This is a genomic window from Bifidobacterium sp. MSK.17.10 (genome assembly GCF_019129655.1).
GTDB lineage: Bacteria > Actinomycetota > Actinomycetes > Actinomycetales > Bifidobacteriaceae > Bifidobacterium > Bifidobacterium adolescentis.
Genome location: NZ_JAHOJD010000002.1, coordinates 1 through 115,343, shown reverse-complemented (window position 1 = coordinate 115,343; position 115,343 = coordinate 1). Strand labels below are relative to the sequence as shown.

82 protein-coding genes, 2 tRNA genes, 2 rRNA genes, 1 pseudogene and 2 CRISPR repeat arrays (1 of these 89 running past the window's edge) are annotated in these 115,343 nt (G+C 58.0%); of the genes and pseudogenes, 35 read left to right on the top strand and 52 right to left on the bottom strand.

The features are described 5' to 3' along the window. Positions 1–604: the 3' portion of a nucleoside hydrolase gene (locus tag KSX58_RS01950; protein ID WP_117565414.1), read on the top strand. The gene continues 713 nt to the left of window position 1, outside the view; only the last 604 of its 1,317 coding nucleotides appear in the window; its start codon lies off the left edge, out of view; it ends in the stop codon at positions 602–604. 157 nt (positions 605–761) lie between these two features. On the opposite strand, the gene KSX58_RS01945 is transcribed toward KSX58_RS01950, so the two are convergent. From KSX58_RS01945 to KSX58_RS01920, 6 genes are all read right to left on the bottom strand, one after another. Further along, positions 762–1,553, bottom strand: coding sequence for an isoprenyl transferase (locus KSX58_RS01945; RefSeq protein ID WP_021913260.1), 792 nt, complete (start codon positions 1,551–1,553; stop codon positions 762–764). Positions 1,554–1,558: 5 nt separating this feature from the next. Beyond that, positions 1,559–2,299, bottom strand: a complete 741-nt coding sequence (gene recO / locus KSX58_RS01940; protein ID WP_038444797.1) for a DNA repair protein RecO — start codon at positions 2,297–2,299, stop codon at positions 1,559–1,561. An 83-nt stretch (positions 2,300–2,382) separates the two neighbouring features. Further along, on the bottom strand, positions 2,383–4,008 hold the full coding sequence (locus KSX58_RS01935) for a S9 family peptidase (protein WP_217735886.1): 1,626 nt from the start codon (positions 4,006–4,008) through the stop codon (positions 2,383–2,385). Positions 4,009–4,198: 190 nt separating this feature from the next. Beyond that, entirely contained in the window at positions 4,199–5,398 is a 1,200-nt protein-coding gene (ispG, locus tag KSX58_RS01930; protein ID WP_038444801.1) for a flavodoxin-dependent (E)-4-hydroxy-3-methylbut-2-enyl-diphosphate synthase, read from the bottom strand. Between the two features lie 64 nt (positions 5,399–5,462). Next, positions 5,463–6,641 carry a 1-deoxy-D-xylulose-5-phosphate reductoisomerase gene (gene dxr / locus KSX58_RS01925; protein ID WP_011743489.1) on the bottom strand — a complete coding sequence of 393 codons (1,179 nt, stop codon included), beginning with the start codon at positions 6,639–6,641 and terminating at the stop codon, positions 5,463–5,465. A gap of 166 nt (positions 6,642–6,807) precedes the next feature. Next, a complete protein-coding gene (locus tag KSX58_RS01920; RefSeq protein ID WP_055054719.1) occupies positions 6,808–8,382 on the bottom strand; it encodes a DivIVA domain-containing protein in 1,575 nt (524 codons plus the stop codon). Between the two features lie 208 nt (positions 8,383–8,590). Between KSX58_RS01920 and KSX58_RS01915 the strand changes: the two genes are divergently transcribed. Continuing rightward, positions 8,591–8,664 (top strand) — tRNA-Val (locus KSX58_RS01915). Between the two features lie 197 nt (positions 8,665–8,861). Here the strand turns inward: KSX58_RS01915 and KSX58_RS01910 are convergent. Together KSX58_RS01910 and KSX58_RS01905 are read right to left on the bottom strand one after the other, a co-directional pair. Further along, positions 8,862–9,287, bottom strand: coding sequence for a DUF3052 domain-containing protein (locus KSX58_RS01910; RefSeq protein WP_003810925.1), 426 nt, complete (start codon positions 9,285–9,287; stop codon positions 8,862–8,864). A gap of 109 nt (positions 9,288–9,396) precedes the next feature. Continuing rightward, positions 9,397–10,302: a S16 family serine protease gene (locus KSX58_RS01905; RefSeq protein ID WP_046999346.1), complete on the bottom strand. Its 906-nt coding sequence runs from the start codon at positions 10,300–10,302 to the stop codon at positions 9,397–9,399. Between the two features lie 62 nt (positions 10,303–10,364). Here KSX58_RS01905 and KSX58_RS01900 point away from each other — a divergent pair, with 62 nt between their 5' ends. Next, positions 10,365–11,924, top strand: coding sequence for a zinc-dependent metalloprotease (locus tag KSX58_RS01900; protein ID WP_080863113.1), 1,560 nt, complete (start codon positions 10,365–10,367; stop codon positions 11,922–11,924). Here the strand turns inward: KSX58_RS01900 and KSX58_RS01895 are convergent. Then, positions 11,907–13,415 carry an ATP-dependent helicase gene (locus KSX58_RS01895; protein WP_055054717.1) on the bottom strand — a complete coding sequence of 503 codons (1,509 nt, stop codon included), beginning with the start codon at positions 13,413–13,415 and terminating at the stop codon, positions 11,907–11,909. The genes KSX58_RS01900 and KSX58_RS01895 overlap by 18 nt on opposite strands. 125 nt (positions 13,416–13,540) lie before the next feature. Between KSX58_RS01895 and KSX58_RS01890 the strand changes: the two genes are divergently transcribed. Both KSX58_RS01890 and KSX58_RS01885 read left to right on the top strand, forming a co-directional pair. Further along, positions 13,541–15,091, top strand: coding sequence for a phosphotransferase (locus KSX58_RS01890; RefSeq protein ID WP_055054716.1), 1,551 nt, complete (start codon positions 13,541–13,543; stop codon positions 15,089–15,091). 51 nt (positions 15,092–15,142) lie between these two features. Then, positions 15,143–15,367: a DUF3107 domain-containing protein gene (locus KSX58_RS01885; RefSeq protein ID WP_003810939.1), complete on the top strand. Its 225-nt coding sequence runs from the start codon at positions 15,143–15,145 to the stop codon at positions 15,365–15,367. Between the two features lie 125 nt (positions 15,368–15,492). On the opposite strand, the gene KSX58_RS01880 is transcribed toward KSX58_RS01885, so the two are convergent. Continuing rightward, complete coding sequence (locus KSX58_RS01880) at positions 15,493–16,395, bottom strand: PHP domain-containing protein (RefSeq protein ID WP_217752032.1); 903 nt, start codon at positions 16,393–16,395, stop codon at positions 15,493–15,495. Between the two features lie 157 nt (positions 16,396–16,552). On the opposite strand from KSX58_RS01880, the gene KSX58_RS01875 reads away from it, so the two are divergent. Further along, a complete protein-coding gene (locus tag KSX58_RS01875; RefSeq protein ID WP_035011206.1) occupies positions 16,553–17,179 on the top strand; it encodes a vitamin K epoxide reductase family protein in 627 nt (208 codons plus the stop codon). 88 nt (positions 17,180–17,267) lie between these two features. Here the strand turns inward: KSX58_RS01875 and dapF are convergent, their stop codons facing one another. Then, positions 17,268–18,167: a diaminopimelate epimerase gene (gene dapF / locus KSX58_RS01870; protein WP_003810944.1), complete on the bottom strand. Its 900-nt coding sequence runs from the start codon at positions 18,165–18,167 to the stop codon at positions 17,268–17,270. 85 nt (positions 18,168–18,252) lie between these two features. Here dapF and murI point away from each other — a divergent pair, with 85 nt between their 5' ends. From murI to KSX58_RS01845, 5 genes are all read left to right on the top strand, one after another. Further along, positions 18,253–19,029: a glutamate racemase gene (gene murI / locus KSX58_RS01865; RefSeq protein WP_195422734.1), complete on the top strand. Its 777-nt coding sequence runs from the start codon at positions 18,253–18,255 to the stop codon at positions 19,027–19,029. Between the two features lie 78 nt (positions 19,030–19,107). Continuing rightward, complete coding sequence (locus KSX58_RS01860; RefSeq protein WP_033499917.1) at positions 19,108–19,956, top strand: patatin family protein; 849 nt, start codon at positions 19,108–19,110, stop codon at positions 19,954–19,956. Between the two features lie 155 nt (positions 19,957–20,111). Continuing rightward, positions 20,112–21,338 (top strand): MalY/PatB family protein, encoded by a 1,227-nt coding sequence (locus KSX58_RS01855; RefSeq protein ID WP_217735891.1) that lies wholly within the window; start codon positions 20,112–20,114, stop codon positions 21,336–21,338. Between the two features lie 200 nt (positions 21,339–21,538). Continuing rightward, positions 21,539–22,084 (top strand): DUF805 domain-containing protein, encoded by a 546-nt coding sequence (locus tag KSX58_RS01850; RefSeq protein ID WP_011743501.1) that lies wholly within the window; start codon positions 21,539–21,541, stop codon positions 22,082–22,084. Between the two features lie 182 nt (positions 22,085–22,266). Further along, a complete protein-coding gene (locus KSX58_RS01845) occupies positions 22,267–23,916 on the top strand; it encodes an ABC transporter substrate-binding protein (protein WP_237976430.1) in 1,650 nt (549 codons plus the stop codon). Positions 23,917–24,051: 135 nt separating this feature from the next. On the opposite strand, the gene KSX58_RS01840 is transcribed toward KSX58_RS01845, so the two are convergent. Together KSX58_RS01840 and KSX58_RS01835 are read right to left on the bottom strand one after the other, a co-directional pair. Continuing rightward, positions 24,052–24,996, bottom strand: a complete 945-nt coding sequence (locus tag KSX58_RS01840) for an isoaspartyl peptidase/L-asparaginase family protein (protein WP_021913247.1) — start codon at positions 24,994–24,996, stop codon at positions 24,052–24,054. Between the two features lie 826 nt (positions 24,997–25,822). Further along, complete coding sequence (locus tag KSX58_RS01835) at positions 25,823–25,966, bottom strand: hypothetical protein (protein WP_179141188.1); 144 nt, start codon at positions 25,964–25,966, stop codon at positions 25,823–25,825. A gap of 439 nt (positions 25,967–26,405) precedes the next feature. Here KSX58_RS01835 and KSX58_RS01830 point away from each other — a divergent pair, with 439 nt between their 5' ends. Beyond that, a complete protein-coding gene (locus KSX58_RS01830; RefSeq protein WP_035010559.1) occupies positions 26,406–26,939 on the top strand; it encodes a GNAT family N-acetyltransferase in 534 nt (177 codons plus the stop codon). Positions 26,940–26,992: 53 nt separating this feature from the next. Next, positions 26,993–27,387: direct repeats of the CRISPR family, unit length 36 nt; unit sequence TCCTCAATGAAGTCCTGAGCTTGAATGCTCAGGAAT. 16 nt (positions 27,388–27,403) lie between these two features. Here KSX58_RS01830 and KSX58_RS01825 read toward each other — a convergent pair. Together KSX58_RS01825 and KSX58_RS01820 are read right to left on the bottom strand one after the other, a co-directional pair. Continuing rightward, positions 27,404–28,336: an IS3 family transposase gene (locus tag KSX58_RS01825; RefSeq protein WP_217752031.1), complete on the bottom strand. Its 933-nt coding sequence runs from the start codon at positions 28,334–28,336 to the stop codon at positions 27,404–27,406. After that, positions 28,336–28,656 (bottom strand): transposase, encoded by a 321-nt coding sequence (locus tag KSX58_RS01820; RefSeq protein ID WP_217752030.1) that lies wholly within the window; start codon positions 28,654–28,656, stop codon positions 28,336–28,338. The genes KSX58_RS01825 and KSX58_RS01820 overlap by 1 nt, the downstream gene beginning before the upstream one ends. A 68-nt stretch (positions 28,657–28,724) precedes the next feature. Further along, positions 28,725–31,300: direct repeats of the CRISPR family, unit length 36 nt; unit sequence ACCTCAATGAAGTCCTAAGCGTAAAAGCTTAGGAAT. Positions 31,301–31,622: 322 nt separating this feature from the next. On the opposite strand from KSX58_RS01820, the gene KSX58_RS01815 reads away from it, so the two are divergent. Beyond that, on the top strand, positions 31,623–32,807 hold the full coding sequence (locus KSX58_RS01815; RefSeq protein ID WP_151918810.1) for an IS256 family transposase: 1,185 nt from the start codon (positions 31,623–31,625) through the stop codon (positions 32,805–32,807). A 90-nt stretch (positions 32,808–32,897) separates the two neighbouring features. On the opposite strand, the gene cas2 is transcribed toward KSX58_RS01815, so the two are convergent. The 7 genes from cas2 to KSX58_RS01780 form a co-directional block, all read right to left on the bottom strand. Further along, entirely contained in the window at positions 32,898–33,194 is a 297-nt protein-coding gene (cas2, locus tag KSX58_RS01810; protein WP_035011531.1) for a CRISPR-associated endonuclease Cas2, read from the bottom strand. 11 nt (positions 33,195–33,205) lie between these two features. Further along, a complete protein-coding gene (cas1, locus tag KSX58_RS01805) occupies positions 33,206–34,795 on the bottom strand; it encodes a CRISPR-associated endonuclease Cas1 (RefSeq protein WP_117643686.1) in 1,590 nt (529 codons plus the stop codon). 17 nt (positions 34,796–34,812) lie between these two features. Then, positions 34,813–35,742 (bottom strand): hypothetical protein, encoded by a 930-nt coding sequence (locus KSX58_RS01800; protein WP_217752029.1) that lies wholly within the window; start codon positions 35,740–35,742, stop codon positions 34,813–34,815. 151 nt (positions 35,743–35,893) lie between these two features. Continuing rightward, a complete protein-coding gene (locus KSX58_RS01795) occupies positions 35,894–36,346 on the bottom strand; it encodes a hypothetical protein (RefSeq protein WP_085381060.1) in 453 nt (150 codons plus the stop codon). Between the two features lie 177 nt (positions 36,347–36,523). Continuing rightward, positions 36,524–39,832, bottom strand: a complete 3,309-nt coding sequence (gene ileS, locus KSX58_RS01790; RefSeq protein ID WP_337927067.1) for a mupirocin-resistant isoleucine--tRNA ligase — start codon at positions 39,830–39,832, stop codon at positions 36,524–36,526. Positions 39,833–40,254: 422 nt separating this feature from the next. Beyond that, positions 40,255–41,727 carry a glycoside-pentoside-hexuronide (GPH):cation symporter gene (locus KSX58_RS01785; protein WP_117805718.1) on the bottom strand — a complete coding sequence of 491 codons (1,473 nt, stop codon included), beginning with the start codon at positions 41,725–41,727 and terminating at the stop codon, positions 40,255–40,257. A 269-nt stretch (positions 41,728–41,996) separates the two neighbouring features. Continuing rightward, the gene (locus KSX58_RS01780; protein ID WP_151904351.1) at positions 41,997–43,076 is read right to left on the bottom strand and encodes a LacI family DNA-binding transcriptional regulator; all 1,080 of its coding nucleotides are present in this window, start codon (positions 43,074–43,076) and stop codon (positions 41,997–41,999) included. A 21-nt stretch (positions 43,077–43,097) separates the two neighbouring features. Between KSX58_RS01780 and KSX58_RS10345 the strand changes: the two genes are divergently transcribed. After that, the gene (locus tag KSX58_RS10345) at positions 43,098–43,364 is read left to right on the top strand and encodes a hypothetical protein (protein ID WP_227561954.1); all 267 of its coding nucleotides are present in this window, start codon (positions 43,098–43,100) and stop codon (positions 43,362–43,364) included. Between the two features lie 241 nt (positions 43,365–43,605). After that, positions 43,606–44,463 (top strand): hypothetical protein, encoded by an 858-nt coding sequence (locus KSX58_RS01770; protein WP_217736234.1) that lies wholly within the window; start codon positions 43,606–43,608, stop codon positions 44,461–44,463. Positions 44,464–44,832: 369 nt separating this feature from the next. Here KSX58_RS01770 and KSX58_RS01765 read toward each other — a convergent pair whose 3' ends face one another. The 4 genes from KSX58_RS01765 to KSX58_RS01750 form a co-directional block, all read right to left on the bottom strand. Beyond that, complete coding sequence (locus KSX58_RS01765; protein WP_217736237.1) at positions 44,833–46,851, bottom strand: ABC transporter ATP-binding protein; 2,019 nt, start codon at positions 46,849–46,851, stop codon at positions 44,833–44,835. A 41-nt stretch (positions 46,852–46,892) separates the two neighbouring features. Beyond that, positions 46,893–48,713, bottom strand: coding sequence for an ABC transporter ATP-binding protein (locus KSX58_RS01760; RefSeq protein ID WP_118235080.1), 1,821 nt, complete (start codon positions 48,711–48,713; stop codon positions 46,893–46,895). After that, positions 48,714–49,352, bottom strand: coding sequence for a MarR family winged helix-turn-helix transcriptional regulator (locus tag KSX58_RS01755; RefSeq protein WP_236402349.1), 639 nt, complete (start codon positions 49,350–49,352; stop codon positions 48,714–48,716). It abuts the gene before it with no gap. Positions 49,353–49,619: 267 nt separating this feature from the next. Then, complete coding sequence (locus KSX58_RS01750; protein WP_085381064.1) at positions 49,620–51,875, bottom strand: exo-alpha-(1->6)-L-arabinopyranosidase; 2,256 nt, start codon at positions 51,873–51,875, stop codon at positions 49,620–49,622. A 232-nt stretch (positions 51,876–52,107) separates the two neighbouring features. Here KSX58_RS01750 and KSX58_RS01745 point away from each other — a divergent pair, with 232 nt between their 5' ends. Beyond that, a complete protein-coding gene (locus KSX58_RS01745; RefSeq protein WP_033499903.1) occupies positions 52,108–52,686 on the top strand; it encodes a TetR/AcrR family transcriptional regulator in 579 nt (192 codons plus the stop codon). A 2-nt stretch (positions 52,687–52,688) separates the two neighbouring features. After that, complete coding sequence (locus KSX58_RS01740) at positions 52,689–53,888, top strand: glycerate kinase (RefSeq protein WP_033499902.1); 1,200 nt, start codon at positions 52,689–52,691, stop codon at positions 53,886–53,888. A 269-nt stretch (positions 53,889–54,157) separates the two neighbouring features. Here the strand turns inward: KSX58_RS01740 and KSX58_RS01735 are convergent, their stop codons facing one another. The 3 genes from KSX58_RS01735 to KSX58_RS01725 all read right to left on the bottom strand — a co-directional run bounded on the left by KSX58_RS01735 (position 54,158) and on the right by KSX58_RS01725 (position 57,086). Then, on the bottom strand, positions 54,158–55,612 hold the full coding sequence (locus tag KSX58_RS01735; RefSeq protein WP_039775562.1) for an MFS transporter: 1,455 nt from the start codon (positions 55,610–55,612) through the stop codon (positions 54,158–54,160). Positions 55,613–55,682: 70 nt separating this feature from the next. Continuing rightward, entirely contained in the window at positions 55,683–56,261 is a 579-nt protein-coding gene (locus KSX58_RS01730) for a MarR family winged helix-turn-helix transcriptional regulator (protein ID WP_003811074.1), read from the bottom strand. Positions 56,262–56,444: 183 nt separating this feature from the next. Next, on the bottom strand, positions 56,445–57,086 hold the full coding sequence (locus tag KSX58_RS01725; protein ID WP_217736233.1) for an MFS transporter: 642 nt from the start codon (positions 57,084–57,086) through the stop codon (positions 56,445–56,447). Between the two features lie 79 nt (positions 57,087–57,165). Here KSX58_RS01725 and KSX58_RS01720 point away from each other — a divergent pair, with 79 nt between their 5' ends. Beyond that, on the top strand, positions 57,166–58,506 hold the full coding sequence (locus KSX58_RS01720) for an MFS transporter (protein WP_237976493.1): 1,341 nt from the start codon (positions 57,166–57,168) through the stop codon (positions 58,504–58,506). Positions 58,507–58,994: 488 nt separating this feature from the next. Further along, positions 58,995–61,325 carry a glycoside hydrolase family 3 N-terminal domain-containing protein gene (locus tag KSX58_RS01715; RefSeq protein WP_217736230.1) on the top strand — a complete coding sequence of 777 codons (2,331 nt, stop codon included), beginning with the start codon at positions 58,995–58,997 and terminating at the stop codon, positions 61,323–61,325. A gap of 131 nt (positions 61,326–61,456) precedes the next feature. Here KSX58_RS01715 and KSX58_RS01710 read toward each other — a convergent pair whose 3' ends face one another. The 4 genes from KSX58_RS01710 to KSX58_RS01695 form a co-directional block, all read right to left on the bottom strand. Beyond that, a complete protein-coding gene (locus KSX58_RS01710; RefSeq protein WP_217736229.1) occupies positions 61,457–62,092 on the bottom strand; it encodes a TetR/AcrR family transcriptional regulator in 636 nt (211 codons plus the stop codon). 10 nt (positions 62,093–62,102) lie between these two features. Beyond that, positions 62,103–63,341: a glycoside hydrolase family 5 protein gene (locus KSX58_RS01705; protein WP_195248266.1), complete on the bottom strand. Its 1,239-nt coding sequence runs from the start codon at positions 63,339–63,341 to the stop codon at positions 62,103–62,105. Between the two features lie 229 nt (positions 63,342–63,570). Further along, the gene (locus tag KSX58_RS01700; protein ID WP_217736228.1) at positions 63,571–65,217 is read right to left on the bottom strand and encodes a glycoside hydrolase family 43 protein; all 1,647 of its coding nucleotides are present in this window, start codon (positions 65,215–65,217) and stop codon (positions 63,571–63,573) included. Between the two features lie 62 nt (positions 65,218–65,279). Continuing rightward, positions 65,280–66,476, bottom strand: a complete 1,197-nt coding sequence (locus KSX58_RS01695; RefSeq protein ID WP_217736227.1) for a glycoside hydrolase family 5 protein — start codon at positions 66,474–66,476, stop codon at positions 65,280–65,282. 435 nt (positions 66,477–66,911) lie between these two features. Here KSX58_RS01695 and KSX58_RS01690 point away from each other — a divergent pair, with 435 nt between their 5' ends. The 5 genes from KSX58_RS01690 to KSX58_RS01660 all read left to right on the top strand — a co-directional run bounded on the left by KSX58_RS01690 (position 66,912) and on the right by KSX58_RS01660 (position 74,440). Beyond that, positions 66,912–68,150: an MFS transporter gene (locus KSX58_RS01690; protein WP_117501647.1), complete on the top strand. Its 1,239-nt coding sequence runs from the start codon at positions 66,912–66,914 to the stop codon at positions 68,148–68,150. A 110-nt stretch (positions 68,151–68,260) separates the two neighbouring features. After that, on the top strand, positions 68,261–71,176 hold the full coding sequence (locus KSX58_RS10575) for a non-ribosomal peptide synthetase (protein ID WP_337927068.1): 2,916 nt from the start codon (positions 68,261–68,263) through the stop codon (positions 71,174–71,176). Between the two features lies 1 nt (position 71,177). Further along, positions 71,178–72,365 (top strand): acetyl-CoA carboxylase biotin carboxylase subunit family protein, encoded by a 1,188-nt coding sequence (locus tag KSX58_RS01670; protein WP_217736226.1) that lies wholly within the window; start codon positions 71,178–71,180, stop codon positions 72,363–72,365. Positions 72,366–72,392: 27 nt separating this feature from the next. Then, the gene (locus tag KSX58_RS01665; protein ID WP_223895210.1) at positions 72,393–73,715 is read left to right on the top strand and encodes an MFS transporter; all 1,323 of its coding nucleotides are present in this window, start codon (positions 72,393–72,395) and stop codon (positions 73,713–73,715) included. A gap of 11 nt (positions 73,716–73,726) precedes the next feature. Next, on the top strand, positions 73,727–74,440 hold the full coding sequence (locus KSX58_RS01660; protein ID WP_117501644.1) for a 4'-phosphopantetheinyl transferase: 714 nt from the start codon (positions 73,727–73,729) through the stop codon (positions 74,438–74,440). A 670-nt stretch (positions 74,441–75,110) separates the two neighbouring features. On the opposite strand, the gene KSX58_RS01655 is transcribed toward KSX58_RS01660, so the two are convergent. Both KSX58_RS01655 and KSX58_RS01650 read right to left on the bottom strand, forming a co-directional pair. Further along, a complete protein-coding gene (locus KSX58_RS01655; protein ID WP_070122857.1) occupies positions 75,111–76,457 on the bottom strand; it encodes a glycoside hydrolase family 30 beta sandwich domain-containing protein in 1,347 nt (448 codons plus the stop codon). Between the two features lie 137 nt (positions 76,458–76,594). Then, entirely contained in the window at positions 76,595–77,920 is a 1,326-nt protein-coding gene (locus tag KSX58_RS01650; RefSeq protein WP_003811111.1) for an MFS transporter, read from the bottom strand. Between the two features lie 379 nt (positions 77,921–78,299). On the opposite strand from KSX58_RS01650, the gene KSX58_RS01645 reads away from it, so the two are divergent. Further along, positions 78,300–78,926, top strand: a complete 627-nt coding sequence (locus KSX58_RS01645) for a TetR/AcrR family transcriptional regulator (RefSeq protein WP_046999777.1) — start codon at positions 78,300–78,302, stop codon at positions 78,924–78,926. Between the two features lie 35 nt (positions 78,927–78,961). Here the strand turns inward: KSX58_RS01645 and KSX58_RS01640 are convergent, their stop codons facing one another. The 6 genes from KSX58_RS01640 to nrdD form a co-directional block, all read right to left on the bottom strand. Beyond that, positions 78,962–81,088 (bottom strand): beta-galactosidase, encoded by a 2,127-nt coding sequence (locus tag KSX58_RS01640; protein WP_117801118.1) that lies wholly within the window; start codon positions 81,086–81,088, stop codon positions 78,962–78,964. A 144-nt stretch (positions 81,089–81,232) separates the two neighbouring features. Then, a complete protein-coding gene (locus KSX58_RS01635) occupies positions 81,233–81,862 on the bottom strand; it encodes a TetR/AcrR family transcriptional regulator (RefSeq protein ID WP_151905463.1) in 630 nt (209 codons plus the stop codon). Positions 81,863–81,898: 36 nt separating this feature from the next. After that, entirely contained in the window at positions 81,899–83,170 is a 1,272-nt protein-coding gene (locus KSX58_RS01630; protein ID WP_117779732.1) for a glutamate-cysteine ligase family protein, read from the bottom strand. A 226-nt stretch (positions 83,171–83,396) separates the two neighbouring features. Then, a complete protein-coding gene (locus KSX58_RS01625) occupies positions 83,397–88,142 on the bottom strand; it encodes an acyl-CoA dehydratase activase-related protein (RefSeq protein WP_217736238.1) in 4,746 nt (1,581 codons plus the stop codon). Between the two features lie 211 nt (positions 88,143–88,353). Further along, on the bottom strand, positions 88,354–89,067 hold the full coding sequence (gene nrdG / locus KSX58_RS01620; RefSeq protein WP_003811120.1) for an anaerobic ribonucleoside-triphosphate reductase activating protein: 714 nt from the start codon (positions 89,065–89,067) through the stop codon (positions 88,354–88,356). A gap of 45 nt (positions 89,068–89,112) precedes the next feature. Further along, positions 89,113–91,464 carry an anaerobic ribonucleoside-triphosphate reductase gene (nrdD, locus tag KSX58_RS01615; protein ID WP_227561800.1) on the bottom strand — a complete coding sequence of 784 codons (2,352 nt, stop codon included), beginning with the start codon at positions 91,462–91,464 and terminating at the stop codon, positions 89,113–89,115. Positions 91,465–91,830: 366 nt separating this feature from the next. On the opposite strand from nrdD, the gene xseA reads away from it, so the two are divergent. The 4 genes from xseA (at position 91,831) to KSX58_RS10335 (ending at position 94,026) form a co-directional block, all read left to right on the top strand. Then, on the top strand, positions 91,831–93,111 hold the full coding sequence (gene xseA, locus KSX58_RS01610) for an exodeoxyribonuclease VII large subunit (RefSeq protein WP_003811123.1): 1,281 nt from the start codon (positions 91,831–91,833) through the stop codon (positions 93,109–93,111). A gap of 3 nt (positions 93,112–93,114) precedes the next feature. Then, complete coding sequence (locus KSX58_RS01605) at positions 93,115–93,399, top strand: exodeoxyribonuclease VII small subunit (protein WP_217736239.1); 285 nt, start codon at positions 93,115–93,117, stop codon at positions 93,397–93,399. Between the two features lie 137 nt (positions 93,400–93,536). After that, positions 93,537–93,609, top strand: a tRNA-Arg gene (locus tag KSX58_RS01600). A 258-nt stretch (positions 93,610–93,867) separates the two neighbouring features. After that, positions 93,868–94,026, top strand: coding sequence for a hypothetical protein (locus tag KSX58_RS10335; RefSeq protein ID WP_227561794.1), 159 nt, complete (start codon positions 93,868–93,870; stop codon positions 94,024–94,026). 41 nt (positions 94,027–94,067) lie between these two features. Here KSX58_RS10335 and KSX58_RS01590 read toward each other — a convergent pair whose 3' ends face one another. The 4 genes from KSX58_RS01590 to rrf (KSX58_RS01575) all read right to left on the bottom strand — a co-directional run bounded on the left by KSX58_RS01590 (position 94,068) and on the right by rrf (KSX58_RS01575) (position 96,464). Beyond that, positions 94,068–95,216: an endonuclease/exonuclease/phosphatase family protein gene (locus KSX58_RS01590; protein WP_021913180.1), complete on the bottom strand. Its 1,149-nt coding sequence runs from the start codon at positions 95,214–95,216 to the stop codon at positions 94,068–94,070. A gap of 108 nt (positions 95,217–95,324) precedes the next feature. After that, positions 95,325–95,561: a hypothetical protein gene (locus KSX58_RS01585; protein ID WP_003811128.1), complete on the bottom strand. Its 237-nt coding sequence runs from the start codon at positions 95,559–95,561 to the stop codon at positions 95,325–95,327. Beyond that, positions 95,561–96,151, bottom strand: coding sequence for an AAA family ATPase (locus tag KSX58_RS01580; RefSeq protein WP_021913178.1), 591 nt, complete (start codon positions 96,149–96,151; stop codon positions 95,561–95,563). The genes KSX58_RS01585 and KSX58_RS01580 overlap by 1 nt, the downstream gene beginning before the upstream one ends. A gap of 196 nt (positions 96,152–96,347) precedes the next feature. Further along, a 5S ribosomal RNA gene (gene rrf / locus KSX58_RS01575) occupies positions 96,348–96,464 on the bottom strand. A 183-nt stretch (positions 96,465–96,647) separates the two neighbouring features. On the opposite strand from rrf (KSX58_RS01575), the gene KSX58_RS01570 reads away from it, so the two are divergent. Next, a complete protein-coding gene (locus KSX58_RS01570) occupies positions 96,648–97,376 on the top strand; it encodes a DUF4391 domain-containing protein (RefSeq protein ID WP_021913138.1) in 729 nt (242 codons plus the stop codon). Positions 97,377–97,518: 142 nt separating this feature from the next. Here KSX58_RS01570 and KSX58_RS01565 read toward each other — a convergent pair whose 3' ends face one another. From KSX58_RS01565 to KSX58_RS01555, 3 genes are all read right to left on the bottom strand, one after another. After that, positions 97,519–98,490, bottom strand: a complete 972-nt coding sequence (locus tag KSX58_RS01565) for a Ppx/GppA phosphatase family protein (protein ID WP_003811134.1) — start codon at positions 98,488–98,490, stop codon at positions 97,519–97,521. A gap of 178 nt (positions 98,491–98,668) precedes the next feature. Continuing rightward, positions 98,669–99,874 carry an aminotransferase class I/II-fold pyridoxal phosphate-dependent enzyme gene (locus KSX58_RS01560; RefSeq protein ID WP_038445214.1) on the bottom strand — a complete coding sequence of 402 codons (1,206 nt, stop codon included), beginning with the start codon at positions 99,872–99,874 and terminating at the stop codon, positions 98,669–98,671. A 44-nt stretch (positions 99,875–99,918) separates the two neighbouring features. Beyond that, entirely contained in the window at positions 99,919–100,452 is a 534-nt protein-coding gene (locus tag KSX58_RS01555; protein WP_217752028.1) for a DNA mismatch endonuclease Vsr, read from the bottom strand. 121 nt (positions 100,453–100,573) lie between these two features. Here KSX58_RS01555 and KSX58_RS01550 point away from each other — a divergent pair, with 121 nt between their 5' ends. The 4 genes from KSX58_RS01550 (at position 100,574) to KSX58_RS01535 (ending at position 107,413) form a co-directional block, all read left to right on the top strand. Then, positions 100,574–101,578, top strand: a complete 1,005-nt coding sequence (locus KSX58_RS01550; RefSeq protein WP_195229716.1) for a Gfo/Idh/MocA family protein — start codon at positions 100,574–100,576, stop codon at positions 101,576–101,578. Positions 101,579–101,666: 88 nt separating this feature from the next. Continuing rightward, entirely contained in the window at positions 101,667–103,667 is a 2,001-nt protein-coding gene (locus tag KSX58_RS01545; RefSeq protein WP_254882463.1) for a UvrD-helicase domain-containing protein, read from the top strand. A gap of 102 nt (positions 103,668–103,769) precedes the next feature. Beyond that, positions 103,770–104,246 (top strand): (deoxy)nucleoside triphosphate pyrophosphohydrolase, encoded by a 477-nt coding sequence (locus tag KSX58_RS01540; protein ID WP_021913130.1) that lies wholly within the window; start codon positions 103,770–103,772, stop codon positions 104,244–104,246. A gap of 11 nt (positions 104,247–104,257) precedes the next feature. Further along, positions 104,258–107,413, top strand: coding sequence for a DEAD/DEAH box helicase (locus KSX58_RS01535; RefSeq protein WP_254882462.1), 3,156 nt, complete (start codon positions 104,258–104,260; stop codon positions 107,411–107,413). 336 nt (positions 107,414–107,749) lie between these two features. Here the strand turns inward: KSX58_RS01535 and KSX58_RS01530 are convergent, their stop codons facing one another. Both KSX58_RS01530 and KSX58_RS01525 read right to left on the bottom strand, forming a co-directional pair. Beyond that, positions 107,750–108,220, bottom strand: coding sequence for a PH domain-containing protein (locus KSX58_RS01530; protein ID WP_217752025.1), 471 nt, complete (start codon positions 108,218–108,220; stop codon positions 107,750–107,752). 288 nt (positions 108,221–108,508) lie between these two features. Continuing rightward, positions 108,509–110,191: a VWA domain-containing protein gene (locus KSX58_RS01525; protein WP_085407833.1), complete on the bottom strand. Its 1,683-nt coding sequence runs from the start codon at positions 110,189–110,191 to the stop codon at positions 108,509–108,511. Between the two features lie 289 nt (positions 110,192–110,480). Here KSX58_RS01525 and KSX58_RS10330 point away from each other — a divergent pair, with 289 nt between their 5' ends. Beyond that, positions 110,481–111,923 carry a hypothetical protein gene (locus KSX58_RS10330; protein WP_003811161.1) on the top strand — a complete coding sequence of 481 codons (1,443 nt, stop codon included), beginning with the start codon at positions 110,481–110,483 and terminating at the stop codon, positions 111,921–111,923. 39 nt (positions 111,924–111,962) lie between these two features. Here KSX58_RS10330 and KSX58_RS01510 read toward each other — a convergent pair. Both KSX58_RS01510 and rrf (KSX58_RS01505) read right to left on the bottom strand, forming a co-directional pair. Continuing rightward, a pseudogene (locus tag KSX58_RS01510) lies at positions 111,963–114,695 on the bottom strand (alpha-mannosidase). Between the two features lie 281 nt (positions 114,696–114,976). Continuing rightward, positions 114,977–115,093: ribosomal RNA gene (rrf, locus tag KSX58_RS01505) — 5S ribosomal RNA — on the bottom strand. Between the last annotated feature and the right edge of the window lie 250 nt (positions 115,094–115,343).

Below are 115,343 nucleotides of genomic sequence, written 5' to 3'. Positions count from 1 at the left end.
GACTGACGTCGATGCGGCACTTACTGCGGCGCCGGAAATCGCAAGCAAACTGCGATTGGTGATGATGGGCGGAACGCTCACGCAGGAAGGCAATTGCTGGGACACGACCGCCGAAACGAATATCATCCAGGATCCGGAGGCTGCCGACCGTGTATTCCATTCCGGCGCGGACGTGACCATGGTCGGCTTGGACGTGACGCACCAGTGCCTGCTGGGTTCCGACGCGACTATGCGGTGGCGCCAGGCAGCATCGCAATCGCATGATCCGCGTACCGATGCGCGGACGTTTCTTGCCGATATCGTCGACTTTTCGATTGCCGCAAATATTCAGGCGGACGCACGCCTTTTCTCAACGGGCATGCCATTGCACGATCCGCTCGCCGCAGCCGTAGCGGCGGATCCGAGTTTGGTGGAATGTTTCGATCTGCCGATGAAGGTCGAAACGGAGACAGGCGATTTTCATGGCACGCGCGGCCGCACCATCGGCGATCCGGCCGGACTGATTGACCCGTCGGCGCCACGCGTGCACGTGGCGCTCACCGTGGATCATGATCGTTTCATAACTGATTTCACGTGGCGAATCGCGCAACTGGCAGGCGATTAAAAGCCGTTTTAGGAGCAGAATAGAAAAAGACCCCCGCGGGGGTCTTTTTCTTATTTCTTCACGTCCTGCAATTATTGACGGCCTACGGCCGGCTCAACATTACCCTCGCGGCATAGCCGCTCGGGCGTGAAGCTGGAACAGCCCACCGGGCTGTTCCTTATCGCTTCACGCCACCGAAACGACGATCGCGGTGGATGTAGTGGTCGATAGAACGCCACAGCACCTCACGGCCGCAATCCGGGAACAGTTCCGGCACGAAATCAAGTTCCGCGTAGGCGGCTTCCCACGGCAGGAAGTTGGAGGTACGCTGCTCGCCGGACGTGCGGATCACCAGATCGCAATCGGGAATATCCGGGTTGTACAGGTGCTCGGCGATCATCTTCTCCGTCACACGATCGCCGGAGATCTTGCCGTCACGCACCTCACGTGCGATGGCCGCGCAGGCGTCCGCGATTTCGGCGCGGCCACCGTAGTTCAGGCAGAACACCACGTCGATGGTCTTGTTGTTCTTGGTTTTCTCCTGCGCCACTTCCAGCTCGTCGATGACGGATTTCCACAGCTTCGGACGGCGGCCGGACCAGCGCACGCGCACGCCCCACTCGTTCATCTGATCGACACGACGGTGGATGATGTCACGCGAGAAGCCCATAAGGAAACGCACTTCCTGCGGCGAACGCTTCCAATTCTCCGTGGAGAACGTGTACAGAGACAGGTAACGCACGCCCGCTTCGATGGCGCCGGCGATGGTGTCGAACACCACCGGTTCGGCCGCCTGATGGCCGTCGGTGCGGATGAGTCCGCGCTGCTGGGCCCAACGGCCGTTGCCGTCCATGATCACGCCGACGTGGCGCGGAACCTTGTTCTTTGGAAAATCGGGAATGATCGACGGATCAGAAAACGGTGCCGCCGGAATGTCAAGGGATTTGTAATCCACGTTCTCAAAAGCCATACCCGCTAATCTAGCAAGCGCATGGAACGAATCGGCCGTTCCAAATAGTATTCGCCCCATTCTTCCACTATTTGGTGGGTTTCCCGTTGAATCGACGCGGCCGCCGGAACACCGTCCAGCTCCCCCCAATCGCCATCGACAAGCGCCGAAAGCCGGCAAATCGCATCCCACGACACCGCTTCCGATTCGGGGGTGTGGTCGGCGGCGCACATCAGGCCGCCGGCGGGAATCGAAAAATACCAGGACAGCGTGGACGAAATCGGCTCGCCGCACACCACGCAGACGCGCAGACGGGGTGTCCAACCAGCGATCGCCAGTGCGCGCAGCACGTACGAATCGCCAATCGTGGACGGCTCGTGCGCATGTTTGGCAAGCGCGTTCAACGCGCCCAATACCAGCCGGTATTGTGCGACCGCAGGCTCCTTTTCCGTGGCGACCAGCTTGTCGGCGGTTTCGCAGATCACGTTCGCCGCCGTATACGCTTGAAAATCGGCGCAAATCGGCCCTGCATACGCGGCGATCGATTCGGCTTGGGACACGACGTCGAGCGAACGGCCTTCCGCAATGAGCAGCGCCACGCGCATGAACGGTTCGAGTCGGCCTCCGAAACGCGATTTGGTACGGCGCACGCCTTTCGCGACGGCGCGTACTTTGCCATGGTCACGTGTGAGCAAGGTGAGTATGCGGTCGGCTTCGCCGAGTTTGGCGGTGCGCAGCACCACGCCTTCGTCTTGATACAGCGGCATCGCACCTCCTTTTCTTGCCGTTCATCGCATCCTGTTATGCATACGCTCGCCGCACGTGCGCGTTCCGAGATACATTCGCCCCGTCAGTAGATGAACAGCCCCCAGAACGCGAACACCAGCAATACGCAGAACATGGCGGCCACGGTCAGCCAGAACATCACGCGTCCGAACCGCGTGGAAGCCAGCACCGGCTGCCGTCCGCTGACGATTTCGCCGATAGCACCCTTACGTGGCGGCCACTGCGCGATGCCTCGATGGGTTGCCTCTTCGATCAGCCGCATGAACACGCGGGACCATGCCCACACCACGGCGACGCACACGATCTGGATCACCGGCCAGCTCCAATACATCACGCCCGGATTCTCCACTGGGGCACTGCCCCATGCCAGTTTGACCACACCCATGATCACATCGCCAAGGCCGGCGCAGAACAGCACGAACGTGGCCATAGTGGCGATAGTCAACGTGACCAGCGAGTTTTTGAACCCTTGCGCAAGCCCCAGCCGATACCGTCGTCCGTGGGCACGCGCCCAGATCTTACGCATCAGCACGGCGAGCCACAGCACGCCTGCGGCAAGCAGCAGCACCAGCATGCTGGCATGCAACGCGACCAGGTAGATGGTCAGGCCGCGATTGGCTTTGAGATCCAATGGCACTGCGATTGACTGGTACATTCTGGTGCCGGCCACGCGTTCGCTGGTCTGTTTGAGTCCGTGCGTGGTGCCGACGGCCCAATCGACCACATCGTCCACGTACGCGTCGGCGAACGGGGTTCCGGAATTGGCTTCGTCGCCGAGCCTCAGCACATGGTTGGCGATGGGATACGTGCGTATGGTGACGTCCCAGTTGCCGGCCTGGTGAGCCAGATCGACGATTTTCTCCGTGCCTTCCACCTGCGCGGTCATGACGTCTTTCGTGCCATACGCCACCAATGTCGGAATGGCATACGCTTTCGGCGTCAACGTGTCGATGTCGAAGTTGGTGAGTCCGAACAGGGACGCGTCGATATTGAATACGCGGCGGACGATCGACTGGTAGCCGTCATGCGCGCCGACGAGCGCGAAGTCCTGTGCGGCGAGGAAGCCCAGCGAATACCGCGGCTCGTAGACCATCGGACTGAGCAGCACCTGAAAAGCGACGTCCGGATCGCGCTGCAGCAGATACGATGAGATCCATGTGCTTTCGGAAGTGGCGTAGATGCCCACTTTGGAGGCGTCCACCGTATCCATTTTCCGCAGGAGGTTGATGACCTGGTCGTAGATGGCGGCGGAACCCGGGTAGTCGCGATTGGCGTCGTTGGTGGACCAGACCGGCTTGTCAAGCACCGCCGTCACGAATCCCGCCGAAGACAGGTCGGAGGCCATGTCGCCGAAGGAATTGTCGCAGGTGCCATAGCCGGCGCCGTGCATGAAAACCACACCGGGACGTCCGTTCCCAGCCCCTTCCGGCTTGCGGATCAGCACTTTGATGTTCTGTATCTCACCGGTGGAAGGCCGTTTCGCTTTGATGGTGACGTACCGTTTCGCCACCTCGTAATCGCCTTTTTTCGCCAGTTTTTCGCCGGATGGATTGGCGAAGGTCACGACGGTGTTGGCGTCAAGCGTTTCGATGGTCTGCTCGGTCGGCTCGTAGTTCCATGTGGATGCCGTCAGATTGGCCACGGACACCAGAATGCCCAGCAGCATGATGAAAATAGGCAGGTTGACCATGAGTCGCCGCCCGCGCGTCCACGGTTGATGTTGCGGTTGCGGACGCGCGGGCGATGAAGCCGATTCTTGCCGTAATGATTGGCTGGCGGCTGATGATTGACGTTCCTGCTCTGACACGCCGCTCATTCTACCGGCCTTTGCTGAGAAGCCTGCGATTGCATGCTACCGACGGCACGCTGGAACATGGCTTTCAGCAGTTGCCGTTTTGCGTCACCGGCACGACCACCGGACCGGTGGCGGTGGCAGGCACCTGGCCGTCGGCCTCCATCTGCGCGGCGATCTCCTGCGCCTTGGCGAGCAGGGTTTCCACGATCTGGTCTTCCGGCACGGTCTGGATGACCTTGCCCTTGATGAAAATCTGCCCCTTGCCGTTGCCGGAGGCCACGCCCAAATCGGCTTCGCGAGCCTCGCCCGGACCGTTGACGATGCAGCCCATGACGGCCACGCGAATCGGCGCGGTCACGTCCTTCAACCCTTCGGTCACCGCGTTGGCCAGCTGAATCACGTCCACCTGGGAACGGCCGCAGGACGGGCAGGAGATGATGTCGAACTTACGCGGGCGCAATCCCATGTATTCCAGCAGCTTGCAGCCCACCTTCACTTCCTCCACGGGAGGCGCGGACAGTGAAACGCGGATCGTATCGCCGATGCCTTCGGCCAGCAGCGCGCCGAATGCCAGGCAGCTTTTGATTGTGCCTTGCCAGGTCGGGCCGGCTTCGGTGACGCCCAAATGCAGCGGCCAATCGCCCTTGGAAGCCAACAGACGGTACGTCTGCACCATGGTGACCACATCATGGTGCTTGACGGAAATCTTGAAATCGTGGAAGCCGACGTCTTCGAACATGCGCGCTTCCTTCATCGCGGACGCCACCAGCGCCTCCGGTGTCGGGCCGCCGTATTTGGCGTACAGCTCCTTATCGAGCGAACCGGCGTTCACGCCGATGCGCAGGGAAATGCCCGCATCCGTGGCGGCCTTGCAGATCGAAGGGCCGACCTCGTCGAATTTGCGAATGTTGCCGGGATTCACGCGCACGGCCGCGCAGCCGGCGTCAATGGCCTGGAACACGTACTTGCTTTGGAAGTGGATGTCGGCAATCACCGGAATCGGCGATTTTTTGACGATTTCCGGCAATGCGTCGGCATCATCCTGGCTTGGCACGGCCACGCGCACGATGTCGCAGCCGGCCGCGGTCAGTTCCGCGATCTGCTGCAGGGTGGCCGGTACGTCAGCCGTCAGCGTATTGGTCATGGATTGCACTGAAATCGGCGCTCCCCCGCCGACCGGCACCGGGCCGACCATGATGCGGTGGGACTTGCGGCGCGGATGCAGCGGGCTTTCGCTGATGGCCGCGTCACCGGTTTTGCGGAACGGTTTTTCGATTTCTGGCATACGTGATCCTTGCATGTGCGAGGCGCGTTATGCGTCCCGCGATGGTTCTTACGGCTTGTGCTCTTTACTTGTTTATCAGCTTGTCGGCGCGGGCGCGAGCCTCCTGCTCGAGTCGGCTCATTTCCTCCACGGAAGCGAACAGCGGGTTGCCGCGCAGTTCGGCGTCCATCTCGTCAAGCACTTCGCGCACGGTGTCGACGATGCCGAGGTATGGCAGACGGTGTTCGAGGAACGCGTGGACGGCCTGCTCGTTGGCCGCGTTGAGCACGGCCGTATGCTTTTCGGACGATTCGAGGCAGTGCCGGGCCAGGTTCACCGCGGGGAACGCCTCGTTGTCGAGCGGCTCGAACGTCCACGTAGCCGCCTTCGTCCAATCGCATGCGGCGGCGACGTTTCCGAGACGTTCCGGCGCGGACAGGCCGAGGGCGATCGGCAGGCGCATGTCCGGCGGCGAAGCCTGCGCGATGGTGGCGCCGTCGCGGAATTCCACCATGGAATGCACGATGGATTGCGGGTGCACGGTCACGTCGATGCGGCTCGGTGGCACGTCGAACAGTCGGCTTGCTTCGATGACTTCAAGGCCTTTGTTCATCAGCGTGGACGAGTTGATGGTCACGACCGGCCCCATGTTCCATGTGGGGTGGTTCAAGGCCTGTTCCGGCGTGATGTCGGTCATTTGGTCGCGCTTCCAGCCGCGGAACGGACCGCCGGAAGCGGTGACGACGAGCTTGGACACTTCGCCGTGCGTGCCGGAACGCAACGACTGCCAGATGGCGGAATGTTCGGAATCGACCGGATTGATCTGCTTGTCGCGTACCTGCGCGCTAAACAGCAGGTGTCCGCCGGCCACCACGGATTCCTTGTTGGCCAATGCCAGCTGGGAGCCTGCCTGCAGTGCCGCGATGGACGGTTCGAGGCCGATGGAGCCGGTGATGCCGTTAAGCACCACGTCGGCGCCGGAGCCTGCCATGGCGATCACCGCGTCAGGGCCGGCTGTGATGTTGACGTTGCCTGCGCCGGCCTGTTCCAACGCCTCACGTAGCGCGGGGACGGCTTCCTTGTAGAAGATCGCGACGGTTGGCACATGGAATTTCGCCGCCTGCTGCGCAAGCAGTTCGACATGTGCTCCGCCCGCGGCGAGACCCGTCACGGTGAAGCGGTCGAGATGACGTGAGATGACGTCAAGGCCTTGGGTGCCGATGGATCCGGTGGAGCCCAGAATTACTACGGTTGATGGTTGCATGGGTTATGCGCTGCTCTCCGTATGATATGCCGATGTTCCGGCATTGGTTTGGACTATGTAAGTTGGGACTGTGTAGTCGAGGCTGTGTAGTCGAGGCTGTGTAGTTGGGATTGTGTAAACGCGAGAACAGGCTGACGATTCCGCCAGCCTGTTTATTACCGTTGGTTCACTCGAAGGACGGGAACGACAGATCCGGAATATCGAGATTGTCGTCGTTGCCCGACGCCGGGAAAATCGACCTGAAAGCCGGGCTTGGTTCCGGCTTTTTGTCCTCCTGCTGCTTGTCCGCATCGGATTCGGCGGACGGTTCAGTTGCCGGGGCAACTGCCGGTTCTACGGCAGGTTCAGCCGGAGCGGCCGGCTCGGCCGGAGCCTGTTCAACAACCGGAGCCGGAGTGACAATTGGGTTCGAATCCGGAACCGGAGCGGCCGGTTCAGGCGTGAAGGATGGCGGCACCGAGGCTGCGAGGGAGCTCAGGCTCGTCGAACCGGTGGTGACCTGAGGCAAGTCGGACGCGGACAGGCTCGGAACCTGCGGCGTGAACGTGTTTTCCGTCTGGTTCGTCTCATTGATGGTGTGGGCCAGATGCGCCAACGCGGCCAAAGACGGATCCTGCTGCGGCTCGGGTTCAACCGGAGCCGGCGGGAATGCCGGAGCGGCTGGAGCCTGCGAATCGGTCGCGGTCGGAGCCGGAGCCTTTGGCGCGGCATCTTCCATCGCATCATCGGCAAGCGGATCGAACGCCTGGGTCTCTTCAACGGCGCTCGGCGCGGAAGAAGCGGAATCGGTCTGCGGCTGGAACACCGGAGGAACCACCGGAACCGCAGGCGGAGTGTTCGTCGGCGTGGCAGGCACGCTCACCGGGGAGGTGACCGCGGACGTGAAGATCTCATGCTCGGCCTTGTTCAGCGCATCGAAGGAATCCTCTTCGCTCGGCGTGACGGTTGGCACAGTAGGAGGAACCGGAGCAGCCGGAACCGTGGCGGAAGGAGCTGCGAACAGCGGTGCGATCATCTGGGTTTCGCCAGCTGCGGAATCACTGGAAGCCGGGGCAACGGACGGTGCGGCCGCGGCCATCGCCTCTTCGGAGGGTTCGCCGACGAAATCCGCGACGCGCGCATACGATTCGAGTCGGGTCAGCAACTGCGCGCAGGCGGCCAGATAGTAATCCACCTGACGTTCGTCGTATCCCCTCTTGCCTTTGCGCTGAGTGAAGATCACGTTGCTCAAGGTCTGGGAATTCGTGTCGGCGATCGCCTTGGCGTCCGCTTCACTGACTTCCTCGACACCCAGCTCGCCGGCGGCTTTCGTCAGGCACTTGTCGATCACGCTGTCGACCTGCTTGCGGTCGTAGCTCGGATTCTTGCCCTCGCCCGGCTTGAACCGTTGGCCGTGCTCGCGTTCGGCATGCGCGTCGAGCTTCTTGAACAGGTCCTCGGTCTGCGCCTTCCATGCCACACGGCCATGCTGGGAGATTTCCCACGTGGTCTGCTTGTCGACCACGGCACGTTCCAGACGGGCAAGCGCGGCATCCACTTGGGCGATCACATAGCCGCCCTTGACCAGTTCGAAGGAGACGTTCTGAATATCATGCTGGGTGAGTTGCGCGCCCTCACCTTCATACAGCATGTGCGCACGTTCAAGGAAAGCATCCACCTGTTCCGCATCGTAGCCCCACTTTCGCTTCGCGGCATGAGCGATTCCCGATGCGTTCTTCTCGGTTTCAGGTTCCTGTGCCATTGGCGTTCGACCTCCTGCTACACGTATTAACGCCACTACTTTACGTGATTGATTCGACGCAGACGCCGCAAAAGATGAAAATTCAGTGAATCGACACGTGCGGCTCATCGCCCACACGGCGGTTTCGTACCGATCAAGCGGCATCATATCCGCCATGCCGACACACGAGTGCGGCTCATCGCGCGGATACGGTACAGTAGTTCGTTGCGGGCGATTAGCTCAGTTGGTTAGAGCGCCACCTTTACACGGTGGATGTCGGGGGTTCGAGTCCCTCATCGCCCACTTTTCGCAACGCCGTGAAAAATCAAGGAATCGCATATCATCCCGCGTAATATCAACGCGCGCACCCGTGTTTTGCCCACATTCCGCCCACGTTTTGTTTGTGTTTTGCCGGAAAGTCCACGTAATAGCGAAATCCCCCAAACCCAATGGGCCCGGGGGATTTTCGTATACGCGAGAAAATCGCGAAAAGTCTTGGTTTACTTGCCCTTGCCGAACGCGCGCAGGTGAATACCGTTCCAATCGGAGCTGACGGTCAGCGGAGTGGCGGCGTTCATGCCGGCGGTCTTGGCCGCGGACTGCACGGTGCTGGAGCTTGCGGCACCCGGACGTCCCGGCTTCGGGGTGAGCACCCACAGCGGGCCGTCATCGCCGAGAACCGCATAGGCGTCGACAATGGTGTCGGCCAGTTCGTCCTCGTCATCGCCATCACGCCACCAGATGATCACACCATCGACTGCGGAGTCATAATCCTCGTCGACCAGCTCTTCACCGGTCAGTTCCTCGATCTTGGCGCGGATCGAGTCATCCACATCATCGTCCCACAGCCATTCCTGTACCAGGTCGCCGGCGTGGAAACCGAATTCTTCAGCGTTATCAGATGCCGTTTGATTCACGTTCGTCAATATACCAACACTGCTCGAACATATACGTTACGAACGCCGGAATCGCCCACTTTTCGAGATGAAACGGCGATTTCCGCCTGTATCACGCCTATCTCCTTCCGCCGCACGCTCATTGCTTGACGGTGCATTGCGGCAGTGAACCGCCTTTACCATCGCGGATGGCGACCAGCGCGTCGTACGCCTCGTCCAACGTGCCCACCTTCACCACGTGGAGGCCCTGTGGCACGTGCCCGACCACGTCGGAGCAGTTGGATTCCGGGGCAAGGAACCACGTGGCCCCGTCACGCTTCGCGCCGATCATCTTCAACCGGATGCCGCCGATCGCGCCAACCTTGCCTTTGGCGTTCATCGTGCCGGTACCCGCGATGGTCTTCCCGCCGGAAAGCTGCTCTCCGGTCACCTTGTCGATCAGACCGAGCGTGTACATCATGCCCGCGGACGGGCCGCCGATGTCGTCGACGTGCATGGACACCTTCATACCGGACACGTCATAACCGTGCGCCTTGAGGAACCGCTTCGCGGCCGTGGCCGCGGCGCTCTGCGATGAGGACATCTCCTTGTTGCTTTCCTTCGCATAGTCCTTGGCGCTTTGTCCGACGGGGAACACGGCCTCCTGCGGAATCACCGTGGCCTTCGGATTGGCCCATGCCAGCAACGCCTGCGCGTTGGTCACAGGATATCCGGGAACGCCTGAGGCGTTGACGGTGACGAGCAGTAGTTTGCCGGAGTCCTTATGCGTCTTCACGCCGGACACGTCGATGACCTGCTTGCCTTCGACTTTTCCGAGCACGTCCTGGGTCGGTCCCGGCTCCTGCACCACGTACGCGCTGGGCGCAATAAGCACCAGCACGCAGAGCACGGCCACAATCGGTCCGGCGAGATATCGCCAAGGGCGAACATCGAACCACCGTCCGACCTGACGCCAACGTCGTCTGATACGTGGCAGAAGGCCTTGAGACGACCCGTTACGTGTGCTTTTGGCGTGAACTCGCTGTGTTTCCTGCATATCGGCCATGCCTCCCATACTATGGAAGGCAACGAACTTAACAATCGCGTGGAACAAAGGCAGGAAACGGTATGGATGAGAATGCGATCCGCCAGTGGCTTATCGATTGCTTCGGACCGATTCAGGGCGAGATGGCATGGAACCAGCTTTCCAACATGCCGGAAGCCGTACGCGACCAGCTGATGAGTCAGGATCCGAGCACGCTGCCCAAGCCCGAAGAGGTCAAGTCCATGATGCAGGCGTTCACCGCCGGCGGACTCAACACCATGGGAGATATGCAGCAGGCCGTGGAACAGGGGCCGATCAACATCAAACTGGCGAAATCGCTCGCGTTGCAGCAGGCGAATGGTGCCGGATCGGACAGCAGCGTGAACGCCGAAACCGGCGAAATCGCAAGACGTGCCATCAGCGAGGCGAACCTGTGGCTTGATACCGCTTGCGAGTTCAACCCGGCGCAAGGCGAGACGCAGCTGCTCACCCGCGCCGGCTGGGTGGAGGACACAATCGACGCGTGGGCGCAGTTCGCCTCCCCCGTGGCCGAATCGATGAACGACGCTCTGGCTTCGATTCTGTCGCAGCGTTTCGGCGACGGCGAAATACAGACCGAGATTTCCGGGGTTTTCGCAGGCCCCATCGAAATTCCGATTCCGGACGAGATGAAGAATCCGGCGAAGCTGATGCGATTCGTCGGCAACACGTCGTTCGCCATGCAGTTGGGGCGTGCCGCCGGCGACCTGTCCCATGAGGTGCGCGGCAGCTTCGATCAGGGCATCGCGCTGCTGAAGAATCCCGCCGGCGGACTGATCGTGCAGAACGTGACCGAATACGCGAAGTCGCTGGATATCGACGTGAACGAAGTGATGGGCTATCTTGCGCTGCAGGAGCTTGCGCATGCCAGGCTGTTCGCCTCCGTGCCGTGGCTAATGCCCCGCTTCGAGGCGCTGCTGGGCAAATACGCGCGTGGCATCACCATCGACATGGATGCCATGGAGGAGCAGATCCGTGAGGCGGAGTCCATCGATCCGGATTCCATGGCCAGCGCGGTGAACATCACCAAGGTGGCGTTCCCGGACACTCCGGAGCAGAAGCAGGCCATGAAGGCGTTGGAGAATCTGCTTGCCTTGGTGGAGGGCTGGGTGGATGCCGTCGTGTGGCGTGCGGGCATGGCGCATATTCCGCATATCGAACAGCTTCGTGAGATGTTGCGCCGCGAACGCGCCATCGGAGGCCCTGCGGAACGCACGTTCGAAAGCCTGATGGGCATGCAATTGCGCCCCAAGCGCATGCGTGAGGCGGCCGCGCTGTGGGAAAGCATCGGCGCGCAGGAAGGCCCCGAGGCGCGCGACGCGAAATGGTCGCATCCGGATCTGCTGCCGCAACTGCCGGACGAGCAGTCCGAGGATAGCTCCAACGAAGAGAACGGCGCCGCATCCGCCACTACCGGTACGGAACAGACCACGGCGCAACAGGATATTCCGGACAGCATCGATTGGGATGCCGAACTGTCCAAGCTGCTCGACGAGGAAGAGCACAAGGGCGATGACGCCGACAGCACGAACGACGCCGACGGCACAGATGACGCCGGCGATACGAACGCTTCCGGCGACCCGCAGTCACCGGAAGAAGCGTGATTTCCTGCGCCCGCGATCGGACCCATCGTCCTCGCGGGCGCGCGCATAGGACACGTCGAGCGTGTCTTCGGCACGCGTGACCGCCACGTACATCAATCGCCGTTCCTCTTCCAGAAGGTCGCCTTCGGGCGGTGAACCGTATGGAATCAGCCCTTCGGAGCACCCGATCAGGAACACGTGTTTGAATTCCAGGCCCTTGGAGGCATGGATGGTGGAGATGGTCACGCCTTTAACGTCGCCGCCTGCGCCAAGTGCTTCCAACATGGCCAAGCGGGTCTGAGCGTCATCCGCGAGCCCGGAGTTCTGCCATCCGCTGTCTCGTTTAACGCGGTAGCGCAGGTGTTGTTCGTCCAGTGCCCGGCAGAGGATTTTCTGCTGCGCGTTGACTCGGGTGAGGATGGCGCAGTCGCCCGGAGATGCTCCCTCGTCCACGAGTCTGCGGATGCGTGCAGCCACGCCCCGGGCTTCTTCGAGATCGCTGTTGTAGACGGTTTGCGCGACTCGGCGGCCTTGGTCTCGCTTGGAGTTGAGTTTGAGATAGTCGGCGCGTTGCGGTGAGACTTCGAGCACGCGGTTGGCGTAGTTGACGATCTGCGGGGTGGAACGGTAGTCGTTGTTGAGTCTGACGTCGGCGGTGAGGGGTCCGAATTCGGAGGCGAAGTTGAGCAGGTTGTAGCTGCTGGCTCCGGCGAACGAGTAGATGGTCTGTGCCGGGTCGCCGACCACGCAGATGTTGCGGTTGTCACCGAGCCATCGGGTGAGCAGCCGATGCTGCAGGGGCGAGACGTCTTGGTATTCGTCGACGGTGAGCCATGTGATGCCGGAGCGGATGTTGGCCGCCACGTCTTCGTCGCTTTCGATGAGGTGGCAGGTGATGAGCAGGATGTCGTCGAAGTCGATTTCGTTGCGATTGGTTTTTTCGGTTTCGTATGCTCTGTAGATGTCCACGAATTGGCTTGGTTCCAGTCCTGCCGGCGGCTGGTGGTGGATGGCCGCGCAGACGCGTTCATAGTCTTCCGGCGCGATGAGCGAGATTTTGCACCAGTTGATTTCGGCTTGCAGGTTGCGCACGGTGTCGTCGTCCACCTGCTGGGTGGTGACTCGGCGTAGGGAATGTTCCACGATTTCGCGCGGATTGCGTGAGATGAACGGCATGGGCCCTTCGCATACGTCTGGCCAGATCCGACGGAGTTGGTGTAGTGCCGCGGAGTGGAAGGTGGCGGCTTTGACGTCGGATGCGACGTCGAGTTGGGATAGTCTGTTGCGCATTTCCGCGGCCGCTTTGACGGAGAAGGTCACGGCGAGCGTGGCGCGCGGATCCCATGCCTTGGTGGCGCATGCGTAGGCGATTCTTCGGGTGACGGTCCGCGTTTTGCCGGCACCTGCGCCGGCGATGATACGGACGGGTCCGCGCACGGCGGTCGCCGCCATGCGCTGCGCATCGTCCAGTCCGTCGAGAATCGCTTCCGCTGTTGCATCCATATGCTCCATTGTGGCAGATTGCGTGACGAGACGGACGTCATCGGCGCGATTAACCGTGAATTCGTGGCAAGTCGCGCCCTTATTAGCCTTCAGTGTGTATTAAGGTTGGAATTGTGACCGAACGAAGCAGATTTATGATGGCCGCCTTGGCGAGCGCGGCGATGCCGAACGCCACCATCGCTGGCACGCGTGACAGCGAGCAGGTCAACGCCACCGACAAGGGGTATGGCATTGATCATGCCGTGGTGCAGGACGCCGCGGGCAAGTTGTATGACACGTTCGCTTCGAACACGCCGAAGGGACGCAAACGTCTCGTTGGTCGCGTGCGTGCCGCGCAGACGTTGATGGGCAACCGCGAGTTGGGCGGATTGGGGTTCGACGTCGATCGCGTTCTGGCGTTCTCCAACGGCGAACAGGAGAGGTCCGTCACAGGAGACGTTTCCGTGATGGTCGCCACGCATCATGATGGTCAGGCGCGTCCGCTGACGCTGCTGACGTTGGACGACTGTGCCAGCGTGGGCACCGCGTTGGGCGCGATACACCGTCTTCGTCCGGATTTTCTGCAGGAGGCCGGCTATCCGGTGTTCTCCACGGGGCAGATTCGCGCGCAGCTGACCGCATGGATCAAGCGTTTGCGTCAGGCTGGCCATGTGCCGCAGGAGATCACGACGAGCTGGTCCGACGTTCTTGAAACGGACGGCCTGTGGTCGTTCGCCACTTGTCCGGTGCATGGTGGCCTGTCCGACGGCGATGTGCTGTTCTCGGGCTCGTCGATCACCGCCATCACGAACTGGCAGGATATGCAGGTCAATGATCCGGCACGTGATTTGGCGTGGATTTTCTCCAAACTTGACGAAAACCACCGTAATGCGTTGCTCAGCGCGTATGGACGCATGCTGGGCAATCGTTTGGACGATCTGATCATGCTGCGCGCCAACCTGTGGCTGCAGATGGAACAGGTGGGCGATTTCATCAGCGCGTTGAATCAGGCCGATAGCGTCAAGATCATGCAGTTCAAGGCGCAGGTGGAGCGTTTGGCTCACCAGTTGGGTATGCTCACCGCGAAGAACCATAGGCCGAGCGAGACGCGTCAGGACGAGCAGAAGGCCGGCAACCGTCCGCCGAGCACCATCACCGTGGGCACGTTGCTGGACGAATCGGAACGTCGCAGGCAGGCGGCGGCGCAGCAGAATAACGATGCCGACGCGACCGGCGAACGTCATATCGACGCGACCGATATGGATGATGACAGGACCGGCGATTTCGATGTTACCGGCTCCCAGCCCGTCCGTAAGACGAAGCAGATCGTCGATGACGCCACGGAAGCGTTCGATGTGACTGCCGCCGAACATATCGTCTCCGCCGGCATGGTTTCCGGCAATGCCGATTCGGACGATACGAGCGAACGTGAGGAATCCCCCGTCAGCACGTTCGTTCCGGAGCAGTCCGCGAGGGAGCGTCACGAGTCGTTGCCGTCCAGTTCGACCATTGTGATCAGCACGTTGCAGACCGCCGATGGCAGCGATGACACGAACGAGGAGGAAATTCCTCAAGCCCATAGCGAAGCGGCGACCATGCTCATTCCGCTGCTCGAACGCGATGAGGCCACTATGCAGAAGGCCAAAGCGGAGGTCGACCGGCTGCAGGCCGAGGACGCCACCGATGAGAAACCGCGCGTAGAATAAGCGCATACATTGCAAACGAATTTGCACACGAACACCCTTACAAGGAGCATCATGGATATCGAACTGGGCATTCAGAACGTGGCGCGCACCGTCACCTTCAGCACCGAGCAGAGCGCCGACGAGGTGAACAACGTCATCGCCGAGGCCGTGGAGAATGGCAAGACCATCAACCTGACCGACGACAAGGGCCGTCGCATCGTGGTGCCGGCCGGTTCTCTCGGCTATGCCATCATCGGTTCCGAAACCAAGCACGCCGTCGGCTTCGGCAATCTCTGATCGCCACCTGCAAACGCGTTGGACACGTTCCAAATGAAAAAGACGTCGGACCATATCAGGTTCGACGCCTTTTTCATATTCGATTCATGTATCCGGTTCACGCTTGGAAATTCCATATCCGGATTTCATGCGGCATGTGAGCTGCCGACGCGACCGATCAAATCCACACCCCGATGCAGGATTTCGCGTACAGTGTCGTCGTCGGTAAGGTTCTCGCCCAGACCGTTCGGCTTGCCTTTGCCATGCCAGTCCGAGCCGCCGGTCACCAGCAGATCGTGCCGTGCGGCAATCGTCAGCAATCGTTCCCGCTGTTCCGGAGGATTGCCGCGATGCCATACTTCCAAGCCGTCCAAGCCGTCGGCGATCATCGCGTCAAGCTGCTCGTCGGACAGCAGCCGGCGGTTGCGTTGCGGATCGCCCGCATGCGCGGCGACCACCACACCGCCCGCCCCCTTGACGGCGGCGATGACCTCGTGCGTCGACGGCGACGGCGTGGGAATGTAATACTTGGATTTGGCGCTCACCGCGTCGGCGAACGCGTCGGAACGCGTCTCGTACACGCCCGCCGCGACCAGCGCGTCGGCAATGTGCGGACGGCCGATTGTGGTGCGCTCCCCTTCCTTCACTTGGGCGAGCACATCGTCCCACGTAATCGGAAAATCCTGCGACAGCCGCTCAACCATGCGTTTCGTACGCCGCAATCGCGCCGCACGCGTGTTGGCGAACATGCTGGAAATATGCTCGTTGGACGGATCGTATTGGAAGGCGAGCATGTGCACGGACACATCTTCGTCGACGGCGGTGATTTCCGTGCCCAGCAGCAACGGCAAATCGATTTCCTCCGAGGCTTCCGTCGCCTCGCCCCAGCCGGCGGTGGTGTCATGGTCGGCAATCGCCACACCATGCAAGCCAAGCTTCCTTGCCTGCTCCACCAGCGTGCGCGGCGTCTCCGTACCGTCGGAAAAGACGGTATGGCAATGAATATCCCAACCTTGTGCGGGTGGTTCCGCGTAACTCACGTGACTCATATGACTATCGTAAGCTCGAATCCGCGGTTTTTCGCGTAGACTGAGACATGACAACGTTTGTATTTTGATTTTCCAAGGATTGACGATGAGCGATTTTGAAGGCCAGGCCGCTGTGGACGCAGCCGATGACGAAACGAGCGTCGGCACAGCCGTCGCCATGGACGACGACTACACGAAGCCGCGCGGGTGGCGTCACGGCGCAACGTGGACGTATCTGATCATGCTGCTCGCTTCGGCGGTGGCATTGCTCGTATCGTTCATTCTGTCGGCGGACACGCTGAAAATGGCACGCAATCCCGGGCAGAAGCTCAACTGCGATGTGAACGCCGTGCTGTCCTGTTCCACGGTGGCCGAATCCTGGCAGGCGGAGATCGTGAAGTTCGCCGGATTGAGCTTTCCGAACGCGTTCTTCGGCATTGCCGCCGAATCGGTGTTCGTGACGATCGCGGTGATCGGACTGGCCAAGGTGGCCGTGCCGCGTTGGTTCGCGCTGTGCACATGGCTTGGAGGCCTTGCCGCGTTGGCGTACTCGTATTGGCTGACCACGCAGTCGCTGTTCGTCATCAACGCGATGTGCCCGTGGTGCCTGGTGCTGATGTTCTCCACCACCGTGCAGTTCATGGCGTTGTCGCATGCCACGGTGGCCGTGCAGGATATGCCGTCCGGTCATGCTGGATTGCGCAAGTATTACCGGCTGAATTTCGATCTGATGGTCGATGTGGTGTGGATTGTGGCGTTGATTGTGGTCATTCTCGTCAAGGACGGCCCGATGCTGTTCGCCTGATACGGTTTGCATCGAGCCTTTTACGATGAAGGCCGACCCTGCGGGGCCGGCCTTTTGCCTATCCGCTTTTCGTTTGCTGCCGCAGCGGTTACAGCAGTTCGATTTTGCCCACGATGGTGGCGCTGCCGGTAAGCTTCACGTCTTCGTCGGTCACGTCGACGCGCAAGGTGCCGCCACGTACGGTGATGGTCCAATGGTCGATGCCGGTTTTGGCGCGCAACGTGATGGCGGTGGCACATAGGCCCGTGCCGCACGACAGGGTTTCGCCACAACCGCGTTCGTTGACGCGCATGGTGGCCTCGCCCGCATCGTCGCCTTCGCTTTGCTCGTCGATGCGCACGAACTCCACGTTCTGGTCCGACGGAATCTCGGGCGCGACGACCGGCTTGGTGACCAGATCAAGGTCTTCAACGTTCGGCAAGCTGGCGAACGCATCCTCAAGAACGGCCACGACGTGCGGATTGCCCATGTCCACGAACGTGCCGCGCGCGGAACCGGACGTGCCCGGAATGGTCACTTCGTAACCGTCGACGTCGCCGCGCTTCCATGCGCCCATCTCCACCTGGAACACGTCCTTGCCAAGCCCTGGCACATCGCCGAGCGAAGTCAGGATCTTCACGCCGGCGCGGGTGCCGAGATGGAATGGCTTGCCGCCCGGCTGGTCGGCGATGCCCTGCCGCTGCGCGAACAGCGTGATCGCACGTGTGCCGTTGCCGCACATCTCGGCCAGCGAGCCGTCAGCGTTGCGGTAGTCCATGAACCAGTCCGCATCGCCCGCCGCGCAATCGGCGATCTGCCTTTCGTTCACATCGGACACCGCCTGCGGATGCGCCAGACGGATCAGACCGTCGCCGCCGATGCCGAAATGGCGGTCGCACAGGAATCGCACTTCATCGGCGGTCGGCTCGTGCGTACCGTCTTCGTCGAGATACACCACGAAATCGTTGCCGGTGGCGTGCGCTTTGTAAACAATGCTTGGAATGCTCATACCAGTTCACTCTACACGCGGTAGGCTATTGAAAGCGTTTGGCGTATGCGCCTGCGGGCATGCGCGCGATGGCAAAGGAGGACGTATGGCTTCAACGGCACCTATCGGCGTTTTCGATTCCGGTTTGGGGGGTATTTCCGTGGCGCGTGAGATCCGCCGCGACATGCCGAACGAGCATGTGCTGTATTTCGGCGACTCCGCGAACGCTCCGTACGGCACGAAATCGCCCGAACAGGTGCGCGAACTGTCCGACGTCATTGTGAAACGATTCGTGGAACAAGGCGTGAAAGCGGTCGTAATCGCCTGCAATACCGCCACTTCCGCCGCAGCCAACGAACTGCGCGACACATACGACATTCCGATCATCGGCATGGAACCGGCATTGAAGGTGGCTTGCGACCGTGGTCACGGCAAGCGTCAGCGCGTCATCGTGGCCGCCACTCCCCTGACGTTGCGTGAACGCAAGTTCGCCGTGCTGATGGACCGGTTCAAGGCCGACCATACGATTTTTCCGGAGCCCTGCCCCGGTCTGGTGGAGATCGTGGAGCATGGGCAGCTTGACGACCATGATGTGGTGATGCGCACGCTGCACCAGTATTTCGACCAATACAATCTGTCCACGATCGACTCCGTTGTGCTCGGCTGCACGCATTTCGTGTTCTACCGCGATTATTTCCGCGAACTACTGCCCGATACGGCGGCGATCATCGACGGCAACGAAGGCACCGTACGTCACCTTGGCGTGGTGCTCGAATCGTTGGGCAAGCTCGCTCCGGAAGACGCGGAAGGCGGCATCGATCTGGCCAATTCCGACACTTCCGCACGAATCGCGCAGTTGGCGCAGTCGCTGCTTGATCGCTGAGCGCGAATGTCCCGACAGACCGCGTAAAGTCGAATGAAACCCGGCAAAAGGGACGGACTTGCGAAAGGACGGGCGCATATGGCCAACAGGACAGCGATGATCGACGTCGGCGGCGGTTTCCGCGCGATTTACGGCGCGGGTGTGATGGACCGCATGCTGGAGGACGGCATACATGTCGACCATTGCTATGGTGTTTCCGCCGGCAGCGCCAATATGGTTTCTTACATTTCCGGACAGCACGGGCGAAACCACACGTTCTACACGCAGTACGCGTTCCGTAAGGAATACGCGAGCTTCGACAGCTATGTGAAGAACCACAATTACGCGAACCTCGATTATGTGTACAGCACGCTGAGCAACCACGATGGCGAGAATCCGGTGGATTACGAGGCGTTTGCGGCGAATCCGACCGAATTCACCGTGGTGGCCTGCAATGCGGACGATGGTTCCACGAAGTATTTCGACAAGTCGGACGTCGGCTACGACAATTACGACATCATGAAGGCGTCGTCGGCGGTGCCGGTGGCGTGCGAACCGTATGTGATCGACGGCGTCCCGTATTACGACGGGGGCATCGCTGATCCGATTCCGGTGCAGAAGGCCATCGATGACGGCTATGACCGCATCGTGGTGATTCTCACCCGTCCGAAAGACACCGTACGCGAACAGAAGAAGGACATCGGCCCGGCCACGATCCTGAAGCGCACGCACCCGGAGGCCGCGGAAAAGCTGATGAACCGCTATCAGACGTACAACGACGAGGTGGCATTGGCCAAGGAATACGAGAAGGATGGCCGTGTGCTCATCCTCGCGCCGGAAAGCATGTACGGCTTGAACACGCTGAGCAAGTCGTTCGAAGGTCTGGAACGCATGTACCGCGCCGGCTATGCGGCGGCGGCCGCGATTCCAGCGTTCCTGGGAAGCTGAAATCCGTTCTTCCGCAGCGCTGTCATGCGTTTCCAACGGCCCTAACGGCAACCGTATGACAGTGATCGCATGACAGCAATCGCACATACGACGATTACATGGCAGCCGTCATATGTGCGTTACGGCATCGCAACACGCGTAACCGGGCGGCGGCTATGCTGGAACGCATGGAAAAGCAGAATCGTATTTTTTCCGGCTTTGATGCCGATGCCATCGATCGCACCACCGCCGCAGATCTGGCCGAAGTCGGTTCCGACAAGTGGACCCGCTACCCCGGCTGTATCGGCGCGTTCATCGCGGAAATGGACTACAGCCTGGCGCCATGCATCCAGCAGGCCATCGACAGCGCCTGCGACCATTGCAAACTCGGTTACATTCCCGAACCGTGGAAGCGCCGCGTGGCCGAGGCGTGCGCCGGCTGGCAGAAAAGCCACTACGGCTGGGACGTGGATCCGGACATCATCCGCGTGGTGCCGGACGTGTTGGAAGCGTACGAGATCTTCCTGCGCGAGCTGGTCGGCGCCGGCAATGCCGTGGTCGTGCCGACGCCCGCGTACATGCCGTTCCTGAGCGTGCCGAAGCTGTACGACGTCGACGTGATCGAAATCGAAATGCTTCAGGGAACCGACGAAACGACCGGCGAACGCGAATGGCTGTTCGATTTCGACGCCATCGAACGCGCGTTCGCGGCTGGCTGCCATGCGTTCGTGCTGTGCAATCCGCACAATCCGATCGGCAAGGTGCTTACGTTGGCCGAGGAGCAGCGGCTGTGCGAGCTGGCGGAACGGTACGACGTGCGTATTTTCAATGATGAGATTCACGCGCCGTTCGTGTTCGAGGGGCGTCATATTCCGTATCCGACCATCAGCGAGGCGGCCGCTCGGCAGTCTATGACCGCTACCAGCGCGTCGAAGTCGTTCAATATTCCGGGTACAAAGTGCGCGCAGGTGCTGCTGACGAATCCGGCGGACCGTGAGATGTGGGCGGAACGTGCGGAGTGGAGCGAGCATCAGACCGCCACGATCGGTGCGATCGCCACCACCACCGCCTACAACGAGGGCGATCCGTGGTTCCAGGACGCGCTTTCCTACGTGCGACGCAATCTTGGGTTGTTCGATGAGCAGATGAGCACGCGGTTCTCGGGCGTTGGCTATATTCGCCCGCGCGGCACGTATATCGCATGGCTGGATTTCGGCCCGCTTGGCATTGACGATCCGGCCGCGTATTTCCTTAAGAAGGCGAAGGTGGCGCTGACCGACGGCCGTTCGTGCGGCCGTGCGGGAGCCGGCTGCGCGCGCGTGAACATGGCGATGCCGTATCCGCTGCTGGTGGATTGCCTCAACCGCATGCATGACGCGTTGCAGGCGGACGGTTTGCTTTAAAGTTTTCCGTCTTTCGTGTGTGACCGACGCTATGGGCGGCCACACACGCCATATTGCGGGAAAATCCGCCGAATCATTGCGATTGCAACGGTTGCGCTATGGGCGAATAGCAGCATGTTACGATGGCCGCACACCACCGTCGGTGGACGCGCGACGCGAATCCAGCGTATGCGTTTCATTGAGAAGAAGGCTTTACGAATATGCGATTCCCCTACAGCGGCAACGGCACATGGACGCCCGACTACCACTGCGGTTTCATTGATGCCGTCAAACGTTTTTTCATCGGCTACATGGAGTTTCGGGGGCGTTCCAGCAGACGCGAGTTCTGGCTCGCCATGCTGTTCTTCATTCCGGTCAGCGTGCTGATATTCCTTATTCCGGCTGCCGGAACGGTGTCCGGAATACTGTGGATGCTGGCCACCATGGTACCGATCATGGCCATCTCCTTCAGAAGGCTGCATGATGCCAACCGCACCGGCTGGTGGTTTCTGCTTGGGCACGTCGGCACCATTCTGGCCCTTGCGATGCTGGTCGTCATTGCGTTCGGCCTGGTCATCATCGAAATCGGCATGATCATGGTCATCCCCCACGAGCCACCGAAACTCGACTTTCATGACCCGAACAGCTTCCCGGGAATGCTGCTCACGCTGTTCTATGTCAGCCTCGGCATGGCCGGCATCTCGCTGATCATCCAAGCATTCCTGTACTCGCTGCCCAGCAAGCCCGAGGGCGTCCGCTTCGACTGATGTTCTCAGCGGCATCCCGCCCCTCTTCCCTCCCTGCATTACCCTCTTAGCCCTTTTGTATGGAAACGTTCCATCTCACATTGAGACAGAGCAGTGAGCTCGGTTAACAAAACTCCTATAATCACGTCTATTGTCTTTCCGCCGTCATAAGCGACGGAATGTCAACATCAGAGGAGAAAACAATGAAGAGAAACATGCTCCACCGCCTGGTCGCCATGGCCGCGGCGGGAACCATGCTGATGTCGGTCGCCGCGTGCGGCTCGTCATCCGATGACAACGCCGCCACCAGCAATTCCAGCGACACCTCGCTGATTTCCGTGAACAACAGCGAGCCGCAGAACGGTCTGATTCCGAGCGACACCAACGAAATGGGCGGCGGCAAGGTCATCCGCTACCTGTTCGAAGGTCTGGTGAGCTTCGACGCGAAGGGCAAGCAACATCTCGAAGTCGCCGAGAGTATCACCCCGAACGAGGATGCCACCAAGTACACGATCAAACTGAAGAAGGGTTGGAAGTTCACCAACGGCGAGGCAGTAACCGCCCATTCCTTCGCCGACACCTGGAGCTTCGCCGCCAATGTGAAGAACGCGCAGAAGACCTCGAGCCGCTTCTCCACCATCAAGGGCTATGACGAACTGCAGGATCCGAACGTCGATCCGAAGGCCACACTTTCCGGTCTTTCCACCCCGGACGACTACACGCTGATCGTCGAACTGAACAAGCCGGATTCCGTGTTCCCGACCAAGCTCGCGCACCAATCCATGTTCCCGCTGCCGAGCGTGGCATTTAAGGACATCAAAAAGTTCGGACAGGCTCCGATCGGCAACGGTCCGTACAAGTTCAAGTCCTGGTCGCATGACAAGAACATCATCATCGTGCCGAACAAGGATTACAAGGGCAGCCGCAAGGTATCCAACAACGGCATCGAATACCGCGTCTACACGAACGAGGATTCCGCATACTCCGACGTGCTGTCCGGCAACCTCGACGTGATGGATCAGATTCCACAGTCCGCGGTGAAGACCTTCCGTCAGGATTCCAGCGTGATCGCCTACAGCCAGGCAGGATCCTCATTCCAGTCCTTCGTCATTCCGGAACGTCTTGAGCATTTCGGCAACGACGAGGAAGGCCAATTGCGTCGTCAGGCCATTTCCATGGCCATCAACCGCGACCAGATCGTCAAGAAGGTTTACAACAACACGAAGACCCCGGCCACCGATTTCACCTCCCCGCTCGTCCCCGAATACGCGAAGAAGCTGGAGAAGAACGGCGACAACCTGAAGTACAACGCATCCAAGGCCAAGGAACTGTGGAAGAAAGCCAACGCCATCAAGCCATGGTCCGGCAACTTCCGCATCGCATACAACGCTGACGGCGGCCATAAGGAATGGGTCGACGCCGTGTGCAACCAGATCAAGAACACACTCGACATCGACGCCGCTGGCGAGCCGTACGCCACGTTCAGCGACGTGCGTAACCAGGTGACCAACCGCACCATCAAAACCGCGTTCCGTGCCGGCTGGATGCTGGATTACCCGTCCGCTGAAGATTATCTCAATCCGCTATATGCCTCCAGCTCCGCTGACGGTCATGGTTCGAACGATGGTGATTACAAGAGCGCGGAATTCGACAAGCTCCTGAACGCCGCGCTCGCCCAGACCGACGTAAAGAAGCGAACCGAGGACTTCACCAAGGCGCAGGAAGTGCTGGCCAAGGATCTTCCGGTGATTCCGCTGTGGAACGACAACGTCGCCGCCGCGTCCGCGACGAACGTGAAGAACGTGTCGTTCGACTACACCAACCTGCCTACCTACAACACCATCACCAAGTGACGGCTTCGTTGTGACGTTTCGCTGCCAATCGGTAACGAAAAACGAGTGGGGGTTCGAATCCTTAATGGATTCGAACCCCCACTCGGCGTTTTGCAGCCGTTTCGTTTATTTGCTTACGGCGTCAAACCTATGGCGTCAGCTCTGCACGTAGCTGCCCTTCGGGGACTTCCAACCGCAGTTCATCATCTCGCTGTTGAACACCATCGCACCGTCGCCATGGGCGGGGACGACGATCATGCCACCGTCGCCGTGGTGACGGGCCACACCGTCCAGCGCGGCCTTCGCAGCCTCGACCGGATCTTCCTTGGCATACAGCACACGGTCGGAAACCTGGTGTGCGGCGACTTCCTTGACGAACGCCTCACCGATGCCGGTGCAGGAGATCGCAACGGAATCGTTGTTGGCGTAGGTGCCGCAACCCGGCAGTGGCGAATCGCCAACACGGCCCGGCATCTGGTTGGTGATGCCGCCAGTGGAGGTGCCGGCTGCGATATTGCCGGACGCGTCACGTGCGACGGCGCCGATGGTGCCATGCTTCTCCCATTCGTCGCCATTGGACTGCGCCTCACGCAGGGATTCCTGACGGGCCGGGGTGATGAAGTACTCGCTGTCGCACAGTTCGATGCCCCACTCCTTGAGCAGGTTATCGCCCGGCTTGGCGAACATGACGTGCTTGGTCTTCTCCTTGATGGCGCGCGCCACATTGATCGGGTTCTTGGACGTGGTCAGACCGCATGCGGAGCCGACTTCGCCGTCAACGCCAGTCATCAGGCAGGAATCCATGGACACGATGCCTTCGCTCGTCAACGCGGCACCACGGCCAGCATTGAATTCGGGAGCATCCTCCATGACACGAATGGCCGCGCAGACGGCATCTTCGGCCGGAGCGCCCTGTTCCAGCAGCGCATAGCCGGCTTCAAGGGCCCTGTTCAGATCCTGCTCCACCTGGGCGCGACGTTCCGGCGTGTCCTTCTTGCCGCGATTGCCAGCGCCTGCGTGGATCACCAGAAGGATTCCATCCGGATCAGCCTGGGCAACCCGGACCGTCGACTGCGGCAATGCTGCTTCGTTTGTTGACATCTTCTCTCCTTCAGATATCTCGCTTATGTTTGACATTCGCAGATATCTTACGCCGGTGGCGGCAACGAAGCGCCCGACATGCGCAAAAGCGATGCCGTCGCGCCGTTACGCAATCAAAAACATATCGAAGCGCGACTGCGTCCTTTCTTACGTTTCATACTTTTGCAAATCGCAATCTCGTATTTCATGATGCTCCTCCGTTGGTAGTGCCAGTATGTGTCAAGCGCATCGTTCCCCGGACAAAATCACGTTCTTAAGCAAAGCCACGCTTGTAAATCGGAACCACAAGTCGTTGTGGCCCCTACGGATTCATTGTATGTCGAAATGGCTGAATAATTATCCATCGCAAAAACTCTCGTAAGCAACACCTATCGAGATAAATGTAGCTTATTTTAACGTTAGCTACACTTATGCGGATAAGTGTAGCTAACGCACATGCGATGCGACTGATAGATTGACAAATACAATCATCCCCGCATGTGCGGGGAACACTTGAAACGCTGGCGCAGCTTGTTTTCGAGCGCGGGATCATCCCCGCATGCGCGAGGGACACCTGCCGAGTGGCTGGTAGTCCTGCATGTCGTGGGGATCATCTCCGCATGTGCGGGGAACACGGTGCCGTGGTGGTAGAATTGGATTGCTCGAAGATCCCACGCGACCAGCTTTCAAGACTGGAACATCAGTCGGGGGGTTATCTTCGGGTTTTCTATTTCAGTTGGATCTGATGCAGTCCCGATATGTCGAGCACCCATAGCTCGCGGATATGCGTTTCGTACCGTTGGGGATCATCCCCGCATGTGCGGGGAACACGCGAACGTCTGCGTTTTCATGACATATCTGCAACAAAATCTATTAGCTTATCCTGAACACTTATCCATGCTTCAGAATCCAATCCAACATTGGTTTTCCTGTTTTTCTCTTCATCAATTTTGCTTTTGTCTGGCGGGGTGCCATGATGCCCTCCAACCACGCAGGCATACTGCGTGCAGCTTTTCTCCCCCAACCTCGGACTCGCAGGAGATATCCCTCAAGAATAATCTCTCCTGCGATGGGATGTGTGGGATGATCGGTATCTCGCAAGCCAGCTGCGTCTGTTCAATAGAAGTTAGGCCGATGGGGGCGGCGCCGTTTTGTTGGACTGCTTCAATTTGACAAAACACAGAGGACCGCGGGGCCCTGCTGCCCCTGCCTATATTTAGGCAAGTCGGCGTTTCGCAACCAATCACAAAACGCCGACTTGACTAAATACATAAATATAGCTAACGCGCGTGTGATACAACGAATATTTGAGTTGGAACGCGAGCTTTGTCAGCATCTCGTTTTGCCGATAACTACAAACGCGTCCGTATAATTGGACATTAAACGGCACGAGCCAGGCACTTGCGCATCAATAAACAGAGGACATAATCATGCAAAGAGATTTAGCACTGGTCAAGCCAACGCGAAAATACGCGAGCCAAGTGATGCATTACAAGCAGGAGATGCTTGCAAACAACGACAGTCTCGATGGATGCGCCGGTCTCGAAGACACGGATTCTTTTGATGAATGGATCGATTTCGATAATCGATTGAAAAAGAAATACGGCGAAGGCTATGTGCCGTCGGAAGTATTTTTAGCTATTCGGAAGGCGGATGACAAGCTCGTCGGCATCATTGATTTCAGACGTCCGCTATCCCCTTTTCTACTGCAATACGGAGGAAATATTGGGTATAGCATTTTGCCATCGGAACGTCAAAAAGGGTATGCCAAAGCGATGCTCGCCTTACTCCTGCCCATCTGCAAAGAGCAGGGCGAGCAACGTGTTCTACTTACCTGTCACAAGAGCAATGAAGCATCAAGACGGACGATTATCAGCAATGGTGGAAAGATGGAGAATGAAATCGTGAACGGTACGGGACGGAACGAAGACAGTATCATCCAGCGATTTTGGATAGACCTCTGAATATTGGCTTTAATCTAAAAAACTGGAGACGGTTGCGCTTCTTCGCCCACAGCTCCTCAATGAAATCCCGAGTTTGAATACTCAGGAATCTTTGGTTCGGCACTTCGCTTGGCATGTCGCCGGGTCCTCAATGAAGTCCTGAGCTTGAATGCTCAGGAATCTGCGGTGCCGCGTCTGCATACGCGTTCGCCCGCTCCTCAATGAAGTCCTGAGCTTGAATGCGCAGGAATGTCTGGTTATCGTCAAGGCTGGAAGGCAGACGCAGTCCTCAATGAAGTCCTGAGCTTGAATGCTCAGGAATAAGAGTTTCCAGAATCAGCTCATCCAGACCGCTCGAGTCCTCAATGAAGTCCTGAGCTTGAATGCTCAGGAATCGAACGTCGTGTGGCAGAAAAAGGACGGCTCGTATCTCTCCTCAATGAAGTCCTGAGCTTGAATGATATGGCCTGATTTTTGTTCCGCCCTTATAGTGGGGCGGTTTGCGCCGCTTGGTTTGCATAATACTCGGTTTCGGTCCGTTCCGGTGTCCTGTAGCCCAAGGACTGGTGCAGACGCTTCGAGTTCCACCACGAGACCCACCGGAACGTCGCCAATTCCAGGTCCCTCAAATCCCGGAAGGGCTTGCGTCGCCAGACGAGCCCGGTCTTGTACGCGCCGTCGGCGCTCTCGGCCATGGCGTTGTCGTACGAGTCGCCGACCGTGCCGGTCGAGGGAAGCATGCCGAATTCCCCGACCCTGGTGGTGCACACGAGGCTGATGTACCGCGCGCCATGGTCGGAATGGTGCACGAGACCGTCCGTGCCGCCATGCGAGGCGGCCCATGATATCGCCTGTTCCAGCGCCTGCAGCGGCAGCTCCCTGGTGTCCATGGTGGTGGCGCACGCCCATCCGACGATCCTGCGGGCGAACACGTCGGCGGCGAACGCCGTGTGGCCGAACGAGCCGTTGGCCATGCGCACGTAGGTGATGTCGGCCACGTGTGGCCGGTTCGGCGCCTCCGCCTCGAACCCGCGTTCCACGAGGTCGGGCCTGCCGCCCGCGCCCTTCGCCGGTTTGGTGGTGACGGGCGTCCCGCCGCGGCGCACGCCGCGGATTCCCGATTCCCGCATGACGTTCATCACCTGGTCGCGGCCGATCTCGGCCGGATCCCAGCCCCGCGCCAACAACTGGGCGTGCGTCTTGCGGTACCCGTACACGGCCATGAAGGAATCGGCATGGATCTCGAGGATGCCGCGGGCCGGCGCCTCGTGCCTGGCGGCCATGCGGCTGACGGGCCTGGATCTGAACATGCGGTAGCCGCGCGGCGTGATGAACCCGCAGTCCAGCGAAGCGGCCAGCATCCTGCGGATCGGCCCGACCCTGAAACGGTCCTTGAATTCGTCGATGTAAGCGACCATCAACGCCGTGTCGGGTCGAGCCGTGCCGCGAAAAAAGCCGACGCCGTCGTCAATATCTCGTTCGCCCGCCTCAATCGCGCGACCTCGGCCCGCAAACTCCTCAACTCCGCCATCGCGTCTTCGGCCGACTGCTTGGTCTCCGCCGCGACCGTGGCGTCCGTCTTGTTGCGCCAACGGCGCAGCGTCTCCGGCGCGACCCCCAGATCCTTGGCGGCCTGTTCGATCGCCTTGGTCTCCGACGAATACGAGCCGCGCGACTCGGTCAACAGCCTGACGGCCTTCGCCTTGAACTCCGGCGTGTGTCTCGTTCCTTTTGCCATGGTTCCATCATCTCCCATCGAGTTAGGGGAAATGCGGAACAAAAATCAGTTCATATCATCCTACTTCTACCTCAATGAAGTCCTAAGCGTAAAAGCTTAGGAATACCCGCGCTTGGTCAGGTTGTCGCTGAGGTTGCCGGTACCTCAATGAAGTCCTAAGCGTAAAAGCTTAGGAATGCGAACACCTCACTTGGAAAGAACGGAATCAACAACCGTACCTCAATGAAGTCCTAAGCGTAAAAGCTTAGGAATGCAGTCGCACCGCTAGCGTAGGCGTTGGCCTGTGACACCTCAATGAAGTCCTAAGCGTAAAAGCTTAGGAATTGTTCAATGGAGCCTCATAGCGCATGCGCTTGTACCAACCTCAATGAAGTCCTAAGCGTAAAAGCTTAGGAATCGCATGCACGTCCACCAGGTGCACTGGCCGTACGCACCTCAATGAAGTCCTAAGCGTAAAAGCTTAGGAATTCCGCTTCACGAAACGGCAGGAATGGCAGGACGAACGTTACCTCAATGAAGTCCTAAGCGTAAAAGCTTAGGAATTTTCATACGATTTTGAACACCACGATTAGCACGATAAGGACCTCAATGAAGTCCTAAGCGTAAAAGCTTAGGAATTCACCGTTAACGGTGCGCTGACTGATCTTGCTGACACCTCAATGAAGTCCTAAGCGTAAAAGCTTAGGAATGTGTGATTGAGTCCAAAAAGTCGTCAAGGTAAAGGATACCTCAATGAAGTCCTAAGCGTAAAAGCTTAGGACTTCGATTTTGTTGGTCTCCTTGTATGGGTTTTCGCTTACCTCAATGAAGTCCTAAGCGTAAAAGCTTAGGAATATTGGGTGCAGGACTCCCTGCCCGCGATCCTGGATCACCTCAATGAAGTCCTAAGCGTAAAAGCTTAGGAATTGCACTTTTTGCCCGCAAGCAAGAAGCTAGGCGGGAACCTCAATGAAGTCCTAAGCGTAAAAGCTTAGGAATGCACCATCGGCGCTGAGGCCGGCACACAACTTAAGTCCACCTCAATGAAGTCCTAAGCGTAAAAGCTTAGGAATTGTACAGTAGACAACGGTCGGTCATGACCTTGTCCGCACCTCAATGAAGTCCTAAGCGTAAAAGCTTAGGAATGTGTACCGTCGCGGTGACGTTCTTCATTATCACCGAACCTCAATGAAGTCCTAAGCGTAAAAGCTTAGGAATCTTCTTCCGTCCGAACATCACTCACCCTTCAACGGACCTCAATGAAGTCCTAAGCGTAAAAGCTTAGGAATGGCCACAAGGCATCGGCTAAGGTGTCCGATTGGCCCACCTCAATGAAGTCCTAAGCGTAAAAGCTTAGGAATTACTTCTCGCGGTATTCGAGCAGGTCGCGTTTCGACATACCTCAATGAAGTCCTAAGCGTAAAAGCTTAGGAATCGCGTAATCGTGTTCGCGGAGCAGCCGGTGGAAATCACCTCAATGAAGTCCTAAGCGTAAAAGCTTAGGAATTTTTCGTATGCGTTGATTTGTCCCTTCACGACACCACCTCAATGAAGTCCTAAGCGTAAAAGCTTAGGAATTTCCAACGCGTGCACGAGCAGCCACTGCTGCCACGGACCTCAATGAAGTCCTAAGCGTAAAAGCTTAGGAATTAGATCATGGCCGAGCATGTCTGCATCGTCTGACCTACCTCAATGAAGTCCTAAGCGTAAAAGCTTAGGAATCTTCTTATCGGCGGTCTCGGCCTTGGACTCGTTCTTCACCTCAATGAAGTCCTAAGCGTAAAAGCTTAGGAATTTTGCAATGGCTGGGCGGGAAAACGTGTCTGTTCGAACCTCAATGAAGTCCTAAGCGTAAAAGCTTAGGAATGCGCAACCAAAACCGACGAAACCACGAAAACGACGGCACCTCAATGAAGTCCTAAGCGTAAAAGCTTAGGAATTTTTACGCGCGAAAAGCATGTTGGATTGTAAGGTCACACCTCAATGAAGTCCTAAGCGTAAAAGCTTAGGAATACCCCACGAGAAATTCGTTACCGTGCCATCGGCATTACTACCTCAATGAAGTCCTAAGCGTAAAAGCTTAGGAATATCCTCGTTCCATACGACTTGTATCGGTTCTTTCAGACCTCAATGAAGTCCTAAGCGTAAAAGCTTAGGAATGTCGCCTACAATCCGCTGCGCCGTGATTGATTTTACCTCAATGAAGTCCTAAGCGTAAAAGCTTAGGAATTTCTGCATCCATTCGTAGAGGTTGCGGGCCACGTTCGCACCTCAATGAAGTCCTAAGCGTAAAAGCTTAGGAATCGCGACTTGCTCAATCATGCCGCGCAGCCCGTTGGCGCACCTCAATGAAGTCCTAAGCGTAAAAGCTTAGGAATTGGCCTTCGCGACCATCAACGGCGCTACTCCGGAACCTCAATGAAGTCCTAAGCGTAAAAGCTTAGGAATGTTCGAGGAGGTCGTCAATCGGCGCTCGGAGGATACCTCAATGAAGTCCTAAGCGTAAAAGCTTAGGAATTGGTGGATGGCGTCATCCCATGTGAGTCGCGAAACTCAAACCTCAATGAAGTCCTAAGCGTAAAAGCTTAGGAATGTCACGGCTGGATTCGTCGCCGTCACTGTCAATGATACCTCAATGAAGTCCTAAGCGTAAAAGCTTAGGAATAGTCACATTATAAAACACTGCAATGACACGTATCTCAAAGCTTTTTGCGAGAGGTCCTTCCCCTTGTCCAGATTAGAGATACATCCCCAGAATGCCCTCACACATAAGGCCTATTGTTCTTAGGTGCGAGCGCTCACCGCGTGTCACAGAAACGATTCAGCACTCGCACCTAAAAACAAACACTCTTCACTTATCGATAACGCCCGAATTCTTGCGCACTTTCGGATTCCGGCCCTGACGTAAGAGGGCATGGCCCGCGTCCTGTGTACGATTTTCATTCGCCAAAACAAAAAACCGCGATTGGAAGCCAGGAGACGGAACCATGCCCGAGAACATCATACAGATCGACCAGAACCTGCTCGAGACCAGGCTCGACCGGCTGATCACCGAGAAGATGACGCAGATCCTCAACGCGATGCTCGACGCCGAGGCCGACGAGATCACCGGGGCCGCCAGATACGAGCGCAGCGGGGGACGGAAGGCGTACAGGGCCGGCCACTACGAACGCAAGCTCACCGCCAAGGCCGGCAGGCTCGAGCTGAAGGTGCCGAAACTCAAGGGCGCCCTGTTCGAGTCCGCGGTGATCGAACGCTACCGGCGGCGCGAGCAGAGCGTCGAGGAATCCCTGATCGACATGTACCTGGCGGGCGTGAGCACCCGCCAGGTCGACGACATCAGCCAATTGCTGTGGGGAGACCGCATGCCCTCGCAGACATTGAGCGACAAGCTCAAAAGGATCTACGGGGAGATCGACCAGTGGCGCACGAGGCCGTTGGAATCCGAATACCCGTACGTGTTCGTGGACGGCGTGTGGCACAAGCGCTCATGGGGCGGGCGCGTGGAGAACGTGAGCGTCCTGGTCGCCATCGGAATCAACGCGGAGGGGCATCGCGAGGTCATCGGCGTCACGGAGGGCATGAGGGAGGACTCGGCCAGCTGGGAGCAGTTCTTCAGAGGCATGATCGAACGCGGCCTGAAGGGCGTCAGGCTCGTGGTCGGCGACCGGTGCGCCGGACTGGTGGCCACGGTCGGCTCGATGCTGCCCAAGGCGAAGTACCAACGCTGCATGGTGCATTTCATGCGCAACGTGCTCTCCAAGGTCCCGCCGATCCACAGGGAATGGGCGTCCGCCGCCCTGAAGGCGGTATTCGCCATGGAAAGCCGGGAATCCGCGCTGGACAAAGCCGAACAAGTCGCCGCGGAGATGAGGTCTAGGAGGCTGAGGGCCGCCGCCAACTGCCTGCGGGAGGGCGTCGGCGAGACGACGACCTACCTGCTGGACGAGTTCCCGGACGGGCACCGCAGGCGCATCCGCACGAACAACATGATCGAGCGGTTGAACAGGGAGATCCGCCGGCGCACGCGCGTCGTGGGCGGCTTCCCCGACGGGAACAGCGCGCTCATGCTCGTCTGCGCGCGCATCCGGTACGTCACCGCGAACGAATGGTCGACCCGCCGCTACCTCGACATGTCCCGGTTCGATGACAACCTCGTGGAAGCGAACTGATCATCGCTCCATGGACGGCCATGATCCAAAGTGCGCAACTTTTCGGGCACTACCCACTTATCAAGCGACATAGCTATGTTGAGCTAAGAATCAAATCACCGTTGGTATGTCTAAATCCGTATACCCACGATGTCCCAAGAAATCCAATCCCTCTTCCGTCTGTGCAATCGTCCCCAAAGAACAGAACACAACGGAATCAGTTGAACCATCAATTTCCTGTTCAACTTGCATGCGAACATCAAGCATCATCGAAGGTCTGACGCGCAATAGAAACACGCTATATTGCAGACGCTCCCCATAATGCTGAAGAATCTTCGCGATATGTGAACGACGATAATCGTCGCTCACATCGTATGCGACTAAATAGCCCCGTTGCTGATTCACCATGTCGCATCTCCTTAGCGAATTCTGATTCCACGATATCCGGACTGAGTTCCATCAAGATATCCCAAAATCATTCGTGCTTGAATTTCAATCGTCCTTCGCCAAGAAGCTTTGTATTTAAATACCGGATGGATTATTTCCGTGGCCATTCGCCGTTCGTAAGCCTTGATCACTGCCTTACGCGTTTCATCAGTCATTCGCACAGAGCCAAGCACATCCGTGAATCCGGTCGCGCTGATTTCTCCATTGTTAATCGTTGTTTGTACTACGGAATCCGCGATTGGAGCTCTGAACTCTTCCATGAGGTCCAATGCCAATGCTGGTTTGTTCCGCTTGCTGCTGTGTAGAAAACCCGCATGAGGATCAAGGCCGCAGGAAATCAACGCTCGGACGCAATCCGACAATAGCAAGGTATATGTAAAGTCAAGCAAGGCATTCAATGCATCCGGAGCAGGCCTTCTCATACGAGCAATCCAAGGCCATTCGGCTTGACGGTCTATTTTGATGAGGTGCCCAAACTGTGAGAAATATAATGCCGCAGACTCCCCCTCGAGCCCAAGCACATCCTGCCAACGATTCGCATTGCCGACTTGTTTCTCAATACGACGTAGCTGCGGTAAAACCGGATTATCTGATTCCGAACGTCGCAAGAGAACGGATTGATTGTGTATTTTCGCAACGATGAATTCACGGGCGAGTCCGAGTCGTCCTTCATGCGAAGCCACATGTTGATCGACGCGCTGCTCTCCATTCGGCCCATATGATGGAACACACCATCCATACATGCGTCCCGCCCCGCTGCACCAGACGATAGGAATGTCACGCCACATCAATTCACGAATCAGACCACTTGATAGGTCCGTATTCCCGTAAATTTGCAACCCTTGCATGGTATCAATTGGAATTGACGCTAATTCCTCTCCGTCTTTCTGAACAATCATTCTGCCAGACCGAGTAAAAGCTTTTGCACCAGGAGTCGCAAGATGGGTCACCTGATTGTCTGGCGACGAAACCATGACTCTATGTGTTACCGCACACAGCTTGCGCTCTTCCGGTAAACAAATTCCCACATGCGAGCAACGCATGCATCGAGCACTATCCTCCAATGGCTCAGGAGCTTGCTCAGAATTGATAAGAGTCCGTGTTGCTTCTACAGCTTTATGCGCGTTGATAAAATCGTCTTCATCAAGTTCAACATCGACCCGCCGATGATGGGTTGTAAAGAAAATCTCCGTTCCCGCCACGTGAAAACCCATATCTTCAAGACAAGCGGCCTGCAAGGCGAGTTGCGTCCGCATCGCCTCGGTAACGATCATCGCCCGTTTCACGGGCGTTGCCTTGTATTCACGAATGACAATGCCATCATCCGTCATTTTCGCAGCATCAAGTTTGCCACTAACGCCCCATTCCTCATGCCTGATATTTACGGCTTGGAATGAATCAGCATCAGGAGCGCCACCAGTGCGATCAACCTTGCGATGATCATATGTTCCTCGCATGATTTGATCCGAATCGACTTTTTCTCCTACCGCTTCCAGCCATGCTCTACGCGGGCAGAACATGTAGTTTGCAACCAGACTAATCGGAATGGGGTCGTCGTCCATGATTTCCTCCGTATTCGTTATTCCATTTGCATCACCGGAATGATTTCGCCAGGTTCCAGCCATCGTTCCGGAGCACTCGGATTATTCGACATAAACTGGTTAAAAAGGCAACATGCCAGAACACCTTTTTCGTCAAGCCAGTCAATTGAGGCACTTGCCAACCGCGATTGCGCATCGATCGCTCGAGCGTGTTGGATACCGAATTCTGCGAGCGCACTGCTACGAACGATGGAACGATATTTTGCAGCTGTCCAATACTGATCGAACAACGGTAAAATCGCGAACCGGATTTGTCCTTTAAGTTGGAACAATGCAGCACTGCTGTCCCGGAAAACTCCGGATCCAGCAGTGGAAGCATGAGAACCGTCAGTTGAGATACGGGTCGGAAAAGCCGAGACACCAATCAACGCACACCAGGCACGTGCATTGTCAGTCTTCGATGGAGCATGTAGACCTGTCGCGGTACGACTTGTAGCCTCATTCTTACCGGCCTCATCCTCGATGCGTAGCCCCAGAAGTCCGTCGCGAACTTCATCAACGGATCTTGCCGCGACTATCTGTGACAACGGAAGCAAGCGGTCTCTGACAAATTCCTTTCCCTGGTTACGCGTCACCATCTCCCACCGAGAGGCGCCATTATCAGATTGCAGATCATCCTTGTTCTTTTTCCCTGACCAGTACGACGGCTGCCCGAGCGCACCGAAGTAACGGTAGTCACCGGCAGTCTGCATGGCATCAACTGCAGATTCCCGGTCTTTCTGCAGTTTTTCCCATCCAAAGGGGACACCCAGATTGCTGAGTCTTGGGGACATGGTGGCATGAAGCGTCTTACTCGGCTTATCGTCTTCGCCGGCAACCGTGTAGTCGTTTTCGGAAGTCAGTGGCAATGACTGTGACCATCGTTTAGCATGAGCGTGAACGACTTCGGACATCTGGTCAACATCCAAGTCATCATTAGTTTTCAGCTCAAACGCCTGCAGAGTGTCCTTCCAACGGAAAACAATAAAAACAATATAGTTTTTTGCAATAGAGCAATTCTAAAGAGCAACCCGCTATCAAAGAATTCATACAAAGACTGTTGAAAGCTGGTTACTCCCATCACCCCCTTCGCAATCCGGCCGCGTAATCATCAAGCACGTCAAGAATGCCGCGGTGTTCGTATACAACGCTGCGTTGCTTTCCCGTACGTGCCACCACAACGCCACGCTCACTCAAAGTTTTGATCGCACGCTCCGCTTGCGGTTTGGACAGTCCCACCACTTGCTGCAGGTATCGCGTGTTGATAATCGGCTGTGCAATCAAATTAGGCAGTACACGCCAAACGGCGGCATCGGAACGCACACCGCGCAGATTCGAACGCGCTTCATCCAACTGTTCGCATAAATCATCGATGAGTTTCCTGCCGCTTGTCGCGGCGAATCGATATAGAAAAAGCCGGACGGTGGATTCTTGAATCCACCCATATGGGCGAACCGTTGAATCCGCCGTCCGGCGGCGCGACTGCTTCTCAAGAATGTGTGCTTGACTCACATGGATGGTACTGAGAACCATTCGCTTAACGATCTGCTTCCATGCGCGCCAACCACGTAAGGAACGCGGCTGCGCGGCACGGACACAAATCAAGTCTTGCGTGGCTCGGGCCGCGGTGGGCAACGCCACGGCGGCCCGAAAGCCAAGGGATTACTCTAGCCGCAGCCTGGAATAATCGCAAGCCGACCGAACTTCGGTTCAGGCTTTGGCGACTTCCACGCTGAGCTCGGAGCCGCCTTCCTTCACGTCGAAGGAGGTGGCGAGCGTCTCGGAGGTGATGAGATCCTTGAACTGCTCGACCTTCGCCACGTCATCGGCCGGTACGGTCAGCGTCAGGGCGATGCGGTCGGAGATTTCCAGACCGGCGGCCTTACGGGCGTCCTGCACGGAGCGGATCACGTCGCGGGCGTAGCCTTCGGCAACCAGATCGTCGTTCAGCTCGGTGTCGAGGATCACGAAACCGCCGGTCGGCAGGGCCGCGGACACGGAGTTGGCGGCCTCTTCGGCGTTCTGTTCCTCCACGCTGTTGATCAGCTCGTACTCGCCCTCTTCCAGCGTAATGTCGCCGTTCGGGGTCTCGCACACCGGAGCGCCGGAAGCGTCCACATGCCATGCGCCGGACTTGGAGGCCTTGATGGCGAACTGCACGTCCTTGCGCAGGCGCTTGCCTGCAACGCGGGCGTTCACGCGCAGCTCGTGGATGATCTTCAGGCCCTGGGAGCCCGCATCCTCAAGCGTGCACAGCTCCACGTTCTTGACGTTGAGCTCGGACTTCAGAATCTCGTCGTACGCGGCCACGGCGGCGGTATCCTCCACCACCACGGTGAGCTTGCTCAGCGGCTGGCGCACGCGGATCTGCTTCGCCTTACGCATGGACAGGGTGCTGGAGACGACCTCGCGCACCTTTTCCATGGCGTTCACCAAAGCCGGATCGTCGACGAGCACGCGGCCAAGTTCGGTGGCTTCGCCGGTCTTCTCGTCGGCCAGGAACGGCCAGTCGGCCAGATGCACGGATTCGCCTCCGGTCAGGCCGCGCCACACGGATTCGGCTTCCATCGGGGCAAGCGGCGCAAGGACGCGCATGAACACCTCAAGCACGGTGTACAAGGTGTTGAACGCGTTGGCGTCCTCGTTCCAGAAGCGGTCGCGGTTGTTGCGGATGTACCAGTTGGTGATCATGTCGATGAAGTCGGACACGGCGTCGCATGCATCGGAGATCAGGAACTGGTCCAGCGAGGACTGGGTCTTTTCGACCAGTCGGTGGGTACGGGCCAGCAGGTAACGGTCCATTTCCGGCAGCGATGCAACTTCGTCGGCGCGAAGCTTGCGCGCGTCGTACCCGGCCGCGTTCGCGTACAGCGTGAAGAAGTAGTAGGAACTCCACACCGGCAGCATGACCTGGCGGACGGTGTCGCGGATGCCATCGGCGGTGACGATAAGGTTGCCGCCGCGCAGGATCGGCGAGCTCATGAGGAACCAGCGCATGGCGTCGGAGCCGAAGTCGTTGAACACGCCGTTCACGTCCGGATAGTTGCGCAGATGCTTCGACATCTTCTGTCCGTCGGAGCCGAGCACTATGCCGTGGCAGATCACGTTCTTGAACGCCGGCCTGTCGAACAGGGCGGTGGCCATGACGTGCTGCACGTAGAACCAGCCACGGGTCTGGCCGATGTATTCCACGATGTAGTCGCACGGGAAGTGCTGTTCGAAGGTTTCCTTGTTTTCGAACGGATAGTGGTACTGGGCGAAGCTCATCGAACCGGATTCGAACCAGCAGTCCATCACGTCGCTGATGCGGTGCATGTGGCTCTTGCCGGTCGGATCGTCCGGGTTGACGCGGGTCAGCTCGTCGATGTACGGGCGGTGCATGTTGATGTTGCCCTCATGATCGCGCGGGTAGTCACCGAAATCGGCCTTCAGCTCGTCGAGCGAGCCGTACACGTCCACGCGCGGATACTTCGGATCGTCCGAAACCCACACCGGAATCGGAGAACCCCAGAAACGGTTGCGGGAAATGGACCAGTCGCGTGCGTTCGCGAGCCATTTGCCGAACTGGCCGTCCTTCACATTGTCCGGAATCCAATTGATCTGCTGGTTGAGTTCAAGCAGACGATCCTTGATCTTGGTCACGGACACGAACCAGGAGCTCACCGGCTTGTAGATCAGCGGGGTGGCGCAACGCCAGCAGTGCGGGTAGGAGTGCACGTAGCTCTTCTCCTGGAAGAGGATGGCACGCTGCTCTTCGGGGATGCGGGCCAGCGGGCCATCGCCGGCCCGCAGGTTGCGCAGGATCGGCTTGTTCGCGTCGAACACGTACATGCCCTCGTAATCCGGGCACAGCGACGTGAACTTGCAGCCCGCGTCGAGCACGTCCACGCTCTTGATGCCCTTGGCGTTGAGCGTGTTCATATCGTCCTCGCCGTAGGGGGCCTGATGGACCAGGCCGGTACCTTCAACGGTGTCGACGTAGTCGGCGGTGAAGATCTGGTAGCCTTCCGGCCCCGGCACCTTGCCCTCAACGGCATTCTCGTCGCCTGCGAAGTACGGGAAGACCGGGTAGTAGCGCCAGCCCTCCATCTCGGAGCCCTTGAGTTCGCGCACGATCTCGTAGTTCTCGCCAAGTTCCTTCTCGTAGGAGCCGAGCAGCGGCTTGCCGAGATAGAACTTCTTGCCGGCGAACTTGCCTTCGGTCGGGCGCACCTCGACGTAATCGATGTCGGCGCCGACCACGATGGCGAAGTTGGTCGGGACGGTCCACGGCGTGGTGGTCCAGAAGACAGCGTAGGCATCCTCCTCGTCACGCAGCTTCACGGCCACGGACACAGTGGTGTCCTGACGATCCTGGTACACGTCCGCATCCATGCGCAGCTCGTGCGCGCTCAGCGGGGTCTGGTCCTTCGGGCAGTACGGCAGCACGCGGTAGCCCTGGTATGCCAGTCCCTTGTCGTATAGCTGCTTGAAGGCCCACATCACGGATTCCATGTACGGAATGTTCAGGGTCTTGTAGCCATGCTCGAAATCGACCCAACGGGCCTGACGATGGACGTAATCCTTCCACTCGTTGGTGTACTTGAGCACGGAGGCACGGCAGGCGTCGTTGAACTTGTCGATGCCCATCTCCTTGACCTGGTCGACGGAATCGATGCCCAGTTCCTTCTGCGCCTCAAGCTCGGCAGGCAGACCGTGGGTGTCCCAGCCGAACACGCGGTTGACCTTGTGGCCCTTCATGGTCTGGTAACGCGGGATGACGTCCTTGGCATAGCCGGTCAGCAGGTGGCCGTAGTGCGGCAGGCCGTTGGCGAACGGCGGGCCATCGAAGAACACGAATTCGTTCTGGCTGTGATCGCCGGACGGACGGCGGTCGATGGACTTCTGGAAAGTGTCGTCCTTATCCCAGTAGTCGAGCACGGACTCCTCCAGCTTGGGGAAGCTGGGGTTCGGCGCGACGTTGGCGCTCTGCTCGCCGGCAGCAGCCTTCGGATACACATGATTGGTGGATTCGCTCACCGTATGCTCCTCGTTTGGCGGTTTCATTACTTACCTTACGAGGACGATGGCTTCCGTGCGATCGCGCACGTCCGGCACCGCGGTACCACCTCGCTTGCCGCACTTCCCTGTTGTTCTCACGCAGGTTGTCCGCCTGCGCAGGTTTCGTACGACCGCTTGACATTCGGCTGTCCGGGCCGATCCCGCCGGTTCTACTGAGCCTGCGATCGCACCGCGCGATTTACGCGCGACGACCGCCGCCGTTCTTCCGGAAGCTCCCCGCTGATGACGGATCGTTGCTTTGCTTTTCAGTCGACAGCGTAGCACGCACTACGAACGTAGGTAAACGAAAGAGCCGCATGGCATCCACCATGCGGCTCTTCCTGCGCGACGACCGCGGTTCAATCGCAAATCAATCGCGCCAATCGCTTTCCGAGAGCGAATCAGCCTTCGTTGAGCTGCTCTTCCAGCTGCTTGACGATGTCGGCGTGCATCTTCTCGGTGATCTTCACCTTGAGCAGGAATACAACGCCGCTCAGGATGATGACAGCCAGCGGCACATAGAATGCCCAGACCTTGAAGGTGTGGATGTTCGCGGCGGTCATGTCGGCGGCGGTGGCGGAGCCGATCATGCCAGCGGCGATGGCGACGGCACCGACGATGCCGTTGGAGCAGGCGCCTGCGATCTTGTCGAGCATCGGACGCACGGACAGGGTGACGGCCTCGTTACGTTTGCCGTTCTTCAGCTGGCCATATTCGATGGAGTCGGTCAGGGAGAGGATGGCAGTCATCTGGATGAAGGTCTGCGGCAGGTAGAAGAACACCAGGCCGACGGTGACGACAGCGAGGTTGTTGGTGCCGACGATGAACAGCAGGTAGCCGAGGACCATGAGCACCATACCGCCGAGGTACAGGTAGCGACGCGGTATGCGCTTGTTCAGAATCGGGTACAGCGGCGCCATGATGATGCCGGCGATGACCGAGACAACGCCGACGATGGAGTAGGCGGCGGAGTTGTTCAGGATGAACTTGAACATGTACATGAGCACGCCGGTGGTGGCCACGTTGGCGATGGCGTACAGCAGGTAGGACAGGGCGACCCACAGCAGCTGGTCGTTCTGGGCGAGAGCCTTGAACGCGGCGAGTGGACCACCGTTATCTTCGGCCTTGGCGCGCAGGGTGCTGGTGCTTTCCTTGGTGCCGAACGCGACGGAGCACACGGTGAGGACGCCGAGAATAGCCACGATGATGGCGAAGCAGGTCCAGCCACTTTGGCTTTCCTGGTGCTTGCCGGTGAAGACATAGCTGAAGTAGGTGACGATCGGGATGACGACGATAGTCAAACCGTTGTAACCGATGGAGCCGCCGAAGGAGCCGAGAGCAGTGTAAGTGGAGCGCTCGTGGGAGTCGGAGGACAGCGCCGGAATCATGCCCCAGTAGGAAATGTCACGCAGGGAATAGAACACGTCAAGCACGATGAACGTGATGACGAACAACACGATGAACAGTGTGGTGTTGACGTTTACCAGACCGAACAGACCGGTATAGACGAGCACAAGTAGAACGGCGGAAACGGTGCCGCCGATGAGCTGCCATGGCTTGAAACGACCCCACTTGGTCTTGGTGTTATCGATGATGTTGCCCAGCAGCGGATCGATGAAGATCTCCGCGATACGGATGACAACCACAAGGCCGGTGATAACGCCGATGAGCTTGGTAGCGAGCGCCTTGTCAACGCCGGAGAACAGCGAGCTGGTGACGTAGACGATGAAGTAGGTGCTCAGCGCGTTGTAGAAGGCGGATTGGCCGACGTTGCCGAATGAATAGGCCACGCGGGACAGCAGACTGCCTTTCCTGGTTGGCTTCGCAGACTGCTGCGTCTCCTTCGGTGCGGCTGCGACATTGGATTCTGCCATCGTACTTCTCCTTAGAAGTTGTGATTGAAGCTGTAATCGGAAATCATCATTTGATTTCACATGAGTTAAGTATATCCCTTTACCCCTGTTTAGTAAAATTTAACATCTGCGTTGTGCACTGTTGGGCGTGTCGCATTTTGTGCGATTCTGCACATATACATGTCATATTGTGTGCGATTCGCGGTATTTCGCCGACAGTAGACAAACAAAAGGCGATTGATGACGCAGCATCATCAATCGCCTTTCATATTTTTCCGCACATACGTACGCTAGGCAGCCCGTTTCGACCGGGCAGATCGCTTCGATCGGGTCTGCAATTTTGGCCGCGATTCACGTTTCGGCTGCGCCGGCATGAAACTATCTCGCACTTCCAGCGTCGTCGACAGGTACGCATGCTGCCGTACTGTGCGCTTGCTGGCAATCGCATCGGCCAAGGTGAGAATCGCAACGCGCGCAAGCTCGTTCTGGTCGATTGAGAACGTGCTCAACGGTGGCGACGTAAGCTGTGCGATCGCCTGGTTGTTGATGCTGATGACGCTGATGTCGCGGGGCACGATCACACCAACCGCGTTGAACGCCTGCAGCACGCCGACCGCGATGATGTCCGCCGAAACAATAACTGCGTCAGGCAGTGCGCCGTTGTGGTCACGGATAAACTGCTCCCCCAGCTTGCGACCATTTTCCACGGTGAACAAGCCGTCAGAATACACCAGTCCACGCAGGTCGAGACCATAACGGCCCATTTCACGCCGAAAATATGTGGCACGCCCCTCTTCGTCCACCTCATAAAAATTCGTCAGCCTCCCCTTGCCGCCGATGAATCCGACACGCTTCATGCCAGCCTTCGCACATGCTTCGACCGCGTCATGCATGGTCTGCTGTAGGTCGGGCTGCACGGAATCAAACAGGTTCGGTGCGGGATTCACATCGATGAACACACCGTATGGCATGACCTCATGCAACTTCTCAAGGTCGCTTTCGGCTATGACATTGGCGCCGATAGCCATGAAACCATCGAATTTCCCCTTCTGATTCAACATCTCGTCAAGACTGTGGAAAACAGTGAGCTCCATACGCTGCTGTTTGGCGTTATGTTCCAGCGCCGAACGCAAATCGGCAAAATACGAATCACGCAGCGTTTCGTCGGACTCCTCGTTGTCCAACAAGGCTACTTCGTGCGGAATGACGATACGCTTGGCCTGGGCGCTGTATCCCAAATCCTCGCTGGCGCGGATGATCGCGCGACGCGTCTCCTCACGCACCGACAGCGTCGGATCGCCATTCAACAGACGCGACACCGTGGCCTGCGAAAATCCCGTACGTTTCGCAATCTCCTTGATGGTCGCCATCGCTCCCTCGCCCTCCCATGGATGCCTCATCAGATTTTAGTAAAAGCATTACTAAATCCATCATATTACATTACCGAACGTATTCTTATAGCCATGACACAGCCAGAGCAATCACGGAAACCGCGAATCGCGCATCAGTCCACGGAACGGATGAACGAACTGCGTGCACAACAAAAATCCTTTGCCCTGCAGAACATGCGGAGCAAAGGACTCGGCAACGCCGGTCTGCCTTTCAAAGCGACCGGTCATAAAGGTGGCATCAGTCGGCAGGGTTCCAAACGCGGCTGACACCGTGGAGAAACGCGGTCACCGTCAGCCCCACGGGCCTGCGGCTGGAAGCGCCCGCCCTTCTGCGTGGCCGACTTGCCATGTGAGCCACCCCTCGATGACGCCACGCTCCGCATCGGTTCTACCGGACGCGTATACATCAGGCCTCTCCCCGGTGATGCTGCGGATGGAACCATACACATATCCACATTTTTCACGGAGACGGTTGCGGGGCTGCTGGCTTTCCATATACCGTCAGCGCATGGAAAGCTTCGGACACAATACATTTTTCACATTAGAGCAGGCACGGGAGGAGGCGGCGAGACGGCATCTTGAATGCAGGCAGGTGTTGTCGCGGATAAGGTCACGCTCCTCGGTTCCACTCTATGTAAGCCACGGCACAGCGCTGGAGCTGCATGGCATGATTGCCACCATGAATTATTTACCCGGATATGGTTCGGAGCTCGTTCACGTTTCGGTGTGCCGGCAACGTGACCTGCGGAAAATCCAGGGGATGAAATTCCATTACGCAAGGCATGGCGTAGACGTGGCGCACGCCGACGAATTGGTGTCAAGCGTCTCCGCGATGCAGGCGGTCTGCCAGATTGCGCCCTATGTCGACGAACGGAGTCTGGTGATCGCCATGGATTGGCTCACTTGCGCCAATCCCGATTTACGCGTCTGCACTCACGATGAGCTCTCCGACTACATCCGGAGTGCGCCGCGATTCATTGGGAGCGCCAAATGCAGAAAGGCCTTGCGCCTGTCCAAACCAGGTACCGATTCTCCGCAGGAAACGGTGCTTCGTTTGGAGAGCGATGCCTACGGGCTGCCTGAGGCACATGTCAATTATGAGATCATTGACCACATACGCGGCTCGGGCACGATGAAGGTGGATATCGCCTACCCGGATGACCGCGTCTGCATAGAATACGACGGAAATTACCACTACACCCATGACCGCCGGATGTATGACCTCGATAAGCGGAACCGGCTGAGGGATCTCGGTTTCACTCCTTTTGTCGCCACCCGCGAGCATCTGGCTTCCAAGCAGAAGCTGAACGAGCTGTTCGGCATGGTCGCCCGCGCAATAGCCAGTCACCGTTACGGCTTGGACTAGTTCCGTAGGTGGTTTTTCGCTTCCGTAGGTGGTTGGGTCTGAATACCCGGCATGAAAACGGCCAGAATAAAGCCTTTCTCCAACCCCGATACTCTGACCAACCACCTACGGAACACCCAAACCGCCTACGGAACCGCATGAGTAGTCCCCGCAATGGATTTTTCGCCATTGATTCGGGGAATCCATGAAAAGCCACAGCGGGCGCACCCTGCGTAAAAGGTCATGCCCGCCGATTCATGGGAGCCATATGCGCAAGGGCCGTGCGGAAGCCACATATGTGGCTTCCGCACGGCCCTTGCATTCGTTGAACACTACCGTTCAGCCTGTCCAATTCACCAAGAACGGGACAGGAACGAAGCAGAAGGAGCCTTACTCCAGTTCCACGGCGCCCGTGTACAGCTGGTAGTACTCGCCCTTCTGCGCGATGAGCTCGTCGTGCGAGCCGCGCTCGATGATGCGGCCATGGTCGAGCACCATGATCACGTCGGAGTTGCGCACGGTGGACAGGCGGTGCGCGATCACGAACACGGTGCGTCCCTTCATGAGGTTGTCCATGCCGGCCTGCACCACTTCCTCGGTGCGGGTGTCGATGGATGAGGTGGCCTCATCAAGGATCATGGCCGGCGGGTCTGCCACTGCGGCGCGTGCGATGGAGATCAGCTGGCGCTGGCCTTGGGACAGACCGGAGCCGTCGCCTTCGAGCACGGTCTGGTAGCCGTTGGGCAGCATGCGGATGAAGCTGTCCGCGTTGGTGAGCTTAGCGGCGGCGATGCACTCCTCGTCGGTGGCGTCGAGCTTGCCATAGCGGATGTTGTCCATCACGGTGCCGGTGAACAGGTTCACGTCCTGCAGCACGATGCCGAGCGACTTGCGCAGGTCGGGCTTGCGGATGCCCTTGACGGAGATGCCGTCATACAGGATTATGCCTTCCTGGATGTCGTAGAAACGGTTGATCAGGTTGGTCACCGTGGTCTTGCCGGCACCGGTGGCGCCGACGAGCGCGACCTTCTGGCCGGGCTTGGCGAACCAGGTGATGTCGTGCAGCACGGGCTTGTCCGGGTTGTAGCCGAAGGTCACGTCGGTGAAACGCACGTCGCCCTGCAGCAGGGTCAGGCGCCCGTCCGGCGAGGTGATCGCGTTCTCGCGCGCCTTCCTCGCCACTTCCGCGGCCTTCGGGCTCAGCGACTGCGCGGCCTTCAGGGAACGGGTGCCGTCGTCGCCTTCCTCACGCTTCCAGGCCCAATGGCCGGTTTCGTGGTCCATTTCGGTCATGGTGCGGCCGTCTTCGCCGAGCTCGACGTTGACGAGTGTGACGGAGCCGCCGTCGTCCTCGGGCTTCTCATCCATCAGCTGGAAGATGCGGGACGCGCCGGCGAGCGCCATCATCACCATGTTGAACTGCATGGAGACCTGGCCGAGCGGGTTGACGAAGGAGCGCGACAGGGTGAGCAGGGAGATGAGGGCGCCGAGGGTGAGCTTGCCCGCGCCGGCGAGACCGAAGTTGCCCATGCCGGAGAGCGCCATGAATCCGCCGACGATGGCGAGCAGAATGTAGAGGATGTAGCCCATGTTGCCTACGACGGGCATGGTCACGTTGCCCCAGGTGTTCGCTTCGGCGGAAGCGTGGAACAGTTCCTCGTTCTTCTCGTCGAAGGTCTTCTGGGTGGCGTCCTCATGGTTGAAGACCTTGATGACCTTCTGACCGTTGACGGATTCCTCGACGAAGGCGTTCACGTCGCCGATCCACATCTGCTGCTTGACAAAGTAGCGGCCGGAGCGGGAGACGATGGCGCGCACGACTACGAACAGGATCGCGGCGAACACGAGCACGAAGATCGTGACCGGCACCGACAGCCACAGCATGGAGACCAGTGCGGCCAGTGCGGAAATCGCGGACGAGAACATCTGCGGGAAGGACTGGCTGATGGCCTGGCGCAGGGTGTCGGTGTCGTTGGTGTAGCGGCTCATGATGTCGCCGTGCTCGTTGGTGTCGAAGTAGCGGATCGGCAGCGTCTGCTGGTGTGCGAACATGTCGTCGCGGATCTTCTTCAGGGTGCCTTGCTCGACGGTGACGATGAGCCACTGCCATAGCCAGCTGCAGAAGGTGCCGGCGGCGTAGAGGCAGCCCATCAGCGTCAGCGCGCGCAGCAGCGGGCTCCAGTCGGGGTTCTTCACGCCGACCAACGGCAGGATGTAGCTGTCGATCAGCGACTGCAGGAACAGCGCGGAGCCGGCTTGTGCGGCCGCACCGATCAGGATGCACAGTACGATTGCCACGACATGCCACTTGTATTGGAAGATGTAGCCGAAGATGCGCTTGGTGGTTCCGGGGGCGGCCTTCTGCATCGGCGGCTTTGCGCCCGGCTTGTTACCCGGCTTGGTCTGCATGGTTTTTTCAGCGTTGTTCTTAGTCATTTCCGTTCCTCCTTTCACTTCAGTTCCTCAGGCTGGGCCTGATTCTTGGTCTGCGATTCGTAGATGGAACGGTATTCGTCGCAGGTCCGCAGCAGTTCCTCATGGGTACCGGATGCGGTGATGCGGCCTTCCTCCATAACGAGAATCATGTCGGATTCCTGCACGGATGCGATGCGCTGGGCGATGATGATCTTGGTGGTGTCGGGAATCTCGTTGTGGAACGCCTCGCGGATCAGCTTGTCGGTTTTGGTGTCGACGGCCGAGGTGGAATCGTCGAGAATCAGGATCTTCGGCTTCTTCAGCAGTGCGCGTGCGATGCACAAGCGCTGGCGCTGTCCGCCGGAGACGTTGGTGCCGCCCTGTTCGATGTACGTGTCGTACTTGTCCGGGAACTCCTGGATGAAGCCGTCGGCCTGCGCGAGCTGGCAGGCGTGGCGGATCTCCTCGTCGGTGGCGTTCGGGTTGCCCCAGCGCAGGTTCTCGGCGATGGTTCCGGAGAACAGCACGTTCTTCTGCAGCACCATGGCGACTTGGTCGCGCAGCACTTCCATGTCGTAGTCGCGCACGTCGACGCCGCCGACCTTGAGCGAGCCGGAGGTCACGTCGTACAGGCGCGGCACGAGCTGCACCAGACTGGACTTCGCCGAACCGGTGCCGCCGACGATGCCGACGGTCATGCCGGAACGGATCTTCAGGTTGATATTGTCGAGCACCGGCTTTTCGGAGTTATCAGAGTAGCGGAAGTCGACGTTGTCGAATTCGATGGACCCGTCGGCCACTTCCTTGATGGGGTTGGCCGGGTTGGTCACCGTGCTTTCCTCGTTGAGCACCTGGCAGATACGTTCCGCGGACGCCTGGGAAATGATGCACATGACGAAGACCATGGACAGCATCATCATGGCCATGAGGATCTGCATGGCGTAGGTGACCAGTGCGGTCAGGTCGCCGGTGGTCAGGCCAAGGGCGGCGTTGTTGCCGGATGCCACAATCTGCTTGGCGCCCATCCATGCGATGAGAATCATCGAGACGTATACGCAGACCATCATGAGCGGGTTGTTGAAGCTCATCACACGGTCGGCCTTGCTGAAGTCCTTGTAGATGCGCTGGGAGATGCGGCCGAACTTGCTGATCTCATGCGATTCGCGGGTGTAGGACTTGACCACGCGGATGCCTTGAAGGTTCTCGTCGACCACGTTGTTGAGCTTGTCGTAGGTGTGGAACACGCGCTCGAACACCGGGTGCACGTACACCGCCAGGCCGCACAGACCGAAGGCGAGAACAGGGATGCACGCCAGGAACACCAAGGAAATGGACGGGCTGATGCGGAACGAGAAGATCCACGCCACGATCATCATGATCGGGGCTCGCACACCCAGACGAATGATCATGGAATAGGCGTTCTGCAGGTTGGTCACATCGGTGGTGAGCCTGGTGATGATCGAGCCGGTGGAGAACTTGTCGATATTGGTGAAGCTGAAGCCCTGCACCTTCTCGAATTCGTCATGACGCAGGTTCTTGGCGAATCCAGCGCCGGCGATCGCGGCGAACTTACCGGCAAGGAAGCCAGCCGCGAGCGAACATAGCGAGCACGCCAGAAGAATCAGACCGAATTTGACGATGGCGGGCATGCTTTTGCCGGTGATGCCTTCATCAATCAACGACGCCATCACCGTGGGGATGAGGATTTCCAGAACACCTTCGACCACCACAAATATCGGGGTGAGAATGCTGGGCTTCCTATATTCACGCAGCGATTTGCCAAGCGTGCGTACGAGATGCCGCTTTTGTTTTGGCTGCGATTGCACCGCAGCCGTTGTCACGTTTGTTCCGCTCACTTACTCTTCCTTTCCTGTTTCGTCTTCCTGTGATGTTTTCCGTACAGTTGGTTGCGATTCGCATTCCCGCGATTGCCGTTCCCGCGATTCCGCCTCGCACAATGCCAGGCTGGAGTAGCGACTTTCGTCGCCGATCAGCCCGGTGGAGACCAGATTGGTTTGCATCACGTCGAGCACGTGCATGAATTCGCGGATCTCGTCGTCGCTCAGGCCCTGCAGCAGAATGCCTTCCATGGCGATTGCGCTGGTGCGCAGCGCTTCGGCGATGTCGCGCGATTTGTCGGTAAGCACGATTTTCTTCAACCGCGCGTCCCTCGGCACGGATTCGCGCACGATAAGCCCTTTGCGTTCCATCAATGCGAGCACTCTGCTCGACGTCGACCGGGTGATGCCGAAGCGGCGCTCCACGTCCTGCGGGAAGATCTCCCGTTCCGAATGGCGTGCGAGGAAGGTGATGATGTCGATGTTGCCACCGCTCAGACTATCCACTTCCATGGGGCGCGTCACCGCAAGATACCGGTTGATGACGTTGTGCAGCGATCGGATGGCGACGCTCGGCGGCTTGCATGCGCCTCGGTCCCACGCTTCGGTGAACGCGGGGTTCACCGAAGCTGTTCCATCGTTCTGTATATCGTTCACGGAACATACGATAACACGTTGTACATACAACAGTTGCATATGCAACATTCAGCGTGTCGTGTGTGACGGAACCGGATCGCAGCACACCGAACGCAATATTGTAATCGCAAAATCGCTTAAAAATAGCCAAAAAATAAGCCCGGAACAAGCCGAAACCAAGTATGAAAAAGCCGAGGATGTGGTCCGCACCGGTTCATTCGCGGGCCACATCCTCGGTCTAAATCCTTGAAACTCCTTTTGCTTACGTCTTGTTTACGTCAATCCGTCTTATTCGGCGGTTTCGGCGATTTTGGCGTATTCATCGAGCATGAAGGCGGTGATGGCCTTGCCGCCGTCGCTCATCAGCATCGGCATGGAGTTGATCGGCATGGACTTGAGGAACATGCGCATCATGTCGTTGTCGGGCAGCTGCGGCAGATTGCCGGCCTCGCCTTCCGCATACACGGATGCGACGATTTTGGAGCCGACCGGATCGTCGGCCCATTCGCCGAACGTGGACCATTCGTCGAGCGGCAGGGCCTTGCCGTCGCCGTCGAGCGTGACGACGGCCACGGCGGCGATGTCGCGGCTGGACGTGCCGACTTCGACGGTGTATTCGCCGGCTTCGACATGCCAGTCATCGAACTTCTCGGACCAGTAGGCGAAGGCGCGCTCGTCCAGATCGAAGGAGATCTCAGCCGATTCGCCGGCCTTGAGGAACACCTTTCGGAAACCCTTGAGCTCATGCTTCGGGCGGGCTACGGCGGCCTTGCCTGGAGCCACGTAGACCTGCACGGTTTCGGCGGCGTCCACGTCGGACGTGTTGGTGACGGTCGCGGTGACGTGTGCGGTGTTGGCGCCGGTCTTGGCGACGTTCACGCCGTCGATCGCAAAGGTCGCGTAGCTCAGGCCGAAGCCGAACGGGTAGTCGACGGCCTTGTCGTACGTGTCGTAGTAGCGGTAGCCGACGAACACGCCCTCACCATAGTCGACGTGCCCCTCCTCACCCGGCCAGTTGATCATGCTCGGATCGTCGTTGATGTCCATCGGAATGGTCTGTGCCAGCTTGCCGGACGGGCTGACCTTGCCGAAGATCACGTCGGCGAGCGCCGGACCGCCCGCCTGGCCAAGCAGCCAGGATTCGAGGATGCCCTTGGCGTTGCCCGCCCATGGTGCCACGGAGACGACGGATCCGTTGGACAGCACCACGACGATGTTCTTGTTTTCGGCGGCGACGGCTTTGAGCAGTTCGACCTGCTTGGCTGGAATGTCGAGGGTTTCACGGTCGAAGCCTTCGGATTCGGCGGCTTCCGGAAGGCCGAGGAACATGAGGACGACGTCGGCGTTTTTGGCGGTTTCGACGGCTTCGGCTTCGAGCTTGGCGTCGGCCGGTTCGAGGTCGAGGGTGAAGCCCGGTGCGAACGCGACGTCCGCTCCGCGTTCGGCGAGGGTGTCGAGGAAGCTGGTCATCTTGGTTGGGGTGATGTGGGACGAGCCGCCGCCCTGGTAGCGCGGGGTGCGCGCGAATTCGCCGATGACGGCGATTTTCGCGTTTGCCGCGACCGGCAGGATGTCGTCGTCGTTTTTGAGCAGCACCATGGATTCGACGGCGGCCTGGTGGGCCACCTCGTCGTGGGCGTCCACGTCGAAACGGTAGTTCTCGACGCTCATGGCGGCACGGGTCTTGTTCACGAGGTCGACCATGCCTTGGGCCATGCGGTCGAGCTGTTCGGGCTGGATGCGGCCGTCACGTGCGGCGTAGACGATCTGGTCGTCCGTGTAGCTCGGCGGCATTTCAAGGTTGAGGCCGGCGTTGAGGGAGGCGACGCGGTCGTGGTCGGCGCCCCAATCGCTCATGACGATGCCTTCATACCCCCATTCGTCGCGCAGCACGTCGGTGAGCAGCCAGCGGTTTTGTGCGGAATGCACGCCGTTGATGCGGTTGTAGGAGCACATGATGGTCCATGGCTGGGCGGTTTTGACGATGTGTTCGAAGGCCGGGAAGTAGATTTCACGCAGCGCGCGCTGGGAGATGTTGGCGGATACGCGCAGACGGTCGGTCTCCTGGTTGTTGGCGGCGAAGTGCTTGAGCGAGGTGCCCACGCCCTTGGACTGCACGCCGGCGACGATGCCGACTGCCTCATGGCCGGCCAGATACGGGTCTTCGGACCAATATTCGAAGCAGCGGCCGCCGAGCGGATTGCGCTTGATGTTGACTCCGGGGCCGAGGATGACGGCCACCTTCTCCTGGATGCATTCCTCCGCCATGGCCTCGCCGACCTTGTGGATGAGTTCCGGGTTCCAGGAGCTGGACAGGCCGGCTGCCGGCGGGAAGCAGGTGGCGGGCACGGAGTCGTTCAGGTCGGTTTCGCCGGTGCTGGATGCCAGGGATTTGCGCAGTCCGTGGGGGCCGTCGGTGATCATGTAGCCGGGAATGCCTTTGGTTTCCACACCCTGCAGGTGCCAGGCGTCGCCGCCGGAGGTGAGGGACGCCTTCTCTTCGAGGGTCAGGTCGTTGACGGAAGGATAAGCGGTGTCGCTCATGAGCTGCCTCTTTCGTATGTCTTCTGTGTTTCTGGTGCCTTTCGGCTATTTTCTCGGCCGTCTCGCGATTGTTTCGCGGTGGGACTTCAACCCCGAATTCCCTACCTACCGATTGGTAGGTACTTTATCAAAAAACAATCCTCAACACGCCAATCATCTTTGGAAAAGAAACCGACCGACCGTAAAGTGAATTGCATATTCCAATAACCTCCAGCAACGACGGGAGCACATTATGGCCAACGACGAAGTCGACCGCAGAAGCGCGATTCTCAACGCGGCGGTCGAATGTTTCGGCACGCTCGGCTACTACGGCACGTCGCTGCAGCGCATCGCCACCATGGTGAACCTCACCAAACCGGGCGTGCTGCATTACGTCGGCAGCAAGGAAGGGCTGCTGCATGCGGTGCTCGACGAAATGTACGACCGTGAGACCGAGGACGTCACCGCCGGCATGGTGCGCGACGAGCGTCCGCTTATCGCCGAAATGTGGCGCAGGACGGTGGCGGTCAACGCCAAACGTCCCGAATTGGTGCACATGTTCTCCACGCTGAGCGCCGAGGCGCTCAATCCCGACCATCCGGCGCATGATTATTTCGCCGAACGCGAGGAACGTATCGTGGAAGTGGCCGCGAACATCCGCTGGCATGTGCCGGAAGGCGTTGACGCCGAGCAGGTGCTGCGTTCCGGATTCGCGATGATGGACGGCGCGCAGCTGCGTTGGCTGCGGGTTCCGGGGCGCGATTTGAACGAAATGTGGGCGAGTTGCGAGGACGTGCTCTTCCCCCTGCCGCAGTGGGAGGGCTACCGCTGACCATGAAATATCTGTTGGCACCGGATTCGTTCAAGGAAGCCGCTTCCGCGCAGGCCGTGGCTGAGTCGATGCGCCGGGGCGTGGCGGCCGGCGATCCCGGCGCCGAATGCCGCATGATGCCGTTGTCCGATGGCGGCGAGGGATTGACCGACGCGCTGGTCCAGGCAACCGGCGGCGAATTGCGATCGGAGCACGCGCATGACGCGCTGGGCCGGCCGATCATCACACGATATGGATTCCTTGGCGAGGGCGGTTTCGGAACATCTCACGATGGAGAGAATCCTCGCACCGCGGTGGTCGAGTTGGCTGCGGCGAGCGGCATCGAGCGCATCTCCCCCGCCGACCGCGATCCGTTGGCGGCGTCCACTTTCGGCACCGGCGAGCTGATTCGCGCCGCGATCGACGCCGGAGCGGAACGCATCGTACTTGGATTGGGCGGCAGCGCCACCACCGACGGCGGCACTGGCCTGGCCCGAGCGCTCGGCCATCGTTTCCTCGATGCGGACGATTGCGAGCTGCCGCTTGGCGGCGGCGCACTCCCCCGGCTTGCCCGCATCGACGACACCGAGGTTCCCGACGACGTGCGAAACATCCCGATCGTATTGGCATGCGACGTCACCAATCCTCTGACCGGGACGGACGGCGCCGCCGCCGTGTTCGCGCCGCAGAAAGGCGCGAACACGGAACAAGCCGCATTGCTCGACTGCGGTTTGGGCAGGCTCGCCGACGCCATCACGGCACTGAACGGTCGCAAAATAACAGATAAGCCGGGCGCGGGCGCGGCGGGCGGCACCGGCGGCGGCATGCTGGGCCTGTTCAACGCGACCATGCGCCCCGGCATCGAGTTGGTGCTCGATTTGCTGCATGCACGCGAGGCGTGCGCGTGGGCCGATGTCGTCATCACCGGCGAAGGGTCGATCGACGGGCAGACGCCGTACGGCAAGGTACCGAGCGGCATCGCGCGACTGGCGAAATCGCAAGGAAAACCGGTTATCGCCATCGGAGGAAAAGTGACGCGCGATCCGAACGTCACCGCCGCGCTCAACGAAGCCGGCATCGTCGCGACGTTCGGCATCGCACCCGGCCCAGCCGCTCTGCCGGAACTGCTCACCGGAACAAAACGCAACGTGGAGGCCACCTGCGCCGCCATCGCCAGTCTGCTGAGCGTCGCGCGCGAATGCTCATCGAGACCTCATCAATGAGGAACAGGAACCCCGCCTGTTGCACCGGTATTGAGGACTACTTTGGGGTCATCATCAACAGGCCACTCGCCTGAACTAGATTTTCACATCTGCTTACGGTAAGTATTCACGCAAGAGCGGAACCGCGAAATCAACTTCGCCGCAACCGGTCTGACGAATGACATATGCATCCAGCAACCGCTTGCGAATATGTTTGGCATTGTCGATATCAAAATTATCAAAGCTATCGAAAAACGACAGAAGTGAAGCCTTCCACCGCGCATGACCAGCTATGCGGCGCGCTTCGAGAAGCGGAACATGAGCAGGGCCAGGATCTCACCCGTCACGGCCATGCCGAAGAACACCCACATGCTGGTGGAAAACCCGGCGACGTAGGCGGCCGCGGACTTCATGCCCGCGACACGGTTCGCTGCGGAGAATTCGGCGATCAGCGTGGACGCGACCGCGGTGCCGATGGCGCCGGCGAGCTGCTGCACGGTGTTCATCACCGCGGAGCCGTCGGCGTTCATCGCGGCCGGCAGCTGGTTCAGCGCATGCGTCTGGTCAGGCACGAGCACGAATCCGGATGCGGCCATGAACAGCGCGTAGGCGATCGCGACGGCCCATTCATGCGCGCCGCCGAGCATCATCACAATATCCATGATGGCCACGCCGACAAAACCACAGGCGATGAATTTCGGCGGAAAATGCGCTTTCAGCGCACCTCCGATCAACGGCGCGGAAATCGCGCCGACCACGGCTCCCGGCAGCAGAATCAGGGCGGCGATCATGCTGGTGTGGCCGAGTCCGCGCTGCAATAGAATCGGCAGCAGGAAGTTCACACCGAGCACGCCACCGGACGACATCAGCAGAATCAGCATGCCCAATGTGAATCCGGGGAATGCGAACGTGCGCACCTCGACCAGCGGATGCTCCATCTTCAGCTGCACGGCGGCGAACACACCCAGCACCACGATCGCGCCGACAAGCACCGTCCAGAAGCGCCAGTCGCCGTTCCACTGCGCGAAGAAGCTCGCCGCCACGATGATGCCGGCCAGACCGGCCGCCACCAATACCAGCGACGGCACCGACAGATGCCCCTTCCCGCCGTGGCGGATGTCGGGGACGGTAGCGCATCCCAGCACGAGCGAGATGAGCAGGAACGGGATCATCGTGTAGAAGATCCAATGCCAGTTGAGGAATTCCATGACGAGCCCGCCGAACACCGGGCCGATGGCCGGGGCCGCGCAGGTCACCAGACTGACCAGGCCAAGCATCATGCCGCGCTTGTCGAACGGCGCTTTCTCCAGGATGATGTTGGTCAGCAACGGCAGCGAGACGCCCGTGCCCAACGCCATGATGAGTCGCGCGGTGAGCAACATGGGGAAGTTCACGGCGAGCGCGCCGACCACCGTACCTGCCGAGAACAGCGCCACGGCAGTGACGAGCAGCCCCTTGGTGGGGAATGTGCGCACCATGAACGGTGAGGTGGGGATGGCTATGGACAGGAGCAGCAGATAGCCGGTGGTGAGCCATTGCACCACGTCGGCGGAGATGGAGAACTCCCCCATCAGCGTGGAGTAGGCGATGTTGAGCGACGTTTCGGATAGGATGCCGAGGAAGGTGAGGATGGCAAGCGCCACCACCACGATGGTGAGTCTGCCTTCGCTCATATATCTGCTTGGCTGTGGCCCCTCCCGCATCGCCTTTGCCGGCTGTTCCCGCCGCTGTTCGCGTTCCGTCATGATCTGCGACTCCTTCCTTTTCGTCATGGGTGACCGCATCGTTTGCCGCATGGCTCGATGGCCCTCCGGCCTACCGTTTCTCCGCCGTATGAGATCGAGGATCGCCGCCCGCCATCAACGTTTCGACACGTGCCGGCCAGGCATCGGCCACCTTCGTGGTCCATTCCCCTCCCCGGTCCGTGTCCATCAGCCGATGCATAGCCTGCAGCGTGGCGACCGTGGTGGCGACGTCCTGCGGGCTGATGCCGGACAGCACGCCACGCAGATGCTCATGGAACTGGTGCACGTACAGTTCGCGGATTTCCTCGGCGGCTTCGGTCAGGCTCAACGTCACCGCACGGCCGTCGGCTTCGGATGCGTGCTTGACCACAAGGCCTTTGACCACCAGTTCGTTGACAAGCTTCGTGATGCTTGGTGCGGTTACTCCCAGAAAGGCGCTGATGCCGCTGACCCGTGCGGCGGGAGCCGGGGATCCGGCACGATGATTGAGATTCCAGATGGCGTCGATGACATGCACGTGACGAGGCTTCATGTTTTTCGGCAGTTCCGGCAACGCTTCGGTGATGCGTTTCGCCATCCAGCACACGTCGATCAGATCACGCACGTCGTCCAGGGACAGTTGTCGTTGCCCGCTTCGCGATTCCACCATGGCACCCTATTCGTTACTAATAGTCATTACTAAAGGTAAGTATATGGGTGCTCCGGACAACGGGATCGCAGCCTTGGCCCATCAGTCTTCAAGGCATGTTTTCACAACCCGACGCCAACAAGTCCGGGCGCGCACCCACTGGATGCATGCCCGGACTCCACGGAAATCCCAATGGCCTTTGCGCTACACGCGACGGGCGGCGAGCTCCCCGCCCACCCGGTCGACGCGCTTGTCGAGGTCGTAGAAGAAGAGCAGCGCGGCCATAACCACGACCATGGCGACCGGCACCCACACGAAGGTGTTGACCATGGCGGAGACGGTGGCATCGGACCGCACGGCGAGCGAGCCGTCATATCCGCTGGCACCGAGTATCCACGCGATGGCGGCCGAGGAAACGCCCATGGCCACCTTCATGGAGAAGCTGGACGAGCTGAACACGATGCCATCGGACCGCACGCCGCTGCGCCATTCGCCATATTCCACCACGTCGCCGCTCATGGCGTTGAGCGCGGCGTTCATCGGGATGATGCCGACCATGCGCACGATGATGGAGACGAAGAACACCCACAGGTTGCTCGGATCGACGAACACCAGCAGACTGCCGACGGCGACGAGCACCAGGCCGGCCATCGAGGCGTTGCGTTTGCCGAACCGGGCCACGAACGGTCCGGCGAACGGCAGGCCGATGACCATGGGGATCACTGTCGCCAGACCGATCACGGCGATCAGATTGGAGTTGCCGAGCACGTACTTGGCGATGTAGGCGGCCATGCCGTTGTAGGTCGTTGAGCCCCAGCGTGAGCCACCAGTACTTGTTGCGCGCAAGCGCCTTGAAATGGTCGCCGATGGAAATTCTGCCGGCGCACCCATCCACGCCATCGCCCGGTTTCATGGACGCGATCTCATGCGTATTCGCGAAGGTGAACCAGTAGCCGAACGGGATCATCACGGCAATCGCCCCGAAGAAGACGCTCCAGCCGAGGGACGAACCGCCGAGGAACTCACTCCCGACACCGGTAAACCGGTAAGCAAACTGAATCTTGGACGCTTCGGCGCGGGCTTCATCTTCTTCTGCATCGTCTTCATGATGTCCGGCACCATCGGATCCACCGTGCTGCTCCCAGCCCGCTTCAACACGCTCGGCATCGGTCAGGGCGAAACGATCCTCGGCACGATGAACTCCATCGGCATCATCTTCGCCCTGATCTCCAACGTCATCTTCGGCTCGCTGTCCGACGCCTCCCACAGCCGTTTCGGCAAGCGCACGCCATGGATCATCATCGGCGGACCGATCGCCGGCATCGGATTCTACCTGACCTCCATCTCCCCGACGCTGCCGACCATCATCGCCTCCTGGTCACTGCTGCAGATCAGCCTGAACTGCATGATCGCGCCATGCGTGGCGATCCTGTCCGACCGCGTTCCGCAGAAATACCGCGGCTCCATGTCCGCATTCTACGGCGCGGGCCAGATCGTCGGCCAGTCCATGGGCACCATCATCGGCTCCGCCTTCATCGATGTTCCGAAGACCGGCTTCATGATCGACACCATCTGCTGGTGCCTGTGCGGCATCGGCACCGTGCTCCTGCTCCCGCGCGAACTGTCCGCGGCCACGGCCGACGCCGAGAGATACGACATCAGGCAGATCGCCATGCAGTTCCGCCCGCCGACCAAGGGCGCGCGCGATTTCTATCTGGCGCTCGTCGGACGTCTGATGCTCATCTTCGGTTACAACATGATCGTCGGCTACCAGCTGTATGTATGCATGAAGTACATCGGACAGGACGCCAAGGCCGCGGCCTCCACCGTGTCCACCATGGCCGTGATCACCATGGTCGTCCCCCTCGTCGTACCCCTGGTCTCCGGCCCGATCTCCGACAGGATCGGCAAGCGCAAGCTACCGGTGTTCGTCTCCTCCACCATCATCGCCATCGGCATCGCCGTGCCGTGGGTGCTCAAGTCCCAGTTCTCCATGTTCGTCTACGCGGCGCTCATGGGCCTCGGATACGGCATCTACATGGTGGTCGATCAGGCGCTGAACGTCGACGTGTTACCGAACCCGAACGAGGCCGGCAAGGCTCTCGGCATCCTGAACCTCGCCAACACACTCGGACAGGTTATCGCGCCGATTGTCGTCTCCTCCATCGTGGTGGCCACCGGCGGCTACTTCTTAGTATTCCCGATCGCCATCGCGGCCGTAACGATCGGTGCCGTGGTGATTCTGTTCATCAAGAAGGTGAAGTAGCCGCCGGCGGATCGTAGGACCACGCATTCACAGGCGCGCAAGGGCCGTTCCTTTCCGAGGGTTTCAATCTCTCCACCGGTTTTTCGAAAAGGAACGGCCCTTCGCCATGGCAAACCCCGTAGCTGGCATCGTTCCGTAGGTGGCTCTGCCGTTCCGTAGGCGGTCACCTGCGGCATCGGCGATGAGAAACGGCCGTATTTGAGCCGTTCCTTCAGTGACCATCCGACCCCAATCACCTACGGAGTCTGAAAACCACCTACGGAAAAACCGGACCTTGTCGGCAGTCGCCAGGTCCTAGGCACCACCCGACCGCATATACGCGCGGAACCGATGCGGCACCCCGACGAATCATTGCAAAACCGGCCATACAAGCGATGCCCGCAATATGCGCGACATGCGCTGCGTCGATTTGTGAAATCACCTAAATCATAGTAAACTACCAAGTGGTAATTAAAGGACACCGCTTCAACGAGGAAAGTGAGCAATCCATGACCAACACCACCGACCTGCCATACAAGAATCCCAACCTGCCTGCCGAAGAGCGCATCGCCGATTTGCTCGGACGCATGACCCTCGAAGAGAAGGTCGGCCAGATGATGCAGCTTGATGCTCGCAGCGGCGATCTGGATGACCTGATCGTCAACAAGCACGTCGGCTCGATTCTGCACACCTCCCCCGCGGACCTGCCCCGCGCGGTCGAGACCGTGAACACGAAGACCCGCCTCGGCATTCCGCTGATCATCGGCGACGACTGCATCCACGGCTATTCCTTCTGGCCAGGCTCCACCATCTTCCCATCCCAGCTCGGCATGGCAACAAGCTTCGACACGGCCAAGGTTCAGGCCGCAGGACGTGCCACCGCCGAAGAGGTCTCCACCACCGGCGTGCATTGGACGTTCTCCCCCGTGCTGTGCATCGCCCGCGACACCCGTTGGGGCCGTGTGGACGAGACGTTCGGCGAGGATCCGTATCTTATCGGCGAGATGGCCTCCGCCATCGTCAAGGGCTATCAGGGCGGCGCCAAAGCTGGCGAGCCGCTCGCCAAGGATGCGATTCTGGCCTGCGCCAAGCATTTCGCCGGCTATTCCGAAACGCAGGGCGGCCGCGACGCTTCCGAAGCGGACCTGTCCCACCGCAAGCTGGAATCGTGGTTCCTGCCGCCGTTCGAACGCGTGGCGAAGGAAGGCTGCGGCACCTTCATGCTCGGCTACGAATCCATTGAAGGCGTGCCGGTCACGTTCAACAAGTGGCTGCTGTCCGACAAGCTGCGCGGCGACTGGCACTACCAGGGCACGCTGATCACCGACTGGGACAACGTCGGCCGTTCCGTGTGGGAGCAGAAGGTCAAGGCCGACTACGCGCACGCCGCCGCGGATGCGGTCAAGGCCGGTAACGACCTGATCATGACCACGCCGAAGTTCTACGAAGGTGCGATCGAAGCGGTACGCACCGGATTGCTTGACGAGTCGCTGATCGACGAAGCCGTGTCCCGCATTCTCGCACTCAAGTTCCGTCTAGGCCTGTTCGAAGATCCGCGTCTGCCGGACCAAGAGCGCATCAAGACGGTTATCGGCTCCAAAGCCCATCAAGAGCTCAACCTGCAAATCGCACGCGAATCCGTGGCGTTGCTGAAGAATGACGGCGCATTGCCGTTCTCGGCTGCGGCGGGCAAGCGCATCGCCGTGGTGGGGCCGCTTGCCGATGACGCGCAGGAGCAGTTGGGCGATTGGGCCGGCAATTCCGGCCAGGTCAATTGGATGCCGGAAGGCCAGCCGCGCGGCATGATCACCACCATCCTTGACGGGTTCAAGCAGCTTGCGCCCGAAGGATGCGAGGTTGCGTATTCGCGTGGTGCGAACATCATCGATTTGGTGGACGATCCGGAAGGCGAGTTCTATCCGGATGGCCAGCCTCGTCCGAAGCTCGCCGTCTCCGCCAAGTTCGACCAGCAACTGCTGGATGAGGCGGTGGAGAACGCACGCCGTTCCGACCTTGTTGTCGCTGTTGTGGGCGATGTGGTGCAGTTGGTCGGCGAGACCTGCTCCACCGCCACACTGGAACTGCTCGGCGGGCAGAACGCCATGCTCGAAGCGCTTGCCGACGTGGCCCGCGAGACCGGCAAGCCGCTGGTCGTGGTGCTGATGAGCTCCAAGCCGCAGGTGATGCCGGCATGCGTGATCGGCACGAATGGCGTGATCGTGGACGAATCCACGGCCGACGGTGTCAGCGCGTTCATGTGGGCGCCGAATCCGGGTATGAAGGGTGGCCAGGCCATCGCCGAAATCATTCTTGGCGAAACCGAGCCGAGCGGACGTCTGCCGATCACCTTCCCGCGTCATGCGGGCCAGCTACCGGTCTATTACAACCAGATCCGTGGCCAGCACGGCAATCGTTATGCCGATCTCACGCAGGATCCGGCGTTCGCGTTCGGCGAGGGCCTCGGCTACACGACCTTCGCATATGGCGAACCGACAATCACGAACGTTCCGGCTTCCGGCACGTTCGCCACCACCGATACCATGCATGTCGAGGTTGCGCTCACCAACACCGGCGAGCGCAAAGGCACCGAAGTAGCGCAGTTGTATATCGGCGATATCGTGACGTCCTACAGTTGGACGGACCGCGAGCTCAAAGCGTTCCAGCGCGTGGAGCTTGAGCCGGGTGAGACCAAGACCGTTGCGTTCGATATTCCGGTTTCGGAGTGCACTATCGTCGATTCGGATGCCAACCGCATCGTGGAGCCGGGTGAGTTCGAGGTGCTGATCGGCCATTCGAGCCGTCGCAAGGATCTCAAGCGGACCACGTTCACCGTGGCGTGAATGGTTCCAGCTTGGTAGCGGTCGGCGATCATCATCGATAGTCGGCCACTACCGGAGACTTTTTGGGGGCAGCCATCAAACTGCCCCCTAAATTCATATGCGGATCATCATATACGGATCATCGGCGGGAATCAGCGATAGGAGTCCCACAATGGTGCGGGAAACAGCATGTTCTCCATTTCTGCCCACTCGCCGCACAAATCGACTTCCGGCTCACGCAGCCACCACAGCTGGATGCCGTCCATGATCTCCATGGCTTTGCGCACCACTGGCCGCATGCTGTCGGCCCATGCGCCCAATTGCGGCGGAACCACCCATGGGTATTTCGAATAGTGCTCCCAAATACCGTCCATGCGTTCCATGAATTCATCATGCAGCGGATGGTCCGGGTTCAGGGATTCGGCCGACAGCACGGTGAACAGCTGCACCATCATGCGGCGGCGCGAGTTGTGTTTCACCAGGTAGTGCAGGTATGCGGGGAAATGCGGCGCGGATGGGTCGCTGCCCGGCATGCCCGATGAGAAGAAGTCCTCCGGAGTGCCGGTTTGCCCGTAGTATTCGTCATATACCAGCGCCAGCATCTTGTCTTTGTTTTCGACGTATCGCAGCACGCCTTGTTTGGAAATGCCGACCCGATCGGCCACGTCCTGGATGGAGATGCCGTTGAATCCGCGTTCGCTGATGAGCTGCACCGCCGCATCCAGCACTTCCACACGACGCTCTTGTGGCGATTTGCGGGTACGTTTCGAAGTCTCTTCCTCTGCCATGACTCCGAGTCTAATGCCCTTTGCGTCGATTGTCGTTGATTGACGGCGCCGATGCCACGTCATCGTGGGGCGTATCCGCTTGAATCCATCCATGACGCCATACGCGGGTTAGATCCCATGCTTCGAGATTGCCGCCGTTGCGCGGGTCGCGTGGCGGTTTTCCTTCGCCGCTGCCTGGTTTCGCGGAACGCGCAAGCTGGTAGCTCCAATAGACCTGCCCCGCCGACGCATCCCATGCCGCGCGTTGCAATCGCGATACTTGACGGTATGCGTCCGCTCGGTTTCGGCCGTGCAGGGCCCACCGGTTCTCCACGCACCACTCGCCCACAAGTACAGGGATATGGCGGGCCGCCGAACGGATGGCGATTTCGCGCGCACCCACCAGCATTCGGTACAGCCATGGCAGGTGCCGCGATTGCAGGTACAGTCGGCGTGCCGGTCCCGCGAACAACGGTTCCTCCATGGCGATGAGATATTGGTGGGTGTCGAGCATGACGTTGCGCATGCCGGAACGACGGAACCAATCACTCCAGCGGAGCAGTCGAAAGCCGTCGTGGAATACGATCAGGGTTTCCGGACGTAGTATGGCGCGCAGCCGGGTGTAGGCGTCACGGTAGAAGCGCTTCAGAAACCGTAGTGGGACATGCGTGCTGCCGGAGGCCTCGCGGACGTCCTTCGCCGTATTCGACGTGCCATGGAACACCGACCAGCTCACCGGTTCGTTGAGCACTTCGATGCTGTGTAGGGTCGGCTCGTCACGATATCGGCGGGCCAATCGTTCCAGCACATTCAGCGCGTATTCCACCAAGTCCGGATTCTGCGCCCATTTGCACACGCCCGTCAGACCGCCGTTGTCGAAACCATTCTGTGAGCCGGGCACGGTATGCAGGTCGATCATGATCTTCAGTCCCGTCTCCCGCGCCCAACGGAACGCGCGGTCGAGGTATGCGATGCAGCCCGGATGTCCGGGCCAATCGCCGAAGATGAAATATGGTATGGGAATGCGCACGAGATTGAGCCCATGGTCGGCGATGATGCGGAAATCCTCCAGGGTGATGTAGGCGTCGCGGTGCCGGCGCAGTTCCTCGGCGAGATTCCGTTCGGACCAGAGGGCGCCGTGCGTGCGGTGCATCCAGATTTCGTCATCTTCGGCAGTGCGAACGAATGGTTCCGGATCCATCCATTTCTCCAGCACCAGCCAGTTGCCGAGGTTCACGCCGTTGATTCGCTCGTCGATGCCCAGCACCATGCATCCCACCGCCTTTCTGTGCGGGGTTTCGCCCGGCTTGCCGTTTCCGCCTATTCAAAAACCAAACAGCCCAAACCAAACCCCTATTTCAGCCCAATGGGCCAAGGAACGCACCGTTCGCAACGCTCCTTGGCCCATTGTATGCGTCCCGCAATCAGCCACGCGGCCGGTTGGAATCGGACCACGGCCGGATTGGGGTTTCGGAATGATCGTGGCCGGATGGGCGGGATCAGTCGACCGGCTTCGTCTCGCCCGCCTCGTAGTCGAAGAAGTCGAAGTCGGCAGTCTTCTCGTGCAGAGCGGCGTCGGTAACGGCGATGCCGACCATGGTGCCAGTGAATTCGCCGTACTTGCAGTATTCGTCAGAGAAGGTGGTAGTGTCGAAATCCGGGCCAATCTTGGTCCAGTTCTCGCCATCATAACCCCACTCGAACCAAGTACGACGACCTTCGATATTCAAACGGAAATAGATCGGCTTGTCTTCCACAGCAACGCGAGTGTCAAGCATTTCCATCTTTTCACCGTTTTCGAGACGCACAATCGAAATCGCGCTGCCGCCAAGCGTCTGTGAATAATACTTGCGCAGGAAAATATTATTCATGTTGTCGTAGTAGATGGTCAAGCCAGCGCTGTGCTGGTAGACTTCCGGCTCGAACTCCATCTTGGTGGTTACCGTGGCATACACGCTCGTCAGCTTGCGAGCAAGCAGGCTCGTACGATTCAGCGAGGCAAGCGATTCCTCACCACGAACACGCAACCAGCCCGGGCGTTCCGTAGCATTTGCAAACGTGCTCGGCATCTGACGCGGCGAGTAATACCAGTTACCCAGTTCCTCACCATCGAAATCGTCAAGGCTTGGAATTTCCGGCATCGGCACATCTGGCAGATTCGGCTCCTCGACTTCGATCTTTGCCAGATTAGAACCATCAGCCATACGCAACCAACCATCAGGCGTCCACTGCATCTTCTGAATGGCGGTCTCACGGCCAAGCGTACAACGCAATTCCGGCACAAACGGACGGCTGGTCAGGTGCACAAGATATGTCTCGCCGTTCGGCAGATCCACGTAGGAGCCGTGGCCGGACTTCTGCAATACGGAATCCGGGTTGAAATAGCGCGGCTTCAAATGATCGTCATCAGCACGCTCGTTTGACTCCTTCGGCTGCGAAGTGACGAGCGGACCATTCGGATCCGGCTCATACGGGCCCCACACATTGCGGGAACGGCCCATGGTCACAGAATGGTTGTAGCCGGTGCCGCCCTCGGCGCACATAATGTAATACCAGCCGTCACGCTTGGTCAGATGCGGAGCCTCAATGCAGCCACGATCAGTAGCGCCACGCCATATACGCTTCGGATAGCCAACCACATGCTTGGTTTCCGGATCATATTCCACACAGCAGATCACACCCGGCTTCTCATAGCCTTCACGGGTCTCCCATTCCAAGCTGACGATGTACTTCTTGCCATTGTCATCATGCAAAATGGACGCGTCGAAACCGGAAGATGTCAGATATACCGGCTCACTCCACGGACCTTCAATGCTCTTCGACTTAATCAGATAATTATTCACGTCGAAATAGCGTGCATTCATGGAATTCATAACGCCGTAAATCACGTAGAACATGTCCTCTTCCTCACAATACGTGAGGCATGGAGCCCAAATGCCCTTAGCGCTTGGCAGCTTGGTGAGGTTCGGATTCGTATCATCAGTAAGCACGTGGGTGAGCAGCTCCCAATGCTTCATATCCTTCGAATGGTAAATCGGAATGCCCGGAAACCATTCGAAGGTGGAGACGGCCACGTAGTAGTCGTCGCCTTTGCGGCAGATGGCCGGATCGGGATTGAAGCCTTTGAAGATCGGATTATGCAGCATTGTCGTTCCTTAATGTTCTTGATATCACGCGTTGCTTTGTACGATTCTTGCGTCCGACGGAATCACTTTTGGACGGGGAACCAATCTTGGGCGATGCAGCGCCCGAGGTCCCATGCGTCCCAGCCGATCCAGCCAGGGGTGTTGACGGTGTCGGTGAGCAGCTTGTAGTTCCAGTAGTAGAAGCCGCTGCCCTTGCTCCATGCGGCGAGCTGGGATTCGGCCACGCCCTGGTACAGCGAGCGCTTCTGTTCGGCGGTCAGGGTCTCGGCCTGCGCGCCTTCCTCGCCGTTGAGCACGCTTTGGCCGCCGTGGGTGTCCACGCCGCAGCCGACGGAGTTGAACAGGCACCACTCCCCCACGATCACCGGGAAGTATTCGCTCATCTCGGCGATCATCGGCGCATAGGTATTCCTCACGAAGTCGTCGTAGCCCTCCGCTGTCTGCGGGCAACCCATCGTTTCGGCGGTCATGAGGTATTGGTGGGTATCAAGGACCACGTTCTTAAACTCGGGCGCGAGCTTGCCGTCGGGGCCGCGCATGAAGTCCTTCCACTGTTCGATGTCGAAACCGTCGTGGAACACCACCGCCTTGTCTGCCGGCAATGCGCCCTTGTCGGCATCGCGCAGACGGTGGTAGGCGGTGATGTAGAAGTTCTTGAGCCAGTCGAATGCGATCGGGCCGGTGCCTTCGGCGAGTTCCGGATCGACCGCCTTGTAGCGTTCGGTCACGTTCGCCATCGGCCAGCAGGTGGTGGTGTTCGGCTCGTTGATGATTTCGATGCCCATCAGCGCCCGACGATGGCCGTACCGCCTGGCGAGGCGTTCGAGCACGGACAGCACGAATTCGACCTCGTCGGGCAGCTGCGCCCACTTGCACACGCCGGAGATGCCGCCGTTGTCGAAGCCGTTCTGGCTCATCGGCGCGGTGTGCAGGTCGATGAGGATGGTCAGACCGTATTTCTCGGCCCAGTTGAAGGCCTTGTCGAGTTCGTCGATGCAGCCGATGAACGGCGCGCGGTCGCCGAAGATGAAGTACGGCACGGAGTTCAGTCCCCACGATTTGATGGTGGCAAAGTCGCGCTCGTTGATGTATTCGGCGCGGTGGGTCCTGATGCGGGCCTCGTAGACGGCCGGATCGAGTTGCGTCGGCAGATAGTATTCGTCATCGGCAGTGGTTCCATCGAATAATGCCGGGTTCATCCACTTTTCCAGAACCAGCCAGTTACCCAGGTTCACGCCCTTGATGTAATCAAGATCCATATGCACTCCTTCGTACGTCATGCAGTTTCTATTACTTAGTAACTACTTAGTTATATCGTAATACATTTCCGGTCCACACGCAACCCAACCTCGGCGGCACCCCATCTCCGCCATCGACCTTTATATTTGAATATATAAGATCGATTGATGGAGGTGCCGGAATGCGATACGTGATGCGGATCTTCGACACTCCGCTGCTGGAGTTCGAGGCATCCTACGGCGAGGGGCTGCAGGCCGGCTGAGAAGGAACGCACGACTTCCCCATGCCGTCGATTCCCACAAGATAACACGCCGATGAGGAACTTTGAAACAGACACCCCCAAGTACGTCAAAACCAAACACCCCTACATCTGGACATACCAATGAACAATTCCCATATGACCACTAGCATGAGGGGAGACATTATTTATAAAGCATAAAAGAAGGTCCGTTCAGATGGAGAAGCCGAGCGATAGTAAGAATAGCTCCATATCAGTGAATTATTTTTTGAATAGTGCTGCATATAGCGGACTTTTCTCCCTTCTTTCGGTTATCCTTACCGGTCAAGTTTCTGCAACGTCATCACTATGTGTTGGATTAGCACTTGGAGTTTTATCCCTTTTTTCTAGGGGCAGTACTGTTTTTATAGGTGGCTTGATTGAGCGTTCATCAACGGTATCCCTCACTGAGACCGGTTTCGGATTCATAGTTTTTTCACTTTTGCTGCTGCAGCCGGCAATGGGTGGTTTTATCGGCTTCCTTTTTTTGGATTTGGCTTTGCTGGGACTTGGTCTCTCACTGGTTAATTTTGCTCTCAGAGGGCATATCATCGCTAGAGTAAAGGATAAAAAGTCTCAGGCCGCTTTGTTTGCTTTAGTGACCATGACAGCCAATCTTGGATCCGCAATTGGGCCTCTAGCTTCAAATTACATATATAAGGCTTTCGGACAAACGCTCTTTGTTATAGTCATCGTCGGACTCTATGTTTTTTCTGCTTTACTAACTCCAATAGTGCTGACTCATCATGTCTTCATACGCAATGAGAAAAGCAGCAAAGAAAATACCTCTTCCATCGTGAAGACCATTACAGACTCGTTGAAAAGTCCCGGTACGGTTCTTGCCATCCTGGCGGTGTTTGTGGGCAGCATAATGAATGGTCAGCTTTTTGCGGGAATGGCATTGGAATTCCACTCGTTATCCGATAGCCCAGTCATAAGAGGATTGTTCTATTCCATTGATGCCATATCGGTCATAGCACTGCAAATGCCCGTGAGTAAACTCATCTCGCGAGGCATGGCTAATGGGCAGAATGCCACCTCATTCATCATCAAAAGCCTAGGGATTTATGGAATTTCCTTCGCACTATTCGCCTGCGGAGTCTCGTCGTACTGGTGGATATGCATTATATCCTTGGCTGTGTTCTCCATTGCAGAATGCATCTATGCGCCATTAATCAATATTGCTCTGGTAGAGGCACAGCCAGATAAACCTTTGGTGGACATTTTGAACTATCGGCTGATAATTGCAGCCATTGGCGAATCGGCAGGCTCATTCCTTGGCGGTTGGATCGTTCCGGCACTACGTCCTGCAGGAATGACAGCTTGGTATTGGTGCGCACTGGCGTTGGTGGGAATAATACCCGCAGTCGTCACTAATCAAATTGGAAAACGCGGGCAAAGAATCATCCGTCACTAAAGGAGAAGTCACATGCATCCACAAAGATTATTCATACTTGAGAAGATATTGACAAATGCCCTTAAACATCCCAATAGCGAGGCTGTTAAGGATAGCAATGGAACTTTTACATACTCGCACAATTAGTTGAACAAGCCAAACGTATATCAACACAAATAGAAGAGCAGCATCTTTGTGGCTCAGTGATAAATGTAGATGTCGGTAGATGTAAAGAACGAGTGGTCGTTCTACTGGGAATTTTAATGTCAGGATCATTCTATCTCCCATTAGAAGAAGAATGGCCTGAAAAGCGTAAACAAGTAGTCTGCGACCAAGCACATATCAGCGCAAGTGCGAAGTTAACCGAAGACTCTACTCTTCGAATAGTCCCACAGCTCAACGATGGAAGCCGCCCTAAAAAAGACCCTGTACCTTCAGGTGGTGGATATCTTATTTTTACTTCAGGATCAACAGGAACTCCCAAAGGCGTTGTTATTACCGCATCCTCATTGGATTACGTACTTAAAAACAGTATTGAACGTTTTAATGTGTCCAATAGTACAAAATTACTAGCCGTAGCATCTCCCGCATTCGATTTCTCTATTTTCGAGCTGCTACTACCTCTTGTAGCTGGCGGCACTGTTTGTATCGCCGACAAATCAATACCCAAAAATCCAGATTATTTTGAACAGACTACTAAAAAATGGCAGATTAATTGTTTTACCGGAACACCAACTATGTTTACGATGATGACAATGGGAGGTTGGATACCCCAAACGGACGCCACTCTGATATTAGGTGGCGAAAATGTGCCAAATCTACTACTCAAAAACTTGAGCACAGCCAATCAAATATGGAATATTTACGGCCCCACCGAGACCACTATCTATTGTCTTTCAAAAAAGCTAAAACTAGGTGAAGAAATCACATTGGGCAAACCACTCCCCGGAACCAAAGTCTGGGTGCAAACAAAGAAAAAGAATGAGCGTACTGGGGAGCTATATGTCGCGGGCCCTAGCGTTGGATTTGGTTATATAAATAATATCGAATTAACAAAAAATAAATTTTTTACCGATAACTCTACTGGCTTTCAAAGTTATAGAACAGGCGATCTCGTATCACTAACACCTGCTGGGGAGATATCCTTCATCGGGCGAGCTGACAATCAGATAAAAATCCATGGCTACAGAATTGAGACAGAAGAAGTCGAAAACCATATAAACGCTTTTTTGGGTGGTCATGAATCCTGCGTGAGCGCGATTAAGTCAGATTCCGAAACCCGGCTTGTAGCTTTCTTGCCTAAAAACGCTCTCCAATCTCCGATTGATAGTATCGACGCCCTCAGAAATCGCTTAAATCTTGTACTGCCAAACTACGCAATTCCCTCAAATATTTTACTGCTGGACGAACTGCCAATTAACAGCAACGGAAAGATTGATAGAATTTTACTTAAAAACAATTATTTGAAAAAAATGAGCATACGTAATTGCAATAATAAACTTGCACAGTTACGAGAATTGAAAAAACCTACAATGACTCAGGTTTTATCTAATTTATTGGACGAAGAGATTGATGGCGATGACAATCTTTTTGCCCATGGGTTGAATAGTCTCAAAGTTGTACAGTTCGTTTCGAGGATGCGTCGCTTAGGCCAATTTCTAAATGTACGAGATGTTTACCAAAATCCTACCGTAAATCAGCTGAAAACAGTCATTATTAAAACAGATAACGCATTTAGCATACCTAAAACCTGTACGCCCGGTCGGAAGGAGTTCAGAGTCCTTCCATCTCAAAGACGATTTCTGAGCCATAACATAACTACTTCACATAGCTTTGTAGAAAGTGTTGCAGTTAGCGTTCAAATGAACAAAATAATTAATCTGCAAGTTTGTACTGAAATGCTGATAAAAAAGTTCCCAGAAATCTCATACGGGTTATCCTTCAAAGGTCGAGAGCAACATCCGAATCTCATCAAGATTGATGAGCCTATTATGGTTAAAACTATTGACCTTGGTCCAACTGATGATATCCAGTCGAAGATTGATGAGACTCTTGAAGCATCAGCTTCAATTTTAAACATTGAGGACGGCCCTATTGCCGTGCTCCATTATTTCACTAACCACGATACTCATTTATTAGTACTGGTTATCCACCACTGGGCATGCGACGCATTGACCGTTCATGAATACGAGTCTGCATTAAAAGAATTGGCAGAAACAAAAAGAACTGGAAGCAGCATATTTGAACCGGTAGAAGAGATTCCCGGATTCCTGCAGTATGCTGGGTTCTTGGAGGACTTTTATAACTCCGACAAAGGAAGAAAAAAGATAGAAAAACTTCCCGATATTAAAAGACATGACAGTCTCTCCGCTTCTTGGTATCGCGAAAGCGATGGGAATAGTCCCGCAGTTTCGCCACCACTATATATTAGAGATCGCTCTATTCGTTTGCTGCAGGAAAGAGATGGGGAACAATATGGCTTATTAGATAAAATATCCTTAGCAGCGTTGACCAATGCAGCGTCAGAATGTCTCAACCTTGACAACATTGTTATCGACGTAACTCGAAATGGGCGCGAACAAGTTGACTGTCCTGTTCTTCCTTCAATGACAGGTTGGATTAGCAGTTCGATTCCATTTTTCCACCAACACGGCAGATTTAATTCAGTCGATGAAGAGTTGGTCGTCCTTAATGCGGAGTATGAAGAAATGTTACAGCAAGAGACCGCCTGGAACTCATTCCGAGCAAACTCCCCTCATGTATATCCAGAAGCTTGTCCCACATTCTTTCTGAACGTAACGCGCTCTTCCCATAAGAACGAAGTATCTCCACTTTCAACAAACTTAACCCGAGGAAGCACGTATCCATATTCATATGGTTATCCAATTGAAGTGAGGGCACAATATTTTAACGATGAGGCCAAAGTTAGCGTCTCATGCAACACCGCGTATTTCAGTAGGGAGAAGATAGGACAATTTTTAGAATTTTTTAAGGATCATCTCCTTTTAACATCTCATATTTTAGCAAATACACCAGAAAGGGAATAATATGAAAGTACTGCTGATGCAACAACCCAAATCTTTCTCAAATTATCCAAAATGGATTGAAGAAATCCAAGAACGTTTCAATCGTTTAGAGGTCATGGTTTTCACCTCGAACGATCGGGCCGCACACCATAGTTGGCCGAATTCCGTCATCAAGGAAATCGTAGTTTCTGATTATTCCTCCGATAGCGCTACCGCGGAATTCTTCGATATTGTTAGGAAATTTAAACCAGACAGGATAATTTCCAGCTCAGAGGAAGATGTACTGAGGGTTGCAGAGGCGAGAAGTCTATTTGGCATTCCCGGTTTGCAGTATGAACTGGCGCTGCGCTGTCGAGACAAGGTCACGATGAAGCAGACGGCCCTTAATGCCGGATTAAAGGTTATCCCCTACACCTCCTGCAAAAGCTTCGGAGACATCATTTCGGCGTTCGACCGTTGGAAGACGGTTGTTCTCAAACCTCGCTGGGGCGCAGGGTCCGCGGGCATTACGATACTACATTCGAAAGACGACCTGTCTGTCTTAGCCACCAAGCCGGAATTTGTCAAAAACATACATTCAAACCAGTATTATCTAGAAGAATACTGTTCCGGTTCCGTCTACCATGTGGATGTAGTCTATATCAATTCCGATTCGATCCTGATTTCACCGTCACGATATCTTGTCCCGCCACTAGATTTCGAGAAACAAAACACCGGTTCCGTAATGTTAGACGAGAACGACGCCGACTATTCCGAACTGCTCCGGCTGACAAAGCAACTCATTGAATCCTTCAAAGATCAGACGATTCCCAATGTGATGCATATCGAATTCTATAAGAACGAAACCGGTGATTTCATATTCGGGGAAATGGCGGCACGCAGAGGAGGCGGACTCATCAAACAAGAGCTGACAGCCGCCTATGGCATGGATCAGAGTAAGGCCAATTTCCTACTGGAACTTGGCCTTGTCGATGCGGATACCAACATCACACGATTATCCCAATATGGCATACTGCTGGAAACCGCTGGATTGAACTGGCCAAAGGAAAAGGAAATCCCGGATTGGGCAGTTTTAGAATCTGTGGGAAAGAAAAAAGGTATCGCTCACAATTCTGTCGATTCCGACAGGAAATTCCTTATTTCCGGCAAGAATGAATCTGAAATTATTCAACGTTCTAATTATCTTATAAAGAGTCGATATGATGATTAAAAATTGCCTCTATACAGAGGAACGATCGTGACTAATTTTGCAACAGGTTCTATAAATGACGAACTGTTATTTAGAATCGACAATTCTATCGAATCTAGACTCTTCCATAAAATAGTGATACTAGTATCGCTAGGGATGTTGGAAGCCAGCATTGGCGTCTATACGGGAAGTGCGGTAGCAAGTAGCCTGACTGCATCAAAATGGTCGACAGCTCAAGAAAATAGCATGCTACTTTCAGCAAACTTTTTAGGACTACTCATCGGTTCTTTAATTGCTGGTCTAATAGGAGACTACAAAGGAAGAAAAGTAGCATATCAAGTTAACTTATTACTTTTCGGTGGATTTACTGTACTCAGTGCTTTTTCTCCTAATATGGACATGCTGATAGTCTGCAGGTTCCTTGCAGGAATCGGTCTTGGCTCAGAAATAGTGACTGGGTTTACTTTCATTAATGAGTTTGCACCCGTGGCAAGACGTGGAAGGTGGTGCGGACTAGTCTCGCTTGTTGCTAATTGTGGATTACCTACATCAATTCTCCTATCAGCTCTGGTAATCCCAAACACTTCTTGGCGTGTAGTTTTCTTTGTTGTGGGCATATTGGCCATTGTGCTTTGGTTCTTTCGTAAGGACATTCCTGAATCACCCAGATGGCTAATCAGCAAAGGACGGTATGAGGAAGCAGCTCTTATTGTGGAACAGTTAAACAGTGCATCTATAACAAATTATAGAAATAACGACAAATCAAAAGGGACTGCGCTACTGAAGCGCGATCAACATCATAATTTATTCGTTATGCTTACTGTAGGTGTTGTAGCAGCAGTCGCAACAAACGTATGCTCCTACGCTTTCACAACTTGGGTACCAACAATCTTAGTTTCAAAAGGAATCAGCTTATCGAGTTCACTTTTAACAAGTAGCTTAATGATGCTTGGAGCACCTTTTGGCTGCTTAATAGGCCTACTTCTACTTGATAGGATAGGCCGGAAGAAGATGATTGTATCAGCTTTTCTGATGACAGCGATTCTAGGAATAGCTTACGCAAAGCAATCAACAACAATTTCAGCGATAATATTAGGGTTCTTTTTAGTATTGTTTTTGTATGTACTCACCGCCTCTGTTACAGCTGTTTATGTTCCAGAATTATTTCCAACACGAATCCGTTTCCGCTGCGTCGGCATAGTAAACGCTGCCGCAAAATCAGGAAATGTTTTTATGCCACTGTTTGTAGCTTTTCTCCTAGCAAAGAAACAAGAAGGTCTGATATATGCAAGCATTAGTGTTTTAGCTATAGTTGCAATGGTAATTGTTGGCTTCTTTGGCCCTGAAACCTCTCATCGTAAATTACGGTAAATGTTCAAAAAATGAGCTCATTTTACATAGAAAATCTCTACAACATAATTCATACAGAAAATATTACTATCATTTATACTTATGCAAAAAATCTTCCTAAATCGCATGAGTTTGAAGCCGTCGAAGGAAAGAACGGCTACACCCAACGTTTCTATCAGCAGTCTTTAGACGCCCGGGCTTGCGCTCGATATGCATTTAGCGAGTACAACATTACAAGAAGTGAAATTCCTTCTGACATATACGGAAAACCTGTTTGGCCGGAAGGAGTAATCGGCAGTCTATCGCATTGCGAAGGATGTGTGGGAGCAGCTATAGGTTACACCAATTATTATCGATCTATAGGAATCGACATCGAAGAAAATTATTTTTTACCAATAGAAATTGTACATTTTTCTTTGTTTGATAATGAAATTACAACTATCAGTAAGCTAAAAAATAATGATCCTACTGTTGCTTGGGATAGACTACTCTTTTCTGCGAAAGAAGCAGTATACAAGGCAATCTCATACGCCGGAAATAATGCTATACCCTTTACGGACATAGAAATTTCTCTGTTACCTATTCACAAATTTTGCATGAAATCAATTAGAAGTTCTTACGGTACACCAGTAAATGACCCGATTCCTTCCGTCATTGGTGAATGGAGAATAATACAAGACAAAAAACACAGGAAACAGTTCATACTAACGACAGCATGCATGCATAACAACTCTCAAACAGTATGAACTTCGATGAAGCAAGATTGTAATGCTATGGGATTAGAAGGAATGTGAGGCATATATTGCAATATATTAGACATCATATCTACAACTATCAGCCGATGAAGAATAAGAAGCTGCAGACGTTTTCTATGCAGTTTTGAAGTGATGGGAACATAGCCTGATATATGTCTCCCACGCCGCCCATGAACAAGTACATGCAATCGGAATCCTAATAGCCTTGTGCACCCACGAATCGATGTTTTCATACTCCTCGAAGCTTGTCACTCAGGGGTCCATGACGACATCCGCTCACCACACAGCAACTAGCTGGATATGTCAATTGTTTGTTGGATGCGTCGCAAAGCACATGCCATCAGAGCCTTCTCACAACACTCTCCTCGCGACGCCGGTAATGTTCGACCGCAGGGCAAGCACTTCCTCGCACCGCTCCTCCGGTACCTTGCGAACACGTTTTCGGTATCCGCTCTTCTTTGCTCATATTTCCCTGAGACTATCGCGCGGGAGAGCAACAGGCTCCACCCACCCCGTAATGCGGATGAGCCAATCCTACACAATGAGACGCTGCTGACAGGGCAGGAAGCGCATCTCATGGCAGGGCGCCGGCGATCGGCATATCGCCGGGAAAAAGGGAAAAACCGGCATTACGCGCGAGCCGACGCCGTATCACTCCGGCTCAGTCCAGCACGAAGGTGTTGAACGATCGCGGAGCAAGCGTTACCTTGAAGCCGCGTTCGGCGGCATCGGGATCGGCGAATTCGAACGGGCGCTCCTCGTCGAGGGCGTTCTGCGCCACGACCACCACCGTGCCGTCCGGGTTGCGGAAGGCGATGGCCATCGAGTTGAAGTGGCCGGTGGTGCCGAGCACCTTCGCGCCGGGCCTGACGTAGTGCGAGAAGTGGCGCATCACGTAGTATTCCGGATTGCGGCGCACTTCGTGCTTGTCGGCGGTGATGGTGAACAGGGAGTTCTGCCACCAGCCCCATGTGGAATCCTGGTCGTCGAGGATCATGTTCCAGTAGGTGTATGCGGTGGCGCCGTTGCGGAAGTAGTGGTTGATCAGGTGGAAGATGTACTCCGCGTACTCCCAGCTGTTGTCGCCGGTGCCGCATTCGGACTCCGACTGGATCAGTTCGATCTCCGGCCATGATTCGTGCGTGCGGGCGATGCAGTTCTGGCCGGCCCACTGGTAGGCGATGCCCTTGATGTACTTGCGCGCGCCGTCGTCGAAGAGGATGTTGTCGACGAAGCGGTTGTAGTTGTTGAGCGTCATGCCATAGCCGCCGCCGGTCCAGGCCATGTCCTCCGGGCCGTTGAGGGTGCCCAGCCAGATGTCGGTGTCGAGTCCGGCCTCGTCGAACGCCGGTCCGAGGTAGTCGCGGATGAACACCTTGAGCGCTTCGGAATCCCACAGGGCGCTCGGGAACTTCTGGTCGGCGAACACCTCGTTCTGCACGTGCAGCTGGTTCACGGTGATGCCGTGCTCGGCATAGGCCTGGATGTACTTGACGAAGTACTTGGCGTAGGCCTTCAGGTTCTCCGGGGTCTGCACGAGACGGCCGTAATTGTAGGCCTTCGGGCGCTTCATCCACGTCGGCGGGCTCCACGGACTGGAGAACAGCTGCATGTTCGGCTGCCATTCCTGTGCGCGGTGGATGTACGGGATCAGGGTCTGCTCGTCGTGTTCGACGGAGAAATGCTCCATCCCGTAGTCGCCGTCGACCTCGTCGTAGCTGTACCAGTGGTCGGCGAAGTCATTGGCGCCGACGGGGGCGCGGTTGAAGGTGAAGTTCATCTCGTCGGGGCTGAACAGCTCCTTGATGATCTGGTCGCGTTCGGCTTCGCTGACGTTCTGCAGCGGCAGCCAGCCGAGTTCGTTGAAGCAGCCGCCGAAGCCGCGCAGGGCCTGGTATTCGTTGCCGTCGAGCTGCAGGTCGGCCGCGGTGGTGGCGTTGGTGGATTCGATGTCGGAGGTTCGGTCGGCAAGCTTGTTGTCTTGCGTCGTTGCAATCCAGGTGGTCATGATGTTCCTTGGTATCGTCGTTGATAATTCGGATATGCGTTGATGGTTAGTATGGATGGGAGAGGCGGGACGATTCGACCCCGCGGAGGGGAGACGGCCTATGGCACGACCGTCTCCCCCGGTTTACAGCAGCTGCCTTACTTGACCTTCTTGATGGCCATGATGAAGAAGCAGCCGATGATGGCCAATGCGATGGACGTCGGGAACGCGAAGTTGTAGCCGAGGTTGACCACGATGGCGGACATGACGACCGGGCCGCACATCTGGCCGAGGGTGGTGGCCATGTTCAGGATGCCCAGATCCTTGCCGGCCTCTTCCTTGTTCGGTAGCACGTCCACCAGCAGCGCCTGGTCGACGGCGGAGTAGACGGCGTAGCCGAGGCCTGCGATGCCGGCGAACAGGTACATGCCCATGGTGGACTTGAAGATCCACGGCATGGCGATGCCGACGGCGAAGAGCACGGAAGCGACGACGACCGGGACCTTGCGGCGGCCGATGAGATCGGAGACCGGGCCGGAGATGAAGGAGCCGACCAGGGACATGACCATCATGATCATGGACACGACGGACACGGTGACGGCGGATTCCTTGACGGACTGGCCGATGTAGTTCTGGATGATGTACAGCTGGTAGACGTTGATCATCTGGTAGGCCATGAGCATGCAGAAGCGGCCGGCGAACGCCTTGTAGAAGTCATGCGCGGTGGAGAACTTCGGCGGGCGGAAGGAGGAGAGGATGTCCTTGGCGGAGCCTTCGTCCTTCGGCAGGAAGTCTGCGGACTGCTCCTTCGGGATGATGATCACGGCGACCACGCCACCGAGGAACATGAGCACGCCGGCGACGGCGAAGCCCGGAATCAGGTTTTCGATGAACAATGCGCCGAGCATGGTGCCGATCGGAGCGCCGATGGTGGAGCCGGCGCCGTAGAAGGCGGACATGGTGCCACGGATCTTGGAAGGCACGCGGTCGGACAGGATGGCGACCATCGGCGCGATCATGCAGTTCAGACCGAACATGCAGGCGCAGTAGAAGATGGTCAGCAGCACGGCGTTATGCGTGGTGCCGGTCAGGAACAGGGTGACGCCACCGAGCACGGCTCCGAAGAGGATCCACGGGGTACGGCGGCCGAAGCGGGAACGGGAGCGATCGGAGAAGTTGCCGAACATCAGGTTGGCGACCAGGGATGCGACCGCGGTGAACGCGTTGACGATGCCGACCAACGCATCGGCGTTGACGCCCGGGATGGTCTTGTAGTGCATGGGCAGCAGCACTGCGGAAACGATGCCCAGACCGGACATCCACAGCACTCCGAATACCAGGAAGCCTGCGCCGAAACGTGCGGCGTTCATCTTGGACAGCGGCTTGCCGGTTTCCGGGGACAGTGACGGATCCTTTTCCGCCGCGGCGATGTTGGCGTTGTAAGCGGCAAGGCGCTCCGCCTTGCTGGCGATTGCTTCACTCATGAAACTCTCTCCTTCGAATCATGCTTCAGTAGTGAACTTATGTTGTGTGCGATTCCGCACCTTAGCGGTGTATGTGGTGGTGGGGCGGCCTCGCCCCATCTGTTAACTACCATGTGGTAACTAACGTGTTTTCAGTGTAAACCATCTTTCGCAAAGGCACAAGTCGACGTCATGTCATCGCCGTCTCAAAGCGTTTGCAAAACCGGTCGGACACTGTTCCATTCAGCTTCACAGTCACCGGTTTTTATTACCTAGTAACTGCTTAGTTAAATCATATAACAAATCGTTTGTCTGCGATAATCCGGCGTGTTCCAAGGGTTCCCATCGTCTTCTTCTCCCCCTTCTTGTACCTTAGTAAGCACCAGATGAAGGAGAGCATATGCGTCGCCGCACCGAAAACAAACCCAGAAAGCGAATGAGCGCCGAGGATCGCAGGAAGGCGATTCTCGAAACCACGGTCTCATTCATCTCCCAGTTCGGTTTCTGGGGCTTCACCATACGCGATGTGGCCCAGGCTCAGAACATCACCGAAGCCGGCCTCCTTTACTACTTCAAATCCAAAGAACAACTGCTTGAGGAAACCCTCAAATACGCCGATCGGACCAATCAGATCGCCATCGCCGAGCATCTTGGCGTGCAGGGCGTGACCGGCGAAGTCCTTGACGACGGCATCGCGTACCACTGCGATCTGGGGCTGAAGGCCATTTCCACGGGAACCGTGGAGACCAACGCCGACCGTCCGGAGATGGTCCGGCTCTACACCTTGCTGGAAAGCGAGGCGCTGAGCAAGGACCATCCCGTGCACGAGTATTTCGAACAGCGCGAAATCAATCTGCTGAAGGAATACACGTTCGCGGCCAAGCGCGACGGCGTCGCCGATCCGGAGCGCACCGCGCTGCAGGTCCTGTCCGCGATGGAGGGTCTGCAGCTGCGCTGGCTCAACGGATCGCATGACGTCGACTTCATCGGGGAATGGAAGGCCATCATCGACCTGCTCATCCCCTGACCCAGTGGGCCGACGCACCGCCACCGCTTTGCGGCTCAGCCGGTGATGACGACCACATTCCAGCGGCCGATCGTCAGCCTGTCGCCCACCTCGACCTTCGAGCCCTCTTTCAGGGCGATCGCCGCGGTGGCGGATTCATCGACGGTGCCGTCGGTGCCCACCACCACCGGAGCGACCACCACATCGCCCGACACCGGGCTGTCGATGGTGACCTCGTCGGCGGAGTAGTTGAGCAGATACGTCACCTGCTCGCCGCGGGCGTTCGTTCCGCGGCGCACCGTCACCTGTCCGGCGAGCGCGGTGCCGGCATCGGCGATGCCCGCGTGTTCCACGGCTTCGCGCAGGACGGCGCGGATGGTGTCGGCGCCGAGCAGGGTGGCGATCCATTCGGCGTCGCCCTTGCCGAAGCCATGTCGGGTCACCGCGGCGTAATCCTTCCACGCGTAGTGGCCGTAGCTGGCGAGCACGTCGGTGCCGTCGAATGGGGTGACCAGTTCGATGAGCGCCTGCGCGTCGCTTGCCGGGGTTTTGGCGAGCGTTCCGGCGAATTCCACGGATACGTGGCCGTTCGGGCGGGTGAATTGGTTGTAGGTCATGCCGAACACGTCGGTGAGGTTGTGCGGCGCGCGGTCGTGCCATACGGTCACCTCGTCGTCGGTTACGAAGGAGCGCATGGTGGAGACAAGGTGGCCGCCGCTGGAGACGAATTCGCGCAGACGGTCGGTTGTTTCCTGCGGAGTGCAGTACAGTGCCGGGGTCACGATCATCTCGTATTTGGCCAGGCGTTCGGCCGGCGCGTCGGACGGGATGAAATCGCATTCCACGTTGAGTTCGAACAGCGCGTCGTAGATGTTGCGCACCACGTCGTTGTACTTGAGGGTGCCGCCGAATGGGAAGCCGGCCTCGATGAGGAACCAGTCGAGCGCGGTCAGCGATTCGTTGCTGACCATGATGGCCACCTTGTTGTGCTTCTTCAGGTGGACGAGCCGCTCCCCCACTTCCGGTTTGGCGATCTCGCGGCCGAACACGCCCGCCTCGCGGTAGGTGGGATTCGGTTCGAGGTCGTGGCTCAGCAGGCCTTTCCAATATGTTTCAAAGGAATTGTGGATGGAGTGCCAGTGCCAATATTCCACCATGTCGGCGCCGGAGGCGAGGTGGGAGTAGGCCTGCAGGCGCAGCTGGCCCGGGAACGGCACCCAGCCGTGCTGGCCCTGGGCCTCCGTTTCGAGCACCAGGTAGTTCCTGCCGTTTTTGGTGGAGCGGGTCATGTCGCCGCCGAAGGCGATCTCCTTGCCGGTCAAATCGTCCTCAGTCGGGTGGTAGATGTCCACGCCGGTGATGTCCACGGCGGTCGAGGCCTTGAAGTGGTCGACGGCCGGCTGCACGCCGTAGGAGTATCCGCGCCATTCGAAGTCGAAGTTGTGGGTGATGAACTGGTCGTCATGCGCGTATTCGCGCACGATGTCGGCCTGCCACTGCAGGAAGGCGCGCACCTGGTCGCGGCGGAACTTGTCGAATTCGCCGCCCAGGGACTCGTTGATGGTGGCGGTCACGTCCGGGAAGTCCTCCCAGGAGTCGATGCGGTTGGACCAGTAGTCGAGGCCGAAGTGGTGGTTGAGCTCGTCCAGATCGCCGTGGAACTTCTCGCGCAGGTACTTGACGAACAGGCGCTGCATGTCATCGGAGACGGAATCGTAGTATTTCGTCTCGTTGTCCACCTGGTAGCCGATGACGGCCGGATGGTCGGCGACGTGGGAGATGAGCTTGCGGATCACGCGTTCGCCGTAGAAGCGGTAGGTGGCGTTGACGATGTCCATGATCTGGCGCGCGCCATACTTGCCTTGGCCGCTCGGGGTGACCGCGAGCACGCTCGGGTCGAGTTTGACGAGCCAGCTGGGCACCGCGTAGGTCGGCGTGCCGACGATGACGTCGATGCCGGCGCGGTTGGCTGCGTCGAGCGCGCGGTCCACGTAGGTGAAGTCGAATACGCCCGGTTGCGGTTCGCAGGTGCTCCATGTGGATTCGGCGATGCGGATGACGTTCAGTCCCGCAGCCTTCATCATCGCCATGTCCTCATCGATGCGGTCAATGCCCTTCATCATGAGATATTCGTCGTAATATGCGGCGCCGAACAGAATGTGGTCTGCCTCGTAACGGCCCATGAATCCTCCATCGTCCTCGTTGACTTTTATATCTAACAGTCATTAGATATAGGAACTATATATCTTCCGAAACAAATCGTCAAGTACCGCAGATTTTCAGGCGTTTCTTAACTAACAACCATTAGATATATGTCTTCTGAAGGATTACCGATATCCGTCCCACACCGGCGAGGGGAAGATCATCCGCTCGAAGACGAGCCACTCGTCGTACAGGTCGATCGGCGGCTTGCGAGTCCACCGCAACTGGATGCCATCCATCGCCTCGATGCATTGCCGCACGATCGGCCGCATATTGTCCCATCCGCCGATCTGCGGCGGCAGCTTCCATGCGAACCGCGAATAATGATCCCACGTCAAGTCCGGTCGGTTTTCGAAATACTCGTGCAGTGGATGGTCCGCGTTGAACGATTCGGTTTCCAAAACCATGTACAGCTGCAGCAGGCTGCGGCGTTGCGCATTGTACCGGACCAGGAACCGCAGATAGGCAGGGAACAGCATGCCGTCCGAATCGCTGCCGGGCAATCCCGACTCGGCGAAGTCTGCAGGCGTGCCCTGCTGGTCGTAGTTATCGGTGACCAGCAGCGACAACAACCGCTCCTTGTTGCCGATGTAGTGCAGCAGTCCGGGCTGGCTCATGCCGATGGCGTCGGCGATGTCCTTGAGCGACGTGCCGTAATACCCCTTCTCGCCGATCAGCCTGCCCGCCGCCGCGATGATTTCGCGTTTGCGCTCTTCGGGCGATTTACGAACCCGCTTTTTCCCCTCGGTAACCATATGGAACAGCGTACCATCGGACGGGCCCTCGGCCGGTCACGCCTGGAAGACGTCCGGATGCTTCGGGTCGCCCGGTTCGTCGGCGAGCACACCCTCAAGGCCGAGGAACTCCTGCCAGAATTCCAGCGAGTTGCCGTATGGGATGGCCTGGCTTCCGCGCGCCTGCAGGTTCGCCTTGGCCTCGAACACGTCCTCCTCGCGGATGCCGTCGAAGTAGCTTTCCAGTCGGTCGAGATTCGTCGGATCGTAGAACAGCGAGCCGATGATTTCAGTAAGCCGCTCGGCGCGGGCCACCGGCAGCGAATCCCAGTGGCGGAATTCGATGAAGTTCTTCAAACGCACGTCGTTGAAGTGCGTGGAGATCACATGGTTGATCTCGTACGCGTTGAGCTCGCGGTCCGGGTACACGTCGTTCGCGTTCTCGTAGAACGCCGGATGGTGCAGATCGGTTCCGGACACCGCCAGCGCTTCGGGCGTGTGCGTCAGGTCGGCGAACATCATCGGCGTGGACAGCACGTCCACCGCGTAATCCTCCCAACCGAAACGCGGGTCGAACAGGCCGGGGATGACGTTCGTGCGTTGGAAATCGAGATAATCCCACATGCGTTGGCGCAGCAGCGGATACGGGTTCTCCCTGCCTTCGAAATACGGGGTGTTGCGGAAGAACCATGCCAGAATCGGGCCGATCACCGTGCCCAACCGCAGTTTGGCGATCGCGTCCTGTTCCGAAACGTAGTCGATGCTGACCTGTGTCGAAGCGGAGCAACGCATCATGCACGGACCGAACTGTCCGACACGTCCCAGGTAGGCGGTCATCGCCTTGTACCGGTCCTTCGGATTGACGGGAATGTCGGCGTAACTGGATTTCGGTTGGTAACCATAGTTGACGAGTCGGAAACCAAGTTCTTCGAGGATGGGGTCGACTTCGCGGCGGAACGCGCCGTACAATGTGGCGAGCTCCTCCGGCTTGTGCAGGATGCCGATGGACGTTTCCAACTGTCCGCCCGGTTCCAAAGATACGGAGATGCCGTCACGGGCGAGTCCGACCAGTCGCCCGTTTTCCCAGTATTCCTTGTTTTCGTCGTAATACGGGCGGATGCGGTTGAGCAACGCTTCAATGCCGTTGCTTTCGTAGTAGGTCACCGCGGTATCGTCGCTGTTATGTACCGGCAGGTGTTCGATTTCCACGCCAAAACCGCCGGTGCCGCGCTGTTGGCAGCCGGATTCGAAGAATTTGATAAGGCTTTCCACATGCTTCGGATTCGGCTCGGTCAGCAGGTGCGCGTACGTGATCTTTGGCGTTGTCATAGTGGCCATCCTAACGAAAAGCGCCATTCGCAACGCAGGCTACGCTATACGGAAAATCGATAACCGACCATCATTCCCCATCGATTTGGCTGGCGATTTGAATGCCGATTCGACGACCATCGATTTTACGATCGCCGAATCAGCCGTCGATTTGGCGGCTCAGATACCGTCGAACCGACGTCGGAAAGTTTCCCAACGTCGGTTCGACGGAAATAAGAATGGCGATTCAAGCGGCCTTCTCGCTGTTGCGCGCCTCTTCGGCTGCGCGGTGCGCCTTCTTGGCAGCGGAGATCATCAGCTTGATGCGGTTGAGCTGGTTGGCTTCCGAAGCGCCCGGATCGTAATCGATGGACACGATGTTGGCTTCCGGATGCAGTCGGCGGATCTTGCCGAACATGCCTCGGCCTGTCACGTGGTTCGGCAGGCAGGCGAACGGCTGCGCGCACACCACGTTCGGGCATCCCGATTCGATGAGTTCCAGGATTTCCGCGGTCAGCAGCCAGCCTTCGCCGGCCTGCACGCCCACGGACGTGACCTCGTCGGCCTTCTTGACCAGTTCAGGCATCGGCAGATCCTGCGAGAACTTGCCGTGAGCCAGATCGATCGCCTCGCGTACCGGAGCGTTGTACAGGTCGAGGCCCTTGCGCATCAGCGCATAGCCGATCTTGCTGCCGCCCATGCCGAGGTAATGCTCGTTCCAGTCGGAAATGTACGGTCGGGTGGTCATGAATTCCATGATGCCCGGCACCACGGCCTCGCAATCCTGCGATTCGATGACGTCGACCACATGGTTGTTGGCGTCCGGCTGGTACTTGACGAGGATCTCGCCGACCACGCCGACGCGCACCTTGCGCGGCTCGTCCTTCAACGGCAACGAGTCGAACGACTTGACGATCTCCTTGACGAGCGTCGGATACGGCAGGTATTCCTTGCCTATGAACTTGCGTGCCGTCTTGGAACGACCGTGGTTCTCGAGCGTCTCGCGCACGATGGTGTCCCACGTCTTGTACAGCTGGTTCGCGCTGCCGGGTGTCACTTCGTACGGACGCACGCGGTACAGGCACTTCATCAGCAGATCGCCAACGATAAGCGCCTTGATGGCACGATGCAGCAAAGCCGGCGTGGCGGTGAAGCCCGGGTTGTCCTCGATGCCCTGCGTGGAGATGGCGATCACCGGAATCTGCGGATAACCGGCGTCCACCAGCGCCTTGCGAATCAGGCCGAAGTAGTTGGTGGCACGGCACATGCCGCCGGTCTGCGTGATGGCGAGCGCGGTGTGGTCCGGATCGTATTTGCCTTCCAGAATCGCGTCCACGAGCTGGCCGATGACCATGATGGCCGGATAGCAGGCGTCGTTGTTGACGTATTTCAGGCCGGTTTCGACGTCCTCACGGCTGGCGTGCTCCAGAATGTCGAACTTGTAGCCGCCGGAGCGGATGACGGATTCCACCAGAGAGAAGTGGATCGGGCTCATCTGCGGAGCCACGATGGTGTAGTCCTTCATGTTCTTGCCGAACGGGATGCGGTTCGCGTACTTGGACAGGGTCGCCGAGTTGTGTGCGGACGCGCCCTTGCCATTTGTCTGCGTTTTGGCGGTTTCTTGCGATTCGCCCTTGCCGTTTTCCGCCGCGCGCTTGGATGCGGCCGTGACGGCTTCGGTGAGTTTCGGATTGGCTTTCATGACGGTGTCGAGCATGACCTGGCGACCGGGGGTCGGCGCTTCGGTGCCGGTCTTGCGGAATCCGTCGTTCTTCTTGTTGCGTTCACGCTCTTCGACGGCCGCCTTAAGCGAGCGCAGACGGATTTTCGCCGCACCCAGGTTGGAGACCTCGTCGATTTTGAGCATGGTGTACACGTCGGCCTTGTCCGCCAGGATCTCGGACACCTGGTCGGTGGTGATGGCGTCGAGGCCGCAGCCGAAGGAGTTGAGCTGCACGAGCTCGAGTCCCGGATAGGAGGCCACGAAATGGGCCGCCGCGTACAGACGCGCATGGTAGGCCCACTGGTTGGTGACGCGCAGCGGCATCTTGGTGACCTTGCGGTCGTCGACGTGGCGGAAGCCGTTCGCGTTCTTCTTGCGGGGATCCTCTTCGCCTTCGGCGAGGAATTCGCTCAGGTTGAGCTTCTCCCCCGGCTGCAGTTCGCAGATGGAGTCTTCGGACAGCACCACCATGCCGAGCGCGCAGATGGTTTCCGGAATGCCGTGGTTGATTTCCGGGTCGACGTGGTATGGGCGGCCGGCGAGCACGATGCCCTTGCAGTCGTGTTCCTTCATGTAGGCGAGGGCCTTGAGGCCTTCCATCTGCACGTCGTGCTTGAACACCTCGTTTTCGGCGTAGGCGGCCTTGACCGCGGTCTCGGCTTCCTCGCGGGTCACGTTGGCCCAGGCGAATTCCTCGACGATGCGGTCCACCATGAGCTCATGGTTGGCCATGTTGAAGTACGGGCGCATGTAGCGCACGCCTTCCTCGCGCAGTTCGGGCATGTTCGCGCCGATGACCACCGGATAGTTGGCCACGACCGGGCAGTTGTAGTGGTTGTCGGTGTTGGGAACGAAGTTCTCCTCATAGCTCACGCACGGGTAGAAGATCGTCTTGATGCCCTTGTTGAGCAGCCACTTGATGTGGCCGTGCACGAGTTTGGCCGGATAGCAGATGTTCTCGGAGGCGATCGATTCGATGCCGGTTTCGAACAGTTCGTGCGAGCTGCGGCCGGAGATCATCACCTTGAAGCCGAGCGAGGTGAGCAGCGTGAACCAGAACGGGTAGTTCTCGTACATGTTGAGCACGCGTGGAATGCCGATTTCGCCGCGGGTGGCCTTCTTGTCGGTCAGACGACGGTAGGCGAAGCAACGCTTGTATTTGTAGTCGTACAGGTTGGGCCTGTCGGAACGCTGCTTCTTGGAATCGCCGCCGCGTTCGCAACGGTTGCCGGTCACGTAGCGGGAGCCATCCTGGAACGTGGTGATGGTGAGCTTGCAGTGGTTCTGGCATAGCTTGCACACGTCGCGTTCGGTGGTCATGGACAGGTTGTCGAGCTCGCTGCCGGACACGATGCTGGACGCGGTATGCGTGACGCCGTCGATGTCGACGGTCTTGCCTCCGTCGGCGTCCGCGTCACCATCGTCGAGTCCGTCGGCGATGTCGATGTAATGCATGCGCGCGGTCAGCGCGGCACCGTATGCGCCCATCAGGCCGGCGATGTTCGGTCGGGTCACCTCACGTTCGGTGAGCAGCTCGAAGGCGCGCAGCACGGCGTCGTTGAGGAACGTACCGCCCTGCACCACCACGGTGTCGCCCAGCTCGCCGGAATCGCGCAGCTTGATCACCTTATACAGCGCGTTGCGCACCACGGAATAGCACAGGCCCGCCGCGATGTCCTCCATCGAGGCGCCTTCCTTCTGCGCCTGCTTGACGGAGGAGTTCATGAACACGGTGCAGCGCGAGCCCAGGTCGACCGGATGCGTGGAGTTGAGCGCGGCCTGCGTGAATTCCTCAATCGTCAGTCCCATGGACTGCGCGAACGTCTGCAGGAACGAGCCGCAGCCGGACGAGCATGCCTCGTTGACGGCGATCGAATCGATCACGCCGTCGGAAATCGCCAAGTATTTCATGTCCTGGCCGCCGATGTCGATGACGGCGGTAACGCCCGGCGAGACCATTTCCGCGCCACGATAGTGCGCCATGGTCTCCACCACGCCCTCGTCCAGGTGCAGGCCGGTGGTGATGAGGCCTTCGCCGTATCCGGTGGCGCAGGAGCGTGCTATCCACGCGCCTTCCGGCAGCTGGCTTTGAATCTGCTTGACGATGTTGACAGCGGCCGTCAGCGGGCTGCCTTCGTTGGTGGCGTACGACGACCATACGATTTCGCGGTCGTCGTTGACGAGCGTCGCTTTGATGGTGGTCGATCCGGCGTCGATGCCGAGGAAGTGCGGACCTTGCGCGCCTTCCAGCGTGCCGATGTGCACATGCTCGCGGTGGTGGCGCTTGTTGAACGCCTCACGGTCCGCTTCGGTCGGGAACAGCGGAGGCATGGTGGGGGTGTTGGCCGGCAGATTCTTCAGGTCTTCAAGGCTTTTCAGAATATCGGCGCAGGTGCGTGCTTCGAAATGCTGGCCCTCCTCAAGCTGGTCCGGTTCGCCGGCGAGCAGCGCGGAGCCGAACGCCACGTACAGGTGCGCGTCGGTCGGCACGATGAATTCGTCGACTTTGTCTTCGAGCGCGCGGTGGAACGCCTCGCGCAGTTCGGACATGAAGAACAGCGGACCGCCCAGGAAGATGACGGTGCCGTGGATTGGTCGGCCGGACGCCAGACCTGCGATGGTCTGCGTGGCGACCGCCGTGAAGATGGATGCGGCCAGATCGGGCTTGGCCGCGCCGTCGTTGATGAGCGGCTGAAGATCGGTTTTGGCGAACACGCCGCAACGGGAGGCGATCGGATAGAGCGTCTCGTAATGCTTGGCCATGTCGTTGAGGCCAGCCGCGTCGGTGTCGAGCAGGGTGGCCATCTGGTCGATGAACGCGCCGGTGCCGCCTGCGCAGGAACCGTTCATGCGCTGTTCCGGAGTCGGCTTCAGATATGTGATCTTGGCGTCCTCACCGCCAAGTTCGATAATGACGTCGGCTTGCGGATATTCCTCGTCGATGGCGCGGGTCTCGGCGATGACCTCCTGCACGAACGGCACATGGAGATTATCGGCCAAGGCAAGGCCGCCGGAACCGGTGATGGCCAGACGAATCGGCTCGTCGCCGCGGCCACGGGCCTCAAGTTCTTTGTGGATGTCCTCCAGCAGGCCCGCCACGGTGGCACGCACGTTGGCGTGGTGGCGACGGTAATCGGAGAAGAGCACCGCGTCGAGCGAATCGGTCTGATCGAGCACCACGGCCTTCACCGTGGTGGAACCGATGTCAAGACCTACGCGCAACGGCTTCGTATCGCAGGTGTTGTCTGCGGTAACTGCTGCTTCGACCATGTACTGTACCTCTATCGTTCTCATCCGCCGGGTTGCGTCCGTGCCAACACGAACGCCCTGCCCCGGTTATCCAAGTATGTAATGGTAGTCTGTGCCCCTGCCTAATTCGGCACGGTATCGCATAAAGTGCACGACACGACGCATAATTAGACAACGAATATAGTCAGCTTGCCTAATTCCAACCGTTCGTATACGAACCGTTCAAAACCATTCAGGAAGCCGCCCCCTCCCCCGCAGCGCGGTCCTTGCCGTAGATTTCGGGAATGAACCGCGTCTGATCGTGTAGTTTCGACCACAGCACCACCTGCCCGCTTTCCAACGACTTGGGCACATCGATGATGCGCTGGTTGGAGCTGCCGCGAAACTGCAGCAGCGAATCGTGCAGATCCTTGATATACCGGCCATCCACGAGGATATCGATCTGTTCGAGCAGTTCACGCTTGTCGGGGCTTTCGCCTTCGCGCATGAGCTCCTCCCACGTGTAGCCCGTCCAGCACCAAATGTCCTTGGTGCGGCCGAACCGCTCCCGGATCTTGCGTGAAAGCGGCAGCAACACGCCGGTGTTGAGCAGCGGCTCGCCCCCGAGGAAGGTGATGCCCTGCACGTACGGCAGGCTCAGATCGGCCATGATCTGAGCTTCGAGCCGGTCGTTGTATTCGTGGCCGGCGCGGAAATCCCAGATCGACGAGTTGTAGCAGCCTTCGCAGTGGAATGGGCAGCCGGAGACGTACAGCGAGCAGCGGATTCCCTCGCCGTCGGTCATGAGGAACCGCTTGTAGTCGGCGATCATGTTGTGGCTCATCGCGTTCGTCCATTGTCCGGCACGCGGGTTGCTGGCGCGGTTTGTCGGAATGAACGGCCCGCGGCCGGTTTCGCCGGCCGCGAAATCACGGCGAGACACAGCGGGATCGGCGCTGCTTACCATACGTTGCTCCTGAATTGCCTGTTGTTTTGCGATTATTGCGATTGATTACTTGGCTTCCTCGAACCATTCGCGTTCGGAACCGTCGTCAAGGGTGACATGGCCGGTTTCGCCGCTCATGTGCTTGACGCGGTGCGCGATTTCCTCGTGTCGGCCGTGCACCATCGGGCGCTGCACCGGATTGCCGAGGTAGCCGCAGGTGCGCTTGGTCACGTTGCAGCGGTCCGGGTCGGAGTTGCCGCATTCGGGGCACTTGAAGCCTTCTTCGGTCGGTTCGAAGTCACCTTCGAAACCGCATTCGTAGCAACGGTCGATTGGCGTGTTCGTGCCGAGATAGCCGATGCCGATGGTGTAGGCGTAGTCCCACACCGCTTCGAGCGCCTTCGGATTGGCCTGCAGGCACGGGAATTCGCAGTAGTTGATGAAGCCGCCGGACGCGTAGTACGGGAAGTCCTTCTCGTAGTCGAGCTTCTCCATCGGCGTGGGCTGCAGCCACACCGGGTAGTGGAAGGAGTTGGTGTAGAAGTCGTGGTCGGTGACGCCGTCCACTTCGCCGAACTTCTCGCGGTCCATGCGGTTGAAGCGGTCGGTGAGCGATTCGGCCGGCGTGGAGTACACGGAGTAGTGGTAGCCTTCCGCGGTGCTCCAATCCTTGCACAGCTCGTTCATGCGCTTGACGATGGACAGGGCGAATTCCTTGCCTTCCGGATCCCAGTCGTGGTCGCGCATCCAGTCCTTGCCATAGAACACGCTGGTCGCCTCATACAGGCCGATGTAGCCGAGGGACACGGTGGCGCGTTCGTTGCGGAACAGCTGATCAACGCTGTCGTTGGCGCCGAGACGGCCGAATGCGCCGAAGCGGAACAGGGTCGGGGCGTTGACCGGAGTGGCCTGCTTGCAACGCATGATGCGGAACTGCAACGCCTGATGGGCGACGGTCATGCGCTCGTCGAAGATCTTCCAGAAGCGGTCCTTGTCTCCGTGGGATTCCAATGCGATGCGCGGAATGTTCACGGTGACCACGCCGAGGTTCATGCGGCCGTCCTCGACATCCTTGCCGGTCTTCGGGTCGATCCAGCCCTGCAGGAAGGAACGGCAGCCCATCGGCGCTTTGAAGGAGCCGGTGATCTTCACGATGTTCTCGTAGAAGATGACGTCCGGGTACATGCGCTTGGTGGCGCATTCGAGGGCCAACTGCTTCAGGTCGTAGTTCGGGTCGCCCGGATCGGCGTTCACACCGTGCTTGATGGTGAAGACGAGCTTCGGGAAGATGGCGGTGTGATGCTCGGAACCGAGGCCGCGGATGCGGTTGAGGAAGATGGCGCGCTGGATTTCGCGCGCGAACCAGTCGGTGCCGAGACCGAAGCCGACGGTCACGAACGGGGTCTGGCCGTTGGACACACGGTTGGAGTTGATCTGGTATTCCATGGTCTGCATGGCGTCGTAGATGGCCTTGCGGGTCTGGATCTTCGCCCAGATCTCACGCAGCTGCTGCAGACGGTCGGACGTCTTGTCGAACGGCTCGTCCATCGGCAGTGCCGGACGATCCTTTTCGAAGTGCAGGCGCTTCGGCTCGACGGCCTTGGCCATGCGCACCTGACGTTCGGCGATCTCGATCGGCAGATCGTCGGGCATGATCTCGTGGGCCTGCTCAAGGAACTTGTCGTAGTCCTTCTTGGCGTATTCGGCGAAATGCTCGTCGGCGCGGTTGGCGGTCTGTCCGCCGTACTGGCTGGAGGCCACGTCCTTCATGATCTGGGTGATCTGCGTGGCGGCGATGGAGATGCTGTTCGGCGAACCCATCGGCGCGTTGCCGAGGGTGAAGCCATTGGCCAGCATGTCCCAATAGTTCGGCAGCGAGCAGTTGGACTGCGCGGTGAACGGCGAGTAATCGGCGTCGTGGAAGTGGATGTCGCCCTTCATATGCGCGTTGGACACCGCATCCGGCAGCATGGAGAAGGCGGACGCCTTGGACACCGCGCCGGCCAGCAGGTCACGCTGGGTGGAGTAGACGTTGGAGTCCTTGTTGGCGTTCTCACGCACCAGAGCCTCGTCGCGGTCCACCAAGCGGCGCACGGCCTCGTTGATGTCTGTGGCCTTGGCGCGCTCGATGTCCTTGTTCAGACGGTAGTTGGTGTAGGTGCGGGCCACGTCGTACAGATGATCCTCGATCAGCCCATGCTCCACGAGGTTTTGGATGTCCTCGATCTTCGCCGGACCATTGTAACGGTCCTTGATTTCGGCCTCGACCTGATTGGCGATGTCGCGAATCAGCCGTTCCTCCTGAGGACCGATTTTCTTGTCGAGGTCGGCGAAAGCCGATTTCACCGCGCTGATGATGTTGATCGGATCGAAATCGACCACACGCCCGTCGCGCTTCTCGACAAGCACCTTGACCATTTCCGGCGCGTTCTCGGTTTCGGTCGCAACGCCTTCCAGAGTCTGGGTTTCCATGTATATTTCCTTTCCGGGCCGGACCCATCCGGCTAGGTTTCATGCTTCGTCCGCATGCCCGTTCGTATCTACAGATGCACACTCTACGCCAAGGTCGGCACTAAATGTAGTGTCACCACGCCGCTAGAGAAACTATATATTCTACTTTTGGCGAGATTTCGCCATTTTGTACCTTGTGTGACAAAAGTAACGATTTCATCTCGGAGTGTCGTTTTGACACAGCCCCACACACCGTACTATCTTCACGCACGGAGCATTCGCAACACTCGAACATATGTTCCATTTGTCCGCAAGATGATGGAATCTTGACTTATGACTTGGAACCCGGATTACAACCCACCGACGGCGCAGCGGACGTCGAAGCCGCTGCCCCGTCTGGCGTCGGAAACCACCGCCGACAACCCTTGGCCGGTGAGCCTGCTCAGCGAGAAGTTCTACACGGCGGTCGAACGTTGGCCCTCCGTATGGGTGGCCGGGCAAATCACGCAGATCAACACGCGTCGTCAGGGAAGCGCCTACATCACGCTGCGCGACGACCAGCAGGACATCGCTATGGAAGTCAACGGCTTCGGACGGTTCGCCGCGGCGGCGGCGCCGTTTGTGCAGGGCGACCGTGTCATCATCCACGGCAAGCCGAACGTGTGGATGAAGCGCACGTCGCTGTCGTTGCGCGGCGACGCGATCATCACGGCCGGCGCGGGCGGCAGTCTGAAGGCCATGATCGACGAGCTACGCAAGAAGCTTAAGGGAGAAGGTCTGTTCGACGCCGATCGCAAGAAGCCGTTGCCGGAATTTCCGCATTGCATCGGCTTGATCTGCGCGCCGCAGGCACGTGCGGAAGGCGACGTCATCACCAACGTGCGTCTGCGTTGGCCCGTCGTCGGCTTCAAGGTGACGCATGTGCACGTGCAGGGCGAGCAGTGCCCGTCGGACGTGGTAGCGGCCATCCGGCAGCTGGATGCCGATCCAGATGTGGATGTGATCATCGTGGCGCGTGGCGGCGGCGCTTTCGAAGATCTGATTGGCTTTTCCGATGAGAACGTGGTGCGCGCCGCGGCGGCGGCCCACACTCCTCTGATTTCCGCCATCGGGCATGAGGACGATTGGACCCTGCTGGATTTGGTGGCCGACCTCAGGGCCTCCACGCCGACCGACGCAGCGAAGAAGGTCGTGCCGGACGTGCATGAGCAGATGCAGCTGATTCAGGTGAACCTGGACCGCATGCGCATGCGCATCGACGCCACCGTCTCCAACGAGACCAGGCTTATCGAAGGCTACGCGAACCGTCCAAGCCTCACCCAGCCGCTCACCATGTTGGAACCGCATCAGCGTTTCCTTGATGACGCACGCACAAGAATGCGGATCGGTCTGACCCGTATTCTTGACGACGCGAGCCTGACCATCGAGAAAGCGCACGCGTCGCTGACCGCGCTGAGTCCGCAATCCACGCTTGACCGCGGGTACGCGGTGGTGCAATGCGCCGACGGGCATGTGCTTGACGACGCGGACAAGGTGAAGACGGGCGACCAGCTGACCATGACCTTGAAGCACGGCATCGTCGTGTCTGAAGTGAAAACCGTAACGAAGGAGTAGCACATGAGCAACGAAGCAGCACCGGCATCCAGCCTGACCGACAAGGAACGCGAAGCAATCGCGCAGATGCCATACGAGGAGGCGCGCGACAAGCTCATCCAGGCCGTGCAGGCGTTGGAGGCGGGCGGCCTGAACCTCGACCAGTCCATGCGGCAGTGGGAGATCGGCGAGGCGTTGGCCAAGCGCGCGCAGAGCCTGCTTGGCGAGGTCCGAGCCAAGCTCGACGCCGTGCAGGCAGAGCAGGCCACCGCGGCCAACACCGCAGGCACGCAAGACAATCTGGCCTGAGCATCCGTCGCGGCACAGCCGCTCCCCTCACCTACGGACGTTCCACCGGAACGTCCGTCAAACGGCTTGAGCCCGAACAATCAGGTCCGATTACCCGTCATGTCGAGTCCATATTGTGTGTACAATGGTGACTCGTTGCCTCAGTAGCTCAGTGGATAGAGCACTTCTCTCCTAAAGAAGGTGTCGTAGGTTCGATTCCTATCTGGGGCACTTTTTCATATCCCCGTACATTGTCGGCGCGCATCGCCATCGGCAGCATCCAAGATCAATCGCACGTCCGCAATCCGGACAACACCATCTCACCGCCACCCTCCAGCACAGGCACAATGACCCTCCCTCTGTTATAGTGGCAAACGGATACTTAAGCGGTTGAGTGAATGTATCCAAAAGGTTCCCCCTTCTGCTATGGAAGCATCGGAAAGCAACCGCACAACCCATACATCACCTTTGGAAGACCAAGGGATCAGCATGCAAGACATACCATATTTCTCTATTGTGGAACGGCTGGCGCACACGAATCCGGTAGGACAGTTGCCCGGACCGCTCTCCTACAAGCTGCTCGACCAGTTCACCATGCCGATGCTGCCCACAGAACCGCAATGCACGAACGTCATCGCCTGCATCTGATATTCGAATAACATGCCGGTCGTCACCGTCTAGCCACGGGCTTAGCCGACCCGCACAATCGCCAGCAGCGCTTTGTGGTCGCTGCCGTCCACTTTGACTGTGCGCACCTGTCCGGCCTGCATGCCGGAATCCAGTACGATATGGTCGATTCCGGCGAACGACGGCACGTAATCGACATTCGCAGGCCATGAGAATTTCAATCCCTCGCCGGCCTGACGGGAGGCGTCGGAGAAACGGTTTCCCAGAATGTTGCGGAACGGCGTATGGTCGTACGTCGCGTTGAAATCACCCATGAAAACGTACCGTCGGCTAGTGTCGAAACGTAGTTTCGCCAGTTCGTCGAGCGACCGCTTCCACTGCTGCCAGTAATCGTTCGTCGGCGACGTGGTATGCACGGATACGAAACGCACCTGCGTGGCTCCCCCATTGAACGAAACGGTGCCGCCCGGCATGAACGACGCGCTCGAATCGACATCGTCATCGGAAGGGTCGTCAAGCGGACTCGCCGACCAAAGGCCGTTGCCGTACACGCCGTCCGAACTCGACACCTGCGCATAGGGCAGATACGAGGCGATGCCGGCACGGTTCAGATCGTCCACGAAAGCGTCGGTCGTCTCCTGCAACGCAAGCACCTCGACGTGTTCGCTGCGCACCAGATCCACGATCTCACGCGCATCGGCGCGCCCTTTGTACACATTGCACGTCATCAGCCGCGCGTAGCCGTCATCCGTGTTGACGGTTTCGCCGGACGCCGCCGCGACTGCGGCACGTGGCAGTTTCGAAGGCTGGTAGAAGAACGGATACTGCCAGAACGCCTGCAACGCAATCGCCAGAACGGCCATCACGATGGACACCGTACGTTTGGAGACGATGGCGCAGACGAGCGCGATTACGGCGAGCAGCGTGAACCATGGCACTAGGGAGACGACGATCGGCATATACGGCAACGCCTGCAGTTCTTCCGGCAGAATGTGCGTGACAGTGCCCAGCAGCGCGGCGAGCGCGAATATGAAGGCAATCACCGCGCAGATGAAGTTGCGTACGCGATGCGTTTTCGTCTTATTCAGCGTGCGTAGCGGCTTGACCGGTCTCGTTGCGGCCGGTTTTGCTTTAGCCCGATTCGCTTTGGCCGACGCTTGCGATTTGCCCGTTGCCGGCCCTTGCGGCTGGCGTGTTTTTGCCTGAGCCATACCATTCCCTTGTTTTTTCGGAACGCACGTCCGCGACCATCCATGTCCGCCCGTGTCCGTTTATGTCCGTTCCGTTGATGTTCCGACGGTTTCCTTCACGCCTTCGGCTTAGTCGTCGAGGCCGAGCTCGTGGCGGATGCCGTCGATGATGATGCGGCTGGCGGTGGTGCCGCGTTCACGCGCGTTTTCCTGCAGCATCATTTTCAGATCGGATGGAATTTTGAAACTCATGAGCACACGTTCGCCGTTGCCGTTGCCATTGCCACGGCTGCGGGTGTCCTGCACGCTGGTCAGCGGAGCGGTGGACGCTGCCTTCGCACCACCGTTCGGTTTTCTAATGGCCATCAGGCGATCGCCTCCTCAAGTTCGAGATACACGTCTTCATACCCATTGAGATTGCTAGGAAATGCGTGGCCGACGACTTTCTGCATGCCCACGCGCTTGGGTACGGACGCGTCGAAGACGCTGGCGCCGCGTTCGCGGATGAGATTGACCGCGTTGCCGGCCAGCTTGTTGTTTTCCACTTTGAGCAGCAGCAGCGCGTACGGTTTGCCGGCCACGTCGAGGCTTTCCGCGGTTTCGAGCGCATGGCTCAGTTCGAATGGCCCCTGGGTGGCCGGAACGATGACGAAATCGGCCACATCGCAGGCCACATCCACCACGTTGCCGGCCGGCGGGCAGTCGATGATGACGAGTTCGTCATCCGCCATGGTTTTGCGCAGTCGTTTCAGTTTGCCGATATTGGCGGAGTCCACGGTGAACGGCAGGGTTTCGCCGGCGTCTTCGGCGTCGCCCGCCCATGTGGTGGCGTCGCCTTGCGGATCGGTGTCCAGCACGGACACGTTGCGGTTGTGCCGTGCGGCCGCGGTGGCCAACGCCATGGCGGTGGTGGTTTTGCCGCTGCCGCCCTTGAGGTTGATGACCGAGATGATCATGAAGGTTCCTCCGCTTCGACAATCAATTTATATAAGACGTATATACTTTTTATATATTGGATAGACGACAGTCACGCTGACGGCGTAACGGCATTGGCAATGTAAAAGATAGTGGCGACGCACTCTTGTCAGTTGCTTTGACAGATAACGAAAAATCCCGAGGAGCTCAGCTCAACTCGGGATTCGAAAAGAGTAAACGCGGCGACTTGCTACTCTCCCACACCCTCTCGAGTGCAGTACCATCGCCGTGCTAGGCCTTAGCTTCCGGGTTCGGAATGGGACCGGGCGTCTCACCTAGGCTATGATCACCGCAAGAAGAAATAATACGCGAACATGCGGCAATCGGCAAACTTCGGCGTGTCGCGCACTGCAATCGCGTTCCCCAATCGCCAATGATCGCCAGTAATCGCGCGAATGCCGGCAATCGCAATGCATATGCGCTACAGTCGAAGCAATGCCGCAACAATTGCGGCGTGCTTACGAAAGAAGGCCAGCAATGACGATCGCCTCCTGCGGTTCCGTTTCCGCAACCACTTTGGGTCTGCCGAATTCCACTGCGATTCCCGCCGAGAAGGCGAGGCTGCCGAAAGGCCTGTTCGTGGCGAAGATTCCGGTTTCCGCCAAAACAAAGCAGCGTTTGGCGAACGACATCGAATCAATCACCATGCTGTCGCTGCTGCAGGCGCGCAATATCGGACTCGCCGCCGGTACGCGCGTGCCGGAAATACTGGTGATCGGCCTGCGTTTGCACGAACCAAACGCCGCCGTTCCGACGGATATCGTCGAATTGATTGCGATGCAACGCAAGTCGGGCATGCTGTTCGTTTGCGTACGCGACGCCGATTTCGAGGGTACGACGCGTCAGGAGTGCGCGTTCGCCGTCCGTCGAGCGCTGCCGGCACGTGCCGGGCACACGACCACATCCAAGGTGTTCGCTTCCGATTGGCAGCCGGCCGGCGAGGCCACGCTGAACGCCACGGATCCGGCGGTCGATTCCATGGACGCCTTGTGGGAGTCGCTATGCTCGCAGGTGATTCTGGACGACCCCTCCCCCATCGACGTGAACACGCGTCTTGCCCGACGCATGCAGATTGCACAGCTCACCGCGCAGGTCGACAAGCTCACCCGCGACCATCAGCGTGCCAAGAATCCCGAACAACGCAATGAAATCTACGCGAAACTGCACAAGACGAAGCGCCAGTTGGAGGAACTGCAAGGGCAGTAATACCGCCGTAATACAAAGCTCGGCTGCAATCGTTACGATTACCGAGATTCCAGTAATTGCAACAATTACAGCCGAGCCGTAAGCGAGGTTTGGCAACGTGGCCAAAGCGCGCTCTCAACAACGCGCCACAGCCGCGAAGCCGCTAGAAACCAAGCCTTGTGCGGCCGAACTGGTCGAGCCAGCGCAGAATCGCACCTTCTCGCAGCGCCCACGGGCAGATTTCGATTTCTTTGACGTCCAGTGCCTTCATAATCTCATCGATCACCAGGCCACCGCCGACGATCTGATACGTACGTTCCGGCGTGACGCCCGGCAATGCGGTGCGCTGGTCCGGGGCGATGGCCGCAAGACGCGGTAGCCAATCCTCGAGCTGGTCGATCGTCATAATCGACGTGTCCACACGGCCCGGTTGGCGCATCACCGCACCGGCGAGACGGGCCAGGGAGCGAATCGTCTTCGACGTGCCCACGGCATGCATCGGATGCTTCGATTTGGGGAACGACTTGACCATTGGCTCGAGGATCTTGCGGATGTTCTTGCGGGCAGCTTCCAGATCGTCATCATCCGCGACGCCGCTTTCCGGCAGGAACTCGCGCGTCACGCGGCCAGCTCCGGCAGGAACGGACAGCGCGACGGTCGGGTCCTCGTCGGAGCCCATGGCCACTTCGAGCGAGCCGCCGCCGATGTCGATGACGAGCAGACGACCGGCATCCCAGCCATACCAACGGCGGGCGGCCAGGAAGGTGAGTCGGGCCTCATCCACGCCGGACAGCACGGTGACCGGCTGGCCGATGGCCTCTTCAATCTTGCGTAGGATCTTGCCTCCGTTCGGCGCTTCGCGTAGTGCGGAAGTGGCCAGGACCAGCAGCTGGGTGATTTCGTATTCTTCGGCGAGTTTCATCGCCTTTTCAACCGCGCTAAGCAAGGCTTCGGTGCCCGCTTTTTTGATGCTGCCGTCATCTTTGAGATACTGCATCAGGCGAATGGTGCTTTTGGTGCTGGCCTCGGGCTCGGGGCGCGCGCCCGGAGCCGCGTCGACGATGAGCATGTGGACGGTGTTCGAACCAATATCAAGCACGCCAAGTCGGGTGGCGTGCGAATGCAATGTAACCATGGTTCACAGCATAATAGTTTAAACGTTTCACCTATTGCGCGACATGCCTTGACAACATTTGCAAATATGACGGTGCCCACCCTCGGAAAGGAGGGTGGGCATCCAATGATCACAATACGGGAAACGATTGCATCGGCGTGAAAAATCGCGCTTCAGGCATATGTTTCAGCCGAGTACCTCAGCCACGCACTTTGGCTACGAAATCGCCAAGCCGATTCAAACCTTCACGCAACGCCTCACGAGAGGCAGCATACGACAAACGCACGTGCGTGTCCGCGGTGGCCTCGCCGAAATCGCGGCCAGGCGTCAACGCGATATGCGCTTCCTTCAGCGCACGCTCGCAGAACGTCCACGCGTCCAAACCGGTGCTGGAAATGTTGAAATACGCGTAGAACGCGCCGTTCGGTTCGACTTCCAGCGGTAGACCGATCTCGGCCAGACCGTCCACCACAATGCGGCGGCGCTCCAGCAGTTCCTGACGGCGTTCCTCGCACACGGCCAGCGTTTCCGGCGTGAAGCAGGCGAGCGCCGCATGCTGGGTCGGCGTGTGCGCGCACAGGAAGAAGTTGGTGGCGAGGTCGTCCATGGCTTCGAGCGCGTATTCGGGCACGACCATCCAGCCGAGCCTCCAGCCGGTCATGCCGAAGAACTTGGAGAAGCTGGAGCAGACGATGGCGTCCGGATCGCAGGCCAGCACGGATTTCACGTCGGATCCGTCCGGTTCGCGGTCGGCCAGGTCGAGGTAGGTTTCGTCGACGATGCGCCATGCGCCACGCTCACGGGCTAGGTCGCACACGGCTTTCAGGGTGTCGAAGGCGATGGTGGTGCCGGTCGGGTTGGACGGCGAAGTGATCATGACGGCCTTGGTGCGGTCCGTCCAGTATTCTTTGCACAGTTCCGGCGTCAGGTGGAATCGGGTGGCGGCGGACGTCGGCACGTCCACGACTTTGCCGCCGAACGCGCGTACCAGCTCGCGGTTGCACGGGTAGGACGGGTCTGCGATGAGCACTTCGTCGTCATCGTTGACCGTCAGCGCGGCGGACAGCAGCAGTGCCGTCGAACCGCCCGCGGTAATCGCGATGCGTTTCGGGTCGACGTCGACGTGGTGACGTTCCTTATAGAAATCGGAAATCGCCTGGCGCAGTTCCGGCAGGCCCATCGCCGCGGTGTACGGCAGCGGACGGCCGTCATACTGTTCGCGCATGGCGTCACGGACGGCCGGAGGAGCGCCGAAGTCCGGCTCACCGAGGCTCAGCTTGACCACATCGGTGCCGTTGGCGATCATCTCATCGGCCATGGCTCCGAACACCATGGCACGGAACGGATTGGCAATCTGCGCGCGCTTCGACAACTGCGGCTGCGCGCCATTCTCAACATTTCCCATATTCCTGTTTTTACCACGTTTCGTACAACGCCGCCTGCCGACTGTCATTTCCCGGAATCGTCCGCCTTTCCGGAATCGTCCACGATTTCGCGGTAAAGACGTTCCAACCGTTCGTCGCGCACTTTCTTGCCGAGCTCGCATTCCCAGACCACGATGACTTTCCAGCCGTCCGCTTCGAGTTCGGCGCGCTGCCTCGCGTCTCGTTCGTGATTGCGCAGCAGTTTGGCGGTCCAGAATTCCACGTTCGATTTCGGGATACGCGCGGATTTTGGGCATCCTTCGTGCATGTGCCAGAAGCAGCCGTTGACGAATATGATCGTACGGTATTTCGGTAGTACCACGTCCGGGTGGCCTGGGTATCGCTTGTCGTTTTTGCGGAATCGCAAGCCTTTGGCAAACAGAAAGCTACGTACCATCCGTTCGATGGATGTGTCTTTGCCGCGGATGTGGGACATGGTGTAGCTGCGCGTGCCCCGCTCGTATTTTTCGGGTTTGCCGGTTTTTCTAGGTTTGCCGGTTTTCTTGGGTTTGCCGGTTTTTCCGGGTTTGGCTGTCTGCCTGCGATGCTCTGCCGTCACGGCTTCCCATTATGGCAAAAGGGCCGATCAATCGTTTTCGCATAACGCGTGCCGCCGTCGCATGTGGCGTACGCTGGTCATTGCAACGTAGCAAACAGGCAGTTCAAAACAAGGAGATTTCATGGCACAGATCAATGTCGCGATTCTCGGTGCGGGTCGTATCGCGCAGAGCATGGCCGAAACGTTGGTGAAAATGGCGGCGGATGACCGGTACCGTGATCTGGTCGCACCGTACGCGGTGGCGGCCCGCGACGGCGAGCGCGCAGCGGCGTTCGCGGCGAAATACGGTTTTCCGGTGTCGTACGGATCGTATGAGGAGCTTGTCGCCGATCCGAACGTGAATCTTGTGTATATCGCCACTCCGCATAACTTCCATGCCGAGCAGGCGATTTTGTGCATGCGCGCCGGCAAGGGCGTGCTGGTGGAGAAGGCGTTCGGCGCGAACACGCAGCAGGCGCGTGAGATATTGGACGTTTCGGATGAGACCGGCATGCTGTGCACGGAGGCGATTTGGACGCGGTATATGCCGTCGCGTGGCATGATCGACGATATCATCGCGTCCGGCGTGATCGGCGAGGTGCAGGCGATCGACGCGAATCTGTGCTATCCGACCACCGCGAAGGCGCGTATCACCGATCCTGCGCTGGCTGGCGGCGCGCTGCTGGATGTCGGCGTGTATCCAATCAATTTCATCGACATGATCATGCATAATGCGCCGATCGCACGTGTTGAATCGTCGATGCAACCGTATGAAACCGGCGTGGACGCGCACAATTCGATGACGTTCTATTACCAGAATGGTGTGATGGCCACCGCGCAAAGCTCGATTCTGTGCCATTCGGACCGTATGGGCGCGGTGTGGGGCACGGAGGGGTATCTCACGTGCCAGAACATCAACAATGTCGAGGCGATTGACGTGTTCGACGGCTCGCATGCCGTCACCGCGCATTATGACGTTCCCGAACAGTTGACCGGCTACGAGTATGAGGTGGCATCGGCCGCACAGGCCATGCTGGACGGGCGTACCGAATGCGATGAGATGCCGCATTCCGACACGTTGCGCATCATGGAGCTCATGGATTCGTTGCGCGCGGATTGGGGTCTTAAGTACCCGTTCGAAGCGTAGCGATGCGATCGATGACGTGGGCGTGACGCGCTCCGCCCACGTTATAATTGCCCCTTGCGGCGGTTTGGAAACGCATGGAAGGAGCGTCATGGGATTGCTGAGGATGCTGAAGTACGTGCTGGGCACGGAAGATGAGACGCAGCAGCCCCGGCAAACGCAATCCTCTGCCAAGAATGCCAACAACGCCAAGCCTGCGCGGACCGGACAGACCAAGCAGACGGGACAGGTTGCGCGACGAGTCACGCAACCGCAACTGCAACCGCATGCCACGCCGCAACGTCAATCGCAACGCCGTCAATCGCAGCAACATCAATCGCAACGGCCTGCAAAGCTCACCCCGCAACCGCTGTTGCCAGCCGACCGCATCGACAAAGCGCGTGACATCATCGGCAATATCGAAAAGCACGAATTGAGCGACGAGCAGATCAGCGCGATCGCCGGCGCCGGCCATAACACCCTCGTGCTCGCGGGCGCGGGAACCGGCAAAACCACCACCATCGTCGGCTACATCGCATGGCTGCTCGCCACCAAGCGCGCCACCCCCGAAGAGATTCTCGTGCTGTCGTTCACCAAGGCGTCCGCGGACGAAATGTCGCAACGCATCATGGCAAGCACCGGCAAGACGATCCGCGCCTGCACATTCCACAGTCTCGGCCTGGAAATCTGCCGCGCATCCACCATCGCCGGCCGGCCCATCATCGACGGCCATGCGTCGAACGCCGTGGTACGAGACACGTTTGACCGGCTGCTCGCACAGAACATCCCCTACCGTCTGCTCGCATTCAAGCTCATGTCGAAGGAGCTGTTCGGCAAGTATGGCGCCGCCGCGAAACGTGAGGATTTCCAACTGCCGACGGATGATTACAATTTCAACCAATATCGGCAGAACCTCATTGAAAACGCGCAGACCATCATCCAGCACATGCGGCAGAACAATATCGGCATCGACGGCATGCGCGCGCTCAATGAGAGGCGCGGCGGCAAACATATCGGCCGTAATCGTGAGATGCTGCAGCTCGTCGAACCGCTGTACAACGCGTATGTCGGCAATTTCCGCGCGACCCAGGGCATCGATTTTCCCGGCATGATCACCGACGCCATTCGCTGCGTAAGGCGCGGCGCATACCGCCACCCGTACAAATACGTGCTCATCGACGAGTATCAGGACATGTCGCGGCCACGTTACGAGCTGATCCGCGCACTCCGCGAGCAGCATGATTTCACGCTGTTCTGCGTGGGCGACGACTGGCAGTCGATCTACCGCTTCGCAGGCGGCGACATCCATCTGATTCTCGATTTCGCCGATATTTGGCGCGATTGGGGGCCGACACGCATGTTCCAGATCACGACGACGCGACGGTTCCGGCAGAGCCTCATCGATGCGAGCGGCGCGTTCGTCATGCAGGACAAAAGCCTGTACGCCAAGCAATTGCGCAATCCGAGCGACAAGAAGGATTATTCGCTGAAGGCGCTTGGCGGCGCGACGCAGGAGGAGCGGTTCGATGCGATCGTCGAGCAGTTGCGCAAACTGCCGAAAGCCGCGTCGGTGCTGATGCTGGGACGCTACCGAAGCGACCTGAACCTGCTGTCGCGCAACGACCGCGACGGGCTGTTCCAAATCGACGAGCATACCGGCGGCATCGTTTTTCCGGAAAAACCGGACATGGACATCAAATTCATGACCGCGCACGCTTCCAAGGGTCTGCAACGCGATTTCGTTTTTCTGCTGTGCTGTTCCGGCGGTTTGAAGGGTTTCCCAAGCGCGATTCCGGAAGAGCCGCTGCTCGGCCTGCTGCTGCCGGAAGTGGAACGCATGCCGCACGCGGAGGAACGCCGGCTGTTTTACGTGGCGATGACGCGTTGCAAAAAGAAGCTGTTTTTCGTGGTGGACCAGTCGCGTCCGTCGCGTTTCATGTACGAATTGCACGACAGGATCTGTCCGAACATCTTCCGTGGCGTGAAGCTGCCGCCGCAATGCCCGAATTGCGGTGAGGCATTGCGATTGCGGCACACCGGCTCCGACCCGTCCCGCGCGTTTTACGGGTGCACCGGTTTCCCCAACTGCCGATACACCAGGCCATGCAAGTGACACCATTGGGACTGATTTCCATCGCGTAAGTTGCTCCCCATTCGGGCCTGGCGTAATCTCCCCCGTTGTATCCTGGACCTGTTCATTAGTCAGGAGAAAGCAATGACGGCAACCGACCAGAATCCGCAACAGTCAGCGCAACCGACACCGCGCAAAACCATTAACGTCGTCGGCGCGGCTATCGTCAAAGACGGCAAGGTGCTGTGCGCGCAACGCGGAGAAGGCCGATCACTGGCTGGTTTCTGGGAGTTTCCGGGCGGCAAGATCGAACCGCATGAAACGGCGCGTCAGGCATTGCATCGCGAAATCGAAGAAGAGTTGCTGTGCGAGGTCGAAGTTGCCAACGAAGTGTGCACGTCTTCTTACGATTACGATTTCGGTACCGTCGTGCTCACGTCGTTTGTGTGCCATTTGATAAGCGGCGCACCCCATCTGACCGAGCATCATGAGATTCGTTGGGTAGCGCCCGCCGAAATGCCCACTTTGGACTGGGCGCCCGCCGACCGAGAAGCGGTGCGATTGATCTCCGCCATGGATTTTCCGGCTTTTCCGGCAGCCACGCACGAAAGTGACGACTGATGATGCGCAATATGGACGACCATGACCATTCCTCCCTTGTTGAGGCGCTGCTATCCGGTTTCATCAACAAAAAGGACAATGTCGACGCACAGTACGAGCCGACGTTGATCGCCAACCATGACGGTCGGACCATGGAATACGCCATCAAGGACGAACTGCAACGCAGTCAGGATTTCGACATGTCCGTCGCATTCGTCAGCCAGGGCGCGTTGCAGGTGCTTAAGCAGTATTTCCTTGATTTCGCCGACAACAATGACCATCAGGCCGGTCGAATCATCACGTCGACGTTCAATTATTTCAACTCTCCCAAAGCATTCAGGGAACTGCTGAAACTTCAGCGGGAAACCGGCATTCAAGTGCAAGTTTGGCAGCCGGAGCGGTCCAGCCGAAACGATGACGATGCCACAGCCGCCTACCCTTATCATCCCAAAGGCTATGTTTTCCATCATGCGCAAGGCGACGAGCCGCTGTATTCCACGTATGTCGGCAGTTCGAATCTCACCATCAACGCGCTGAATTCCAATCGCGAGTGGAATCTCAAAGTCGCCACCACCGATACCAGCGGTCTTGCCGAACAGCTTAGCGAGGAAATCGAATCGCAAATCAGCGAATCGAAGCCGCTCACCGACGCTTGGCTGAAACTGTACGAGGAAGACTTCAAAAAGTACGCGCCGCAACGGCCGAATCGCAAGCCGATCGAAAAAACAAGCCAATCGCAAACCATTCAGCCGAACGCCATGCAGGTGGAAGCGCTGATGAATCTCGCACAGCTACGCAAGCAGGGCGAAAGCCGTGCGATCATCGTTTCCGCTACCGGCACCGGCAAAACGTATCTGTCAGCGTTCGACGTGCGGCAGGTCAAACCGAATCGCATGCTGTACATCGCGCAACAGGAGCAGATCCTCAAGAAAGCTGAAGAATCGTTCCAAAAAGTGCTTGGATGCCCGAAAAGCGAACTCGGCCTGTTTTCGGGTGGCAGCAAGGAATCGGATCGCAAATACGTGTTCGCCACCGTGCAGACGATGTCGCGTCCGGAAACGCTTGCACAATTCGACGCAGACGAGTTCGATTACATTCTCGTCGACGAAGTGCATCATGCGGCCGCCGAATCGTATAAACGCGTCATCGACCATTTCCAGCCGAATTTCATGCTCGGCATGACCGCGACGCCGGAACGTACGGACGGTGCGAACATCTTCGAATTATTCGGCAACAACGTGGCCTACGAAATCCGCCTGCAGAAGGCGCTTGAAGAGGACATGCTCTGCCCGTTCCACTATTACGGGGTGCACGAATACATTCAGGACGCGCCCGACGAGAAGATCGCCGGCAAAGACGTCAAGGTCGAGTCAATGACCGACCAGGAACGTAACGAGCTAAGCCGTTGGCTTGAAGAACTCGCCGACCCGAACCGCGTGCGCTACATCATCGACAAGATACAGATCTACAGCGAGGCCGGAACACCCGTGCAAGGTCTGGTGTTCTGCAGCCGACGCGAGGAAGCGAAACGACTGTCCGACCTGTTCAACCAGCAGATGAACCAGCAGGCGGAACGGCCATACCGCACGAAAGCCATCACCGGCGAAAATTCGCAGATGGAACGCGACACTGCCGTGGCACAGTTGGAGAACGGCGAATTGGACTATATTTTCACCGTCGACCTGTTCAATGAAGGCGTGGATATTCCACACGTCAATCAGATCGTGATGTTGCGTCAAACGAAGTCGAGCATCATTTTCACGCAGCAGCTCGGCCGTGGTTTGCGCAAGGCAAGCGGCAAGGATTGCGTGGTCGTCATTGATTTCATCGGCAATTACGCGAATAATTATCTGATTCCGATCGCACTGTACGGCAATACCGGCGACCGCGACGTAGCCCGTAAGAATCTGCAACGCGAAACCATCGGCGTCTCGTCCATCAGCTTCGACAAAATCGCCCGCGAGCGCGTGCTTGCCTCGCTTGACACCGCCGATTTGTCGAATATGAAATTGCTGAGCCAGCAGTACCAGCAGATGCGGTACGAATTGGGACACATCCCGATGCTGATGGATTTCGCGCGCCGTGACGCGTCGCTCGTGTTCACGATGGCTGCGAAGAATGACGATTATCTGTCGTTCGTGCGTTCCCGTGAGAAGAGCCTGTCGCGCGGCAAGAACGCAACCGTTTCGTATCTTGAACAGCTTGAATCGACTTCGGATGCGCACAATGGTGTGCTGAAAATGTTGACCGCCACGCAATTGCGCGGCTTGCGTCCGCACGAATTGTTGGTTTTGGCGGCATTGTGCGGTATGGATTGGCAGCGGATCGATCCGGATTGTTCCGAGGATGCGCTGACTGCGCTTCGTGAGGTCGCTTCACAGCATGCGATCACGATCGTCGATTTGCAGACGTTGTTGACTGCGCTGTTCCCCGATGCGGACAGTAACGAGTTGCAATGCCGTTCCGCGTTCGCCACGTTGGATTATTCCTATTTCATCGCCGCGAACAGCAAACGTTTCGGGCAGACTCCTTTGGTGCGCCTCTGCGATGATGGGGCTTATCGGTTGACCGACGAGTTCCGCTCGATGCTTGAACAGACCACTTTCCGCACGTTCTTCACGGATACCGTCGAAGCCGGTCTGTTCAACGCGTTGGCGTTGGCGGAATCGTCCCGCAAGCATCATATCCGCCAGAATCATGGGTTCCTGTATGGAGAAAAGTACAGTGTGTTCGATGTGATGCGACTGTGTGGTTGGCCTGCGGAACAGGTGCCGCAGAATGTCGGCGGATACAAATTGGACACCGAAACCGGCTCACTCCCGATTTTCATTAAATATGAGGCGAGCCAGTATGGCGACCGGTTCCTTAATCCCGGCGAGATCGAATGGTTCAGCAAGAACAATCGTTCGCTTAGATCAAACGAATTCCGGTGGCTGTTGAACGGAACAGAACATACTCCGGAATGGCAGAATCGCCATTTTGTGCCGGTTTTCATCCGTCGTAAAGCCGAGGAGCAGGAGAAATCCTATTACTTCGTCGGTAACGCGGTCGCATTGGACGACGTACGCGCGTCGGTGAACCCCGGCGAGGATGGCAGCGAGTCAAAGGTGGTCATTTCCACACTCAAGCTCGACAAACCGGTCGATCCGGAACTCTACCGCCACCTCACCGGCAAGTCCGCGCTGTAATCCGCGACCTTCTGACACCTATCTCGCTTATAGATGGCGGATTTGGATCACTGACACATGCCATCTCGCTTATGGATGGCGGTTCCAACAGCAAAAACGAAGTTTGGGGGTATGAATCATACCCCCAAACAAGCGATTTACTTCAGTACACCGCCATCCATAAGCGAGATACCAGCAGACGCATATGAAAATCCGCCATCCATAAGCGAGATAGCCCCGCAATCACTCCAGCCACACATCGAAACATATAAAAGCGGCTTGTGTATATACGTTGTATGTACAGCATATATATGCAAGCCGTCCGAGCTGAAAGTAGCCGAAACTACGGAAGGTCACTCACCGACCGTCGGCGTAGCCACCCATGTCGGGCCCATCGAAACCGCCGTCGAAGCCAGGGCCGTCAGGACCCGGGCCGAATCCCGGACCAGCAGGACCACCCGGACCACCCAGGAATTCGCGCGCCGACATGCCGTTCTCTCTACGGGAGGCATCCACTGCTTCCTGCAGCACCTTGCGAACTTCGAATCCGTTCAGCACGTTCTTCAATGCCACCACACCATTGCCGGACGACTGATCGCGCGTATCCAGCACAATCGTGCCCATGCCGAAGATGCGCTGCAGGAATGTACGTTCCACGCTGATATCCACGATGCGGAACAGTTTGATCAAGTTGAAACTCTCGTTCAGAATGCCGGTTTTGACGCTCAGCTCACGGTCGGTAAGTGTGTACACGGTGAACGTGAACGGCGTACGGCACCAATTGCGCTTGCGCTGCCGCCACAGGACATTGCCGCTTGCAACCTTCATATGGTTCCCCCTTTTCATCAGAGGCCTAACTGGAATGGCCGCCCTATGCGGCACAGCACACCATTCTACCGTCACGCTCGCACGAACACCGTTTTATCTATCGCACAGCGCAGACGTTTCACACACTGTTTCACACGTCGTTCCGTGTAGGGAAAAGAGACACTTCACAGCACGCGCAGCAGCTTACGCAGCAACTCGCGCCGCATCCGTCACGTCGCGCACGATAACGCAAACACAGGCAAGCGCCGCTTCCGCGGCATTGGCACCAATCAGCACCACACCGTCAAATCAGTTGTAGCCCTTCACTTCGCGGAAGATGCCGCTCAAATTGCCGTTGCGTCCGTCGAACACCTTGCCGTTGGACAGCTTGGCCAAATCGTTGAGCTGCTGCGAATCCGCGTCGCCGAACATGATGGAGAAAACCGGAACGCCTTTGCCATCGGACGCATACTGCTGCTTGAACTCGTCAAGCTTCGCCGTGTCCGACTGCCCGTCGGTCAGCAGCGCGATCGCCACCGTGTAATCGTCGCGGTCGGACGGCAGATTCTTCAACGCGACTTCCAGCGCATTGTAGATGTCCGCATTGCCATTTGCCACCTGATTTTCGCTGGCGGCCAGCAAGGTCGCGGTTTGCTTGCCTTGCGCGACCTGCGCCACTTTCGCGCTGCTGTTGAAGGGGATGAACACGTTGACGTCGTCATCGCCCGGCTCGATATGCGAGGCGCGTGCCTGATCGGTGTCGAGGGCCGCCTGCAAACCGGCCACGGCACCGCTTTTGCCCTTGCCTGACATCGATCCGGAATAATCCACCACCCACAAGGTGTAAGCGGGCTTGCGCAGGACGGTCTGATACTGGTCGAGCGCCTGTTCGATGATGTCGGAGGATGGCATGGTGATGGTTTTCAGCACCGATGAATCCGATTTGACGCCCCATTCCTTACGGAACGAATCCTTCACCTTCGCATCTTTGGCATACGCCAGCGTGCCGTCCGAACCGGTTCTACGACCCGCCTGTTCGAACAGTTTCTTGGAATCCTTCGACGTGATCGACTTGCTGAATCGCTTGAACGCATCCTCTTTGTCCTGCCTGCGATCCACGTAAGCAAGCGGCGAATCGGAAATCGCGATGCCGTCGGACGGATAGACGGCCAGCAGCGGCTCCTTGTTCTTCGCCGTCAACGCCTTGTCCGCCTGGATGACGAGCGATTCGTAGTTCACCATGGAATCGTTCGTATCCGGGTCGTTGACGACCATGTCCTTCAGCCAGTCGGACGAGCCGGATGAACGATTGACGCCCGACAGTACGGTTTTCACGGACTTACGTAATGAAGCATCGTTCAAATCGTCTTTGGTGAGTGCCGACTTACCGCCGTTCAGCGCCGTCAGAAACGCCATGTACGCCGACGCTCCGGAATTCGATTGCGTGGCGGACGTCATAGCGAACGACAGCTTCTTGGCCTTCACCGCATCCATAATGTCCTTCGTGGACACCGGCTTCGTTGTACCGTCCGTATTCGCCCAGCCGAGTTCCTCAGCCTTGCTTTGCTTCACGCCGAACACCACCGGCGTGGTGGACGTGGAGACCTGGTCCTTGACGACGTGCTTGATATCCCCCATGGTGATCCACATGCTGCTGGCCGGCCAGACCGCATCGTAATCCCTGCCCGCGTGATGGCCTTTGTTGCGCAGCGCGTCCATAACGTCCAACGACCCCATGTAGTCGACGGTCACTGACACTTTCGATTGTTTGGCCGCCTGTTCGATGGCCCCGCTCACTTCCTTGTTTTCGGAGCCGGAGGCGATGCGGATGGAATCTTTGGCACCGTCCACGGAATATGTCGCGGTTGTGCCGCTGTTCGAATCGCCGTCCGACGTCGCATTGGAAGCGCTGTTCGTCGAACCGCATCCCGTGAACAGACCTACGATCAAAGCGATGACCCCAGCCGCCGCACCAAGTTTGCGTGCGTTCATCTTGTGTTGGCCCTCCGTTCATATTGCGCCAAAAACCGTTCAGCGCACCCGGAAAACATTTCCGAATGCGCTGAAAACATGTTCTGTTATGTGCGATTGATTATAGTCCGATTTTACCGAACGGCCATTTTGCCGTCTCATTTTCGTCATTATTTTCGTTTCCCCCTCATTCCGCCCTTTCCGCTCTCTTCCACAGACGTAGCCGACGCCGCCTATACTTGGTGCGGCTACTTGTTGCGGCACAATCGCAACTATGCAATCACAGGCATCGCAACGGAAAGGTGGGCGCATGGGCAGCTTCAATCGCAGGCAGGAAGCCGACGATCTCACCGACTACGTCAATAACGGATGGCTCAGTTCCGCCGAATTCGACGGGCCGACTTTCCTGTGGAATCATCTCATCCGCGAAGCAAGCCAGGAGGATGCCGCGCAACGCAACGATGTGCCGGTCGCCAATCTTTCCGACGCGGACGTGGTCATCAACATGCCCATGCAATGGTATTTCGACGCCCTCGCCTCCATGGTGCCCACCGCGGAACGTACCGATACGGGCGTGGAGATTCCACGCATCGATATGCCGACGTTTTCGATCGATTCGCAGGCGCTGTCCGGCGTGGACGCGGTGGTCGGCAACGCGGTGATCAGCACGCGATGGCTTGACGCGGTCGGCAATCTCGCCAAAGCTGTGGAGATGACCGCAAGGTTCGTCGGCAATGTGGCCGACCGTGACAACGAGGGTTTCGACTACCTGAAAGATCTGATTCAGACCGTACGCGTGTACATGGATGCCGTGGCCTGCAACGCCGATCCGATGACGGGCGAGCAGGCGTTGCGCATGATCACGCAGGTGGCGTGCAATGAGGATTTCCGGCTCAACGCCATGCAGATGGTGGAGCTGCTGTCTTGCGGACTGTCGTTCGCGCAATGGGATGATACGCGCATGTTCGCCTATGACGCGTTGAACAAGGGCATTGCCGCGATGCGTGATTTCGCAGCGAAGTCCGGTAATGGCGATGCGAGCAGCACTACTGGCGACACTATGAACAGCGTCGGCAGTATCGACAGTGATGTTACGGGCGATACGGGTGCACGCGACGCCACCGCAACGCAATCTCACAACCTCCGTGATACGTCCTCTGACGCGGACAATGCGCATAGCACGAATAGTACAGACGCTGCGGACGGCGCGGATACCGCGAACTCGATCACGCATTCCACGGGCGCTGCCGGCGATTCCACTACCGGCGGTTCACCTACCCTCTCCCCCGAGGAACTGAACGATCTCGCCATGCTTGACCCATCATTCCTGTCCAAACAGCAGCTTGCGCAGACCGCGCAAAACCAGTTCGACCATGCCGTGCAGTTCCTGCGGCACGATCTGATGCGGATCAGTGGCGATGCCGAGGAGGCCGATCGTTTCCTGCGCGACAACCATACGTCCGAGCCGCTTGCCGACGCGTACGCGGCGCGGCTGATCGCTGCCGAACGGTGGCAGGATCTGCTGAATTTCGTCGATCTGGTGGAGCGTGACGCACCGAACCAGTGCACGGTCATGTTCCCCGAGGAAGTGGTGCCGTACGAATGGGAGTCGATTCGTGAGGCCGCTTTGGAGGCGTTGGGCCGCGGCGGAGAACTGGTCGCGATGTATCAGGAGCGGTTGGATGACACGTACGATCCCAACACCGAGCTCAATCGTATGAAGCTTCAGGCGTGGACTCAAGCCAAGGAATAGGCGGCGCACGGCTCAGCGCATCCGCCGCCAGTTCCTCATCTATCGCAGGCTTCCACTCTCATTCCCATCAGTATTTCCACCATCGCTTCCACAACTGACGCGCAACGTGGCCAATTGGAACGGATGCAGGCTCAGCATCGCTCCTTGCGCCGTTCTTGCCACGGACGGATCACCGTCGGCAAAAGCCGCGGGCAATTCGGCATCCAGCCGCGCATCCTCCATAATGGAACACTCGCGTACCGTGGCCTTCCCCAAAGCGGCGTTGACGGCAAGTCTCGCATGGGCTTCGCCGCCGACCGCCTCATAAACGCGCAGTATCAGATCTCCGGAACCGTCATCGGCAAGCTTGACCCAGTCAAGCACCATGACGCCATCCACCGGGTTGAGCTGCGCCAGCGGATCGAACGCCGGCACGGCAGGCAGCACGGCCGCGTTGAGACGGTTCGCCTCGTCAAGCACAGCCGGCATACTGGCATCCGCCACAACGTTCCACGCGAACTCATGCACGCCCTTGTCAGTGTTCGGATCGGGGTATAGCGGGGACGACAGCAACGAAAGTCGAATCATCGTGCCACGCACCGGCCCGGAAGCCGTGTTCCGGTGAATCGGCGAAACGTCGGAACCGTAGGTGCTGGCGTTGACGACCGCAGCCGCATAGCCGGCATCGGCGACGCGTACGAACCGGTGCGTGCAGCTTTCGTATTTCGCCTCGTCGGAACGTGTGTTCTTCTGAATGGGCCGTTCCACCATGCCGTACTGGCATTCGTACTGCGCCCGGTCGGCCTGGATAGCCATGGGAATGTCGACTTTGAGGAATCGTTCGGATGCCCGCCAATCCACTTTGGTCCGGAATTCAAGGCTTTTCGACTTTGCCCGCAATGTAATGCAGGCATCGATGGACACCCCGTCGGTGGTGCTGGACACGTGCACGGTGGCTCCGCCGCGTTTTGTCTCCGTCACTCGTTCCACATGCGAGTCATCGATGCCTTCGGCGCTGAGGAAGGCATCGCGCTGGATGTCCCATGCGTCCCACTCGTATGGCTCGTCGCGGAGAAGCTCGTAATGCCCGATTCCACTGCCGTCGGGCACCAGTTCGTGTCCATTATCAAGGTCGATCAGTGAACGGACCGTACCGTCTGGTGCGATGATGGCACGTAGCAAACCGTTGTCAAGTATGATTCGACCGTCGTCGCATGTCGTTGCGATGGTGGATTCATCGGCGACCGCGTCGGTGCCGTTCGCGTCATCATCCTGCGTTCCCACTGCCGCGGTGCGAGCAATCCACGAATCGCCATTCTTTGCCGTATATGGGACGATGGCCGCGTTCGATCGCATGTCGGCATCATCCCGCACCGATGCGATGGAAGCACCCGCTTCAGCGGCGATATCACGCAGTCTTGCGATGTCGCGCACGTAGTCCGCACGCGCCTGCCGATGCACCCATGCGATCGCCGATCCGGGAAGAATGTCGTGGAATTGGTTCAGCCCCATTCGAAGGAATGGTGGGGGAATTTCGTGGTGTCGTTCCATGAGATCTTCTGTGTGAGGAACCATTCGAAACCGGCACGACGTGCGATTTGCGGCCATGCCCCGCAATAACCGAAACTGTCGGGAAGCCACAGTCCTTTTGGTTCCACGCCAAGATGCTCACGGAAGTAACGCATGCCGAACGTGATCTGGCGGATCAGCGACTCACCTGTGGACAGCATGTTATCGGATTCGACCCACATTCCGCCGACGGGAATGAATCGTCCTTCCTTGATGCGCTGCAGCATGCGCGCGAACAGGTCTGGATGTTCCTGTTCCAGCCACGCATACTGTTGGGCGGAACTCATCGCGTACGTGAAATCCGGATCCTCGTCCATCAGGGCAAGCACGTTGGACACCGTGCGGGCCACTTTACGGTGGGTTTCGCGCACGGGTCACAGCCATGCGGAATCGATATGCGCATGGCCGACCGCGACATGATGGATGACGCTGGAATATGCGGGTTCGGATAATACCCCGGCAAGCTTTTCCTTGGCTGGCTCCAGAGTTCCGGCGATATCACGCTCGTCATATGTGTTGAGTGATCGTTGCAGCGCTTTGGCCAGCTGCCAATATCGAGGATCATCATCCTTGAGTTCCCTCATCAGCGAGGTGACGGTTTCCAAGTCCATCAGATAGTCGAACACGTTTTGGTTGAAAGCGCACACGTCCATTGTGGTGAGCACATAGTCGGATGGACGACCGTCGGCACGCTCCCCCAGATTCATCGGCGCGAATGGCAGGTCAGCTTCGACCGGTGGATTCGATGCGGCCTCGACATATACCGTGAAACGACCGGCATCGTCAAGCTCCACATTCGCCACGCCATTGGCATCGATAAGCGGAATCCAGCAATTGTCTGGATTCACCGCTTTGATGACGCTGCCGTCAGGGCGATAGCATAATCCTTCCGCTTGGAAGCCCGGGCCACGATGTCGTTTCCATCCCAGATCTACAACCAGTTCGACGGCTCTGCCTTTGACCGACTCACGGTCGATACGTCCACGAACCTCGAACCATGTGGTACCCCATATCGTGCCCCAGGCACCAGGAACCATGAAGTCGAGAAAATCCACTTTGTTTTCCCTGACACGGGCAAGAAAGTCGGCGCTCTGTTCGGGTTCGCCTTCATTGGCGAAAAGCGCGTAACTGACAATGCGATAATGTTTCGTGCACATATGGCACAAGTCGTTGCCGCATCACTCGATCGGCACGTCTGAGTTGCTGATCTGGAAGAAGAAACATAGCTATCCCCTTGGCACATGATTCCTATGGTGTATCCATGGTGCCACAGCACAATCTCAAATCAAAAAACATCAAAGAGAAAAGTGGTTCTCAAAGCGGACATCCGGTGGAGACTCCGGATAAGGACCTTCGATGAGCCCGAAAGGCGTTGCCGGGAGGTCCGGGAGGTGATGAAAAAACGGGGGTTCCTGGAGCGACGCCCGCCGGGAAGCCCGGAAAAAGAGCATGAAAAATGGGCCTCCCGGGAGCCAAAGGCTCGACCGGGAGGCCCGATACGTGTGAAGCGGCGGCGTGCTACTCTCCCACACCCTCTCGAGTGCAGTACCATCGCCGCGCCTGGCCTTAGCTACCGGGTTCGGAATGGGACCGGGCGTCTCACCAGGGCTATGACCACCGCAAATCTAACGGCCACGGCAAGGAAACCAAAGGAATCCAAACCGGCATGTCACCGGTGGCGGTTTGGGAACCGGCTAGCGGACGCGAGGCAAACGCCTATCGTTTAAATCGTATTCGTGACCACCAAGCGCTCATTGTCGCCTGGGACCGAAGCACAGGAAAGACGCGGAACCAACCCTCCACAAGAGGATCGGAATTGTTGTGTCGCCGTCGCCCGTTAGTACCGGTCGGCTCCACCCCTCACGGGGCTTC

Excerpts from the sequence above, each read along its gene's own strand:
- KSX58_RS10330 (WP_003811161.1), top strand. The coding sequence starts at position 110,481 with ATGGGCAGCTTCAATCGCAGGCAGGAAGCCGACGATCTCACCGACTAC.
- KSX58_RS01710 (WP_217736229.1), bottom strand. The coding sequence starts at position 62,092 with ATGGCAGAGGAAGAGACTTCGAAACGTACCCGCAAATCGCCACAAGAG.
- dapF (WP_003810944.1), bottom strand. The coding sequence starts at position 18,167 with ATGAGCATTCCAAGCATTGTTTACAAAGCGCACGCCACCGGCAACGAT.
- KSX58_RS01540 (WP_021913130.1), top strand. The coding sequence starts at position 103,770 with ATGACGGCAACCGACCAGAATCCGCAACAGTCAGCGCAACCGACACCG.
- KSX58_RS01635 (WP_151905463.1), bottom strand. The coding sequence starts at position 81,862 with ATGGTTACCGAGGGGAAAAAGCGGGTTCGTAAATCGCCCGAAGAGCGC.
- xseA (WP_003811123.1), top strand. The coding sequence starts at position 91,831 with ATGACTTGGAACCCGGATTACAACCCACCGACGGCGCAGCGGACGTCG.
- KSX58_RS01750 (WP_085381064.1), bottom strand. The coding sequence starts at position 51,875 with ATGAGCGACACCGCTTATCCTTCCGTCAACGACCTGACCCTCGAAGAG.
- KSX58_RS01695 (WP_217736227.1), bottom strand. The coding sequence starts at position 66,476 with ATGGATCTTGATTACATCAAGGGCGTGAACCTGGGTAACTGGCTGGTT.
- ispG (WP_038444801.1), bottom strand. The coding sequence starts at position 5,398 with ATGCCAGAAATCGAAAAACCGTTCCGCAAAACCGGTGACGCGGCCATC.
- KSX58_RS01815 (WP_151918810.1), top strand. The coding sequence starts at position 31,623 with ATGCCCGAGAACATCATACAGATCGACCAGAACCTGCTCGAGACCAGG.
- nrdG (WP_003811120.1), bottom strand. The coding sequence starts at position 89,067 with ATGGTAAGCAGCGCCGATCCCGCTGTGTCTCGCCGTGATTTCGCGGCC.
- KSX58_RS01670 (WP_217736226.1), top strand. The coding sequence starts at position 71,178 with ATGAAAGTACTGCTGATGCAACAACCCAAATCTTTCTCAAATTATCCA.
- nrdD (WP_227561800.1), bottom strand. The coding sequence starts at position 91,464 with ATGGTCAAGGTGCTTGTCGAGAAGCGCGACGGGCGTGTGGTCGATTTC.
- KSX58_RS01605 (WP_217736239.1), top strand. The coding sequence starts at position 93,115 with ATGAGCAACGAAGCAGCACCGGCATCCAGCCTGACCGACAAGGAACGC.
- KSX58_RS01905 (WP_046999346.1), bottom strand. The coding sequence starts at position 10,302 with ATGGCCGATATGCAGGAAACACAGCGAGTTCACGCCAAAAGCACACGT.
- KSX58_RS01625 (WP_217736238.1), bottom strand. The coding sequence starts at position 88,142 with ATGGTCGAAGCAGCAGTTACCGCAGACAACACCTGCGATACGAAGCCG.
- KSX58_RS01845 (WP_237976430.1), top strand. The coding sequence starts at position 22,267 with ATGAAGAGAAACATGCTCCACCGCCTGGTCGCCATGGCCGCGGCGGGA.
- KSX58_RS01850 (WP_011743501.1), top strand. The coding sequence starts at position 21,539 with ATGCGATTCCCCTACAGCGGCAACGGCACATGGACGCCCGACTACCAC.
- KSX58_RS01860 (WP_033499917.1), top strand. The coding sequence starts at position 19,108 with ATGGCCAACAGGACAGCGATGATCGACGTCGGCGGCGGTTTCCGCGCG.
- KSX58_RS01770 (WP_217736234.1), top strand. The coding sequence starts at position 43,606 with ATGGAAAGCTTCGGACACAATACATTTTTCACATTAGAGCAGGCACGG.
- KSX58_RS01740 (WP_033499902.1), top strand. The coding sequence starts at position 52,689 with ATGAAATATCTGTTGGCACCGGATTCGTTCAAGGAAGCCGCTTCCGCG.
- KSX58_RS01795 (WP_085381060.1), bottom strand. The coding sequence starts at position 36,346 with ATGGTTCTCAGTACCATCCATGTGAGTCAAGCACACATTCTTGAGAAG.
- KSX58_RS01535 (WP_254882462.1), top strand. The coding sequence starts at position 104,258 with ATGGACGACCATGACCATTCCTCCCTTGTTGAGGCGCTGCTATCCGGT.
- KSX58_RS01525 (WP_085407833.1), bottom strand. The coding sequence starts at position 110,191 with ATGAACGCACGCAAACTTGGTGCGGCGGCTGGGGTCATCGCTTTGATC.
- recO (WP_038444797.1), bottom strand. The coding sequence starts at position 2,299 with ATGCCGCTGTATCAAGACGAAGGCGTGGTGCTGCGCACCGCCAAACTC.
- KSX58_RS01820 (WP_217752030.1), bottom strand. The coding sequence starts at position 28,656 with ATGGCAAAAGGAACGAGACACACGCCGGAGTTCAAGGCGAAGGCCGTC.
- KSX58_RS01900 (WP_080863113.1), top strand. The coding sequence starts at position 10,365 with ATGGATGAGAATGCGATCCGCCAGTGGCTTATCGATTGCTTCGGACCG.
- KSX58_RS01730 (WP_003811074.1), bottom strand. The coding sequence starts at position 56,261 with ATGGTGGAATCGCGAAGCGGGCAACGACAACTGTCCCTGGACGACGTG.
- cas1 (WP_117643686.1), bottom strand. The coding sequence starts at position 34,795 with ATGGACGACGACCCCATTCCGATTAGTCTGGTTGCAAACTACATGTTC.
- murI (WP_195422734.1), top strand. The coding sequence starts at position 18,253 with ATGGCTTCAACGGCACCTATCGGCGTTTTCGATTCCGGTTTGGGGGGT.
- KSX58_RS01780 (WP_151904351.1), bottom strand. The coding sequence starts at position 43,076 with ATGGCGACCATCAAGGAGATTGCGAAACGTACGGGATTTTCGCAGGCC.
- KSX58_RS01945 (WP_021913260.1), bottom strand. The coding sequence starts at position 1,553 with ATGGCTTTTGAGAACGTGGATTACAAATCCCTTGACATTCCGGCGGCA.
- KSX58_RS01580 (WP_021913178.1), bottom strand. The coding sequence starts at position 96,151 with ATGATCATCTCGGTCATCAACCTCAAGGGCGGCAGCGGCAAAACCACC.
- KSX58_RS01565 (WP_003811134.1), bottom strand. The coding sequence starts at position 98,490 with ATGGTTACATTGCATTCGCACGCCACCCGACTTGGCGTGCTTGATATT.
- KSX58_RS01720 (WP_237976493.1), top strand. The coding sequence starts at position 57,166 with ATGCGTATTCGCGAAGGTGAACCAGTAGCCGAACGGGATCATCACGGC.
- KSX58_RS01885 (WP_003810939.1), top strand. The coding sequence starts at position 15,143 with ATGGATATCGAACTGGGCATTCAGAACGTGGCGCGCACCGTCACCTTC.
- KSX58_RS01560 (WP_038445214.1), bottom strand. The coding sequence starts at position 99,874 with ATGGGAAATGTTGAGAATGGCGCGCAGCCGCAGTTGTCGAAGCGCGCG.
- KSX58_RS01645 (WP_046999777.1), top strand. The coding sequence starts at position 78,300 with ATGCGTCGCCGCACCGAAAACAAACCCAGAAAGCGAATGAGCGCCGAG.
- KSX58_RS01655 (WP_070122857.1), bottom strand. The coding sequence starts at position 76,457 with ATGACCACCTGGATTGCAACGACGCAAGACAACAAGCTTGCCGACCGA.
- KSX58_RS01640 (WP_117801118.1), bottom strand. The coding sequence starts at position 81,088 with ATGGGCCGTTACGAGGCAGACCACATTCTGTTCGGCGCCGCATATTAC.
- KSX58_RS01650 (WP_003811111.1), bottom strand. The coding sequence starts at position 77,920 with ATGAGTGAAGCAATCGCCAGCAAGGCGGAGCGCCTTGCCGCTTACAAC.
- KSX58_RS01825 (WP_217752031.1), bottom strand. The coding sequence starts at position 28,336 with ATGGTCGCTTACATCGACGAATTCAAGGACCGTTTCAGGGTCGGGCCG.
- KSX58_RS01735 (WP_039775562.1), bottom strand. The coding sequence starts at position 55,612 with ATGACGGAACGCGAACAGCGGCGGGAACAGCCGGCAAAGGCGATGCGG.
- KSX58_RS01895 (WP_055054717.1), bottom strand. The coding sequence starts at position 13,415 with ATGGAGCATATGGATGCAACAGCGGAAGCGATTCTCGACGGACTGGAC.
- KSX58_RS01715 (WP_217736230.1), top strand. The coding sequence starts at position 58,995 with ATGACCAACACCACCGACCTGCCATACAAGAATCCCAACCTGCCTGCC.
- KSX58_RS01630 (WP_117779732.1), bottom strand. The coding sequence starts at position 83,170 with ATGACAACGCCAAAGATCACGTACGCGCACCTGCTGACCGAGCCGAAT.
- KSX58_RS01785 (WP_117805718.1), bottom strand. The coding sequence starts at position 41,727 with ATGGCAGAATCCAATGTCGCAGCCGCACCGAAGGAGACGCAGCAGTCT.
- KSX58_RS01590 (WP_021913180.1), bottom strand. The coding sequence starts at position 95,216 with ATGGCTCAGGCAAAAACACGCCAGCCGCAAGGGCCGGCAACGGGCAAA.
- KSX58_RS10335 (WP_227561794.1), top strand. The coding sequence starts at position 93,868 with ATGCAAGACATACCATATTTCTCTATTGTGGAACGGCTGGCGCACACG.
- KSX58_RS01830 (WP_035010559.1), top strand. The coding sequence starts at position 26,406 with ATGCAAAGAGATTTAGCACTGGTCAAGCCAACGCGAAAATACGCGAGC.
- KSX58_RS01545 (WP_254882463.1), top strand. The coding sequence starts at position 101,667 with ATGGGATTGCTGAGGATGCTGAAGTACGTGCTGGGCACGGAAGATGAG.
- KSX58_RS01530 (WP_217752025.1), bottom strand. The coding sequence starts at position 108,220 with ATGAAGGTTGCAAGCGGCAATGTCCTGTGGCGGCAGCGCAAGCGCAAT.
- KSX58_RS01745 (WP_033499903.1), top strand. The coding sequence starts at position 52,108 with ATGGCCAACGACGAAGTCGACCGCAGAAGCGCGATTCTCAACGCGGCG.
- KSX58_RS01700 (WP_217736228.1), bottom strand. The coding sequence starts at position 65,217 with ATGCTGCATAATCCGATCTTCAAAGGCTTCAATCCCGATCCGGCCATC.
- KSX58_RS01875 (WP_035011206.1), top strand. The coding sequence starts at position 16,553 with ATGGACGACGACTACACGAAGCCGCGCGGGTGGCGTCACGGCGCAACG.
- cas2 (WP_035011531.1), bottom strand. The coding sequence starts at position 33,194 with ATGGTGAATCAGCAACGGGGCTATTTAGTCGCATACGATGTGAGCGAC.
- KSX58_RS10345 (WP_227561954.1), top strand. The coding sequence starts at position 43,098 with ATGCCTCATCAGATTTTAGTAAAAGCATTACTAAATCCATCATATTAC.
- KSX58_RS01660 (WP_117501644.1), top strand. The coding sequence starts at position 73,727 with ATGAGCTCATTTTACATAGAAAATCTCTACAACATAATTCATACAGAA.
- KSX58_RS01855 (WP_217735891.1), top strand. The coding sequence starts at position 20,112 with ATGCTGGAACGCATGGAAAAGCAGAATCGTATTTTTTCCGGCTTTGAT.
- KSX58_RS01920 (WP_055054719.1), bottom strand. The coding sequence starts at position 8,382 with ATGGCACAGGAACCTGAAACCGAGAAGAACGCATCGGGAATCGCTCAT.
- KSX58_RS01840 (WP_021913247.1), bottom strand. The coding sequence starts at position 24,996 with ATGTCAACAAACGAAGCAGCATTGCCGCAGTCGACGGTCCGGGTTGCC.
- KSX58_RS01585 (WP_003811128.1), bottom strand. The coding sequence starts at position 95,561 with ATGGCCATTAGAAAACCGAACGGTGGTGCGAAGGCAGCGTCCACCGCT.
- KSX58_RS01705 (WP_195248266.1), bottom strand. The coding sequence starts at position 63,341 with ATGGTGCTGGGCATCGACGAGCGAATCAACGGCGTGAACCTCGGCAAC.
- KSX58_RS01570 (WP_021913138.1), top strand. The coding sequence starts at position 96,648 with ATGACGATCGCCTCCTGCGGTTCCGTTTCCGCAACCACTTTGGGTCTG.
- KSX58_RS01690 (WP_117501647.1), top strand. The coding sequence starts at position 66,912 with ATGGAGAAGCCGAGCGATAGTAAGAATAGCTCCATATCAGTGAATTAT.
- dxr (WP_011743489.1), bottom strand. The coding sequence starts at position 6,641 with ATGCAACCATCAACCGTAGTAATTCTGGGCTCCACCGGATCCATCGGC.
- KSX58_RS01890 (WP_055054716.1), top strand. The coding sequence starts at position 13,541 with ATGATGGCCGCCTTGGCGAGCGCGGCGATGCCGAACGCCACCATCGCT.
- KSX58_RS01935 (WP_217735886.1), bottom strand. The coding sequence starts at position 4,008 with ATGGTCAACCTGCCTATTTTCATCATGCTGCTGGGCATTCTGGTGTCC.
- KSX58_RS01880 (WP_217752032.1), bottom strand. The coding sequence starts at position 16,395 with ATGAGTCACGTGAGTTACGCGGAACCACCCGCACAAGGTTGGGATATT.
- KSX58_RS01550 (WP_195229716.1), top strand. The coding sequence starts at position 100,574 with ATGGCACAGATCAATGTCGCGATTCTCGGTGCGGGTCGTATCGCGCAG.
- KSX58_RS01765 (WP_217736237.1), bottom strand. The coding sequence starts at position 46,851 with ATGCAGACCAAGCCGGGTAACAAGCCGGGCGCAAAGCCGCCGATGCAG.